Genomic DNA, 115,343 nt, shown 5'->3' with positions numbered 1-115,343 from the left:
GACTCCGCTCTATTCAGGGCGACTGGTCGATGCGCTTTCGCTTAGCGGCGACAATGCATGGAACGCCGCAATCGAGGCCCTGATCGTCCTGCTTGTGCTGGGCGCAGTAGCGCTCATAACACGCCAGCTGACCTTCTATGTCATCACAGACTTCACACTGAAGATCATGAGTGACATGGCAGCAAGCTCGTTCCGCAGGCTGCAACGGTTTTCAACCGATTGGCACGCCAATGCTTTTGCGGGATCAACGGTGCGCAAGGTTTCGCGCGCCATGTGGGCGCTTGACCTGCTCAACGACACGCTGATCGTCGCACTGCTGCCGTCAATACTGATGTTGCTCGGTTCGGTTGCTTTGCTTTCGTGGTACTGGCCGATGATGGGCTTGCTGGTTGCTATCGGCTCGGTGCTTTTCATCGTGTGCACGATCGTGATTTCGCTGGGCTTTGTTGCACCTGCAGCAACGCTCGCTAACAGCTGGGACACACGCATGGGCGGCGCTTTGGCCGATGCCATTTCGTGCAATGCAGTCGTTAAGGCTTTCGGTGCTGAAAGTCGTGAAGATGCGCGTCTTGCAAAGGTTGTCACCAAGTGGCGCGGCCGGACACGCCGCACCTGGCTGATTGGCACACTGAACGGCTTCATTCAGGGTGCAAATCTGCTGATTATGCGCGGTGTGGTCATTGCCTTTGCGCTTTACCTGTGGAGCCAGGGTAAAGCAACGGCGGGTGACATCACCTTCGTTCTGACCGCTTTCTTCATGTTGCAGGGCTATCTGCGCGACGTTGGTATGCATATCCGCAACCTGCAGCGTTCGGTCAATGACATGGAAGAACTGGTTCAGATTGAAGCCGAGCCTTATGGCATTGCCGACAGGCCGGGTGCGTCTGCAATCAAGATTGGAAATGGCGAGATCACATTCGATAACGTCACCTTCCATTACGGCAACCACGCAGCAGCGCTTTATCGCGACTTCTCGGTCAAGATTGATGCTGGTGAGCGTGTGGGGCTGGTCGGTCATTCGGGTTCGGGCAAGACGACATTCGTCAAGCTCATCCAGCGTCTTTACGATGTCAGTGGCGGTGCCATTAAGATTGATGGTCAGAACATTGCGGAAGTCACACAGGCTTCGCTGCGTTCACAGATTGCCATCGTGCAACAGGAGCCAATTCTGTTTCACCGGACGCTGGCCGAAAACATTGCTTATGCCCGTCCCGGCGCAACACAGGCCGAGATCGAGCACGCAGCAATGCTTGCCAGTGCGCATGATTTCATCATGCGTCTACCAAAGGGCTATGCGACGCTTGTTGGCGAGCGTGGCGTGAAGCTTTCTGGTGGCGAACGTCAGCGTGTGGCAATTGCCCGTGCGTTTCTGGCAGATGCACCGATCCTTATTCTGGATGAGGCAACGTCGAGCCTTGACTCAGAATCGGAGTTGCTGATCCAGCAGGCCATGGAGCGGCTGATGATCGGTCGTACGACGCTTGTCATTGCACACCGGCTTTCGACGGTTCGTGCGCTTGATCGGTTGCTGGTCTTCGACAAAGGCGAGATCCTCGAAGAAGGCGATCACGATGCACTTATCCGTAAGCCGGGTGGCATTTATCGCCGCATGTTTGAACGACAAGCTCTGGAACTGACCAAGGGACTGGAAGATGTTCTTCCATCTTAAAAACGAAAGGGGCCGGGATTACCGGCCCCGCTTTAATCTTTTGTTTTTCCGCATGTCTCGACACAAAAGCCGGTTCCCACTTTTGGGAGACATGCTTTACTCCGCCGCTTTGCCGGAAGACTGACGGATGATCAGCTTATATTCGACATGGCGCGATGGCGATGCGTCGCCGCTTTCGATCTGCTGTAAAAGCATATCCACGGCATCACGGGTCATCTCGCGTATGGGCTGACGAATGGTGGTAATCTGTGGCGAAACCATGCTTGCGATAGCGCTGTCATCGAAGCCCACAATGGTCAGATCACCGGGCACGTCCAGCTTATAATCATAGGCAATCTGCAGAACGGCTGCCGCCATATCATCATTGGAAGCGAAAATAGCCGTTGGCCTTTTTTGCAGCTCCATCAGTTTTCTGCCAGCCGTCAACCCGCTGTCAAAACTGAACCCACCGCCAACTTCATAATCGGGATTGTGCTCGATGCCTGCCTCATCAAGCATCCGGCGATAGCCCTCAAGGCGCAACTGCGCAGAACGATGCGTCAGATCACCAATAATGATAGCAATCCTCGTATGGCCTTGCTTGAGAAGATAATCCATCAGGTCAAAGGTGGCGGCGGCGTCATCGATTGCCACGCTGTCAGTCGGATGTACATTAAAATCACCCGCCACCCGTGAAAATGGCATGGCGGAAGCAATCAATTCCTGCAAAATCTCTGGATCATCAGACATGGGTGGCGTGACGATTATGCCATCAAGCCCGGAAGCATGCGCCGTTTCAATCAACGAACCGCGAATATCAGCACGATTTTCGACCGGAAATATCAGCAGCCGGTAGCGGGTGCCACGCAGACGATCCAGCGCGCCGTTTTGCAATTCTGTGACATAACTGTGGCTTGGATTTTCAAAGAAAAGCCCAATGAGATGCGAGCGTCTTTCAACCAGATTGCGCGCTGCCGCATTCGGGCGATAGCGCAGCTCGGCACCCGCTTCTCTCACACGCTCACGGATCGTGTCGCGCACATTGGGTTCATCATTGTAAACCCTTGATACTGTCTTGATAGACACGCCAGCGAGACGCGCCACATCATGGATTGTCGCTCTTTTATTGGATGCGGCCATGGCCGATATGTACTCTCTCCCCGGTATTCCCAATAGTTTAAGTAGCTGCTTTGCCTATCAACGCAAAGCGCTAAAGCGCTATGCGCTTTAACTATTGTTTTTACGCATGTCTTTATCCCCAAAACCGTTGCCCACTTTTGGGAGACATGTTTCAAATCGTGCATATCTTGGAGCGGGTGAGAAAACGCTTTTCACGGCCATTGTCGAGCGAGAACATACCACCTCGCCCCGGCACGACATCAATGATGAGTTCGGTATGCTTCCAGGCTTCGTATTGCGAGCCGCTGATGTAAAATGGTGCACCACCGATCTCGCCAAGCTTCACATCTGCATCAGACAACAGTAAATCGCCTTGCGGATAGCACATCGGCGAGGAGCCATCACAGCAACCGCCCGACTGATGAAACATGATCGGCCCGTATTCTGCCTGCAATTCATTTATCAGCTCGAGCGCCGCCTCGGTCGCAGTAACCTGCTGATTTTGTGCAACTTGCGCCATGCTTCCTCCTCCCATGAAGAAAGCCGCCGCATTACTACGGCGGCTTTATTTACAAATATGCCCTGATTACTGCGTCAGGTCCATTACAACCCGGCCTTCAATCTGGCCCGCGCGCATTTCATCAAAAATCGCATTAATATTGTCGATCTTGTCGGTGCGGATGGTCGCCTTAACCTTGCCATCGGCGGCAAAATCAAGCGATTCCTGCAGATCAAGGCGCGTGCCGACGATAGAGCCGCGCACGGTAACACCGTTCAACACCATGTTGAAAATCGACAGTGGGAATTCACCAGCTGGCAGTCCGTTGAGCGCAATTGTGCCGCCACGCGCAGCCATGCCGATTGCCTGTTCAAAAGCCTTCGGCGAAACGGCTGTGACAAGCACGCCCTGTGCGCCGCCATCGGTTTCTTTCTTGATATAGGCTGCCGGATCATTGTGCGTCTTGGCATTGACCGTCACAGTCGCACCAAGCCTGCGGGCGAGATCCAGCTTCTTGTCGTCGATATCGACGGCAGCAACATTCAGCCCCATCGCTTTGGCATATTGCACTGCCATATGGCCAAGACCGCCAATGCCGGAAATCACCACCCAATCACCGGGCTTGGTGTCCGTGACCTTGAGGCCTTTATAGACTGTTACGCCTGCGCAAAGGATAGGCGCGATCTCGTTGAACTCGATGTTCTTGGGCAGGTGTCCAACGAAATTGGGATCAGCAACGACATAATCAGCGAAGCCGCCATTGACGGAATAGCCGGTATTCTGCTGCTCTTCGCAAAGCGTTTCCCAGCCACCCAGGCAATGCACGCAATGGCCGCAGGCCGTATAGAGCCAAGGAATGCCGACGCGGTCACCTTCCTTGACATGCTTGACGCCTTTACCGACAGCCGAGACAAAACCAACGCCTTCGTGACCGGGGATAAATGGAGGGTTAGGCTTTACGGGCCAATCGCCCTCAGCGGCATGAAGATCGGTATGACAGACGCCAGACGCCTGAATTGCCACCTGAATCTGGCCATCTCCCGGCTGGGGAATCGGGACTTCGTCAATTGTCAGTGGTTTACCGAATTCGCGGACCACGGCCGCTTTCATTGTCTTTGCCATTGGAAGCTCCTTCTGTTTTTAGGCGGGCCGGCAAGGGTATAGACCGCACCGACCCGCCACTTTCCTGGGAGGAAACAGGGGGGAACGGCCTCAGATCGATAGTGCAAGTGAGGCCGTACTGTACCGATGAAACTGCAAGGATAGGCGGCGGCTCGAGGCGTGAAAGCCACGAACCGCCTTTACTTTTTAGAAGAAGCCGAGCTTCTTCGGGCTGTAGCTCACCAGCATGTTTTTGGTCTGCTGGTAATGGTCGAGCATCTTGAGGTGGTTTTCACGACCGATACCCGACTGCTTATAGCCACCGAACGCCGCATGGGCCGGATAGGCGTGGTAGCAATTCGTCCAGACGCGGCCTGCCTGAATGGCACGACCAAAGCGATAAGCGCGCGTACCGTCACGCGTCCATACACCTGCGCCAAGACCATAAAGTGTGTCATTGGCAATCGCGAGCGCTTCGGCATCGTCCTTAAAGGTCGTGACCGAAACAACAGGACCGAAGATTTCCTCCTGGAAAATCCGCATCTTGTTGGTGCCTTTGAAGACGGTCGGCTTGACGTAATAGCCGCCTGCCAGATCACCGGCGAGCTCATTGCGTCCACCGCCGGTCAACACTTCTGCACCTTCCTGCTTGCCGATATCGATATAGCTCAGGATTTTTTCCAGCTGTTCGCTAGATGCCTGCGCACCGATCATGGTTGCCGGATCAAGAGGATCACCCTGAACGATTGCCTCGACACGCTTCAAAGCGCGTTCCATGAACTTGTCATAGATTTTTTCATGAATCAGCGCACGGCTTGGACAGGTGCAGACTTCGCCCTGATTAAGCGCGAACATGACAAAGCCTTCGATAGCCTTGTCGAAGAAATCGTCATCTTCCGCAGTGACGTCGGAGAAGAAGATGTTTGGCGACTTGCCGCCCAGTTCCAGCGTAACCGGGATAAGGTTCTGGCTGGCATATTGCATGATGAGACGACCGGTCGTCGTTTCACCGGTAAAGGCGATCTTGGCTATGCGCGGGCTCGATGCAAGTGGCTTGCCAGCTTCCAGACCGAAACCATTGACTACGTTGAGCACGCCCGCAGGCAGAAGATCACCAATGATCTCCATCAGCACGAGGATGGATGCAGGTGTCTGTTCTGCTGGCTTCAGCACCACGCAGTTACCGGCAGCAAGTGCTGGCGCCAGCTTCCAAACAGCCATAAGAATTGGGAAGTTCCACGGAATAATCTGGCCGACGACACCGAGCGGCTCGTGGAAATGGTAAGCGACCGTGTCGTGGTCGATTTCCGAAATTCCGCCTTCCTGCGCACGGATTGCACCGGCAAAATAACGGAAGTGATCAATAGCAAGTGGCAGATCCGCATTTGTGGTTTCGCGGATCGGCTTGCCGTTGTCCCATGTTTCAGCGGCTGCGAGTTTCGGCAGATTTGCCTCGATGCGGTCTGCGATCTTGTTAAGGATAACGGCACGTTCAGCAGGGCTGGTTCTGCCCCATGCATCCTTGGCTGCGTGTGCCGCATCAAGAGCCGCATCAACATCGGCCGCATCAGAACGTGCAACTTCGCACAGAACCTGGCCATTGACTGGGGATGTGTTTTCGAAATAGCGGCCAGACTTGGGTTCAACCCATTTGCCGCCAATGAAATTGCCATAGCGTTTGGCAAACTCCGGCTTTACGGAGCGATGAAATTCTACCTTGTTCATGACATTCCTCCCAAAGACAACGCCGCTCCTACGGCGTTTCTTAATTCAAGATGGCGCGGCTCTTGGGAGGAGTCATCCACACCGATGACTATGCAGGATCAATGTGTCTCAATAATGAGACACATTGGAAAACCGAATGAAGATTCTAGTTCGGACGAATGATTTTCAGGCGATTGAACTTACGGTGAAGCGTGGCACGGCTGATACCAAGAAGCTTGGCAGCGGAGGAAACATTGCCATCTGAACGCGCAATGGCCCGCAGGATAACGCTTCTTTCAGACTCCGCCATATCCTCTCGCGGATCCGCATTCCAACCCAAAATGTCAGCAGCCGGAAGTGCTGCCGAAAGGGTTTCATCGGTAAGACCGAGAGAAAGCCTTGCAGCCCTTGTCGCACCAATCACCAGATCATCCTTGTCGACTGCGATCAGCGCACCGCCGGTGCGATCAGCACTTGGAGCCAGCATTATGCGTGCCTGAGGAAAAGCCTGACGGAAGTTTTCAGCCTCTATCCGGCGAGCCGCATCAATAACCGCGACGGAAATCAGTTGAACAAAGGCCTCAGTCAGATCGCTGCGGCATGATGAGACATCAAGCGCTGCCATCAGCCGACCCTGATGGTCGTGGATCGGCGCAACCGTGCAGGAAAGGCCTATGTTTCGAGTGTGAAAATGTTGATCGCGATGGATGGTCAGCGCACGTTGTTCGGCGATGCAGGTTCCAATCCCGTTGGTGCCTTCGACAGCTTCACTCCACACGGCACCGGTCCACAGACCCCACTCGTAGAATGTATCATCATCGCCTGCAGCACCCCGTCGCTCAACCGGCACGCCGTCACTGTCAGCGAGAAGCACACAGCAACCAACACCGCCAACCGCCATATAAAGGCGATCCATGCTCGCTTGGGCTATATTGACGACACGCTCCATACGCTCACGCACATTGCGAAATTCGCCGTCAGAAAGCGTCTGGACGGCACCAAGCTCCGCCGGGTCCAGTCCATGCAACTGTGCTGATCGCCGCCATGACGCGACGAGAGCCGAGCGGGCCGCACCACCCGTATCGATAGCGGACTGGATGCGGTCAGCATGAATTCTGTCTTGCGGTGCACCCATGTTTTCCTCCCAGAAAGGCTGGAAACCGCCTGCCGGAAGATAATGACTTTTTATATCAAGCGTTGCAAGTCAAGGATTAAGCAGCTTTCACTGGTTGAACGAAAGCCTCAAGAGCAGAAACCTCTATCGCGTTCATTCGCAGGCCAAGTTTTGTGCGCCGCCATAAAATGTCTTGTGCTGTATGCGCCCACTCATTCTCAACGAGATAGCGCACTTCTGCTTCGTAGAGATCGGCACCAAAATGCCGCCCGAGATCAGCCAGCGAACTCGCCTTGCCAAGCAGTACGTGTGCTCGCGTTCCATAGAGCCTGAACAAACGACGCGCATGAGTGGACGAAAGAAACGGATAGGCCGCTTTCAGCTTTTCAAGCTCACGATCAAAGGACGTTGCCTCAAAATCGCCACCCGGCAGAGGTGCTGCATGGGTCCATGATGCACCTTTTTTGCCTAAACGATGCTCGATCTTCTCAAGCATATGCTCGGCTAGCCTGCGAGCCGTGGTCAGCTTGCCACCGAACACGTTGATCAGCGGAGCGGCATCCTGAGGGGCATCTTCTTTCAACACATAATCGCGGGTTGCTTCCTGCGCCTTGCTTGCGCCGTCATCATAAAGCGGGCGCACACCGGAATAGGTCCAGACAATATCCTCAAGGCGCACTGGCTCCTTGAAATATTCACTGGCACAAGCGCAGAGATAATCGGTTTCCCTGTCACTGATCGCAACTTTGGCCGGGTCGCCCTTATAGTCCTGATCAGTGGTGCCGATCAGCGTAAAATCGTCCTCGTAGGGAATGGCAAAGATGATACGTCCGTCATTGTTCTGGAAGAAATAGGAACGCGGATCGGAGAACTTTTTGCGCACCACGATATGGCTACCCTGAACCAGACGCACATTGTGCAGTTGTCGATCGCCCTCAACGCCCTGCAATACTTTATCGGCCCATGGGCCAGCGGCATTGACCAGCAGACGCGCACGAACCTCTTCGCGCCCGCCAGTGTCGATATTTTCCAGCGTCACAGTCCATGCTTCATGGTCACGGCGCGCGGATACGACCTTGGTCCGTGTGCGGATCATCGCTCCACGATCGGCGGCGTCACGCGCAGTCAGGGCGGTGAAACGAGCATCATCCACCCAGCAATCCGAATATTCGAAAGCCTTGGTGAAAAGTGGCTTCAATGGTGCGCTAGAAGGGTCGGTTCGCATGTCGAGTGTGCGCGTCGCAGGCAGTTTCTTGCGACCACCCAGATGATCGTACAGAAACAGGCCAAGGCGCAAAAGCCAGGCCGGACGCACGCCGCCCTTGTGAAAAGGCAGCACAAAGCGCATCGGATGAATGAGATGCGGCGCATTGGCCCACAGCACTTCGCGCTCCATCAGCGCTTCGCGCACCAGACGGAACTCGTAATGCTCCAGATAGCGCAAACCACCATGAATGAGCTTGGTGGCGCGCGACGAGGTGCCACTTGCCAGATCGTTCATCTCGGCAAGACCAACAGAGAAGCCACGCCCCACGGCGTCTCTTGCAATGCCGCATCCGTTGATGCCGCCACCGATTACGAAAATGTCGAATATTTTATCGAATATTTTATTCTGCGCCATGGCGAACCCTGAAGACCTTCTCCAACCACCAAAGCGAATATAATTCATTTCATACGAAAGCAAAACGAAAATGAAACGAAACTACGATTCTTTCTCTTCAGCAGAGGCTTGCTCGGCGGTTTCGATGAGTTCGACCTCGTTTTCGCGGCACAAATCGCGCAATTGCTGTGACGGACAACGGTCAGTGATGAAGGTATGGACCTGCGATATATGACCAAGTCGTACTGGCGCTGTTCGTTCGAGCTTTGTTGAGTCGGTCACAAGAATCACGTGGCGTGCATTGGCGATGATAGCCTGAGCGACTTTCACTTCGCGGAAATCGAAATCGAGCAGAGCACCATCTTCATCCATCGCTGAGGCACCAATGATCGCATAATCGACCTTGAACTGACGGATGAAATCAACCGCCGCTTCACCCACAATACCACCGTCGGAGGCACGAACGACACCGCCAGCAATAACGACCTCTATTTCGGGATAGACACGCAGCGTGTTGGCGACATTGATATTGTTGGTGATGACCATCAGGTGATTGTGGTCTATGAGCGCGTGACTGACAGCCTCGGTCGTCGTGCCAATATTGATAAACAGCGATGCGCCATCGGGGATCATTTCAGCAGCCGCCCGCCCGATCAGCTCCTTCTCATGCGCTGCGATACGGCGGCGCGCCTCATATTCCATGTTCTCAACCCCAGATGGGTAGAGTGCGCCGCCATGAATGCGCCGCAGCAAACGCGCCTTGCAGAGATCATTGAGATCCTTGCGCACAGTTTGTGGTGTCACATCGAACGCGGCTGCCAGATCATCGACCAGCACCTGCCCTTGTCGGCGAGCGATATCCAGAATTGCATTGTGGCGAGGAGTAAGCTGCATTTTGTGCCCGGCGATGGAATTGTTCTAACTAGAGCGAGTCGCTTTTGATCATACCCAACGCGCTCGCTCTGTCTCTTTATTTTCACGCATGCCGTTATCGGAAAACCGGTTCCCACTTTTCCGCGACATGCTTTGAGTTCGTAATTTCGCTGTTTTGCAAGAGAAAGCAACCGCTTGATGACACATCAGCCGGAAAGCGACCTCACGAGGCAGAAATTCTCGCTTCTCATTTGAAGGCAACCAGCTTTTTGCGCGTTCCCCTCCCAACATAGTCCTGCAATCGCAATCGCTAGCTATAAACTTTCGTTTAGAAGCAAAACTAACGTCATAATTGGCGATTTGAAAATATCCGAACGATAGCAATAAAGATTAATAATAATAAACCACTTACACGTTGTAGGTAAAAAATAACACAACATTTATATTCACAAGCCTACGAATTTTCATAATATCGAAATAATCCTTTTCGTGCGTAAAATGGAAATAACAAAATAAATGATATTGGCGCCTCTATCATAATAAAAGCATAAAAATACAAAGTAAAAAGTGGAAGGGGTTAGCTATGTCTAAACTGGGTATCCTTTGCTTGTCTGGCACACTTCTTCTCTTCGGAGGAAGTGCGTTCGCTCAAACCCTGAATGTAGATAACAACACAAACTCGTCGGCTCAGGCCGGCGCCACAGCTATCGCTGTTGGCGGAGGTAACAACTCGCCAGACAAAATCAAAACCACCGTTCCGGCCTTTGCACCGGGACTTGTGGCAGCGGGCGTGCATTCTTGTGCAGGTTCCGCGAGCGTCGGCGTCGGAGCTACAGGCTGGGGCCTCGGCATCGGCAGTACATATGAAATGCGTGAATGTAATCGGCGCGCCTATGCGGCAGCACTTCTGGGCATGGGGCAAAACGGGGCGGCACTTGATCTGATTTGCCTCAACAAGGAAGTCAGAGCATCCCTCAATGCGACAGGTGTGTTCTGCCCTTCACAGGGAGCTCGCTCCGCATCCGCGCCGCGTCAAGTAAAGCAGGCACCACTTTTGGCATCTGTCTCTAACGAAGAGCCAGCGTCAATTCCTGCAAGTGCAACTGGTACTACGCCACCACCACAAGCAACTGGCCGTAAGCGTACTTATTCTGCAAAAGCCCTTGGCCTGAGTTCAGACCAGTTGCGCGCCAAGGGATGTGTTCTGCGTAATACATCGAGCAACAGCCGGGCATGGCACTGCCCCGGACCGCTCATGTAAAGCCGGGGCGGCGGCTCAGAGCATCGGCTCAAAATCAATTTTTTGGGCCGATGCTCGCTCTAGTGGTCTAACTCCGACACCCCTCGGCTATTCGCTTTGGACACATGTCGGTCAAAAACAGGAGGAGTTTCATCGTGAAGAAAATCATTATTGCTTCTATCGCACTTCTCGCGGCTGGCGCTCTGCCTGCAGCCGCGCAAACCGTAAACTGGAATGGCAGCTTTGGTGGTGCCAGCGGCGCAGGCTCGGCAGTGACGGGCGGCTTTGCATTCGGCGCAGGTTCCACCGCTGCTGGCCAGGCCGCAACCACTGGCTGGGCAGAAGGCAAAGGCACGGTCCTTGGCATAGGCGGTGGCATGGGTAGCAAAATGGGCCATTACGGCGGCAGCGGCGGCATTGGTTCGGGTTACTTTACATCCGGCTCAGGCGGCCAGTCGGCAGCTACGGCCCAATCCGGAACCGGGTTTCTCGGTGGCAGTTCCGCAGGTTCTGCCTTTGGCACGACATCCGGAGGATCATCTGGCAGCATCAGCCTTCGTCGCTGATTGGAGTTAGGGCTGTTACGTGCGCAGCAGGTTTTCGCAGAGGATTCAAACGGAGCTTGAAATCAACCTAACCGAAAGACTGCAGCGGGAGGTCATCGCGTTTACTCTCGCTCAGAAAAGAATGAGAGTCCCCTCAAAGGATACCCACTCTCATTCTGTAGGGGCAGGTGCAAATCTGCCCCTACCCTTTTACTCAGAGCGCGTTTCGCTCTCACTGTTTGTTTTAACGAGCATCTTTTCCGAATACCGTATAGATGCACCAAAAACTAAGAAGCGCCGGCTGAGTTTTCAGTCCGACGCTTCAAATTTTCCAGAGTGTATCAGTATGCATGCGGATAATTTCATTCCTCGCTGAATTTATTGCCGTACATTTTGTGCAGCTTGCAAGCGACTTCGGTGCGGTTGGCGGCACCGATCTTTCTCATAATGTTATGAACATGCGCCTTTACTGTGCCTTCACTCATGCCAAGTTCAAACGCAATGATCTTGTTGGACTTACCCACTCGGATTGCATGAACGACTTCAATCTCGCGTACCGTCAATAACTCGCCCAATACATCGTCGCTCAAGTCCTCCGGCGGCGGTTTCATCAGCATCGAAGCTGGCACATACATCCCACCCGCCAAGGCAAGATGAATGGCCTCCACGCAAATCTTGATATCGACCGATGTCGGAATGTAGCCGCGCGCTCCAATCTCCATCGCACGCAAAACCTGCGACCACTCCTCACGTTCGGCAAGGAGTACGAGCGGTATCGGATGCCATGCCTTTACCGCAGCCTCCACCTCATCGGAAAAAAACGGATCGGCGAGACGTTTTGATCCGATATGCATGAGAATAACGATTGCACCATTCAACGCCATGTTCTTATCGATAGATGCATAGCTAACGACGGGCAGTTTCAGTCCGTTCATCATTAGTCCGTTGAAGAGGCACTCCCGCTCCAGATTGCTTTTACAGACGAGCGTTAAATGTGGCTCACTCTGCACAGGCAAACCGGCCGAATATCCTCTGTCTTTTGTTCGCTCACCTATAGCAATAGAAACTCCATCGCCGCTGCCATCAGGTGTCGCCCATAAGTACTGTTCTCTAACTTCCAACATTGCTTAGTTTCCCCTGTTACTCAGGTTTGCATTCGACGCAAAACACTAGTCATGCTAAAAACTGCGCTAGTTTATTAGGATTTTTATTGCCAACCCCGGTGAAGACTGGTCTAAATATTGCTATCGTCAAATAAACGTGTCATTAACTTATGTTAGCGCTTTATAAAAAAATGTAGTCACCATTAGAACGACTTCGGGAACAGAAAGTTATAAATTCTATAACTTTCGTTGGGCATAGGCAGCAAATGCATAGTGGTAACCTGAACACCACCGCCCTACTGATCGACGGCTTGGTTAGCTTATTGGAGTCTCCTCCAATTCTGGCCAAATTAAACACGCAAGAAAAACAAGCTTTGCAGTCTCTCGTCATTTCCGAGAGCAGTTATCCTGCTGATGCCGTCATCATTGATCAGGGCGCTCGTATAAGAAGTATTCATCTGGTGCGTTCAGGCTGGGGATGCGTTTATCGCGATCTTTCGAGTGGCGAACGCCAAATCATCGACTTTCCCATGCGATGTGACTTTGTTGGGCTGAGAACCGCTGACGGTTACAGCTACAATACGATCAAGACGATCACACCGATGTCGGTTTATGAAATACCGCTAACATCGCTGGAAAAAACAATCTGGCAGATTCCCAGACTGAGCATGATTTTCATTGAGCTTCTTTCGCGGCAGCGTTCGATGCTCATTGAACACCTGACGAATGTTGGCTGCCGAAGCGCATTTGTCCGCACGGCGCATCTTTTGCTGGAGCTTTCAGATCGCGTCAAATCCTGCGGAATGGGTGAGCCAGACTCATTTTATTGTCCACTCACACAGTATCAGCTCGCGGACGCCCTGGGCCTGACCCCCATTCATCTCAATCGCATGATGCGTGAGTTGCGCGAAGAAGGGCTCGTGATGTTCAGATCGTATAAGGTTGAAATTCTCGACAGGCAAAGACTGGTCGAAATTGCCGAATATGACGGCGAGTTCATGCGAATGTCCGTATTTGGCAAAACGAAGTAGTTTCACCGGTTTCGCATACATATTTTTTTGGAATATTAATTAAGAAGAAAATGGTCGGAGCGAGAGGATTCGAACCTCCGACCCTCTGGTCCCAAACCAGATGCGCTACCAGGCTGCGCTACGCTCCGTGTCCATATAATCGTGACTCTTAAGCCCGACCGTGAAGCGGCTTATAGCGCTGCCGTTTTCAAGTCGCAAGGGGCGTATGCGCTTTTTTTCCAGTCTTTTGAAGACATGTCCCGATTAGCCGACTTATCAGTTGCACAGAGGGGCTTTGAAGCTGCTTACAGCGGTTCCTGTTAATATTGAATGGTTGGAACCGCTGCAACTATTTGTCTTTACGCATTTCCGAACGCAAAACCGGTTCCCACTTTTGCTGGAAATGCTTTAGTTTAAGCAAAAACAGGAACTGTCCCTGCGCCATAAGCGACAAAATCGGGATTGGCGAAGCTTTGCACCGTGCCATCGGACCGTTGACCGTAAGTCAGTGGAAGCGCATCAAATGTGGTCGTCATTCCGCCAGCCGCGCGAAGTACTGCGTCACCAGCCGCCGTATCCCACTCCATTGTCGGGCCAAAGCGGGGATATAAATCGGCTTCACCGCGCGCAATCATGCAAAATTTGAGCGAAGACCCTACGGAAACACTATCGCCGATCTGGTTGGCCTTCAGAAACTGCTCTGTCTCCGTTGTAATATGAGACCGGCTGCACACCACGACGCGCTTCGCAGGAGCGATGCGCGCCTTAATCGATCGTTGGCTTTTGGCGATATGGTCAAAACTCGTTACAATTTCAACAGCACCATCAGGGCTTCCCACATAGAGAAGATTGCGCACCGGCGCATAGACCAGACCAGCCACAGGTGCACCGTCTTCTATAAGCGCGATATTCACTGTGAAGTCGCCATTGCGCAGTAGAAACTCCCTCGTTCCATCCAGTGGATCGATCAGCAGGAATTTTCGTCCCAGATGCGCAGGCAAGCGCCCTGCAGCCGCCTCTTCTTCTGCCACCACCGGAATATTGGAGGCAACAGAAGCGAGCGCGGAGAGAATAATGGCTTCAGCCGCATGATCCGCCTCAGTGACCGGCGACTGATCCTTCTTGGCGCTCACCGCACATCCATCGGTATAATGCTTCATGATCACGCGCCCGGCCTCAAGCGTCGCCTCTTGCAAAACGGCAAGAAGTGCCTGGCCGTCAAGATCAGCTTTTGGAGAGGCGGATATCTTCATTTTCTCAAATCGACCAGGAATCGCTGCCATAGCTGCCGATAACACCACGTTCGGCCAGATACTTTTCCACCTCTGCGACGAGTTCGTCAATGTCACGACCTGCGGTGTTGAGATGTAACTCGGGTGAAAGCGGTGTTTCATAAGGAGAATCGATACCCGTAAAGGCTTTGATCTCGCCTCGCAGTGCCTGCGCATAAAGCCCCTTCGGATCACGCGCCATGCATTCCTCAATCGGTGTGTCGACAAAGATTTCGATGAACTCACCTTCCGGCAGCCGTGAACGCACGCGATCCCGTTCAGAGCAGAACGGCGAAATGAACGATACCAGCGTAATCAGCCCAGCATCGGCCATCAGCCCCGCCACTTCACCAACACGGCGGATATTTTCCGCCCTATCTTCGTCGGAAAAGCCGAGATCGCTATTGAGACCATGACGCACATTATCGCCATCGAGCAAATAGGTATGTTTGCCGAGCGCGTGAAGCCGTTGTTCGAGCCGGTTGGCGATCGTGGACTTTCCAGATGCTGAAAGCCCCGTGAACCAAAGCACGGCAGGCTTCTGGAATTTTTGCGCAGCACGCGCCTGCTTGTCGAGATCAAAAGCCTGCAGATGCACATTGGTCGCCTGACGCAGCGCACTATCGATCATGCCGGCACCAACAGTTGCATTGGTGAGACGGTCAATCAGCACGAAAGCGCCCGTCACGCGGTTATCCGCATAAGGATCAAATATAATCTGATCCGCCGTCTGAAGATGGCAGAAGCCAACCTCGTTCAGATCCAGTTGTGTGACGTCTTCCTGCGCGAACGTGTTGACGTCAGTGCGGTACTTGATCTCGTTGATCGTGACCGGTGTTTGGTCCGTTTCGGTACGCAGGAGATAGGAACGGCCCGGCAGCAAAGCCTCTTCGCCAAACCAGACCACATTCGCGCTGAAACGGTCGGCCACTTCTGGGCGTGCCTCAGCTCCCACAAGCATGTTACCGCGAGAGACCTCGATCTCGTCTTCGAGAACCAGAGTTACCGCCTGCCCTTCGGAAGCACGCGGTAAATCCCCATCATAAGTGGCGATGCGTTTGATCTTCGATTGCTTGCCCGACTTTGCGACAACAACTGTGTCGCCTTGTGCGATTACACCAGAAGCAATGGTCCCGGAAAAACCGCGAAAATCGAGATTAGGCCGGTTTACATATTGTACGGGCAAGCGAAATGGCCTGGCATTCGCTTCCGTATCAATCCGCACCGTTTCCAGATGTTCAAGCAGATATGGCCCTTCATACCAATCGATACGTGGAGACAGGCTGGTAACATTATCCCCGTAGCGTGCCGAAAGCGGAATGGCCTGGATGCTCGCAAAGCCTAATTCTTTGGCGAAGCTCATATAATCAGCGACAATTCCGTCAAAGGCTTCTTGTGAGAAATCAACCAGATCGATCTTGTTGACGGCCACCACAATATGCCGAATGCCTAAGAGCGAAGCGATGAAGGAGTGACGACGCGTCTGTGTCAGCACGCCCTGACGTGCATCGATCAGCACAACAGCAAGATCGGCAGTCGATGCGCCAGTTGCCATGTTGCGCGTATACTGTGCATGGCCGGGCGTGTCAGCTACGATGAATTTGCGGCGCGGCGTTGAGAAAAAGCGATAAGCGACATCAATGGTGATGCCCTGCTCGCGCTCTGCCTCCAGACCATCAACCAGCAGGGCAAAGTCAAAATCATCTTCGGTCGTGCCGAACTTGCGACTGTCGTTCTTCAGCGTCGCAAGCTGGTCTTCAAAAATCAGCTTGGTATCGTAAAGAAGGCGACCGATCAGCGTGGACTTACCGTCATCAACGGAGCCGCAAGTGAGAAAGCGCAGAAGCGTTTTGCGCTCCTGATCGGCCAGAAAATCGCTGACGGCTGCACTTGTTACAGAGGGCTTTAGTACGGCGTTCATCAGAAATAGCCCTCTCGCTTCTTCTTTTCCATTGAACCAGCCTCATCGCGGTCAATGGCGCGGCCCTGACGCTCGGATGTGCGGGCGATCAGCATTTCTTCGACAATATCGGACAGATTGGTGGCGCTTGATTCAATCGCGCCAGTGAGCGGGTAGCAACCGAGTGTGCGGAAGCGCACCAGGCGTTCTTCCACCTTTTCACCGGGACGAAGCGTCATGCGGTCGTCATCGACCTTGATCAGCATGCCATCGCGCTCAACCACAGGACGGTTCGCGGCGAAATAGAGCGGCACAATCGGGATATTTTCCTGCAGGATATACTGCCAGATATCCAGCTCGGTCCAGTTGGAGAGCGGAAAGACGCGGATCGATTCACCAGCTGAAACCCTCGTATTATAGACCCTCCACATTTCAGGACGCTGGTTCTTAGGGTCCCAGCCGTGCTGTGCATTGCGGAACGAAAAAATGCGCTCCTTGGCGCGGGATTTTTCTTCATCTCGGCGCGCGCCACCGAAAGCAGCATCGAACTTGTATTTATCAAGTGCCTGTCTCAGTCCCACCGTTTTCATAACATGGGTGTGAACATTGGAGCCATGGGAGAAGGGGCCAACACCATCGCGCACGCCGTCTTCATTGATATGCACCAGCAGCTCAAAGCCCTTTTCGCGGGTCTGCGCATCGCGAAACTCGATCATCTCGCGGAATTTCCATGTCGTATCGACATGCAGGAAAGGAAATGGCGGTGGGGCAGGATAGAATGCCTTCATCGCCAGATGCAGCATCACCGACGAGTCCTTGCCCACCGAATATAGCATAACCGGATTGGAGAAGGTCGCGGCAACCTCGCGAAAGATATGAATTGCTTCTGCTTCCAGACGCTCAAGATGCGTCAGGTTCTTGGTCAGGGATGCGTGATGCACGTCTGTTTCTCCCGGAAACCGGATCGGACTTTAACTTCGACGCGCATCTAATCCGAAAACCGTTTCACACTTTTCGGGATGCGCTTTATACCAAGGCGGCTCAAGATGCTGACGCATCACGCCTTGAAAATGTTCAATCGCCACACGGGCTTAACCAAAGTCCGATGAGTCTTACTCAATGAACTTTGGTTTTAGAGCGTCGTGCGTCCTTTCGGACGCACAAAGCACGATGCGTAGTAGCTGGCGGGAGGGTGGGCAGATGCCTTGATCCGGCGCTAGCGTGGAAAACCACTCTGAGCGCATTGTCGTGAAAGACAGGACAAAAGGAAAAGTATGCTATCGCTTATTGCGAGAGGCTTGAGCGAAAACTTGCCTGTTTTTTGCCAGAAGCAGGAACAAACTTGCGCAGCATCAAGAAACTGTATTCTAAGCCAAGTGACGGAAAATACTACTAAATTTGTGGTATTAAAGCGGTTTTTTGAAGGGCAAAACTTTTGTCAAACAAGGATTGAAGCATCCTTCGGTCCAAACCGCCGAAGGATAGAAGTTATTAGAACGCGTTTTGATCTGATTGGATCAGATCGGCGCTCTAATTTGGTCTATTTCAGTATATTCTTATCAATCCTCGTTTCACTCCGGTCAGATTCTGCTCTAGAGCAGGCCAAAAGTCCGCGCCTTGGCGACAGCCTGTACCTTGTTCACAGCAACAAGTTTGATGAGAACATTGCTGATATGAAAATTAACGGTCCGGGTCGAGATATTGAGGATCCTACCGATAATCTCAGCAGTCTTTCCTTCGCTCGTCCACCGCAGGATCTCGCGCTCACGTGCCGTCAGATTAACCTCCGCCACACAATTGATGCTGGGAACATCGACATGTTCATACATGGCAAGATGCAGAAGATTGGTTACAATCTGCATCTGGCGACGCAACATCGAGATTTCGCCTTCTGACAAAGCTGGTCTCTCGCGCAGGAATGTGAGAATTCCAACCCCCCCCTGAGCCGCCCAGCATGGCTGGGAAATACCAGCCTTCAAACCAAACGCTTGTGCATCCGCCCATATTTGGGGAGCTTCCGCAAACTGTCGAGCCGACCAAACCAAAGGCTCGATGCTATTTATCCCTCGCCTAATAATCGGATCAATATCCGCGTATTTCTTGGCGACGTAGTGCTTCTGCCAGCCGTCGGGCAAGGATTCAAAACGCACCCAGCGAGCAACACTGTTCAGAGACGGCACACACATGGTATATGAAGCATATTGAAAGCCGAGCGCTTCAGCATAAGATCTAGAGCAATTTCCCATCAGAAAGCATCATACCCGGCAGCCTTGAAGTAATTCCGGCATTCGTCAGGTTTGAACTGTTTGATGGCGTCGGCGATGGCCTGCCACAAGTCAGGGACGGTTCTGGCGGCTGCGGCCCGAAGCAAGGCCTTCAGTTTGGAGAATGCCATTTCAATCGGATTGAAGTCGGGTGAATACGGCGGCAGGTAGAACAGGCCTGCCCCTGCCGCTTCGATGGCGTCGCGAACGCCTGCAACCTTGTGGGCGGGAAGATTGTCCATGATGACGATATCGCCAGGCGTCAGTTCGGGAACGAGAACCTGGCTGACATAGGCAAGGAACGCGTCGCCGTTCATCGGGCCGTCCAGCACCATGGGAGCTGCCATGCCGCCCAGTCGAAGGCCGGCGGTGAACGTCGTGGTCTTCCAATGACCATGCGGGACGGATGCCCGGCACCGCTGACCTTTCGGTGCTCGACCATACAGGCGCGCCATCTTCGTTGAAGCAGAGGTTTCGTCGATGAATACCAGACGCTCGGGATCGAGGTCTGGTTGGCTTTCGAACCACTCCTGGCGCTTTTGCATCAAAGCTGGTCGCTCCTGTTCGGCCGCGTGCGCCGTCTTTTTTTACGCGTGATCCCGTGCCGGTCGAAGAACCGCCAGAGCGTGCCGATCCCGGCCCTTATGCCACTCTCAGCCAACCGCACTTTGATTTCGGCAAGGGTGATATCCGGCGTCGTCTCGTAAAGCGCAAGGATCGTGGCGGCATGGGCGTCGATGTGTTTCGAACGACGGTCGCCGCCCTGCTTGTCGGATTGAATGGTTCCGGTGTCGCTGAACTGCTTCTGCCAGCGAATAGCACTGGCGGCGCTCACACCAAACCGCTCAGCCGCTTGTCTGCGGGACATACCGGTGGCAATCGCATTCACAACGCGCTGGCGAAGATCGAGTGAAAGAGCTTTAGCCATCCATGCTGGCCTCCTTCACCAGCAGGGATGTTGAATCAGTTCGACACTGATTTGAAAACCCTGATTGATTCAATCAGACGGGAAATCGCTCTAACGTGTTCAAATAACTGCTCTGCATTATCGGATGATTGTATCTTCTCGTATAAATCTTCCCATTTCATTGCATGAATCCCAACATTTTCCTTATGAAGCAATATTTACTCTAAAAACGCTGCAAGCATACACACTCCGGCATCGATATATTGCCAGACAAACAAATATAAACTGAAGGGATTCTATGGCGCCGGAATCCGCGAATTCAAATCATCGACTACAAAACCGTAAGCCACCTGTATTACATAACACATGATTCTTGGGTCAGCCATACATAATGATTTCAAGATTTTTCGGCATTTTCAAAAAGCCAATATTTATTCTATGAAAATAAAACTTTAGTAAATTAAATATAAAGACCCCATAATGCGGGGCCTTTATATTTATTATTTAATAAACTACTTAAGCAGCTGCTTCAACTGGCTCCGGTGTTTGCCCCGGTATATAGTTGAGGATCGGTCCCAGCCAGCGCTCAACCTCCTCAACGCTCATGCCTTTACGTTCAGCGTAATCCTCAACCTGATCACGCTCTACTTTGGCAACGCCGAAATAATAGCTTTCCGGATGACCGATATAGAGCCCCGAAACCGATGAGCCCGGCCACATGGAATAGCTTTCCGTCAGCTCAACCCCAGTTTGAGTGGTCGCATCAAGCAGCTCAAACAGTGTTGATTTTTCGGTGTGATCAGGCTGCGCCGGATAGCCAGGTGCGGGGCGGATACCCGCATAACGCTCGTGGATCAGATCGTCGTTCGGCAGTTCTTCACCCGGCGCATAGCCCCAGAACTCGTTGCGCACGCGCTGATGCATCAATTCCGCAAAAGCTTCAGCGAAGCGGTCCGCCAGCGCTTTAACGAGAATTGACGAATAGTCGTCATTGGCTCGCTCAAAACGCTCTGCAATTGCCACTTCCTCAATGCCTGCGGTCACAACGAAGCCGCCAACATAATCCTGCTTGCCGCTGTCGAGAGGCGCTACGAAGTCCGACATAGCAACATTTGGACGACCGTCGCGCTTGGACAATTGCTGGCGTAGCGTGAAGAAGGTCGCAAGCGCTTCCTTCTGGCTCTCATCAGTGAAGAGACGGATATCGTCGCCCACCGTATTGGCGGGCCAGAAACCGATAACGGCGCGCGGTGCAAACCACTTTTCTTCAATGATCTTGGCAAGCATTGTCTGCGCGTCTGCCCAAAGCGCACGCGCGGCTTCGCCCTGTTTTTCATCTTCGAGAATTGCCGGATAGCGCCCCTTCATCTCCCAGGTCTGGAAGAAAGGCGTCCAGTCGATATAACGAGCAATTGCTGCGAGATCGTAGTTCTCGAACGTCTTGGTGCCAAGGAAAGTCGGCTTCGGCGGGTTGTAAGCATCCCAGTCGAGCTTATGCGCGTTCTCGCGCGCACGAGCCAACGGCAAGCGCTTCTTATCCGCTTCGTTACGCGCATGTGCTGCTGCAACCTTGGCATATTCAGAACGGATATCTTCGATATAGCATGCCTTGTTTTCCGGTGACAGAAGATTGGAAACGACGCCAACCGCACGGCTGGCATCGATCACATAAACCGCCTGTCCCTGCTCATAACGCGGATGAATTTTCACCGCCGTATGAACACGGCTGGTTGTCGCACCGCCAATCAGCAACGGCACGTTAAAGCCCTCGCGTTCCATTTCGGCCGCGACATGCACCATCTCGTCGAGAGATGGCGTAATCAGGCCCGAAAGGCCGATCACATCGACATTTTCCGCGCGCGCAGTATCGAGAATTTTCTGTGTCGGCACCATCACGCCAAGATCGATGATCTCGTAATTGTTGCAGGCGAGAACCACGCCAACAATGTTCTTGCCGATGTCATGCACATCACCCTTCACGGTTGCCATCAGCACTTTTCCTGCACTCTGGCGGCCTTCGCCACCGCTCAGGCGCTTTTCTTCTTCCATGTAAGGGAGAAGCACCGCAACAGCCTGCTTCATCACGCGTGCGGATTTAACCACCTGGGGCAGGAACATTTTGCCCGAACCAAACAGATCGCCGACCACATTCATGCCGGCCATCAGCGGGCCTTCGATCACATGCAGCGGACGCGCTGCGGCCAGACGAGCTTCTTCGGTATCAGCTTCGATATATTCAGTAATGCCGTTGACCAGCGCATGCGCCAACCGCTTTTCGACTGACCATTCACGCCAGCTCAGATCTTGCGTTTTGGCTTCCCTTGTACCGCTATCCCGGAAACGTTCGGCAATTTCCAGCAGGCGTTCGGTTCCGTCTGCACGACGATTGAGCACCACATCTTCGCAGGCCTCGCGCAGTTCCGGATCAATCGTGTCATAAACGGCGAGCTGACCGGCATTGACGATGCCCATATCCATGCCAACCTGAATGGCATGATAGAGGAAGACAGCATGCATCGCTTCGCGCACCGGCTCATTGCCACGGAACGAGAACGACAGATTGGAAACACCGCCGGAAATATGGGCGTGCGGCAAGGTTGAAGTAATCTTGCGCGTGGCCTCAATGAAATCGACGCCGTAATTATTGTGCTCATCAATACCGGTCGCGACCGCAAAGACGTTCGGATCGAAGATGATATCTTCCGGTGGGAAGCCGACCTGCTCGGTCAGTATCTTGTAAGCGCGAGTGCAGATTTCGACTTTGCGCTGTTCCGTATCAGCCTGCCCGGTTTCATCAAATGCCATGACCACAACTGCCGCGCCATAGGAGCGGACCAGTCGCGCATGATGCAGGAAGGCTTCCTCGCCTTCTTTGAGCGAGATGGAATTGACGATGGGCTTGCCTTGCACGCATTTAAGACCAGCTTCGATCACGTCCCATTTAGAACTATCGATCATCACTGGCACGCGAGCGATGTCCGGCTCAGCTGCAATCAGGTTGAGATACTCAACCATGATCTTCTGGCTGTCGATCAGGCCTTCATCCATATTGATGTCGATGATCTGCGCGCCGTTTTCCACCTGATCGCGGGCAACAACGAGTGCTGCCGAATAATCACCAGCCGTAATCAGCTTGCGAAAGCGGGCAGAGCCGGTAACGTTGGTACGCTCACCGATATTGACGAAGGGAATGTCTTTGGTCAGCGTGAAAGGCTCAAGGCCAGACAAGCGCATCAATGGTGGCACGTTAACCGGCTTGCGCGGCGGATGCTTGGCGACAGCCGCAGCGATTGCGCGAATATGGTCAGGCGTCGAGCCACAGCAACCGCCAACCACGTTGACGAGGCCTTCACGCGCGAAATCTTCGATCTGCGCGGCCATTGCTTCCGGGCTTTCGTCGTACTGACCGAATTCATTCGGCAGACCGGCATTTGGATAGGCACAGACAAACGTATCGGCGATGCCTGCGATTTCCGCCAGATGTTCACGCATCGCATTGGCGCCGAGCGCGCAATTAAGGCCAATGGTGAAAGGCTTGGCATGGCGCAGCGAATACCAGAATGCCGTCGGCGTCTGGCCGGAAAGCGTACGACCTGAAAGATCGGTAATCGTGCCGGAAATCATGACCGGCAGATGTACGCCCTTCTCGATAAATACTTCTTCGGCAGCAAAGACTGCAGCCTTTGCATTCAGCGTATCGAAGATCGTTTCAATCAGAATGATATCGGAGCCGCCGTCCATCAATCCGCGAATCTGATCAGCATAGGCGATACGCAGATCATCGAAGGTGACTGCACGATAGCCCGGATTGTTCACGTCCGGCGAAAGCGAGGCGGTACGGTTTGTCGGTCCGAGTGCGCCTGCAACAAAGCGGCGGCGACCGTCTTTCTGCTGAGCGCGCAAGGCTGCACGTCGGGCAAGGCGCGCGCCATCGCGGTTCAGTTCGTAAACCGCATCCTCCATGCCGTAATCGGCCTGAGCGATGGTAGTTGAAGAAAACGTATTGGTTTCAAGAATATCCGCTCCAGCCATGGCGTAAGCATAGTGAATTTCTTCAATCGCCTTTGGCTGGGTGAGTGTCAGAAGATCGTTGTTGCCCTGAAGCTGGCAGTCGCAGGCACCAAAACGTTCGCCGCGAAAATGCTCTTCGTGAAAGCCGAGCCCCTGAATCTGCGTACCCATGGCCCCATCGAGAATCAGAATGCGCTCTCTAGCGGCCTGGGTCAGTGCTGCGAGCACTTCCGAACCGTCCGGCTTTGCTGCCGTTGCACCAAAAAGATTATCGAGGGAAGACGTCATAGGGGATTACCGCCTGTATTCAAATACGCTTCATCGCTACAACACCGGCCGAAATCCGCAAAGGATTTTCAATTAATCCAGTGTGTAGATCACATCACATCGTGCGCGTTCGAAGGTTTTGCGTAAACCCACAACGCACAAGCACCGCTTAATGACATAAACATATCTTTATGTCAATTCTGAACGCATGTTTTAGGCCCCTACACAGGCCTTCACCCAACTGTTGCCAAGGGGAAGAAAAAGTGAGCATTCGCAGCCACCTACCCGCCATATTGCTGGAGCAAAATCGCCTTCAGGGACAGCGAGACCATAAGCGCTATGCGCTCTATTCTTGTTTTTCGCATGTCGAGATCGGAAAACCCGTCCCCACTTTTCCGCGACATGTTTCAGGGAGAACCCGATGAAGAAACTTGCATCTTCCTTCTTCGCAGCGTGTCTGTCACTCGGCATAGGTGTGCCCGCCATCACAGCAAGCGCAAATGCGGCACAGCCAACAGCGCTTATCGCACCTGCAATCACACCCAGCGCGCAGGCTCCGGTCGAGAACGTGCAATACTACGATTACCGCGGAGATCGACGCCATTGGCGTCATGATCGGCCACGTTATCGCGATGGATACAGGCATTATCGCCCGCATTATCGGCCGTATTATCGAGATTGGGGTCCGCCGGTCTATCGTCATCCGCCGCGCTATCGCCCAGCCCCGATGTATCGTGGTGGCAACGCGCATGTGCGCTGGTGCTACAATCGCTATCGCTCCTACCGCGCATATGACAATACGTTCCAGCCCAATTATGGGCCAAGGCGTCAGTGCTATTCGCCCTATATTTAAACAAAAAAGCCCCGGACAATCCGGGGCTTTTTTGTAATGCTATAAGCTTCGAAAGTCAGGTTACGAAAGCGCCGATAGAAGCTGCGACCAGTCCGATCGCAATGGCGATCATCACGCCATAGACGCGGGGCTTATCGAAAAGCACTGCAAAAGCAGAGAACCAGGCTACCACCGCTGCACCCAGCGCGAAAAGAAAACCCGGCTTATCGCCATGATAAAGATTGGCTGCCATCAGTGCACCGACGATCAGCGCACCAAAAACGATCATCAGCCCTGTGGCATAGCGTTCGTAATCGTCCATTTAAAATTCCTCGTCCCGATCACGCCAAAACGCGCGCCAGAAGATATCACTCAATCATTTGGCCATTTAAAGACATGCAACTTTCCATGTCACTGGCGGGTTACTCTCACACAATCACTATTTGCGTCGTTCTTCAACCATTTCGCTGTGCCGTCCGCTGCAAATATTGCGAATTTCACGCAAGCGTTTTCACGGAAACGACCAACTCATGTTATGATTGCTGCTATGGAATCGTCAGGTCTCAGCATATTTGAAACACCGATAGGCCCTTGCGGCATCGCTTGGCATGCAGACAAAATCGTCGGCGTGGAAATCGGCGATGCCGATGAAAACGAGACCCGTTACAGGCTGAAAAGCCGCTTTTCCGAAATAGAAGTCACATCCCCACCTGTTTTCATCACGGAAGCGATCGACAATGTTCGCGTGTTGCTTGAAGGCGGCGATCCGGACTTTTCCGTAACGCCTCTCGCACTTGATTCGGTACCAGACCTCAATCGCAGGGTCTATGAAATCCTTCTGGAACTCAAAGCTGGTGAAACCATCACCTATGGCGCAATCGCGCGCAGGCTCGGTGATGTCAGTCTTTCGCAGGCAGTTGGCTATGCGCTCGGCAAAAACCCGTTTCCGATCATTGTCCCCTGCCATCGGGTTTTAGGCTCCAATGGCAAAGTCGGCGGTTTTTCGGCTGCGGGTGGTACAGCGACCAAGCTGCGCCTGCTCAATATCGAACGCGCCAGAACATCACTTGAGCCGGATTTGTTCGGTGGTCTGCCTTTGCAGGCACGACCAACAACCGAAGATTAATTGCGCAAATCCCAATGACCCGATTCACGCAGCTGATCTATGATCAATCCGACAGCTTCTTCGGGTGAGAACAACGCCGTGTCGATCACAAGATGCGGTCTGTCCCAAGGCTCATATTGACGAGACTGAACAGCGCTCCATGTCGGCTGAGATCGATCTTGAGACTTCTCTCTACGTGTCTCAACGCGTCTTTTGTGCTCCGCTAAATCAGAACAGATGATTTCGACTTCCACCAGCGGCACATTCGCAGATAGCGCAAGAGATCTATAAGCATCACGCGTAATTTTGAGCGGATTCACAGAATCTGCAATGACCATATGCCCCAACGATAGATTATCGGAGGCAAGCCGGTATGCGGTCATATAGCCCGAAACGCCTGGCTTTCCCTGCTGTGAAAGCACATCGGAAGCAATGATTGCGTTCTCGATCGTATCAATACGCAAATAAAAAGCGGGCAAAATGCCCGCCAGTTTATGTGCAATCGTACTTTTTCCAACACCCGGCAAACCTGCAAATACGATAAACATATGCCTGCCACCTCGATCAGAGCCAGAATGGGTAAAGTCTATCAGCCCTTGTCAGTTACGACATCTGCGGAGAAACGCAGTTCACGCATAGGGCGCACATATTGCGTGGATGCATCATAGGTCGGATGGTTTTTATAAGCGAAGAGCGCTTCCTCATCCTTGAACTCGGCATAGACAACAAGATCAATTGCGTTGCCCATCGGGTCGACCTTGGAATTCGGCAGAACTTCAAAAACGTCGGAATAAGGAATAGTGCCCAACTGCTCCAAGCCCTTGCGGACGACATCGATGTCCTGATCTGGCTTGACGCTGAAGAAAACAATGTGGCGGATCACGTCTTGTCTCCAAATCCAGAGCGGTTCCGGATAATATGAAACCTTTGACCGCTCTATCTTTTTATTTTGACGCATTATCCGACGCAAAACCGCTTCGCACTTTTGCTGGAAATGCTTTGATGGGGCGTATCTACCCCATCAAGCGAACAAGCAAAACCACAAAAAAGGTGATTGCTAAGAATTAGCCTGCCTTTACCCGACGCCAGGCGAACCCACCCTCCTGCTGCACCGAACCACGGCCGGGCTGATAATAACCGGGCGTATCCACAAGACGCTGCTCGCCAAGGCGGCTTTGGGCCACCTTGTTGGTTACCTGAAGGCTGTCAAACCCGGTGCGCAGCATAAGAGCTGCCTGATCGATCAGCACATCGCCTGTCGCCCGCAATTCGCCTTCAAAGCCCGCACGACGCAGAACTTCTGCCTTTGAATAGGAACGGCCATCGTTGAAGGCCGGAAACTGTAAGGCAATAACCGGCAGGCTGTCGAGATGATCGAATAGTGGCTCGACCTTTTCACCCGGCGTCACCAACACACCTATGCGGCGATTGGAAGAACGACGCAGCTCCTCATCAAATCCCAACCAGACGGCCAAAGGGATGATGATCGCGGGCGCATCACCTGCGGTTTCCAGATCATCCGCAAAAATATAGTCGTCTTCACGAAAGCCTTGCTCAGACCAGAGCTTCGTTTCCAAGATCGTTTCACTCATTTCGGGTCCAAAGCTCCAAGATTATTCAGGCTTTCAGCAAGGCCGGTCAGATGGATGCCGCATTCGGTCTTTTCCGATCCCGCCCAGCGTCCGGCACGCTGATCTTCGTCATCACGGACTGGTCGTGTGCAGGGCATGCAACCAATGGAGCGATACCCCTGCGTGGTCAGTGGGTGCACGGGAAGGTCGTACTTTTGCGCATAGGCGCGCAAGTCTTCCGACTGCATATGCGCAAGCGGATTGATGCGGATACGCGGGCCGACAGATTCAAAAACCGGCAAAGCATTGCGGGTGGAGGCCTGAAATTGCTTCCGGCCTGTCATCCACGCGCGATAAGGTGCGACGGCACGCGCCATCGGTTCAACCTTGCGAATGAAGCAGCAGCGATCCTTGTCGGTCATCGACAAAGCACCGAACGGATCATCGGCTTTCACGTTTTCCTCAAGCGGCAGAATATCCTGAACATCCGTCAGACCCAGCCGTTCTACGAGATCATGCCTATAATCGAGCGTTGCGCGGAAATGCTTACCCGTATCGAGAAACAGAACCGGTGTTGCCGGATCGATCTGCGCGATCATGTGCAACAGAATGGCGGACTCCGCTCCAAACGACGAGACGACTGCGATGCGTCCTTCAAAGAGTTCGTGGATGCTGAGTGCGATCACCTCTTGCGGAGAGGAAGCGCCATGACTTCCTTCCAGCAGACGGGCTTGCGCCTCCGCTCTCTGGTCCGAACTGGGATCAGCGTCAGGCCGCACGGCTCACCTCTCCATAAAGCGCGCGCTTGAAGGGCTCCATGCCAACCCGACGGTAAGCATTGAGGAATGTTTCCTTATCGCTCTCGCGCAAACCGAGATAGGTATCGACGACAGTCTCGATGGCATCGACCACTTCTTCGGAAGAAAATCCACGTCCCGTGATGTCGCCAATCGACGTATGCTCATCGCCGGAACCGCCAAGCGTGATCTGATAGAGTTCTTCGCCCTTCTTCTCGACGCCAAGAATACCAATATGCCCGACATGATGATGACCGCAGGCATTAATGCAGCCGGAAATCTTGATCTTGAGATCGCCGATTTCAAGCTGGCGCTGCTGATCGCCAAAGCGTTCCGAAATACGCTGCGCGACCGGGATCGAGCGCGCATTGGCCAGCGCACAATAATCAAGGCCCGGACATGCGATGATATCTGTGATGAGACCGGCATTGGCCGTCACCAGACCATCGGAGGCGAGCAGATCATAGACCGCAGGAAGGTCAGCCTTGGCCACATGCGGCAGAACCAGATTCTGCTCATGGCTGACGCGGATTTCATCGAACGAATAGGTTTCGGCAATATCCGCCACCAGTTCCATCTGCTCGGCGCTGGCATCACCCGGAATCCCACCGATAGGCTTCAACGAAACCGTGACAACGGCATAATCGGGATTCTTGTGTGGCGTTACATTGCGCCTGGTCCAGGCCGCAAAATCGGCATCGGACTTCTGCGTAACAGCCAGAATTTCCCAGCCTTCGGGACGCTGCGGCAGGTCCGGCATCCTGAAATAGCTTTCAATCGTATCAATATCACGCTGCGGCAGTTGTAGATCACCGTAGCGGATCTGTTCCCATTCGGCGTCAATCTCCTGTACCAACGGCTCAACGCCAGTTTCATGCACGAGAATTTTGATGCGCGCCTTATATTTATTATCGCGGCGACCGTATAGGTTATAGACACGCACGATAGCCGTCACATAGGTCAGCATGTCTTCGACCGGCAGGAAGTCGCGGATTTTTTTGGCGACCATTGGAGTACGCCCCTGCCCGCCCCCGATATAAACAGCAAGGCCAAGTTCGCCTGCTTCGTTCTTTTTAAGCTGCAAGCCTATGTCATGCACCTGAATGGCCGCACGATCCTGCTCTGAGCCGACAATCGCTATCTTGAACTTGCGCGGCAGATAAGAAAACTCCGGATGCAGTGACGACCACTGACGGAGAATCTCGGCAAACGGGCGTGGATCGGTGACTTCGTCGTGCGCAGCCCCTGCAAAATGATCGGCTGTCACGTTGCGAATGCAATTTCCCGACGTCTGGATTGCATGCATTTCCACTTCGGCCAGCTCTTCCAGAATTTGCGGCACATCCTTAAGCGCTGGCCAGTTGTATTGGATATTCTGACGCGTCGTGAAATGCGCGAAGCCACGGTCATAATCCCGCGCAATGGAGCCAAGCCTGCGCAGCTGGCGGCTCGACAATGTGCCATAAGGGATCGCAACACGCAGCATATAGGCATGTAATTGCAGATAAAGACCGTTCATCAGCCGCAAAGGCTTGAACTGGTCTTCCGTCAATTCGCCAGAAAGGCGACGCCCAACCTGATCCTTGAACTGTGCAACGCGGGCCGCAACAAAGTCACGGTCAAATTCATCATAACGATACATATTTACTTCCGATATTCAGATCAGGAGGCTTGCTTTAACGCTGGTTGACCAAGCGTAATGATGGTGGGACCGGAGAGTCGGATACGTTCGCGGAGGCGAATGGGATAAAGCCCTTCGTCGCGCTCTTCGACATCGATGACATTCACGTCGACAACCAGATTGGCTTTCGCTGCGACTTTACCTGCTTCTTCAAGTGCGCTGACGGCTTCCGCATGACGGGCAACCAACGCACCATCGATGGTTTCCTGCCATGATCCGTCAGCGCCAAGCCACACAGCCTGTCCATCGATGAGCCGGTTTGCAGTGAGAACTTTTACAACCATTTTCCCAACTCCTGAACTTTGAGCGCATTTCGATCTGATTAAGTCAGATCGGCGCTACGTTCGTTTTTTCTTCACGCGCATCTTTTCCGAAAACCGGGGTCCACTTTTCGGGATGCGCTTTAAGCTGCAACAAGGCTTGGCTTGACTGCCAGCGCCTGCGCCTTGTCGATAGCGGCGCCTGCAACAGCATCGCCGATGATGACCATGACCGGACCGGAGAGTTCTTTGCGCTCTTCCAGAGACGGGAGATCTTTCAATGTTCCATGAAACAGCCGCTTATCCTTGCGGCTGGCATTCTCAACAACCGCGACCGCCGTATCTTCATGCAGACCGGCAGAGATCAGACGGCTTGCAACCGAGGCTGCAACACTTGAACCCATATAGACGGCAATTGTTGCCCCGGAGACAGCAAGCTTGGCCCAGCCCGGCAGCACATCGCCTGCCATGTCATGGCCAGTCGTAAATACCAACGAAGAAGCAACACCACGCAAAGTCAGCGGTAGTTCCATATCGGCTGCGGCGGCGAAAGCGGACGTGATGCCCGGCACGATTTCAAAGCCGATACCCGCGGCGCGCAATGCCGCCATTTCCTCGCCAGCGCGACCAAAAACAAGCGGATCGCCTGCTTTCAGGCGCACCACACGCTTACCCTCACGACCAAGGCGGACCAGAAGATCGTTGATTTCATTCTGACTCTTGGAATGGCAACCTTTGCGTTTGCCTACCGCTAGGCGTTCGGCATCGCGGCGGCCCATGGCGATCACACCTTCCGGCACCAGCGCGTCATGCACGATGACATCCGCTTCCATCAGAACGCGATGGGCGCGCAAGGTCAGCAGGTCTTCTGCGCCAGGACCAGCACCGACAAGCCAGACGTAGCCGGCAGCGTTTTGCGACTGAGCGATCAACTCATTTGCGGCTTTGTATGCGCTCTCACGATCACCGTTTTCAACAGCACGCGCTACGGAGCCGGAGAAGAAACCGCGCCAGAAACTGCGGCGGGCCAGGCCTTTTGGCAGAAGCTTTTCGACCAGCGGACGCCAGCTTTCGGCATAATGCGCCAATTCGCCAAGACGTGGTGAGAAGGCTGCATCGATGCGCGCACGCACCATCTGCGCCAGCACAGGGGCTGATCCTTCCGTGCCAATCGCAATCGCAATCGGTGCGCGGTTCACGATGGCAGGTGTCAGGAAATCGCAAAGGGCTGGACGGTCCACAACATTGACCGGGATTTTCTCAGCCTTCACGCTGGCTGCAATGGTGCGGTCCTTTGCCTCGTCGCCGGTTGCGACAAAAACCAGCTTCGCACCTTCAAGATGTTCTGGTCTGAAAGCTTCCTCTGCTTGCTCCGCACCATGGCTTTCAATGAAAGCTGTCAGAGCGGGCTCGAACTCTTCCGCAACAATCCGCAAACGAGCAGATGTCTGAGCTACGAGGCGCGCTTTGTTGAGCGCTTCCTCGCCACCGCCGACAATAACCACCAGCTCTTCCGAAACACGGAAGAAGGCAGGAAAATCAGCAAGAAGACGCGGTTGTGATTGGGACACGAGACTATCCTTTTTCAGATAGCGGCCATTATCCCCGGAGTGGTGAAATTTTATAAGAAACGGGCTTGCGCGCGCAAATCGCGCGGAGCATCACTTTTTCTCGGAAAAGGCTTTTTGAGGATTTTAATTCCTGTTTGCCCCAAATTATATCCCATAATTTTTATAGGATTTACATTAACTTAGCTATAGTTGTCAGACGTGAAAAATGCCGGAACATGTTTGGGCCAGCGACGTGGAAGTACGGCCACAAGGTCAAACCGCAACGACAGCCGAGCATAATCTGGCTGACGTTGCAGCCACATATCGGCAGCCCCTTCGATGCGACGCATAGCGGACGATGTGACGGCAAGTTGCGCTGCCTCCACACTCGATCGTGCTTTGACTTCTACAATGAGAATGAGATCACCACGCCGGGCAATAAGATCAATCTCACCAAGCCTAGTGCGATAGCGGCGCGCGACGATACGAAACCCCTTGAGCATAAGCGCGAAAGCGGCCAAGCGCTCGGCGCTGTGTCCGCGAAAGAAAGCAACACGCTTTTTCTCGCGGAAATCACTCATCAGCCTTGCGCCTTCAGCTGCATCAATCGCTGATAAAGTACCGATTTCTGCCCACCCGTCATGCGCGCGGCCTCGCCTGCGGCTTTTGACGGCGGAAGTTCCTCAGCAAGCGATAAAAGCAACTTGTCTATATCTTCTTCGCTTTGCGGACCGGCTTCCCCTGAAGGCGGGCCGACCAGCAGCACCACCTCACCGCGAATTCGGTCTTCGCCATCGAACTGCTTGGACAATTCACCGAGCGTCGTGGTCACGATGGTCTCATAGGCTTTGGTCAGTTCACGGCAAAGCGCTGCTTTCCGATCTGCGCCGAAAACCTCGACCATATCAGCCAATGTTGCCGCGGAGCGGTTCGGTGATTCATAGAAAACCAGCGTCGCATCTATATTCTTGAGGCTCTCAAGCTTCGATTGTTTCTGACCATGCTTGACTGGCAGAAAACCGCAAAACATGAACGCATCGGTTGGCAACCCTGAAGCTGCAAGGGCTGCAAGAAGCGCCGATGCGCCCGGAATTGGCACAACCCGGATACCCGCATCACGCGCTTCACCAACCAGCCGGAAACCCGGATCGGACACGAGTGGCGTTCCGGCATCCGAAACAAGCGCAACACTCTTGCCAGCCTGCAAGGCAGCGATGAGCTTTGGACCTGCTTCATTGGCATTATGTTCATGATAGCTGATCGGACGACGCACAATGCCATAACGATCCAGCAACACGCGGGTAACGCGGGTGTCTTCACAGGCCACAATGTCAGCGCTTGCCAGCGTTTCTAGTCCGCGCAAAGTCATATCGCCGAGATTGCCAATCGGGGTCGAGACGATATAGAGCGCAGATTCAATGGGTCGGGCACGCTGGGCGGTGCCACCAACCACAAATTCGCGCTTCACATCGTCGTATAATTCGGTCATTCCGTATCCTTATGCAGGCCTATATTTATGCCGCAAGATCAGCCAAAAGCGCATCAAGCACCAAAGCGCCATCCGGGGTCGCACGGATGAAATCCCCATCCATCGGTTCGATCATGCCCGATGCAACCAGTCTCGCAAGACGTTGTCTGTCGATATCGTGTCCCGTCAGGCGACGATATCGATCAAGATCAATGCCTTCACGCAGACGCAATCCCATCATCAGGAATTCATCGCCTTCCTGATCGCGTTCAAGATATTCTTCTTCGTTGATGCCATGACCACGCTGCTCGACCTTTTCGAGCCATGTTTCCGGATGTTTTTCCGTGATCGTTACAGTGCGAGCGCCATTCTCAACGAAACGCCCATGAGCGCCGGGGCCGATACCGACATATTGCCCATAGCGCCAGTAAACTAGGTTGTGCTGCGATTCACGTCCAGGCACGGCATGGTTCGAAATTTCGTAAGCCGGAAGGCCATACTCCGCTGTCACCTTCTGCGTTTCCTCATAGAGAGCCGCAGCGTGATCGGGGTCAGGCGTAGTCAGTTTGCCCGCTTTCCACAGATTATAAAACTGCGTGCCTTCCTCGATGGTCAGCTGGTAGAGCGACAGATGATCGGCAGCCAGATCAATTGCTTCTTTCAGCTCTTCACGCCAGGCTTCAATCGTCTGGTTGGGGCGCGCATAGATGAGATCGAAAGACAGACGCGGGAAAATCTCACGCGCCAACCGAATTGCGGCCTTAGCCTCCTCGACCGAATGCATACGACCTAAACGGCGCAGATCGGTGTCATTCAATGCCTGAATGCCGAGCGACACGCGATTGACGCCAGCTGCACGATAGCCGCGAAAGCGTTCAGCTTCCACGCTCGTCGGATTGGCTTCCAGCGTGACTTCAATGTCGGGTGCCACCGACCAGCGCGATGCGATACCGTCGAGCAGGCTGCCAACCGTTGAAGGCTGCATCAGCGATGGCGTGCCTCCGCCCAGAAATATACTGGTGATGGTACGCGGGCCGGTGCGGGCACGCAATGTGTCCATCTCCCGGTTGAAGGCTTGCGCAAAGCGCTGCTGATCAACCGGCTGATGACGCACGTGACTGTTAAAGTCGCAATAGGGGCATTTGGCGAGGCAAAACGGCCAATGCACGTAAACACCAAACGCACTCTCCCCATCCGTACGCGTGAGCGGCAAAATATCAGCATTATCGGCGGGTAGAGAAAAATGATGGTTCATTCAGCGGGGTCCGAAACAACGTCAAGTGCCTTTTCAGCGAAAAGCTTGAAAGCGCGCGCACGATGCGAAAGAGCTGACGCATCGCCCGGCTTCCAGCCGTGCTTTTCGTCGGCGGTCATTTCACCAAAGGTCTTTTGATAGCCATCGGGCTTAAACACCGGATCATAACCGAAACCAATATCGCCCCGCGGTGGCCAGATCAGCGTGCCTTCCACTTCACCACGGTAATATTGTGCTTCACCATCCGGCCAAGCAAGGCAGATCACTGAAACAAAGCGTGCTTTACGCTTATCTGGCGTCGTCGCGCCCTTTTCCTGCAAAAGATCTTCGACCTTCTGCATTGCCATGTTGAAATCGCGCGTGCCGTCTTCAGTTTCTGCCCAGTCAGCCGTGTAAACGCCGGGTTCGCCATCAAGTGCATCCACGGCCATACCGGAATCATCAGAAAGCGATGGCAGACCCGTGGCCTGTGCTGCGGCCAGCGCCTTGATGTAAGCGTTTTCCTCAAAAGTTGTGCCGGTTTCTTCCGGCTCAGGGAGGCCGAGAGCCGCAACAGAACTGACCTCAAAACCAAACGGGGCGATCAGCCCATCAAACTCGCGCAGTTTGCCCGCATTGTGCGATGCGACGATCAGTTTGCCTTTTTCAAGTGCTCTCATTTCAGTCCTGTTTTTTTCAACGCATGATCTCATCCGAAAACCGGTTCCCACTTTTCGGGATCATGCCCTTTATCCACACATGATCTTAGCCGAAAACCGGTTCCCACTTTTCGGGATCATGCTTTAATTCCAAAGTTTCGACTCAGCGAATTCCAACGAGTTGCCGAAGGGATCACGAAAATAAATCGAACGTGCGCCGTTTGGCCATTCGAAATCAGACTCGATCGCAATGTCCTGCTTTTCGAGATAAGTGCGCCAAGCGTCAATCTCATGACGCGCGGCTGCAAAACAGACATGCCCCGGGCCCGTTGTACCATGAGGCGGCACCGGCAGCGATCCCGGTGCAGGCGGCTTCAATGTTTCTTCCGCCTTGAAGAGCAGCAAAATGCCGTCACCACAGCGGAAGAATGCATTGCGTTCGCTGACTTTGCCCACCGGCGCAAGCCCTATGATGTCGCGATAGAACTTAATCGCTTCGGCAACATCCCGGACATAGAGCGCAGTTTCAAGAATGCGGGCTGCCTGCATAGCCTTGGCCTCCTCTTAGAGCGCTTTCAATTTCTCTGAATCAGAGGAAACGCTCCAAATATTTGTTTTTGAGCGCATCTTGTCCGAAAACCGCTTCACACTTTTCGGGATGCGCTCTAACCAGAGAAGGCCTTAACTATCAGGCAATGGCTGCTTTCTGCAACTCGACGAGCTGATTAATGCCGCCGCGTGCAAGCTTCATAAGCGATGCGAACTCTTCTTCCGAGAACGGTGCACCTTCAGCCGTACCCTGAATTTCGACGATGCCGCCCTGGCCAGTCATCACGAAATTGCTGTCGGTTTGAGCAGCCGAATCCTCTGCATAATCTAGATCAAGCACCGGCTGGCCTTCATAAATGCCGCAAGAGATGGCGGCGATATGATCTTTGAGCACTTTCTCGATGCGGATCATCTGACGCGCTTCCATCCAGCGAAGGCAATCATGCAATGCAACCCAGCCGCCGGTGATGGCTGCTGTGCGCGTGCCGCCATCGGCTTGAATAACGTCGCAGTCAACCGTGATCTGGAATTCGCCAAGTGCCTGAAGATCAACAACTGCCCGCAACGAACGCCCGATCAGACGCTGGATTTCCTGCGTGCGACCGCCCTGCTTGCCGCTTGCCGCTTCACGGCGCATACGATCACCCGTCGAGCGCGGAAGCATGCCATATTCGGCCGTGACCCAGCCCTTGCCGCTATTACGTATCCAGCCCGGGACCTTTTCCTCAAGGCTAGCCGTGCACAGAACATGGGTGTCGCCAAACTTGACGAGGCAAGAGCCTTCGGCATGCTTGGAAACGCCGCGCTCAAAAGACACGGCGCGCATTTCATCGACAGCGCGCTTGGATGGACGCATGGTAATTCCTCAATTCGTTTTTCGTTGCGGCTTTTTAGGCCTGTCGCACAAGAATGGAAAGGAATTTCGCAAGATCACCCAAGAGAGGTGTTAAGAGACCTGTCATTATAGGTGCAAAGCCTTTGACGCCTTCGCCAGCAGTCTTATATTTAAAGCATGCAATTCAAAAGGCGCGCATTGAGACAATGATCAAATCACCGGAACATCAGCTCCTTAGCGCGCTCGACCAGCGGTCGCGTGATATTTTTCGGCTGATCGTCGATAGCTACCTCAATGATGGTGATCCGGTCGGCTCACGCAATCTATCACGTCTGCTGCCGCACAGTCTTTCGCCTGCCACCATTCGCAATGTGATGAGCGATCTGGAACAATTGGGTCTCATCTATGCGCCACACATCTCCGCCGGACGTTTGCCGACGCAGATTGGCCTGCGTTTCTTCGTGGATGCTTTCATGGAAGTGGGCGACCTGCCGCCCGATGAACGCTCATCGATTGAAGCACAGGTTCGTTCCGCAGGCACCAGTAATTCTGTCGAAAGCGTTTTGACCGAAGCCAGTCAGGTTTTGTCAGGCCTTTCGCGCGGCGCAGGTCTTGTGCTTGCCACCAAAGCGGAAGGTGCACTCAAACACATCGAATTTGTGCGGCTTGAGCCGACACGTGCGCTTGCTGTCCTTGTGATGCAGAACGGCGATGTTGAAAACCGTGTCATCAATCTGCCTGCCGGCATTTCCGCTTCGCAACTCGTGGAAACATCGAACTTTCTCAATGCCCATATTCATGGGCATACGCTGTCAGAAGCAAAATCGGAACTCGAAAAACTTTCCGAAGAAACCAGACAGGAGCTTGATCAGCTCTCGCAGGAACTGGTGGGACAAGGGCTTGCCGTATGGAGTGGTGCAGGGTCCGACCAGCCCGCGCGGCTTATCGTACGCGGACGCGCCAATCTGCTGGAAAACATTCATGCACAAGAAGATATCGAACGTCTGCGTCATCTCTTCGATGATCTTGAAACCAAGGACGGCATGATCCAATTGCTGGATCTTGCTGAATCGGGTTCTGGCGTGCGGATTTTCATCGGCTCGGAAAACAAGCTGTTCTCGCTCTCGGGATCTTCACTCGTCGTAGCCCCTTATCGTGACAGCGAGCAGCGGGTTATTGGTGCTCTTGGCGTGATCGGCCCGACGCGGCTCAACTATGCCCGCATCGTGCCGATGGTTGATTACACTGCTCAGATCGTATCCCGACTGCTGCGCTAGTATGATATTGAATCTAGTGCGGCTTCAGCTAAGACTGAACCGGTGGAGCCACGTCTCACTGTTTGTTTTGCGCTTTATCCAACGCAAAACCGCTTCGCACTTTTGGCTCAAATGCTGATATGCAGTGTCAGACTTGCCAAGGTGAAGAATTTAGACCTTGATTTTAATGCCGCGAAACTCGATATCCGGCCCAAACACTATTCAAGACGGAAGAAGCATTATGGCTGATGAAAAAAACAAAACCGAAAACCCCGATCTTGAGCAGCGCGATATCAACAATCCTCGGGATCGTGATGCGCTGAAGCGTGCTGCCGATGATTTTCTGAAAAGCCGCAAGGCTGAGGCACGCGCGGAAGCCGAAGAGGAATCCGTTGATGCCGAGAGCCTGGCTGCAAATACGATTGCAGCGCTCGAAGCTGACAATGCTGAACTCAAGGATCAGATGCTGCGTCTCGTTGCCGAGATGGAAAACCTGCGCAAGCGCACCCAGCGCGATGTTCAGGACGCCCGCACTTACGCAGTGACAAATTTTGCTCGTGACATGCTGTCGGTTTCCGACAACCTGAGCCGCGCACATGAAGCTATTCCTGTGGATGCACTGGAAACCGATGCAAACCTCAAGTCACTGGCTGAAGGCGTGGAAATGACCGAACGTGCCATGCTGCAGGCTTTGGAACGCCATGGCGTGACCAAGCTCAATCCAGAAGGTGAAAAGTTCGATCCGAACTTCCATCAGGCTATTTTTGAAGTGCCAAACCCTGAACTGCCAGCCAACACGGTCGTACAGGTTATGCAGGCAGGCTATGCCATCGGCGACCGCGTGCTGCGTCCAGCTATGGTTGGCGTTTCAAAGGGCGGCCCGAAGGTTGCTGCCGAAAGCGGCGCAACTGAAGCAGAGGGCGATGCTTAGGGCGCATTTTGATCTGATTGATTGATCGATTGAGAGCGGCGATATACATCGCCGCTCTTTCTTTTTGTCCTTATCCGTTGGAATATCGACAAAATACCAGCTGGGAGGCGCATGCGTGACGATTTTTGATTTTGCAAATTTTGCAGGTGTTTTCGTCTTCGCTGCCACTGGCGCTCTTGCGGCTTCACGTCGTCAGCTCGACATTATCGGCTTCATTTTCCTCGCCAATATTACAGGCATTGGCGGCGGCACGATGCGCGATCTGGTGTTGGGCGCGCCGGTTTTCTGGGTCGTCCAACCCTTTTATCTGCTGGCAGGCACATCGGCGGCAATCATCGTCTATTTCACGGCCCACCTGGTGGAATCACGCTACAGGCTTTTGCTGTGGTGTGACGCCATCGGTATGTCGGCCTATACGGTCGTGGGCGCTGCCAAAGGGCTAGCACTTGGTTTCGGGCCATCGGTCGCGATTGTGACGGGCATCTTCACCGCCACGCTTGGTGGCATTTTGCGCGATATGGTAGCAGGTGAGCCGTCTGTGCTGATGCGCAGGGAAATTTATGTTTCGGCAGCACTCGCGGGCGCTTGTCTTTATGTGGTGCTGGAGCGCTTCGGATTTGACCCGATATTCGCAGCCCTTGCAGCAGCGCTCACCGCATTCATCGTGCGCGGCGGTGCGCTGTACTTCGGCTGGAACCTGCCGGTTTATAAGAGCCGTCCCGGCCGCACTGAAGAAGAACTCAAGCGCGACCGAATTGTCAGATTGGATAAATAATCAGAGTATTTCCAGCAAAAGTGCAAAGCAGTTTTGCGTCGGGTAATGCGTCAAGAAATCAGATCAGTTTGGCCTGACTTGCGACGGCCTGAAGGTCGATCAGCGGACGTGGACCCATCTGTTGAATGATCATGCCTGCGGCAAGCGAACCAAGACGCGCGCAATCCTCAAGCGAACGGTCTTTGGTATATCCGTATAGGAAGCCGGCAGCGTAAAGATCGCCTGCACCCGTCGTATCGACCAGCTCTTCAATTTCAATCGCGGGGACATGCAGCGTCTGGTCAGCGGTGATGACAATTGCGCCTTTCTCCGAACGCGTGATAATCGCAAGTGGACAATCCTTGCGGATGGCTTCCACAGCTTCATCAAGCGACTTGGTTTGATAAAGCGATTTTGCCTCGTCTTCGTTCGCAAAAACGATATCGACAGTGCGCTTACGCATCAAATCGAGAAACTCTTCGCGATAACGGTCTACGCAGAATGGATCCGACAAGGTCATGGCAACCTGACGGCCATGCTCATGCGCGATCTTGGAAGCGAGAACAATGGCTTCCTTGGCGCGTGGCGGGTCCCAAAGATAGCCTTCGAAATAGGTGACGCGAGCGTCGGCAACCTTGGAGGTTTCGACGTCTTCGGGTCCAAGTTCGACGCAGGCACCCAGATAGGTGTTCATTGAACGCTCGCCATCCGCTGTGACGAAAATCATCGAACGCGCAGTCGGTGAACCTTTTTCCAGAGCACGCGTATCAAAGGCTACGCCCTGCGCACGAATGTCATGGGCAAATACCCGACCAAGATGATCGGTTGCAACCTTACCGAAATAGGCAGAACGTCCGCCGAGACTTGCAACGCCTGCAGCTGTATTGCCTGCACTACCACCGGACATTTCAGTAAACTGTCCCTTGATGCGGCTATAGAGCAGTTCTGCTCGATCACCATCAATCAGGTTCATGGCACCTTTGATGATACCATTGGCCTCAAGGAACGCGTCTTCAGTGCGCGAAAGAATATCGACAATGGCGTTGCCAATGCAAAGAACGTCGAATGTAGCCATGAGCTGGTCTGGGGCTCCCCTTTTTGTCTGCTGCCAGCCTCTCTCCGAGGCATTCAGACAGCGGTGCGGCGGCAGTCATGTGGGGCGGGTTTAGCCTTTTGAAAAGTTTTTGGCTAGTCCGTCAGTCTTGTGACTTGTGGGCAGGCCGTCTTGTGCAGACCGAACAGCCTTCTTATTTTGATCGCATGAGATTGCTGAAAGTGGATCCAAAATGATCATAGATGCTGCGTTGAAGGCACTTAAACGTCTTCCAACGCCGGAATTTCGCTCCGTTTTATGGAAAACGCTTGGCTTGACGCTTTTGTTACTTGTCGGGCTTTGGGTCGCCATAAGACAAATATTTTTTACTTTCGCATGGCCCTGGATGGAGCAATTGCTGCCCGGAATACCTGGATGGGCAGGCTGGCTCGGTATTGCTGCAGCAATCGTGGCAGGTCTTGGGCTTGCTCTTGTGCTGGCATTAATGATTGCGCCTGTGACAGCGCTGGTCGCCGGTATTTTCCTCGATGACATCGCAGATGTCGTTGAGCGCGAAGATTATCCCAGAGAGCCAGCTGGCACACCTCTGCCGCTCGGGCGCTCTGTAGTCGTTTCGCTCAAATTCCTGAGTGTGGTCATTCTCGGCAATATCGTGGCGTTGGTTCTGCTGTTCGTTCCAGGCATCAATCTGATCGCCTTCTTCGTTATCAACGCCTATTTGCTGGGGCGGGAATTTTTTGAATTTGCCGCGATGCGTTATCGGTCCGAGAGCGAGGCCAAGGCACTCCGCTCTCAATATGGTGTCACGGTGTTTCTAGCAGGACTGCTGATCGCGGCCTTCATGGCGATCCCGCTTGTCAATCTGCTGACCCCGCTTTTTGCAGCCGCTATGATGATCCATTTGCATAAGGCTATAACGCAGCGTGAAACGTTAAAACTGCGGCGGTAGCGGAATGAGCGCTGCCGGAACATCGCAAGTCTTTCCGGAATATTTGCAGATATCAGCAATAACGCAATTCTCGCATTCAGGCTTGCGCGCCTTACACGTGTAGCGACCGTGCAGGATCAGCCAGTGATGCGCGTGGAACAAGTATTCCGTTGGAATAACCCGCATGAGAATAGCTTCCACCGCATCGGGTGTCTTAGCTGGTGCAAGACCGATCCGATTTCCAATGCGCAGAATATGCGTATCCACGGCCATCGTCGAATGACCAAAAGCCATGCTCAGCACGACATTGGCGGTCTTGCGGCCAACGCCCGGCAGCTTCACCAATTCATCGCGATCATCAGGAACTTCACCGCCATAATCACGGATAAGCGCTTCAGATAGCAGAATGACGTTCTTAGCCTTGTTGCGCCACAAACCAATGGTGCGGATATAATCCCCGACTGTTTCTTCGCCGAGAGCCAGCATTTTTTGCGGCGTATCGGCAATCGCAAAGAGTGCGCGCGTCGCCTTGTTCACACCCACATCGGTTGCCTGCGCTGACAGCGCCACGGCTACAAGCAATGTAAACGGATTGGTATGTTCCAGCTCGCCCTTCGGTTCCGGTCGCAAAATGGAAAAGCGACGGAAAATCTCATGGATTTCATCAGCCGTATAAAGCGTGCCTGTGACCCGGCGTGGACGACGCACAGATGTCGAAGCGGAAGCATTCACGGGCGATTTGATTTTGGCGTTTTCCATTTTGTCTCTATACTTACCTCTGTCTTCGGAAAACAGTTCACAGCTTGACGCAGCCCGGAGGGAGCTTTGCATGCAGCATCCAGACGGCGCAAATCCAGACAGATTTGATACTCCCATTTTTGAAGCACTGCTGACGCCCTATCGCTCATTGGGTCAAACTGGGTTTCGCGTGCTGATGGGTTCAATGATCTGTTGCTGGCTGTTTGTCTGTATCGTGTTCTGGTCAATAGGGGCATGGCCGATCATCGGCTTTTTTGGCCTTGATGTGCTGGCGATCTATCTGGCTTTTCGCTGGAACTACCGTTCAGCAAATACTCGCGAAGAGATATCCGTATCGCGCGCCGCCCTGCACATCCGCAAATATGAAGCCTCGGGCGAGATGACCAGCCATCTGTTTCATCCGTTCTGGACAAGATTCAATGTCGCCAGAAAGCCAGATATCGGCATCACGACCATGCGTGTTGAAAGCCGCAACGACAGTGTCCTCGTCGGTAGTTTCCTCAATCCTGATGATCGCGAGAGCTTCGCCACGGCTTTTGGCAATGCCCTAAGCGAAGCCCGGCGCTAGAGCATAATCCGACCGGAGTGAAACGAGGTTCGATAAGATTATGCTTAAAATAAAAGGTTTTAGAGCGCCGATCTGATTCAATCAGATCGAAACGCGCTCTAAAGAAGCGCTATAACTTTTCCACATATGTTGACGGCTTTTACCCTGAAGGCATCAGTTTTATGATGCGAAGACAGGAATCCGATTTCGGCCCTTGAAGTCGCCCTTTTCACAAGCCATATCAGTTGAGCGAAAGATACGCCGAAAGGGTGCTTTCCATGACGGTCGCTTCGATAAGGACTGATGCAATGACAAGAATGACACCGTTTTCGAGCCCGCTATTGCTCGGATTCGACACAATGGAAAAGACGCTGGAACGGATTGCCAAATCCGGCGATGGATACCCGCCCTATAATATCGAACGTCTGCGCGGCGAGACTGGGTCTGAACGCCTGCGTATCACGCTGGCTGTTGCAGGCTTTGCCAGCGACGATCTTGAGGTTATGACGGAGGACAATCAGCTTGTCATCCGAGGGCGCCAGTCAGACGATACCGAACGTGAGTTTCTGCACCGTGGCATTGCTGCCCGTCAGTTTCAGCGCGTCTTCGTTCTGGCCGACGGCATGCGGGTGGTGGGTTGTGAACTGAAAAATGGCTTGCTTGCCATTGATCTCGATCGACCTGAACCAGAACGGCTAATCAAACGTATAAATATAGCAGTGAAGGAATGAAACCGGTTCACGCTGGGTTCAGGCTAAAGCCGCTATAGTGAAATTGTTAAGCTCTTAAGCAGTATGATCGCTAATGATGTGCTGCGAAATTGGAGGCTAAGACCATGGACAGACACATTCTCACCGAACATGAATTCGCTCATCTGGGTGAAGGTGAAGTGGCCTATGTGCGCAAGATCCGCTCTGATGATCTTACCCGCACCTTCCCTGCCCTCCCACCGATTGCACCGGGCCTCGAGCTTTGGGCACTGTTTGGCGCAAGCGGCGAGCCGATTGTGCTTTCCGATGTCCGTGCCACTGCGCTGCAAGGCGCGCATGAACATGAACTGCGCACCGTGATGCTGCACTAAATTCTTTGCGTGATGCCGGTCCGACAAACGGACCGGCATTGCAGCTCTCCGTCAAACGATCATTTTGGCGGATTCTGGTGCATGCAGTTGGCATATTGCTCGCGCAAGCACCATTGATACCATTTTTCACCCTTTTTCTTGTAATTTCGGCAAAGGGTCTCGGCTACTTTCCTGCACTGATCAGATGTCGCTGAACTTTCCATCCGCGACATGTTTGACACTGAACGCTCCGCTAGTGCCGAGCTGAAAATCACCAGTAGTGAAATTGCCGCGACTGCAATTGGTTTAAGTAAAGTCACAAAATACCTTTCATCAAATTCAAAACCATGAATGTAAGGGGTTTAGCGGTATCGACCAGCCTTGAAAATCGAGAGATATAGCGACAGAAATAGTGCACCGTAAAAATGACAAAGCCGCCGTTCATGCGTGAACGGCGGCTTTGTTAGCTTAAACAGTCAAAATCAGGCAGCGTTGGACGCTGGCTGTGATGTCAGGAATGAATAAAGTGCCTGCGCGTCATGTGTTCCGCGCAGCTTTGCCACTGTATCCGCATCGCGCAACATGCGAGCAATGCGTGACAAGGCTTTCAAATGATCCGCGCCCGCGTTTTCTGGTGCGAGGAGCAGGAAGACGAGATCGACGGGCTGATCGTCCAGTGCTTCAAAATCCACTGGAGTTTCAAGGCGCGCAAAAATTCCTGCAATCTTGTCGATGCTTGCCAACTTACCGTGCGGAATGGCAACACCGTTGCCAACCCCGGTAGAACCGAGGCGCTCACGCTGGAGAATTGTTTCGAAAACTTCACGCTCAGGGAGACCGGTCAGTTCCGCGGCTTTTTCAGACAAAATCTGCAAAAGCTGCTTTTTGGAGCTGGCTTTCAGCGCAGGGATAATCGCCCCTGGCTGAATCAGATCACTAAGATCCATTCTCTCCGTTCCTTCTTCAATCAGGCCATCGTAGGCCCGGTTTAGGGAAGCGCACGACAGCTCAAAACTGCGTGCGCTTCAGGTTTGCCGTCAAGCGCGAGGAGCGGCCTGGCGGGTAACCGTTGATGGGTCAACCCAGCCAATATTGCCGTCCGCACGACGGTAGACGATATTTACTTCATCATTGCCCGCATTGCGGAAGACCAGAACCGGGTTTTCGATCAGGTCAAGTTCCACAACCGCCGACGCGACCGAAAGGGTGCGAAGGGCGACAGACGATTCCGCAACGATAGTCGGCGCGTAATCAACCGGAAGGTCCTCCTCTTCTTCCGGCAGCGGTGCCATAACACGATATGCCACATCATCATAGATCGCATTTGGTGCAGTCGCTGGACGCGATTTCAAACGGCGCTTGTAACGACGCAACCGTGTTTCAATCTTGTCCGCAGCCGCATCGAACGCCAGTTGCGGATCCTGTGCATCTCCGGTGCTCTGCAAGGTAGCACCGCTATCAAGATGCAAGGTACAATCCGCGCTGTATCGCGATCCGGACTTGGTGACCGTTACCTGCCCGGAAAAGCCATGATCAAAATATTTGCCGACCGCTTCATTAACCCGATCAATAATCCGGGTCGTGAAAGCTTCACCGACGTCCATATGCTTTCCAGATACACGCAGAGTCATTTGGTACACCTCATTTGCGTTACACAACAGGACGTAGTCTAATCACAAGGTGAGCGAAGCGCAAAGCGAACCAGCATCAATTCTGCTTTTCGTCCTGTGCTAATTTCCAGCCCCGCTTCACGCGCTCAGGGCAGGTGTCGAAACACTGCCCAGAAAGCGCTCTTTATCGCGACTATTCGAGTAATTTCCCCGTCATATGTTTTCACAACACATGCCTGGAATGCTCGCTGCACATCGTTCTTATATGTAACGCTGGAAACGCAGAAGCGTTTCCCGGAATATTACCTTGCCTTTCGTTTAGAACGCATCTCGATCCGATTGAATCCAGTCAGCGCTCTAATTGTTCGTTTCTAAGCACCTCTTATATCAAGGCGCTGAGATGCTGACGCATCACGCCTTGAAAAGGTTCAATCGCCACACGGGCTTAACCAATATCCCATGAGTCCCACTCATCGGATACTGGTATTATCCGAAAATTACTTCACACTTTTCAAGATGCGCTCAATAATCAGACCCCGGTATTCCGGTCTATGCGGGTGCACATCTTAATGCGAGCGGGGCTTCTATTGACTGAAACGTCAATTGTCAATTGCACCTTCTTCCAGCAACAGACAATGCAATACGGCCAATCCCCTCTATAAAATCGAATTTCACACGTTCAGGGTAATACTGTTTCAAAAACCAACATCGATCCGGTCGTTTCCGAATGCGTATATTAGCGCATACGCAACTTCATGTTGCGGAAACATCAGTCAACGGGCCGATAATCTGGCTTTTTTTTCGCGTCTGCGCTGTACTGAAGAAGCAATATTCATCGATTCCCGATATTTTGCGACCGTTCTGCGCGCGATATCCACACCGTCCTTCTTCAAGGCTTCGACGATTGCATCATCGGATAATACATCATCAGGCTTTTCCGCGTCGATCATCTGACGGATACGATGGCGCACACTTTCGGATGAATGGGCATCTCCCCCCTCGGAAGAAGCAATGGATGCGTTGAAGAAATAGCGCAATTCAAAGACGCCACGCGGCGTTGCCATGAACTTGTTGGCCGTCACGCGGCTGATGGTTGATTCATGCATACCCACAGCGTCGGCAACGGTACGCAGGTTCAACGGTTTGAGGCGGGTGACTCCGTGCCGGAGGAATCCATCCTGCTGGCGCACGATTTCTTGTGTTACTTTCAGGATTGTACGCGCCCTCTGATCAAGGCTGCGTACCAGCCAGTTCGCCGATTGCATACAATCAGACAGAAACGTCTTTTCCTCACCTTTGATTGAAGGGGTCACTTCTGCATAATATTCGTTGTTCACGATAAGGCGCGGCTGGGCTGCCGGATTAAGCTCAATACCCCAAGTTCCATCGCGGGCGGCTGCAACCAGCACATCGGGAATGATCACATCTGCAACCGAAACCTCGAACTGGGTCCCGGGCTTCGGATCCAGCATCCTGATCTCAGTCAGCATGTCGAGAATGTCGGATTGATCGACGCCGCAAAGTTTTTTGAGCGTCGCAAAATCACGACGCGCAAGCAGATCGAGATTGTCGATGAGCGCTTCCATCGCCGGATCAAACCGGTCCTTGAGACGAAGCTGAATTGCCAGACATTCGCGCAGATCGCGTGCAAAAAGGCCCGCCGGATCAAAGCTTTGCATTTCATGCAGAATGCGTTCGACATGGATAGTTTCGACACTGAGATTCTGCGCAAGCAAGGAAACATCCGCACGCAGATAACCGCTTTCATCCAGCGCATCTGCCAAAGCCGCTGCAATAAAGCGATCAGCCGGGGTGGAAAACGTCAACGCTATTTGCTCAGCGACATGTTCGCTCAGCGATACGCGGCTTGCCGTTACCTGATCAATGTCGTAGCTGCCGCCCGCACTATAAGTCTCACCGGCAGAGGTGTTCCATTGAGCAACCAGGTCGATATGCGCATCATCGCTGCGACCGGGATCATCTGGAAAGATATTTTCAAGCGAGCTATCAAATGTTGAAGAGAGATTTTGCGCATCATCGACGGCACCTGTCTTGAACCAGTCTTCATCGGAAGACGCATCCGGCGTGGCATCATCGCCTTCGTGTTGCGGCTCTGCGTCTGCAAAATCATCATTCGCTGCCTCTATTCTGTCCAGCAGCGGATTCTTTTCAATTTCAAGATCGATGAACTGGTCCAGCTCGATATGCGTCATCTGTAGCAGTTTGATCGACTGCATCAGTTGAGGCGTCATCACCAGCGATTGTGACTGGCGAAAATCAAGCTTCGGCGAAAGGGCCATGCGTTGTGTCGTTCCCCCATTTCCCTGACAGCATTTTAGAGCACCGATCGGATGCAATCAGATCGGTGCTCTAAACTCTTTTACTTAAAGCATAATCTTATCGACCCTCGTTTCACTCCGGTCGGATTATGCTCTCAGCTGGCAAACCGCTTGTTCCTGAATTATTTTCAATTAAAGCGCGACGGCCATCAAAACTGGTACGAACCTTGCTTGTCAATTCAGAATGTGGGTTTTTCTGACAAAAGAGGAAAATAGTCGCAGAAATGACGCGCTTTGGGAAACGGGAGCAACGTTGTACAGCCGCGCGCAGACTATAGCCTAAATTCAGAGTTTGATCAGAGCGTAAACTGGTCGCCGAGGTAAAGTCTGCGAACATCTGGATTGGCGACGATTTCCGCTGGACGACCATGCGTCAGAACCTGACCGGCGTGAATAATATAGGCACGGTCGATCAGCCCGAGCGTTTCACGCACATTATGGTCAGTGATAAGAACGCCAATGCCACGACTGGTCAAATGGCGCACGAGCTGCTGAATATCGGAGACTGCAATCGGGTCGACACCGGCGAACGGCTCGTCGAGCAGCATGAAGTTCGGGCGAGATGCCAGCGCACGTGCGATTTCCAGACGACGGCGTTCACCACCCGAAAGGGAGATGGCCGGGGCCTTGCGTAAGTGTGCGATATGAAATTCTTCAAGCAGAGCATCGAGCTCGGTGGCCCGCTTCTTGCGGTCTTTTTCGACCACTTCCAGCACAGCCTTGATGTTGTTCTCAACCGACAGGCCGCGAAAAATCGATGCTTCCTGCGGCAGATAGCCAATACCAAGACGCGAGCGGCGGTACATTGGCATTGATGTTACGTCGTAACCATCGATTTCGATTGCACCAGCATCGGCTGGAACAAGCCCTGTCACCATATAGAAGCAGGTTGTCTTACCGGCACCGTTTGGACCAAGAATACCCACGGCTTCGCCAGCGCGCACGCCAAACGACACACCATTGACGACCTGTCGTCCGCGATAGCTCTTGCAAAGGCCCCGAGCGACCAACGTCCCTTTGAGACGGGTCGTCTTACCGGGCTGCGATGGCATCATACCATCCGCACCCTCAATAGCGGCTGCATTTTCAGACATGCCCTGCTGCTCGTCGGCTTTCTTGTTCCAGAACAATCCCACGCGCGCTCCGGTTAATTCGATTTGGGCGCGGCACCGCCCTGCTTCTGTTGATCCTGCGGCGCCATGATGATGGATACGCGGCCCTTGCTCTGGCCCTTGCAGCTTTCGAGGAAAGCTTTGCCGGTGCTCATATTGGCAGTGAGCTTGCAACCGGTTGCAACATTGTCACCATCAGTCAGCACAACCTTCTGGCCCTGCAAGACCATGACCTGACTCTTGCCGTCATAGTTTCCGGTGTCGCCGGTTGCGACCTGCGTGCCGGACTTGAGGTAAACCTTGCCGCTGATCTCGAGACGATCAATACCGGACCCACTCAGACCAGCAGTACCACCAGCAGCCTGACCGCCTTCGCCCTGCGAATCCTTGTTATAATAGACGATCATCTTGCCTGACTTCAAAAGCGCGTCGCCCTGCACGACGGAGACATTGCCAGTGAAAATGGCCTTGCCTTCCTTGTCGAGCATTTCGAGCTTATCGGCGTCAATCTTGATCGGATCCTTGCCACCGGAGAGCTTGAGGCTGCCAAATGGCACCTGCTGGCTGTCCTGAGCCAGAGCGGAGACCGGCGCAACAACGAGGCCAAGCGCCAAAGCTGCAAATCCCATCCGCAAAGTGCGGGTCTTCATGCTCTTGTTCATCTTGCCCGTCTCGCGTTCCATTACTCTCCAGCTCCCCTACAGTTCCTGTTTCAGGAATCGGGTCGAGCACGTCAAATCCCTGCCCGACGCATAAATGTGTCCGAAAAGTCTATCAACCTTTCAGACCTACACCTCAAGCCACAATCATTCGGCCTCAATCTTAAACTTAACGCAGCCAGATAGAAATATCTGACTGCGCAGAAAAGAAACGAAACCCGCAGAACCTGCGTCATACAATATCTTTTAGAGCGCAGTGCGCCCTATCGGGCGCACAAATATCGCTCTAACAGTTTAAACTTGCTGCATAATTTAACCTTAAACCAATTCAAGTTTAAGGAATTATGCAATACTGCGCATGCGCTTTACACCCTAATTTCAAGGCGTGTTGTTGCCCGAAACTGCGCCGCCGTCAATGACGACGCGCACCTTGTTTTCAAAGATCACGATCTTGCCGCTCTCTTTGATCTGCATGCTGTCAGCGCTAATCTGCGTAGTGCCGTTACGAATATCGACGGGCTTGTCGGTCGTCACCTGACCACTCTTCAGATTGACATCCGCAGAACGCATGACGGCATGCAAGCCTTCGTTCGTCGTAACAGTAAAATCCTTATCAAGTTGCAAACGACCGTTCGCATTATCGTACACGCCGGATGCAGCCTCTACCTTAGCACTACCATTATCACCAACTGGCAACTCGGCGGAAATACCTTCAAGCGAGATTGCGCCGCTATTTTTGGCGTCCTGCACAGCCTTTGCCGCAATCATCGAATAGGGGCGATTGTCTTTGGTATAGCCGTTGAGCTGTGGATTGCTCATGACAAGCTTACCGCTCTCGCCACCGTTATTAACTTCCACCTTCACAGGAGCGGCTGGAGTGGCCAGAAACGTGTACCAGGAAAAGACCGCTGCAAGCGCAATTGCGGCAACAGGCAATGCCGTTTTAAGAACACGAACGCGGATCGAATGACGCTGTGCAGCTTTAAAAAGCGAAGCTGCCTTTTCGGACGCTCCAAAATGCATGCCACCGCCATTGGACGCCGCAGAAGCGGATCCTTGCGAAGCATGGATATGTGGTGTGTCAGCGCTCATCGTGTCTTTCGATTACTCAATCTATAATTCGGTCTATAATTCAGCAGCTTTTAAAGCTGTTTTATTGCTCAACTGTTTACAGACGCATCAAGCAAGAAACTTTTTCATGCGATGCTATCTTAGCTCAATACGGTTTATTTGGGGTGCAATACCCTGACACTCAAGTCTAATACACGTCACAAAACACCGCACCTGCCATGCAAAAATGACATGAACATTGCGGAAGGACGGAAAACTGGCTTTTCTTCAGACTCTTAAAGAAGCAAAAGCCCGATCACTTCATTGTTAACATACAACTGATTTTGATTATAGTCTTGCCATTCGGCCGGCAAAATCGTTGGGGAGCTTGCCGCCTTCCCCTATCATCGGTCATAGATTAAAGAATATCGACAGCATTTCGCTTGAATCATGGATGGATGAGTATGGCTCAGGACGCCGAAGCACTGATCGAAAGACGCAAGCTGCGCAGAAAGCTCACAGTGTGGCGCATCGCTTTTCTGCTTTTGCTCGCGGCTCTCATTGCCGGAATTGCATCTTATTCCATGCGAGGTGCCAATTTTGCGACACCGCATGTTGCAAAAGTTCGCATTGAAGGCACCATTTTTGAAAATGAAGAGCTTATAAAGCGCCTCAACAAGATAGCCGATGACGATGCAGTCAAGGGCGTGATCCTCATCCTCGATTCACCCGGCGGCACAACCGTTGGCGGCGAATCAATTTACGAAGCAGTACGGAAAATCGCAAAAAAGAAGCCGGTCGTGACCCAGGTCGGGACGCTTGCAGCATCGGCTGGCTATATGATCGCCAGTGCATCCGATCATATCTTAGCGCGTCAAACATCGATTGTCGGCTCGATCGGCGTGTTGTTTCAGTATCCTGATCTTTCCAAACTGCTCGACACCATTGGCGTGAAGGTTGAGACCATCAAATCGTCGCCATTGAAAGCAGAGCCAAACTATTTCAGCCCGGCAAGCGACGAAGCCAAAGCCATGATCCGCAACATGATCATGGATTCTTACGACTGGTTCGTCGGAATTGTCCAGGAACGTCGCTCTTTCACGCATGAAGAAGCGCTAGCTCTGGCCAATGGCGCAGTCTTTACCGGTCGTCAGGCGTTGCAAAATAAGCTGATCGACGGCCTTGGTGGCGAGGAAGAAGCGGTTGCCTGGCTTACCAGCAAAGGTGTTTCCAAGGATCTGCCAAAGCTTGAATGGAAACCTGTCAGCAGCGACACCGGTTTTTCTCTGCGTGATCTGATTATTCATGCCGGTGCGCGCCTTCTCGGCGTGCCACAAGAGGCCGATGCTATGTTGAAGGAAATCGCCAAGGATCGTATCTTCCTTGACGGACTTCTTTCGGTTTGGCACGTTGACGGAACGCCGGGTGTCACCCCGGCAAATAAATGAGTCCTTTCACCGGACAAGAGAAACACAGGGGTTTAAAGCCGTGATCAAATCGGAACTCGTTCAGGTTATCGCCAGCCGTAATCCGCATCTTTTCCAACGCGATGTCGAAAACATCGTCGGCGCAGTTTTTGAAGAGATCACCAATGCCCTTGCTGATGGCAATCGCGTCGAATTACGCGGCTTCGGCGCTTTTTCGGTAAAAAACCGCCCGGCTCGCAGCGGCCGCAACCCACGCACCGGCGACACGGTGGATGTTGAAGAAAAGTGGGTGCCATTCTTCAAGACAGGCAAGGAGCTGCGCGACCGTCTCAACGGCGCCATCTGATCGATCGTCATGGTGGCAAAGCGCGTTGTAACAATTGTCATTCTGGTGCCATTGGCGGTCATTCTGATCGCTCTTTCGGTCGCCAACCGTGAAACGGTTGGCCTGACAATTGATCCATTCAATCCCGGCAATCCTGCGCTGACCTATCAGGCACCGTTGTTTATCTGGCTGTTTGGCGCGCTTATCCTTGGCGCTTTGATCGGCGCCGCCGTCACGTGGCTGACCCAAGGCAAGCATCGCCGCCGGGAACGTCGCTTTAAAAAGGAAGCGTCGCAGCTTCTGGAACGTGCGGAATCGGCAGAAAAGCGCCATGTGCCAGGCACAGTTTCCAAGATCTGATCGCATCACGCCTTCTTTTTCACTTCCGTTCCGGCTGCATTTGCCCTACCTACACGTCAAATTAAGAACGGAGTGACGGGTGAAGGCGCCAAAAGGAAAAGGCAAAAAGCCATCGGGCGGTAAAGAGCAGCGCGGTTTCGGTCGTGCAAAGCAGGATGAGCCGCGTTCGGCTGCCAAGCATGGAAGCAAGCCCGACGACAAGGGTTCGTTCTTCAGGAAGCCGCGTCCGCAATTCGCCAAAGCTGCGCCCAAACCTGCAGAAGAAAAGCATATCGTAGCACCTCAGCGCGAGATCAAAGCTTACAAAGGCGAGCGCCCCGGTGAACGCACACCCGTCATCCTTGAAACCGAGCCATCAGACGACTACGCGCTGTTGGACAGCGGCGACGGGCTGAAGCTTGAGCAATACGGTCCCTATCGCATCGTGCGCCCGGAAGGTCAGGCAATCTGGCTTCCGAGCCTGCCGAAAAGCGAATGGGACAAAGCCGACGCGGTCTTTACCGGTAATACCGATGAAGAAGGCATGGGACGTTGGGCGTTCCCACATGTGACCCTTGGCGAAACCTGGCCAATGCAGCATGACGGCATCTCGTTTCACGGCCGCTTCACCTCGTTCCGCCATGTGGGTGTGTTCCCTGAGCAGGCAGCACACTGGTCCTATATGGATAGTCTGATCCGCGAAGCAGCCAAGTCTGGCCGCACCGTGAAGGTTCTCAATCTGTTTGGTTATACAGGCGTTGCATCGCTTGTTGCGGCACGCGCAGGTGCCGAAGTGACCCATGTCGATGCTTCCAAGAAGGCTATCGTCTGGGCACGCGAAAATCAGGAAATGGCTGGCCTTTCCGACAAGCCCATTCGCTGGATTTGCGAAGACGCTATGAAGTTCGTGCAACGTGAAGAACGCCGCGGCAGCTTCTACGACATCATCCTGCTTGATCCGCCAGCCTATGGCCGCGGTCCGAACGGCGAAGTCTGGCAGCTATTCGAACATCTGCCTGCCATGGTCGATACCTGCCGTTCAATCCTCACGCCAAACGCGCTGGCTGTCATCTTGACCGCTTATTCGATCCGCGCTTCGTTCTTCGCCATTCACGAGCTGGTTCGTGATCGTTTCACTGGTCTTGGCGGCACGGTCGAATCAGGCGAACTTATTCTGCGTGAACGCTCAGCCAAGCGTGCGCTTTCCACATCCATGTTCAGCCGCTGGGTAGCAAAATGAGCCGAGACGACGATTTTTCCAAAAGCGGCAATCAACAGCATTCAAGTCCGCGTGTGGGGCAGGTGAAGGAAGTCACAAGCCTTACCAATCCGATTGTCAAAGATCTGCGTTCGCTGGCACTGAAAAAATATCGCGATCAGCAGGGCGTTTTTCTGGCAGAAGGTCTTAAGCTCGTCATCGATGCTTTTGAGCAGGACTGGCGCATCAAGACGCTCGTGTTTGCCAAGTCTGGCAAGGGCAACAAGATGGTCGAGCAGGTTGCAGCACGCACCTTCGCCAAGGGCGGACTGGTGCTCGAAGTGACTGAAAAGATCATGACGGCAATCACCCGCCGCGATAATCCGCAGATGGTGGTTGGCGTTTTCGAACAGCAATATCACCAGCTTGCAAACCTCAAGCCGAAAAGCAACGATGTTTATATCGCGCTTGATCGCGTGCGCGATCCGGGAAACTTGGGCACAGTTATCCGCACCGCCGATGCGGTTGGTGCCAAGGGCATCATCCTGATCGGCGACACCACCGACCCCTATTCGCTGGAAACTGTGCGCGCCACCATGGGCTCGGTGTTCTCGATGCCGCTCTATAAGACAACGGAAACCGAGTTTCTGAACTGGCGCAAAGGCTTTTCGGGTCTTCTCGTTGGCACTCATCTCAAAGGCGCTGTCGACTATCGCACGATCCCTTACGCCAAAAAGCCTGTTATCCTGATGATGGGCAATGAGCAGCAGGGTCTGCCGGACACGCTTGCTGAAAGCTGCGACAAGCTCGCACGCATCCCGCAGGCAGGCCGCGCAGATTCGCTTAATCTGGCGATTGCTACCGGTATCATGCTTTATGAAATTCGCCGCGAGGCACTCACTCTCGATGAAAGGGCCAGCGGATGAAGCGTCATGCGGTTTTGTCCTCGTTTCTCGTTGTCATTATCGCGGTCCTGATTGATCAGGGCGTCAAATTTCTGGTCGAAACCCGTATGGGTTATGGGCAGCAGATCGATCTGCTGCCGTTCCTCGCGCTGTTCCGTACACATAATGAAGGCATCGCCTTTTCAATGCTGGCATGGCTGCATGACTGGGGCCTGGTCGCGATAACCGCAGCCGTAATCCTTTTTGTGCTCTATCTCTGGTGGACCAACCCCTCTGAACGTACTTTTGCGCGCTATGGATTTGCGCTTGTGGTCGGTGGTGCTATTGGCAACCTCATCGATCGCGTCATGCATGGCTATGTGGTCGATTACATTCTCTTCCATCTGCCGACATGGTCATTTGCCGTTTTCAATCTGGCCGACACCTTTATCACCATTGGTGCAGCACTTATTATTCTGGAAGAATTTCTCGGTTGGCGACGCGAGCGGGCAGCGCGCTAGCTGATATTTTCAGCTCTTTTTTGCCCCCAATGCGAAACGCTTGATCAGACTCAAGCTTTCCCCTATTTTGACTATGAAATTTAACTGATTTTTGAAGGGGATAAGCTTCACCCACCCCAAATGACACATTGGTGACACGCTTCTGTCATCCTCGCGTAGCACTGAATCTGTATTGCTGCGGTCAGATTGGACGTCATGTCCACGCAACCAGACCGTAAGAGAATCGGAATTGGTTAGCTCCGGCTGAAATATCAGTCGGAAAACCGTTCAGGAATGCGTGAACAACAGGATCAGGAGCGAATCATCATGTCAGTACTGCTTGGAATGGGCCAGCAAATCATTGATGATACGGTCATGTCGGGCATAGAAGCACAACCAACGCTCTTCACATCCGCAAGCGATCCCATTGTTCTGGGGCGCATCGGGTCCCTGGAAGTACGACTTGCAAATTCTCGCGATGCGATTGACGCGGCGCAGGAATTGCGGTTCCGCGTCTTCTTTGAAGAAATGGGCGCACGCAAGGAAACCATCGAAGAAGTAGAACTGCGCGATTCCGATCGCTTCGATGCGATCTGCGATCATCTGCTGGTTTATGATACCTCATTGCCGGTTCCCGAGCATCAGCAAATCGTTGGTACCTATCGCCTGATGCGTAGCGATCAGGCTGAAAAGGCACTCGGGTTCTACTCGGCCGATGAATATGACGTTCAGCGTCTGACACTTTCTCGTCCGAACCTGAAGCTACTGGAACTTGGCCGCTCTTGCGTTAAGGCGGAGTATCGCTCCAAGCGCACGGTGGAACTTTTGTGGCAGGGTGCCTGGGCCTATTGCCGTCGTCATTCCATTGACGTGATGTTTGGTTGCGCCTCGTTCCACGGCGCTGTGCCTGCGGCACATGCCCTGGGTCTCTCCTTCCTGCACCAGAACTGCCGCGCAACACCCGACTGGGATGTGCGCGCGCTTCCGCATCGCTATCAGCCGATGGATCTGATGCCGAAGGAAGCAATCAACAACAAGGTCGCGCTGTTCTCGATGCCGCCACTGGTGAAGGGTTACCTGCGTCTTGGTGCGATGATCGGCGACGGTGCTGTGATTGATGAGGCTTTCGGCACGACCGATGTGTTCATCATCCTGCCGATTGAGCGCATTTCAAGCCGCTACATCACGTATTATGGCGCGGAAGCGAACCGTTTCGTCTAAAAATTAACGCTTTCCCCTCGCCCTTCGAAACGGCCTTTCGGGCCTCCTCAGGATGAGGGGAAACACAGCGCGCGATAGGTGAGGTCGGGCCTCTCACCGCCCACGCCCTAAAGTGCGGAGCGAAAAGCGAAGGGGAGGGTTACCCCCTGCCCGCCAATTCCTTCAACTTGTAAACCAGATCAAGCGCCTCGCGCGGGGTCAGTTCATCCGGGCTGATTGCCGTAACGGCTTTGGCCAGCTCGCTGTCCTTTGCGGCAGCTTGGGCTTTTGGCTTCTCTTGTTGAAGTACAACGGAAAACAGCGGTAAATCATCAATCAGCTTGTCGGCTTTGCCGGATGTTTCACCCGCTTCAAGCTGATGCAGAACATCGCGCGCGCGATTGACCACGGCTTCCGGCAGACCGGCGAGACGCGCGACCTGCACACCATAAGAACGATCAGCTGCCCCCTTCGCCACTTCATGCAGGAAGACCACGTCATTGTCCCATTCCTTAACCCGCATGGTGACATTTGACAGCCGGTCGAGTTTTTCAGACAGCGCCGTCATTTCATGGAAATGCGTGGCGAAAAGTGCACGGCAGCGGTTCTTCTCATGCAGATATTCCACGGCCGCCCACGCAATGGAAAGCCCGTCAAAGGTTGCCGTTCCACGGCCGATCTCATCAAGGATGACCAGTGAACGCTCACCTGCCTGATTGAGAATTGCTGCTGTTTCGACCATTTCCACCATGAAAGTCGAACGGCCCCGCGCCAGATCATCCGATGCGCCGACGCGGCTGAACAATCGATCCACGACGCCGATCTGAGCAGAACCAGCAGGAACGAAAGACCCCATCTGCGCCATGATCGCGATCAGTGCATTCTGGCGCAGGAAGGTCGATTTACCACCCATATTAGGGCCAGTGAGCAGCCAGATCGCACCATTTCCACCAACCGTTTGCGGAGAAAGATTGCAATCATTGGCAACAAATGGATTGGCTGCCTGACGGCGCAATGCCTGTTCGACCACCGGATGGCGACCGGCCACAATATTGAACGACAAACTGTCATCGACCAGCGGACGACAATAGCCCTGCTCATCGGCAAGAACGGCGAGAGAAGCCGAAACGTCGAACACGCTGAGTGCTGCTGCGGCGGCACGAATGCTATCCGCATGGCTGACCGCTTCCGCAGTGAGTTCCTCGAAAATCGCCAATTCTATCGACAAAGCCCGGTCGGCGGCATTAGCGATTTTACTTTCAAGTGCTGCCAGTTCCGTCGTGGTGAAGCGCATGGCATTTGCCATCGTCTGACGGTGGATGAAGCGTCCTTTGGCAGCATCCGTGTCGGTCATGCTCCCTGCATTATTGGCTGTCACTTCGATAAAATAACCAAGCACATTGTTATGCTTGATCTTCAACGATTTGATGGCTGTTTCCTCGATATAATCGGCCTGAAGACCCGCGATCACCCGGCGCGACTGATCACGGAGCGCGCGCATTTCGTCGAGTTCTGTATTGTAGTCCTGACGCACGAAACCGCCGTCGCGTTTCAAAAGCGGCATTTCATCAGCCAAGGCCCGGTCGAGATGGGCTGCAAAACTTGCCGGTATTTTCACAATCGCGTCGCAGGCATAGCGAAGTTCGTCTGGCAAAAGCGCGCCTTCTAGCAAGGATGCAATCCCACCGGCGGCTTCAAAGCCTCGCTGCAAAGCGCCCAGATCGCGCGGACCACCGCGACCAACCGCCAGACGCGAGAGCGCGCGTGGCATATCCGGCACACCCTTAAGTTCAAGCCGCATAGCGTCGCAGAGCGATTGTTCGCGCAAGAACCATGAAACGGAATCATGGCGTAGCGCGATTTCTACAGGGTTCGTTAGTGGTGCTGTCAAACGTTCGGCGAGAAGACGCGCGCCGCCACCGGTCACAGTTCGATCAATCGCTTTCAGCAGACTGCCCTCGCGATTGCCGGACATTGTGCGGGCGAGTTCAAGGCTGGCGCGGGTGGCAGGATCGATGAAAATCGTGCCGCCTTCCTGCTCGCGTTCAGGTCGCATCAGCGGCGGGCGTTCGGAAATCTGCGTCTTTTCGATATAGGCAATAGCACCGGAAATGGCCGAAAGCTCCGAACGGCTGAACTGGCCAAAACCATCAAGCGTTGCGACATTGAAATAGCGTTGAATGCGCGCCTCCGCTGCACCACTGTCAAACAGAGTTGCAGGTTGTGGAGACACAGCCTTTCCGATCAGATCGAACACCGGACGCAGTTCCGCGTCATGGAATGCAGTGTCGGCCACAATCAGCTCGCGTGGGTCCACACGCATGATATCGGCAAAAAGACGGTCTTCGGCTGTTTCTGCCACGCGGAAGGTGCCGGTTGAAATGTCGATCCACGCGAGTGCCAGCGCGCCGTCACCTTTGGTGCGGCCGAGCGTCATGAGGAAGTTTGCCTCGGACGGATCAAGCAGCTTTTCTTCGGTGATCGTGCCAGGAGTTACAAGACGGATCACATCGCGACGAACGACCGATTTCGAGCCACGCTTCTTCGCTTCAGCCGGATCTTCCACCTGCTCACAGACGGCGACCCGATAGCCCTTGGAAATCAGCTTCTGCAAATAGTCATCAGACGCATGGAATGGCACGCCACACATAGGGATATCTTCGCCCAGATGCTTGCCACGTTTGGTGAGCGTGATGCCGAGCGCGCGGGATGCTTCCACCGCGTCATCGAAGAATAGTTCGTAGAAATCGCCCATGCGATAAAAGAGCAGCGAATCAACATTCGCGGCTTTGATCTCGATATATTGCTCCATCATGGGCGTGAGGCGAACAGCGGTTTCCTGCACAGCGCTTTCATCTGCCTGTGGGTTATTGTCGCCTGCTTTCGATTCCATACTGAAGCCTTCGTTTATTGCTCATTTAAATCGTTTAAAGTCATAAAGTTTCACAACTCATCACTTTTGGATCAACATCTGTTCCAATATGCACTGTTTACACCGTGCATCACTGGCGTTATCGAATTTGTCCCGCAGATGAACCCGGAGGGAACATGCCAGCCTCGACGCCGAAGGGCAACACGCCAGAACGCACACCCACAGCCAGTGAGAAGGAAGCGCTCGACTTTCACGCTCAGGGCCGCCCGGGCAAGCTGGAAATCAATCCGACCAAGCCCATGACGACGCAACGCGACCTGTCGCTTGCCTATTCGCCCGGCGTTGCCGTGCCGGTCAAGGCCATCGCGGAAAATCCCGCTCTGGCCTATGACTATACGGCCAAGGGCAATCTCGTCGCTGTCATTTCCAACGGCACGGCAATCCTCGGCCTCGGCAATCTGGGTGCGCTTGCTTCCAAGCCGGTCATGGAAGGCAAGGCCGTACTGTTCAAGCGCTTTGCCGACGTGGATTCCATCGATCTTGAAATCGACACAACCGATATCGACGCCTTCATCAATGCGGTGCGTTATCTAGGACCATCGTTTGGCGGCATCAATCTCGAAGACATCAAGGCACCAGACTGTTTCATCATAGAAAGCCGCTTGCGTGAGCTGATGGACATTCCGGTCTTTCACGACGATCAGCACGGAACGGCAATCATTGCCGCCGCGGGCATGATCAATGCGCTGCATCTGACAGGCCGCGATATCAAGAACACCAAACTTGTCTGCAATGGCGCAGGCTCTGCTGGCATTGCCTGTATTGAGCTTATCAAGGCTATCGGTTTCCCTGCCGAAAACGTCACCCTCTGCGACACCAAGGGCGTCGTCTATCAGGGCCGCGAAGAAGGCATGAACCAGTGGAAGTCAGCCCACGCGGTAAAAACGTCGAAGCGCACGCTTGAAGAAGCGATGCAAGATGCTGACATCTTTTTCGGCGTTTCCGCCAAGGGGGCCCTGACCAAGGAAATGGTGCGCTCGATGGCGCCCAATCCGATCATCTTTGCCATGGCCAATCCCGATCCAGAAGTCACACCGGAAGATGTTGCAGAAGTGCGCGATGACGCGATTGTTGCAACAGGCCGTTCGGACTATCCGAACCAGGTCAATAACGTTCTGGGTTTCCCTTATATTTTCCGTGGTGCACTCGACGTTCGTGCCACCACGATCAACGATGAGATGAAAATCGCCGCCGTCTATGCGATCGCAGAACTCGCACGCGAAGACGTGCCGGACGATGTTGTTGCCGCCTATCAGGGCAGCCGTCCGCGCTTCGGTCCGAGTTATATCATCCCGGTCCCGTTCGATCCGCGCCTGCTTGCAACCGTTTCGGCAGCTGTCGCCAAGGCTGCAATGGAAACCGGCGTTGCCGGTCGCGCAATTGACGATCTTGAAGGCTATAAGCGCGAATTGCTGGCGCGTCGTGATCCGATTGCTTCGACATTGCGTGGCATTTATGAGCGTGTGCGCCGTCAGCCAAAACGTATCGTCTTTGCCGAAGGTGAAGAAGAGCAGGTGATGCGTGCCGCTGTGTCCTACGTTAATCAAGGTCTTGGCACTGCCATTCTTGTTGGCCGCGAGGAGCGCGTTGCGGAAACTGCAAAAGCTGCAGGTCTTGATCTTGACCGTCCCGGCATCGAGGTTATCAATGCGCGTCTTTCGAGCCGCAATACCGTCTATGCCGATTATCTCTATGAGAAACTGCAGCGCAAAGGCTATCTGACACGTGACTGCCACCGTCTGATCAACAATGACCGCAATCATTTTGCCGCCTGCATGGTAGCGCTGGGTGATGCCGATGGCATGGTAACGGGCATCACCCGTAACTACGCAACCGGACTTGAAGATGTACGCCGTGTAATCGATTCAAAGCCCGGCCACCGTCTGGTGGGTGTTTCCATTGCGCTTTGCCGTGGCCGCACAGTCTTCATCGCAGACACTGCCGTGCACGAACAACCAACAGCCGAAGAACTTGCGGATATCGCCGTTGAAGCAGCGGGTATGGCGCGCCGCATGGGCTATGTGCCGCGCGTGGCACTGACAGCGTTCTCGACCTTCGGCCATATGGTCGGCGAAAGCTCGGCACGCATTCAGGAAGCAGTTCGTATTCTAAACACGCGTCATGTCGATTTTGAATTCGATGGCGAAATGAGCGCAGACGTTGCCCTCAACCCGAAGCTGATGGACCGGTATCCGTTCATTCGGCTGTCAGGTCCGGCCAATGTCATCGTCACGCCTGACAATCATTCGGCTTCGATTGCAGCCAATATGTTGCAGGAGCTGGGTGGCTCGACAATTATCGGTCCGCTGCTCGTCGGTCTCGACAAGCCAGCGCAGATCGTCAATATCGGCGCAAAAGATACGGATATCGTGAATATGGCAGCAATTGCAGCGTATAATGCGACCAGCTGAAAAGACGAATACAGCGGTTCCAGTTAATATTGAATCGTTGGAACCGCTGTAACTATTTGTTTTTACGCATTTCCGAACGCGAAATCGGTTCTCACTTTTGGTGGAAATGCTTTAAAACACGAGAAAGGCCGGGCAATGCCCGGCCTTTTTGTTTGTATGCGCTTGTCGTCATCGGATCGCAGCGGGAGTATGTTCACCATATCTAAAACCGGCTATAGGATGATAACCGCAAGCCCTTCCCTACAAGCCGGACATCAAAGCCGCATGAGCGCACACGACCTGAAGCTTGAAGAAATCGTCAATCCCGAAACACTTCGTCGCAAGCTAAACGAACTGGCTGACTCCACAGATGAGAGCTACACAAGCCCGTCCGTGCGTAAAGTCGTGCTGCAAGCGCTTAAAGATGCTCTGATACGCGGTCGTGCGAATGCGGAAAGCATGCTGATGAAAGATGGCGGCGGCACACTTTGTGTGCGACGCCTGTCTTATCTCATGGACACGCTGATCAGCGCGTTGTTCGAATTTGCCAGCACCAAAGCCTATCCGATGACGAACCCGTCAAAAGCTGAAAACATGGCGATCGTCGCCGTTGGCGGCTATGGGCGCGGCGGGCTGGCTCCGGGTTCCGACATCGATCTCTTGTTCCTGCTGCCGTACAAACAGACCCCATGGGGCGAACAGGTCGCCGAATATATGCTCTACATGCTTTGGGACATGGGGCTGAAAGTCGGCCATTCGACACGCAATATCGACGAATGCATTCGTCTTTCGCGCGAAGACATGACGATCCGTACAGCCCTTCTGGATGCGCGGTTCATCATCGGAAACAAAGATCTTTTCACCGCACTGATTACCCGCTTTGACGAGGAAGTGGTCAAAAATACCGGACCTGAATTCATCCAGGCCAAGCTTGCCGAACGCGATGCCCGCCATCGCAAAGCAGGCGAGACGCGCTATCTCGTCGAGCCCAATGTGAAAGAAGGCAAAGGCGGTCAGCGCGACCTGCATACGCTGTTCTGGATCTCAAAATATTTCTATCGCGTGAAAAGCAAGGAAGAGCTGATCAAGCTCGGCGTGCTATCACGAGCCGAATTGCGCCTTTTCAACAAGGCCGAAGATTTCCTTTGGGCTGTGCGTTGCCACATGCATTTTGCAACGCTTAAAGCAGAAGAACGCCTCTCCTTCGATATCCAGCCGGAAATTGCGCAGCGCCTTGGCTACACCGCGCATCCGGGCCAGAACTATGTCGAACGCTTCATGAAGCATTACTTCCTAGTGGCCAAGGATGTCGGAGATCTGACGCGTATTCTTTGTGCGGCGCTCGAAGAAGAACAAGCCAAGCATGTTCCGGGCTTCAACCGCATCTTCCTCACCTTCTCACGCCGCAAGCGCAAGCTTTCAGCCAGTGGAGATTTTGTCTCCGAAAATCATCGCATCAACATTGCTGATCCCGACGTCTTCAAACGAGACCCGGTCAACATCATCCGCATCTTCCATCTTGCCGACAAGCATGGGCTGGAATTTCATCCCGATGCGATGCAACAGCTCACCCGTTCGCTGAAACTCATTAACGGGGAACTACGCGAGAACGCTGAAGCCAATCGCCTGTTTCTTGAAGTGCTGACATCGCCGCGCAATCCGGAATTGATCCTGCGCCGCATGAATGAATCCGGCGTGCTGGGCAAATTCATCCCGGATTTTGGCAAGATCGTCGCGATGATGCAGTTCAACATGTATCACCATTATACGGTGGACGAACATCTGCTGCGCTGCATTCAGGTCATGTCTGAAATCGAGCACGGTGAGCTCGAAAACGAGCATCCGCTAGCCAACCATCTCGTCACCACCATGAAGCGTGATCGTGTTCTACTTTATGTGGCTATTCTTCTGCATGACATCGCCAAAGGCCGACCAGAAGACCATTCCATCGCCGGTGCCCGCATTGCCCGCAGGCTTTGCCCGCGCTTCGGCCTGTCTGCATCAGAAACCGAAACCGTGGAATGGTTAGTGCGCGAGCATCTGACCATGAGCATGGTTGCGCAGTCTCGCGATCTCAATGATCGCAAAACGATTGTCGACTTTGCCGACACGGTTCAGACGATGGAGCGGTTGAAGCTTTTGCTAATCCTGACGGTCTGCGACATCAAGGGCGTGGGCCCCGGCGTCTGGAACGGCTGGAAGGGCCAGCTTCTGCGCACTCTTTTCTATGAAACTGAACTGGTTCTGACTGGCGGCTTCTCCGAATTGCCGCGTGCCGACCGTGACCGGCAGGCGCGTGCTGCATTGGCGGACAAGCTCTCCGAGTGGCCCGCAGCAGAACGTGATGCCTATCTTGGCCTCCACTACACCAACTATTTCCTGACCGTCAGTCTCGATGATCAGGTACGCCACGCCCATTTCATACGGGAAACGGACTGGAATGGTCGTGCGCTTGCCACGATGGCCAAACCACATACTTTTGAGGCCGTCACAGAAATCACCGTGCTCGCCCCCGATCATCCGCGTCTGCTGTCGATTATTACCGGTGCGTGTGCTGCGGCTGGCGGCAACATTGTCGATGCGCAGATCTTCACCACGGGCGACGGCCGCGCGCTCGACACAATCCTGATCAGCCGTGAATTCGACACTGACGACGATGAGCGCAGACGTGCCGAGCGTGTGGGCAAGGTGATCGAAGACGTGCTTTCCGGCAAATCCCATTTGCCGGATGTTCTTGCCAAGCGCACCAAGCCCAAGAGAGGCGCCAAAGCCTTCAAGGTGGAGCCGCATGTCGAGATCAACAACACGCTCTCCGACAAGTTCACCGTCATCGAAGTGGAAGGGCTAGATCGCCCCGGCCTTCTTTCGGAACTGACCGGCCTTATTTCTGACCTTTCGCTGGATATTGCTTCGGCTCACATCACCACGTTTGGCGAAAAGGTGATCGATAGTTTCTATGTAACCGATCTCGTCGGGCACAAGATTTCAAACGCAACCCGACAGGGCAATATCAAGCGCAAGCTCCTTGCCGTTCTTGGTGGGGAAAACAGCGCAAAGACCAACGGTCGCGCAGCAGCATAGGTTTTTAGATTAAATGAGTTTGGTCAAAAAGTTCGCAACGGTCGCGTCCGGCACGCTGATGAGCCGCATTTTCGGCTTTACGCGCGAAATGTTCATGGCAGCAGCACTCGGCACCGGCCCCGTGGCGGATGCGTTCAATGCTGCCTTCCGCTTCCCGAACACGTTCCGCAGGCTTTTTGCTGAAGGTGCATTCAATGCGGCCTTCGTACCGCTTTTTGCCAAGGAGATAGAAAAGAACGGCATGGAAGGCGCACGCCGCTTTTCTGAAGAAGTTTTTGGCGTTCTTTTCACGGTCCTGCTTTTCATCACTATCGTGATGGAACTCTCCATGCCGTTTATCGTGCGCACAGTCATTGCGCCTGGCTTCACCGATGATCCGGTAAAGTTCGACAATACTGTGCGGCTTGCGATCATCATGTTCCCCTATCTCGCCTGCATGTCGCTTTCGGCAATGATGGGCGGAATGCTCAATTCGCTGCATCGTTATTTTGCGGCAGCCATCGCGCCGGTTTTCCTCAACATCATTCTCATTGGCGTTCTGGCCTTTGCATGGTGGAAGGGCTACGACGCGCTTGCTGTCGGCTATGGGCTCTCATGGGGTGTCATGGCGGCCGGTGTGGTGCAGCTGGCTATCGTATGGCTTGCTGTGCGCAATGCAGGCATCAAAATCGGTTTCCGTCGCCCGCGCCTCACCACAAATGTCAAAAGACTTCTGGTGCTGGCACTGCCTGCTGCGATTACCGGCGGAATTACGCAGATCAATCTGCTGATCAACACCAATATCGCATCAGGCATGGAAGGCGCTGTCTCCTCGCTCGTCTATGCTGATCGCATCTATCAGTTGCCGCTCGGCGTGGTGGGTATTGCGGTTGCGACTGTGCTTTTGCCGGAGCTCTCCCGCGCATTGCGCGGCGGACACATGAAAGAGGCTTCGAACCTGCAAAACCGCTCGGTCGAGTTCACGTTGTTTCTCACCCTTCCGGCAGCCGCAGCCCTACTTGTCATGTCGGAGCCGATAGTGCGGCTTCTGTTTGAACGCGGCCAGTTCAGTGCTGAATCGACAATCGTCGTTTCCAATATTCTCGCGATTTACGGTTTGGGCCTTCCAGCGTTTGTTCTGATCAAAGCCTTCATTCCGGGCTTCTTCGCGCGCGAAGATACCCGTACACCAATGATCTTCGCAGCCATTTCAGTGGTTGTGAACGTGTCGCTGGCCATCACGCTTTTTCAACGCATGGGTCCAAGCGGCATAGCGATTGCCGAAATTACTGCCGGTTGGGTCAATGCAGCGCTCTTGTTCGCAACACTCGTTAAGCGTGGCCATTGGGGGAGCGATATACCGTTGCTGACCCGAATTCCGCGCCTGCTGATTGCAGCGGGCGTGATGGCGACAGGTATCTATTTTGCCATCGGGCATTTTGCGTATGAACTCTCATCTGCTGCACCGTTCGCGGTCAGAGCTGGCACTGTTACGACGATGGTTGTCGCTGCGATGATTGTCTACTTCGCATTGGCCTTTGGTCTTGGCGGTGCCAATACCGGAATGATCCGCCGCGGTATCAAACGTGGCGCTGTGAAGAAAGAGCCTGAGAGCGACAAGTAAAAGCGCGCATCTTTTCCGAAAACCGTTTCACACTTTTCGGGATGCGCTTTTATTGCCCTTGAAAGGCCGCTATGCCTCTGCGAAAAGATTAGAGTGCCGTGCGCCCCATTGCGCGCACGGCACTCTAACAATTTAGATTTGTTGCATAATCTTCCTGAAGTTGATTTCAACGTTAGGTAAGATTATGCAACGACATTCTTAAATCCTTCGCTCTCCACCGGCGGAGGCCAACATCAGGATAAAGTCATGAGCACGTTTAAACCGCTTGTCTTCTCCGGCGTCCAACCGACCGGAAATCTTCACCTCGGCAATTATCTGGGTGCGATCAAGCGGTGGGTAGAGGTTCAGGAGACGCAGGAATGCATCTACTGTGTCGTCGATATGCACGCGCTGACCGTGTCGCCTGATCCGGCTGAACTCATTCAGTCGACCCGCGAAGTCACGGCGGCATTTCTGGCCGCAGGCATTGATCCCAAGCGAAGCATCGTCTTCAATCAGAGCCGCGTCATGCAGCATGCGGAACTCGCTTGGGTATTTAACTGCGTTGCGCGCATTGGCTGGATGAGCCGCATGACGCAGTTCAAGGACAAGGCAGGCAAAGACCGCGAGAACGCCTCGCTCGGCCTCTTCGCCTATCCAAGCCTCATGGCTGCCGACATTCTGCTTTATCGCGCGACCCATGTTCCAGTCGGCGAAGATCAGAAGCAGCACCTCGAACTGACCCGTGACATCGCACAGAAGTTCAACAACGATTATTCTGATCGCATCGCTTCGCTAGGCATTGGTGTCGACATGAAGGTTGGTGACGAACAGGTTTCTGGCTTTTTCCCGCTAACCGAACCGATGATTTCAGGTCCGGCCATGCGTATCATGTCGCTGCGTGACGGCACCAAGAAGATGTCGAAATCCGACCCTTCAGACCTTTCGCGCATCAACCTTATTGATGACGAAGAGACCATCAACAAGAAGATCCGCAAAGCCAAAACCGATTCGGATGGTTTGCCTACGGAAGTCGACGGCCTCGCTGGGCGTCCGGAAGCGGATAATCTCGTCGGCATCTATGCTGCCTTGTCATCGAAATCCAAGCAAGAAATCCTGAGCGAATTCGGAGGCCGTCAGTTCTCCGAATTCAAAGCAGCTCTCGCTGATCTCGCTGTGGCAAAGCTGTCGCCCATCACCCATGAAATGCGTCGTTTGGTGGCCGATCCCGCCTATATCGACAGTGTTTTGAAAGACGGTGGCGAACGCGCCAGCGTGATTGCAGAGGCAAACATGCGCCACGTCCGCGATATTATCGGCTGGTTGCAGGACTGATAAATAATCAGGAGCTGCCCGCTTGCGGGCGGCTCTTTGCAATGCCACATTATCGCCATGGTATCCAAACGACTTAGCCGCGAAGCCGGCCACCGCCGCAAGTTTCTTGCCGTTATTGACGACACGCCCGAATGCGAGCGTGCTGTCGCCTATGCCGCACGCCGCGCCAAGAATACCAATGGCGCGCTCGTTATGCTGTTTGTCATCGATAATTCGGATTTTCAGCAGATTCTCGGCGTTGGCGAAATCATGCGGCAGGAAGCAGAAGAACGCGCACGTTCAACGCTCGAAAAATTCGCAGCCGCCGTGCGCGAAGCACAGGGCATTGAGCCTGAACTCATCATTCGCGAAGGCAACACCAATGATCAGTTGCCAAGTCTGATTGAAGAAGATCAGGACATAGCCATTCTGGTTCTGGCTGCTGGTTCTGGCAAGGAAGGTCCCGGGCCTCTGGTCCAATCTCTTGCTGGGCGAGCACTGTTTCAGATCCCCGTTACCGTGGTCCCCGCAGGACTTTCCAATGATGACATTGATGCGGTGACATAATCACCCTATATTGATCGTAACTGATATGCAGCTGATCGAAGCAAGCCTTGCTTCCTCGCTCATTGGCGCTTACTAGTGGTCTACTTCCGACATTTGCATCCCTTGAATATAGGCGTCGAGCCGATGTCGGAAGAAAAAGACCACTAGAAAATTTATGAATCTAGTGGATTTTTAGAATTTGACGTTTGAAACAGCATCTATGTCGGTCGGGATTCAAACGTCAAACTCAATCCACTAGAACCCATCCAGAGTTGAAAGCGGAGAACGGGCATGTTCATCCAGACTGAAACGACGCCAAACCCGGCGACCCTGAAGTTTCTGCCAGGCAAGGTTGTCATGCCTGAGGGGACCGCGGATTTCCGCGACGCGGCAAGCGCGGGCAACACCTCGCAGCTCGCAGCCAAGCTTTTTGCGGTACCCGGCGTAACCGGCGTCTTCTTCGGCTATGATTTTGTCACGGTCACCAAGGACGACGGCGAATGGCAGCACCTGAAGCCTGCCATCCTTGGTACGATCATGGAACATTTCATGTCGGGCCTGCCAGCCATGGCTGGTAATGCCAACGCAGACGCAGCCGCCGCTCATGAAGATGAAGAGTTCTTCGATGAAGCCGACACCGAAATCGTCGAAACCATCAAGGAATTGATCGAGACTCGCGTTCGCCCGGCTGTTGCACAGGACGGCGGCGATATCACATTCCGCGGCTTTGAAAATGGCACAGTGTTCCTGCACATGAAGGGCGCCTGCTCTGGCTGCCCATCATCGACGGCAACGCTTAAGCATGGAATCCAGAATCTTCTGCGCCATTTCGTGCCGGAAGTGCAGCAGGTCGAACAGATCTGATTGCCGATTTTACTTCAGCAAAAAGGCCGCTTCTTAGCGGCCTTTTTTGATTTCAGCGTAAGGTTTACTGCCTCACGATAACCTTGGCACCTTGCTCAGCGCGCTCATGCAAATCGATGATATCCTGGTTCATCATGCGCACGCAGCCGGAAGACATAGCTTTACCAATCGACCACCATTCAGGCGTTCCATGGATACGATAGCCAGTGTCTCCGCCTTTGTTATAAAGATAGAGTGCGCGTGCACCGAGCGGGTTTTTCAGACCCGGACCCATGCCATTGCGATACTTTGCCAGTTCCGGCTGACGCTTGATCATAGGAGCCGGTGGCGTCCATGTCGGCCATTCGCGCTTCATGGCGACACGTGCTGTTCCTGACCAGCCAAAACCCTCACGGCCCACGCCGATGCCATAGCGCATAGCCTTGCCGTCAGGCATGACGTAATAGAGAAACTTCTCGCGCGTCTCAACAATGATCGTGCCCGGCGCTTCGTCGGTCTGATATTTCACGATCTGTCGGCGATATTGCTGCGGAATCTTTTCATTGGGAATTGCCGGGATCGTGTAACCAGCGTCGCTGACCGCAGAATAAGACGCGGTGTAGAAGGTGCCGCCAACTGTTGAGCAACCGGCCAGTACACCACCAAGAAGAAGGGCTGCACTCAGCCGCAAGACGCGAGAATTCATGAATTTCCCCTAAATTGCTTCTTATCGTCAACAGGAGCGAATCGCCCATTCATGTGAAAACATGCGTCAGTATTGTTAACCAGCCGTTAACCGTAAATTGAAAAACGTAATTTTGCCATTTTATCGCCACCTTTTCCAAGATTAAGCCGCTGGAATGCCGCTTAAAATCAACGTTCTTTGATTGCTCAACGCGAGTTGAGGGCGCAAAATGTACCCATGCCAATCGTGATTCCCAACAAAACGCACCCCCTTTCTGACGGACGCCAGTCCGAAAACGCAATGCTCGTGCGTCGTGGTGTGCAGCGCCTGTTTCTGGAAATGGGGCTGGCAACTTTACCGGAATTGCCGCTGGCATCCGGTAGGCGCGCTGACCTGATTGCTGTCAGCCGCAAAAGTGAAATCTGGATCGTTGAGATAAAATCTTCAATCGAAGACTGGAAGGCAGACCGGAAATGGCCAGACTACCGCGCTTTTTGTGACCGGCTGTTTTTCGCGACGCATCCGTCGGTGCCGCGCGAAATCTTTCCGGAAGATTGCGGCTTCATTCTATCGGATGGATATGGCGCAGAAATTCTGCGAGATGCACCGGAGCATAAGCTTGCGGGTGCCACACGCAAAGCGCTGATGTTGCGCTTTGCAAGAGCAGGTGCTGCACGTCTGACGATTGCAGAGCTTGCAGGTCTCGATGTGCCCGAGACCGATATAGATTAACGCGGTGCGCGCTTGGCCAGAATGCGCTGCAAAGTACGGCGATGCATATTGAGGCGGCGGGCTGTCTCGGAAACATTGCGCTCGCACATCTCATAAACGCGCTGAATATGCTCCCAACGCACGCGATCAGCCGACATCGGATTTTCCGGTGGTGCAACCTTTTCACCGGGACGACGGGTCAGAGCAGCAAAGACCTCATCCGCATCGGCAGGTTTGGAGAGATAGTCAATCGCGCCGAGCTTTACCGCGTTAACCGCTGTCGCGATATTACCATAACCGGTGAGCACGATAGCGCGCGTGTCGGTACGACGAGAGCGGATAGCCTCAATAACATCAAGCCCGTTACCATCTCCCAGCCGCATGTCTACGACCGCATAAGCGGGCGCAGCGGCCTTTGCAGCGGCGATGCCTTCTTCAACCGATTCTGCAGTCGTTACCTGAAAACCCCGGCCTTCCATGGCACGGGCAAGACGCTGCAAGAAAGGCTTGTCATCATCAACCAGAAGGAGGGTGGGATCGTTGCCAATGGCTTCGGTGTCTTCCTGCTTCAAGTCTTCCATGGGGTACTTCCTGCCTGTATTTTTGTTTCCTTATTGATATCCCTGCGTCAAAAAGTCAAATAGCCATTGAATTATTGAAGCAATCTCAGCAAAATTTAAATTGCAACAGAGCGTAAAGCATTGTGATTAAATGCAATTTCTAATCACGAGCACGAAAATTTGATGAAAATGAAACACCGCACGTTAAGCGGCAGCGCTTCACCCCAAGATTAATTCTGCAATATATTCATTAGTTTACAATGAAAGCGGAACGGGGCCATGTCACTTTTACTTCCGCACCCTGCCCCGGATTCTTGCGATTTTTAAAGCTAATCTGCGCTCCAGAGCGTTCCAGCAGAGTTTTTGCGATAAAAAGTCCCAATCCAAGACCGCCGCCGCCGTTATGTGCGCTATCGCGACTGGTCATATAAGGTTCACCGATTCGGTCCAGAATTTCTGGTTTGAACCCCTCACCGTCATCCTGAATGGTGACGCTGACAGTGCTGTCGGTCCAGCCCCATGTAACGCTGACCTCATCACGCGCAAAATCGACTGCATTCTCCACCAGATTGCCAAGCCCATAAAGCAGCCCCGGATTACGACGCACAACAGGCTCTGGCTTCGGTCCTTCCTGCTTGGTCACTTGAAGCAGAATTCCAAAATCCCGATGTGGCTCAATCACTTCCTCGATCAATGATGAGAAAGGCAGACGCGACATGTGTTCCTCGTTTTCCGAGGACAGACTGGTCAGCCGTTGCAGAATTTCGCGACAGCGCGCAGCCTGTGATTGCAAAAGCGCAATATCCTCTGCAAGTGCCGGATCACCATCGGACTTCTTTGCATAACTGCGCTGCATTTCCTTGACCACCAAAGTAATGGTGGCAAGCGGTGTGCCAAGCTCGTGTGCGGCAGCGGCAGCCAGCCCATCGAGCGCCGTCAGATGTTGTTCGCGTTGCAAAATAAGTTCAGTTGCAGCCAAAGCATCACCAAGCTGACGCGTTTCTTCAGCAATACGATAGGCATAGACGCCAGTAAAACCCAGTGCTGCGATGATCGCGCACCAGATACCCGCTACGAAAAGAAATGGCAGATCAAGGGTTTCACCCGGATACCAGGGCAAAGGTTCGTAGCGCACAGTTAACACCGAGGTGCTCAACACAACGAGAAGCGCAAGAACCAGCGTATGGCGTACCGACAGCGATGTGGCCGATATAATGACCGGGGCGATCATCAGGATAACGAAGGGGTTTTGCACTCCACCTGTCAGATAGAGCAGCCCCGCCAGTTGCAGAATATCAAATGCCAGAACAATGCTGGCGGCAGTCGGGCTCAGCCGGTGATTGGTCGGGAAGCGAAATGCGAGATAAAGATTGAGCCATGCGGAACAAGCAATCAGGGCAAAGCAAATGCCAACAGCAAAATTGAATTGCAGATAGAGCGCGACAAACATAACCGCGGCGGTCTGCCCGGCAATCGCCAGCCAGCGCAGACGCACCAAGGTGGTAAGACGCGGTTTTCGCGAAAGATTTGAAGCTCGGTTATCGAATTCTGCGTGCATGATCACCCCGGAGCATTTCCAGCAAACGTATAAAAGTGGTTTTGCGTTTGGAAATACGTAGATAAGGACACAGAGCAGTCGTTCAGATTAAAAAGCAAATACGCTCTGACGAGCCCCTTATGCGGCAACGCGCATATTCACGCAAGCGGAACTGTGTCATCCAGTCGCAGTACAAATTGAGACGCCTGAGAACACCAATACAGTGGGCGTTTGTGATACTTCACTAAAACGTTAACGCCGCCCGCAGCAATTGTGTCAATTTTGTGAAGAAATTATAATGCTCCCGATACATATAGTAATGGGGGGTACATGATTGTTTTCAGGGGGACAATATCGTCTGGACTGGGGAAACATTCGGAACTCATCATTCCGGGGAAACGAGAGCTGAAAAATTCGCCAACTGACTGGCCAGACAGATTCGCATCGGGTTCGCTGAATGTGCGGATCACGGAATATCCATCTCTTCTGCGCAGCAGCCGGAAAAACCTCAAGGCGCTGGATCGCGGCCTCGTCCCACCAACCCTTGTGATCCCGCAGAATGCAATTAAGAATAACAGCCTGCAACGCAAGCTTTTCAAGCCAAGCCGCGGCACAGGTCAAGCGTGGCGTGCGACGCTTCACTCCCATTCCCGTTCCATGCATGTCTGGGTTTTCCGGCGTATCGGATCGCATATGCACGACTGTCTTGAGCTGATCTCGGATAAACGCATACGCGAAAATCTCGACATCCGGGATCAGGACGAAGTTCGCATCGTTCTGCATTCGTAAGAATGTCAAGTGCCGCGCGGCTTAGCCCTGCGCGTGGCTTCTGCGTTCGCGGGATCCTCCGGCCAGACATGACGCGGATAACGACCGCGCATGTCGGAGCGCACATCAGCCCATGACCCTTTCCAGAAGTTAGGCAAATCCCGCGTTATCTGGATCGGACGATGGGCAGGTGAAAGCAGCTCCAGCAAAAGCGGTACTTTGCCATTGGCAATGGCTGGATGAACGCCAAGGCCGAAAAGCTCCTGTACGCGCACGGCGAGAACCGGCTCCTCCGTGTCATAGCGGATCGGGATATTTGAGCCGGTCGGCACTTCAAAATGCGTGGGTGCCAGTTGATCGACGAGGCGTTGCAGATCAAATGGCACAAGGCTCATCAAACCGTTTTTCAATACATGCGCCGGGATGCGGTCAAGTTGCGCTTCGCCGGTAAGGAAAGGCAGAAGCCAGTCGTCAAGACGCTCAACGAGATTGTCATCATCCATCGATGGCCATGGATCGCCAAGGCCGCGATAGAGCCAGCCCAAACGGCGGCGCAGGATTTCTGTCTCTTTGCCCCATGGGAGAATATCAAGTCCATGTTCACGCACGGCCGCAATCACGCCCTCGTCGGCGCTGGTGCCGGAAGGGGCGGCAAGTGGTTTCTCCGACAAGGCAATCGCACCGATGCGCACAGCCTCGCGAGCGCGGAGCGCGTTCTTCTCGGCGTCATAAACGACCTGTCGTCCGCTTTCGATCTTGTTGCCAAGGGCGGCGCGAATTTCGGCTTCTGATGTTTCAGCGGCGGAAAGGACACGCGCCCTACCCGCTCTGCCAGACATATCGGCCACGACAAGCCATAATGCGCGGCTGAGGCTGATGCCGGGATCGACCTCGCCGCCGCGCCCATTGGCCAGCAGAAATTGCCCGGTCTGGCCGCGTGCCTTGGCAATGCGGTCTGGATAGGCGTCGATCAACATACGGCCAGTAGTGGACCCGGCAGGCTCGCCTTTGTTTGGCACATTGGCTGCAAGGCGTTTTGCCAAGCCTTTGGCGCGCTGCGCACGGTCGGAACGATCATTGCGAAAACGCGACATGCGGGTATCGAGGTCGGTTTCGTTGCCGCCGAGGCCGCGCTCTGTCAAAAGCATGGCCAGCTCTGCGGCCCGTAAGGCTTCGCCGCGTTTGCCCGCTTCCGCCACCATATGCGCAAGGCGTGCTGGAAGCGCCAGCGCGCGCATAGCCTCGCCATCCGCAGTCAAACGCCCCGCTTTATCCAGTGCACCAAGCCGACTAAGCAATGTTTTGGCTTCTTTGAGAGCGGATAGCGGCGGCTTGTCGAGCAGCGACAAAGTTGTCGGATCAGTCACACCCCATGCGGCCGCATCGAGCACAAGGCCGGAGAGATCCGCTTCCAGAATTTCTGGCGGTGAGAATGCGGGGAGCGATGCCGTCTGTCCCTGATGCCAGAGGCGGATAGCGATACCCGGTTCGGTGCGACCGGCACGACCAGCGCGCTGATCGGCACTTGCACGGGAAGTACGCACGGTTTCAAGGCGAGTCAGGCCGGTGGCCGGTTCATATTTTGGCAGACGGGCAAGGCCTGAATCGATCACCACTCGCACGCCATCAATGGTGATGGAGGTTTCGGCAATGGAGGTTGCCAGCACCACCTTGCGATGACCTGCTGGAGCTGGCTTGATTGCCGCATCCTGATCGCGCCCCTCCATCGCACCGTAAAGCGGTGCCAGAATGATATTAGCAGGCAGAAGCTTTTCGAGAATAGTGGCTGTACGTTCGATCTCACCCTGCCCCGGCAGAAAAGCAAGAATGCTGCCGGTTTCATCGGCCAGTGCATCGCGAATGGCTCTAACCATCGCGTCTTCAATGCGCTCGTCCGGTTTGCGATCGCGGTGGCGAATATCGACGGGATATGCGCGCCCCTCGCTCTCAACGACCGGCGCTTCGCCCAAAAGCTGCGCCACACGCGCACCGTCCAATGTGGCCGACATGACGAGAATTTTGAGATCGTCACGTAAGGCTGCCTGTACGTCAAGCGCCAATGCCAGACCGAAATCGGCATCGAGGCTGCGTTCATGAAACTCATCAAACAGGACTGCGGCTATGCCCTTGAGGTCTGGATCATCAAGGATCATGCGTGCGAAAACGCCTTCAGTGACAACGAGGATTTTGGTCTTCGCCGAGACTTTGCTTTCAAGGCGCATACGATAGCCGACTGTTTCGCCCGGCTCTTCGCCGAGCAACTGCGCCATGCGTCGTGCCGCAGCGCGCGCCGCAAGACGGCGCGGTTCGAGCAGCACAATCATCCCATCACCGCGCCAACCTGCATTCAAAAAATGCAGCGGCACCAGCGTTGTTTTACCAGCACCGGGAGGGGCAACCAGAACTGCGGAGGCGTGGGTAGCCAACGCGGCATCGAGCTGCGGCAGAATGCGCGTAACGGGAAGATCGGGCAGACTCGTCAAATGAAATTCCGTATTATAAAGGCGTTGCTTTGGTGCTTATCCCACAAGGAACGACGATGATCCATATACGAAAATCCACGCCCGCCGATGCCCCGGCCCTCACCGCGATCTGGCGGGAAAGCGTGCTGGCGACGCATGACTTTCTGAGCCGCGAAGATTTCATTGAACTCGAAAAGTTGGTCGGAGAGCAATATCTGCCGAATGTAGAAGTCGATGTCGTTGAAAACGACGGTACGCCGGTCGGCTTCATGGGGATGACCGAAGGCAACATCGACAGTCTGTTTATTTCACCGGTTGAGCGCGGCAAAGGCATTGGCAAGCACATGATCGCCCACGCGAAAGGTATTATCGGGGTGCTGACTGTTGATGTGAACGAGCAGAACACGCAAGGCGTGGGCTTTTATCGCCATGTCGGTTTTGTTGAGACAGGTCGTTCGGAAACTGACGATCAGGGACGCCCTTATCCGCTCTTGCACTTGCAGCTTGAGGCGTAAAATTCGCGATAGGCAAATTGCAGGGAAAATCATTCTCGCAAGAGGCATTTCTGGAGCAATTGACATACTCCCCTATAGTATATAGGTTTCGCAATAATCGGGAGATTTCATGCCGCATTCACCGGAAGACAAAAAGCGTGCGATGACGCGCCTGCGCCGTATCAAGGGGCAGGCCGAAGCATTGGAGCGCGCGGTGGAAGCAGGCACAGAATGCTCGGCCCTGTTGCAGCAAATTGCAGCGTTGCGCGGGGCTGCCAACGGCTTGATGGCGGAAGTGCTGGAAAGCCATTTTCGCGAGACATTTGGCCAAGTGCGCGGGGAGTCTCGTGAGACCATAGCGCAAGATTCCGTGGCTGATCCTGATACACAAATCGACGAAATCATGCGGATTTTGCGCACCTACCTGAAATAGGTGCCTTATGAACTGGAAGGGACTAGAGCCATGAAATCACGTGCCGCCGTTGCCTGGGAGGCAAAGAAGCCGCTCACCATCGAAACCATCGAAATCGGCGGTCCACGCGCTGGCGAAGTGCTGGTCGAAATCATGGCGACCGGCGTTTGCCACACCGATGCCTATACGCTTTCCGGCCTTGATTCCGAAGGCAAATTTCCGGCCATTCTCGGCCATGAAGGTGCGGGCATTGTGCGCGAAGTGGGCGCAGGTGTTACCTCCGTCAAACCCGGCGATCACGTGATCCCGCTCTACACGCCGGAATGCCGCTCGTGCAAAACCTGTTTGTCGCAGCGCTCCAATCTCTGCACCTCTATCCGCGCCACACAGGGTCAGGGTCTGATGCCGGATCACACCACACGCTTTTCTTGCGATGGCGGCGAAGTGTTCCATTATATGGGCTGTTCGACCTTCTCGAACTTCACAGTTCTGCCGGAAATCGCTCTTGCCAAGGTTCGTGAAGATGCGCCTTTCGACAAGATCTGCTATATCGGCTGCGGCGTCACCACCGGCATTGGCGCGGTTATTTATACGGCTAAGGTTCGTCCGGGTTCCAATGTGGTTGTGTTTGGCCTTGGCGGCATTGGTCTCAATGTCATTCAGGGCGCGCGTATGGTTGGTGCCGACAAGATCATCGGCGTCGACATCAATCCATCCAAGGTTGAAATGGCGAAGAAGTTCGGCATGACCGACTTCGTCAACCCGCGTGAAATCGGCAATGACAAGGTTGTGCAGGCGATTCAGGACCTGACCGATGGCGGCGCGGATTATTCGTTTGACGCAACCGGCAATACCGATGTCATGCGTCAGGCGCTGGAATGCACCCATCGCGGCTGGGGTGAATCGATCATCATCGGTGTGGCGGAAGCCGGCAAGGAAATCGCAACGCGTCCGTTCCAGCTCGTCACCGGACGCGTCTGGAAGGGTACGGCCTTTGGCGGCGCGCGCGGTCGTACCGATGTGCCGAAGATCGTCGATTGGTACATGGAAGGCAAGATCGACATTGACAGCCTGATCACCCACACCATGCCGCTTGATGAGATCAACACAGCTTTCGATCTGATGCATGAAGGCAAGTCGATCCGCTCAGTGATCGTCTACTGATGAGCGAAAAGATTTTCGTTTCCCAGTGGGGTGAACTCGACAACCTGACGCCGCGCGCGCTTTATGCGATGCTGAAGCTGCGCGTGGATGTTTTCGTGGTGGAGCAGAAATGCCCCTACCCCGAAATCGACGGCAAGGACTATGACGCGTTTCACTTACGCATTCTTGATAACGAGGAACTTGCAGCGTCTTTGCGCGTTCTTCCGCCAGAGAGCACAGGAAAGCCAGTGAAGATCGGGCGTGTTGTCGTGGCAGCAGATTATCGCGGCTACAAACTCGGCCAGCGTCTGATGAAAGAGGCGGTGGAGTTTGCGCATGAACGGTTCCCCGGCATCGCTATCGAGCTTGGTGGGCAAAGCCATCTGCAGAAATTCTATGGTTCGTTCGGCTTTGTCGCGATTTCGGAAGAATATCTCGAAGACGGCATCCCGCATGTCGATATGCGGTTAGACCCAAAGGAAGTAACCGCCTGATGTTTTTGCTGCGCCGCCATATGTCGTTTTACCTTGGCGCCGCTGGCGGCGTGGCAGCATTCATCATCGCTTACGCGCTTAAAAGCCCGCTTGCCCCAGTCGTTGGCGCAAACTGCTTCTTCCTGATCTATCTGGGGCTCGCGCTATATGCACTGCCCCAACTCACCGCGGCCTATCTGAAAAAACACGCAGCGAGCGCTGACGAACCAGTGTGGATCATCTTCTCGGTGACATTTGCTGCCGTAATTGTTGCGGTTGCCTCGCTGTTTATTCTGATTAACCAGAAACCGGAACCCGATGGCTTTGCACTCGCAATGACACTTGCCGCCGTGCCACTTGGCTGGGCAACGATCCATATGATGGCGGCGCTGCACTATGCCCATGTTTTCTGGCAGCCCGACAAGTCCAGCAAAGCCGGCCATAAAGGCGGGTTCCTTTTTCCAGAAACTGATGCGCCATGCGGCTGGGATTTTGCGTATTACTCCTACGTCATCGGTATGACCGCACAAACCTCCGACACCAATTTGAGCACGACCTATATGCGCCGCACCACATTGTTGCACAGTGTCGTCTCGTTCTTCTTCAATACGGTTCTTGTCGCAGCGGCAGTCAATGTCGCGGTGGCATTAGGAAATTAGGATTATTCATGGAAACGATCTCCACCGCAAAGAGCTTTGGTGGCACGCAGGGCGTGTATCGCCATAAGAGCGAGACCAATCAATGCGACATGACCTTTGCCGTCTTCCTGCCGCCACAGGCAAAGGATGGTGCGGTTCCGGTGCTGTGGTATCTTTCTGGCCTTACCTCTACGCATCAAAACGTGATGGATAAGGGCGAATATCGCCAAATGGCCTCAGAACTTGGAATTGCCGTTATTTGCCCTGATACAAGTCCGCGCGGTGACAATGTCCCCGACGAGCCGGATAACTGGCAATTTGGCAAAGGCGCTGGCTTCTACGTCGATGCCACGCAAGAGCCGTTTGCCAAGAACTATCAGATGTATAGCTACATCACCAAGGAACTGACCGAACTGGTGGCAAGTGAGTTTCCGCTCGATATGTCGCGACAGGCAATCACCGGCCATTCGATGGGCGGACATGGCGCGCTAACAATTGCTTTAAAAAACCCCGACCGTTTCAAGTCGGCATCGGCTTTCGCGCCGATTGTCCAGCCGTCAACGGCGGGATGGTCGAAGCCTGCACTGGAAAAATACCTAGGCGCAGAAGAGCGCGCATGGCGTGCCTATGACGCAACGCTGCTGATTGAAGATGGCTATCGCTTTCCGGAATTTCTTGTCGATCAAGGCACAGCAGACGGCTTCCTCAACGACGGCCTGCGTCCGTGGTTGCTGGAAGAAGCCTGCAAGAAAGCTGGCATCCCGCTCAAGCTCAACATGCACGAAGGCTATGACCATTCCTATTTCTTCATCTCGACCTTCATGGATGACCATCTCAAGTGGCATGCAGAACATCTTGGCAGATAAGAATTGGCAATGTGCGTTTGTGAACTGGCGCTTAAAGCATTTCCAGCAAAAGTGGGAATCGGTTTTGCGTTCGGAAATGCTTAAAAACAAATAGTTACAGCGGTTCCGACGGTTCAGTATTAACTGGAACCGCTGTGAGTTAGTTTACAAACGCCTCGTCAGGACAGGAGTGCCATCGTGGAGAAAAAAGTCGTCACAGTCGGCGCCTTCGTCGTGAATGACGAAGGAAAAGTACTGATGGGGTTACGCTCCCCTTGGAAAAAGGCATGGCCCGAACATTGGGACACGCCCGGTGGTCATGTCGAACCCGGCGAAACTCTGGAAGAGGCGCTCATTCGCGAAATGGGTGAGGAAATCGGTATTCGCCCAACGCAGTTCCGCTGGATCGGTGCAGTCGATGAGAAAAGACCTGATTTATACGGCGATTCCATCTGCCAGATTTATCAAGTCACGGCATGGGACGGTGGCGAACCCCGTAATGTCTGCGATGAACATTCGCAAATAAAATGGTTCAGCCCCGAAGAACTCGCGAACCTTCTCAATCTTGCGGATGCTGAGTATCAGCACCTTGCCCGGGTTGCGACCAACACCGCCTCGGCTTACAGCGGTTCCAGTTAACATTGAACCGTTGGAACCCCTGTAACTATTTGTTTTTACGCATATCCGAACGCAAAACCGGTTCCCACTTTTGCTGGAAATGCTTTAACGCTTCACCACCTTCATCGGTAAACCACCCTGTGGCTGGGTGGTCAACTTCTGAACCGGCCAAGGTTTCGTCGTTTCAAGCACGTCGAAGCGGTGTTCGCGTAGCAAGATGGCAAGCGCAATAACCGCTTCCTGAAGCGCGAAACTTGCACCGATGCAGACGCGCGGGCCTGCGCCGAACGGCAGATATTGGAAACGGTCGATCTGATCACGGTTTTCCGGCCAGAAGCGTGACGGCTTGAAAGCGTCCGGCTCCTGCCAGTAAAGCCTGTGGCGATGGATCACCCACGGCATCACCAAAACAGCCGTACCTTTGGCAATTTTCAGATCGCCATAGCTGTCATCGACTGCCGCCTCACGATTGATCGACGGCGCGGGCGGATAGAGCCGCATCGCTTCTTCAAACGCTGCGCGCGTATAGGGCAGTTTTGCCAGCCATTCCTGCGGCGGCAGATCATCGCGACCATCCGCAAAGAAAGCGTCTATTTCGGCTTCCACGCGTGCACGTTCCTGCTGTGCCTTCGCAAGCAGATAAAGCGTCCAGCCAAGCGCACGGGCGGTGGTCTCGTGCCCGGCACCAATGAAGGTGATGATGTTATCTTCAATCTCGGAGCGGTTCAGTCCGTCCGGTCCTTCAGCGCGCAAAAGCAGCGTCAGGAAATCATTTGGAACGTCCTCGCCCTTGTCCATGCGCTCTTTACGCATAGCAATTGTGCCGGAAACCAGTTCACGGAAAAAGCCAAGCGATTGCTGGCCGCGCAGACGCGTGAAACGTGGAAGCCAGTCCGGCAGGCCAAGCAGATCAAAGGGATCAACGCGGCCCATGGTTTCAAACAGCTTGTCGATCTGGCGGGCGAAATCATTAGGATCGCCAGCGATCTCGCCGGAAAACAAGGTTTCTGCCAGAATATCATAGGTCAAAAGCGTCATGTCGTGGGCGACATCGGTTATCGTGCCACTTGTCTTGTAACGCTCGACAAAATGCTTTGAGCGCTCCCGCATGGTCTCGGCAAAACCGCCAATATGGCGCGGTGTGAAAACCGGTGCCATCGCCTTGCGCGAGCGCTTCCAGACCTGCCCCTCTGCCGTTAGAAGACCATCGCGCAGGATTGGGCGTAGAACGCGCTGGCGAATGGCGGACATGGGGTAATTGGCGGCGTTATCAACCAGCACATGGCGGATTAGTCCGGGATCATTGGCGATGATGGTTTTTATACCAAGCCAGCTCACCGACACCCAAGGCTCGTTGTATGAGGGCTCACCCCATAATTCGAGCGGGTTTTTATAAACCACGCGCATCATCTCGAAACGGCCTACCGGCTTTTCACGCGGACGCGGTGCAGGCGGAATAAAGGGATTTGCTGTGTCGGTCATCTTGGCTGCAATTTCCATCAAGCGTTCCTTTTTATAAAAATCAGGGTTTATAAAATCGGGTCAAGAACGCCCCCGTTGAGAGAATATAAGCTCCAATTGTGGCGGTTCCAGACACCCCACGCCAACCCAATTCTGTATAGCTAGCCAAATGAGCTGAATCCCCGGCAAATTTGGCCCCAAAATTTGGAAAAATCGCCTTTAACGCCTATATTAAAACCATGTTTGTCGTGTGATTCGACAGTGTTTTTGATGCTGCAGTTGCAGCAGGCTTTAAGGCCGCATCCGCGGCGCATTTTCGAAAGATTTTCATGAGCGAGACTCCAGAGATGAATTCCGAAGCCCCCGCCGAATATGGCGCGGATTCCATTCGTGTGCTGAAAGGTCTGGACGCTGTTCGTAAGCGCCCTGGCATGTATATCGGCGACACGGATGACGGCTCCGGCCTGCATCACATGGTCTACGAAGTGGTGGACAACGCCATTGATGAAGCGCTTGCCGGACATGCAACGCTTGTCACCGTTACGCTTAACGCCGACGGCTCCTGCACCGTGACCGATAACGGTCGCGGCATCCCGACCGACATCCACAAGGAAGAAGGCGTCTCTGCGGCTGAGGTCATCATGACACAGCTCCATGCCGGCGGTAAATTCGACCAGAACTCCTATAAGGTTTCGGGTGGTCTGCACGGCGTGGGTGTTTCAGTTGTGAACGCGTTGTCGATCTGGCTGAAGCTGAAAATTCGCCGCGCAGGCAAAATCCACGAAATGAGCTTCACGCATGGCGTCGCGGATTCCCCGCTGATCGTCACTGGTGACGCTGGCAGCGACACTGGGACCGAAGTCAGCTTTTTGCCGTCGCCCGATACATTCACGATGATCGAGTTTGATTACGACACGCTGGAACGCCGTCTGCGTGAACTGGCGTTTCTAAATTCCGGCGTCCGTATCAAGCTTGCTGATCGCCGTCATGCCGATATTCGCGAACAGGAACTCCACTATGACGGTGGCGTCATCGAGTTCGTGAAATATATCGACCAGAGCAAAAAGTCGCTTCTGGAAACGCCGATCTATATCAAGAGCGAAAAAGACGGAATGACCGTTGAAGTCGCCATGTGGTGGAATGATTCCTACCACGAAAAGGTACTTTGCTTCACCAACAACATTCCGCAGCGCGATGGCGGCACCCATTTGGCTGGTTTCCGTGGTGCCCTCACCCGTCAGGTAACAGGCTATGCGGATGCTTCCGGCATGACCAAGAAGGAAAAGGTGCAGCTCACCGGCGATGATTGCCGCGAAGGTCTGACCGCTGTTCTTTCCGTCAAGGTTCCTGACCCTAAATTCTCGTCGCAGACCAAGGACAAGCTGGTTTCCTCGGAAGTGCGTCCGATTGTGGAGAGCCTCGTCAACGAAGCGCTTTCGACATGGCTCGAAGAACATCCGGCGGGTGGCAAGACCATCGTCGAAAAGGTCATTCAGGCAGCAGCAGCGCGTGAAGCAGCCCGCAAGGCGCGTGACATCACCCGCAAGAGCAATCTGAGTGTGACGTCCCTGCCCGGCAAGCTTGCCGATTGTCAGGAACGTGATCCTGCTAAGTCGGAAATCTTCATCGTCGAGGGTGATTCCGCAGGTGGTTCCGCGAAGAGCGGTCGCTCGCGCCAGAACCAGGCGATTCTGCCGCTGCGCGGCAAGATCCTCAATGTGGAGCGCGTCCGTTTTGACCGGATGATCTCATCGGATCAGGTCGGCACCTTGATTACAGCGCTCGGCACTTCCATCGGCAAAGATGAAACTCACGGCTTCAACCCGGATAAGCTGCGCTACCACAAGATTATCATCATGACGGATGCTGACGTCGACGGTGCGCATATTCGTACGCTGCTGTTGACCTTCTTCTTCCGCCAGATGCCAGAACTCATCGAGCGCGGTCATATCTACATCGCGCAGCCTCCGCTCTATAAGGTGTCTCGCGGCAAGTCCTCGCAATATATCAAGAACGAAGCAGCCTTTGAGGACTTCCTCATTGAAACTGGCCTCGAAGAAGCAACCCTTGAAATGGCAAGCGGTGAAGTGCGCGCCGGACCAGACCTTCGTTCCGTCGTCGATGATGCACGCACGCTGCGTCAGCTGCTCTCCGGTCTGCACACGCGCTATGACCGGAGTGTCGTTGAACAGGCAGCGATTGCCGGACTTCTCAACCCCAATTCAACGGCAAACGACGCTACTGCACAAACCTCTGCGGGCATTGTTGCACAGCGTCTCGACATGATCTCGGAAGAAACAGAGCGTGGCTGGACTGCACATGTGACTGAAGATGGCGGCTATCGTTTTGAGCGCGTAGTTCGTGGCGTCAAGGATGTCGCAATTCTCGATATGGCACTGCTCGGTTCTGCCGATGCACGCCAGATCGACCGTGTGGCGTCACGCATGTCGGAAGTCTTTGCCGAGCCGCCTGTACTTCGTCGCAAAGACAAGGTTGAAACGCTTTCCGGCGCGATGGCTCTGCTTGATGCGATTTTCGCAACGGGCCGCAAAGGTCTCACGCTACAGCGTTACAAAGGCTTGGGCGAAATGAACGCCGATCAGCTTTGGGAAACCACGCTCGATCCGAACGTGCGTTCGCTACTGCAGGTCCGGGTAAACGACGCAACCGATGCCGACTCGCTCTTCTCGCGCCTAATGGGTGATGAAGTCGAGCCACGCCGCGAGTTTATTCAGGAAAACGCGCTCAGCGTTGCCAATCTGGACGTATAAAAAACAGCCCCCGAAAGACATCGGGGCTTTCGGGGGCTTTTTATTCAAGACAAAACAAAAACCGATGACAACAAAAAGCCCGCCGATTGGCGGGCTTTTTTTATGATCGGAAATTACTCTCCGCGGTTCTTCTTCGGATAGCCGCTTTTGCCGTCCTTCTTGAAACCATCTTTCTTGAAGTCGCCTTTAGGCTTGGCCCAGCTGTTCTTCGCATTGTCGCGACTATTGTCGCGCGGACCGTCGCGGAAATCGCTTCTTGGCTTGTCGCTGCGTGGCTTGAAATCACGCTTGCCTTCGCGCGGAGCAGCGTCGCCGCCAGCGCCAGCAACGGCCGGACGGATCACGAGGCCCTTTTCACCGGTACCGCGTTCTTCAACCGAACGACGGAACTCATCAGCCTTGGAAGCAACAATTTCAAAACGCGTTTCGTTGTCGAAAATCTTGATCGAACCGACTTCGCGCTTGGAAACGTCACCGGCCTTACAGATCAAAGGCAGAAGCCACTTAGGATCGGCGCGGTGCTTACGTCCGGCGGAAACCGAGAACCAGACGCCATCGAAACGCGCATTGCGGTCGAAGCGTTCGCCTTGCTCTGCACGATCACCGCGATCAAAGCGTTCGCCACGTTCTGGACGATCACCACGTTCTGAACGTTCACGAGGCTTCTTTCCGCCAACCGGATGAACCGGAGCGTCAGAAACTTCTTCGGCTGCAGGCAACGCAGCAAGTTCGCGATTGAGGAACGCGCTGGCGATCTGTTCCGGCGTGTAACGCTCGGTCAGTGCTTTCAAGAGTTCCTGATGCTCTTCTTCAACCGGCTGATTGAAAGCCTCGCCATTGAGAATGCGTTCGTTGTTCTTTGCCTGAACCGCAGCGATGCCCGGTGCTGGAACAGTCTGCGCATCAAGCTTTGCCATATGCAGAAGACGCTCTGCAATGCGGCGGCGCGAGAATGGAACAACCAGAACACAGGTGCCCTTACGGCCCGCACGACCGGTACGGCCTGAACGGTGCAGCATGGTTTCAGCATTGTTTGGCAGATCTGCGTGGATCACGAGATCAAGATTAGGTAGATCGATACCGCGGGCAGCAACGTCGGTTGCCACACAAACGCGGGCACGGCCATCACGCATCGATTGCAGCGCGTTGTTACGTTCAGCCTGGCTCAGTTCGCCCGAAAGGGCCACAACTGCAAAGCCGCGGTTGGAAAGGCGGCTCGCCATGTGCTTCACAGCTTCACGGGTCGAGCAGAAAATGATCGAGTTCTGTGCATCATAATAAAGCAGCGTATTGATGATAGCGTGATCACGCTCCTGCGGCGGAACAGGCATCGCGAAATAATCAATATCGGCGTGCTGACCAGCTTCGCCCGCAGCAGAAATACGCAGTGCATCTTTCTGGAAGCGCTTGGCAAGCTGTGCAATCGGCTTCGGTACGGTTGCCGAGAACATCAATGTGCGGCGGTCAGCAGGTGCTTCGCCGAGAATGAATTCGAGGTCTTCACGGAAGCCCATATCGAGCATTTCGTCAGCTTCATCGAGCACGACGACGCGCAGTTCAGACATATCGAGCGCATTACGGGTGATATGATCACGCAGACGACCAGGCGTTCCGACAACGATATGCGAGCCGCGTTCAAGCACACGGCGCTCAGAACGGATATCCATGCCACCAACACACGAAGCAATACGTGCACCAGTATCAGCATAGAGCCATTCCAGTTCGCGCTGAACCTGCAGAGCCAGCTCGCGCGTTGGTGCGATGATCATGGCAAGTGGCGCACCAGGATTACCGAAGCGCAGTTCATCACCAAGGATTGTGGAAGCCATGGCAAGACCGAAAGCAACGGTCTTACCGGAGCCGGTCTGTGCTGAAACGAGCAGATCGGCGTGAAGCGTTTCCGGTGCGAGAACAGCGTTCTGAACAGCGGTGAGAGTGTTGTAGCCACGAGCGGCTAATGCTCCGGAGAGAGCCGGAGCAATGGATTCAGGCAGAGACATGATTAACTTTCAAAAAAGCTTCACAAGTCGACACCCTTGGCCGCAAACCCTTTGGCCACAAACCCACTGACGACTACCGAAGCAACAGAATTGCCGCTTACCTATAGTGTCAAACCTCTCAGGTCAACCGGTTGAGCCCTCAATGCGCCTCATCCCAGTTATGCGCTGCACGCGCATCGACCTGTAACGGCACAGAAAGCGGCACTGCAGGCATGGCCGCGTTCTCCATCACATGACGAACGACAGGGATTGTCTTTTCGACCTCGCTTTCAGGCACTTCGAAGATCAATTCATCGTGCACTTGCAATAGCATACGTGCTGCAAGCTTTTCTTCGTTCAGCGTCTTCTCCATGCGAATCATGGCACGGCGAATGACATCGGCTGCGGAACCCTGAATAGGCGCATTGATTGCCGCACGTTCGTTGAACGCCCTCACTTGCGGGTTGGAAGCACGAATATCCGGGTAGTGCGCCCGACGCCCGAAAATCGTTTCGACATAGCCATGTTCGCGCGCAAACGCCTTGGTCGCTTCCATATAGTCCTTGATACCGGGGAAACGCTCGAAATAGGTTCGGATATATTGGCCAGCTTCTTCACGCGCAATGGAAAGCTGGTTGGCAAGGCCAAAGGCCGAAATGCCGTAGATAATACCGAAGTTGATCGCCTTGGCGCGGCGACGCACTTCCGAAGGCATACCTTCGACCGGCACACCAAACATTTCTGATGCTGTCATGGCATGAATGTCGATGCCATCAGCAAAAGCCTGTTTCAACTGCGGAATATCGGCGACATGAGCCAGTACGCGTAATTCGATCTGACTGTAATCAGCAGAAATCAGCTTGTTGCCGGGTTCAGCAACGAATGCCGTCCTGATCTTGCGGCCTTCGGCTGTACGAACCGGAATATTCTGCAAGTTTGGTTCAGATGAAGACAAACGCCCTGTCGAGGTCGATGCCATCGCATAAGAGGTGTGAACGCGCTTGGTCTGCGGGTGAATAAAGCCCGGCAGCGCATCCGTATAAGTGGATTTAAGCTTGGTCAGCTGACGCCAGTCAACAATCTTACGCGGCAGAGGTAGGCCTTCAGCGGCAAGATCTTCCAGCACCTGTGCAGAGGTCGACCATTGTCCAGTTTTGGTCTTGGACGCGCCCGGCAGACCCATTTTGCCAAACAGAATATCGCCAAGCTGCTTGGGCGAGCCGATGTTGAATTTTTCCCCAGCCAATTCATAGATTTCATCTTCATAGGCGGCCGCTGACTGTGCGAGATCGCCCGAAAGGCGCGAAAGAACCTGTCGGTCAACAGAAATACCGCGTTCTTCCATCCGTGCCAGCACATCGACCAGCGGACGTTCAAGACGCTCATAAACCGACGCCAATCCTTCTGCGGCCAGACGTGGTTTCAGCACCTGCCAGAGGCGCAGCGTTACGTCTGCATCTTCGGCTGCGTAAGCCGTTGCGCGATCGATATCGACCATATCAAAGGTTACAGAGCTTTTGCCGCTGCCCGCTACATCCTTATAGGCGATCGGTGTATGGCCAAGCCAGCGTTCGGAAAGCGGGTCCATGCCGTGTCCGCCGGTGCCTGCATCAAGCACATAGGAAATCAGCATCGTGTCATCGAAGGACGCGGTGTTGATGCCGTGACGGCGCATGACGAGCCAGTCATATTTCATGTTTTGTGCGATCTTGAGAACAGACTTGTCCTCAAGAACGGTCTTCAAGGCGTCGAGCGCCGCCCCTAGTGGAATCTGCCCCTCGACCATGCCTCCGCCAAGAAGATCACCCATGCCGGATTTGTGCTGGAGCGGAATATAAGCTGCCTTGCCCGGTGCAAGTGCCAGCGAGAAACCGATCAATTCTGCCTGCATCGGATCAAGCGAATTGGTTTCTGTATCGAATGCAACAAGACCGGTCTCAACAGCTTCCGCGAGCCACTTGTTCAGCGTCGGAAGATCGCGAATGCAGGTATAGGCCGTGGTGTCGATTTTCTGCGCAAGTGCCGTTGCAGCACGGCTTTCCGCCAATGCTTTCGGCGTGTAGCCACTGACGTCAGACACTTCGGAGGCAACAGAAACTTCGGACGAAGCGGCCGCTGATTTTGCTGGCACATCGACATCGGGACCGTGTGCATCTGCACCCCATTCCGTTTCGATATGACATGGCTCAACCGCCGACGCATCAGTGTCGGTTGCTTCGGCCACGCGACGGGTCAGCGTTGTGAAATCCAGCGCTTTCAAAAAGCCAATGAGCTTTGGGCCATTCTGTGGCTCAAGCACCAGACCGTCGAGATCAACTTCGAGCGGCACGTCTGTTTTAAGCGTTACGAGCTCCCGCGCGATTTTTGTCTGGTCAGAAAAAGCGATGATATTTTCACGACGTTTGTTCTGCTTGATCTCAGAAGCGCGTGCGAGCAGCGTATCAAGATCGCCAAACTCTTCCAGCAATTGCGCAGCGGTCTTCGGGCCAATGCCTGGAATTCCCGGTACATTATCGGTGCTATCGCCAGTCAGCGATTGCAGATCGATCATCTTTTCAGGCGGCACGCCCCATTTTTCAATCACTTCCGGGATCGAAATCTGCTTGTCCTTCATGCTGTCATACATGGACACCTGTGGCGTCACGAGCTGCATGAGATCTTTATCGGACGAAATGATTGTAACATCGCCGCCTGCATTTTCAGCCAGACGGGCATAGGTTGCGATCAGGTCGTCGGCCTCAAAACCTTCCTTTTCGATGCAAGGCAGATTGAATGCACGCGTTGCCTGACGGATCAGGCCGAATTGCGGAATGAGATCTTCCGGCGGCGCGGTGCGGTTTGCCTTATACTCGGGATAAATCTCTTTGCGGAAAGTCTGCGACGAGTAATCGAAAATGACCGCAAAATGCGTCGGCACCACACCAACATCGGTGCTGCGCGCATCCTTCAACAGCTTCCACAGCATGTTGCAGAAACCAGATACGGCCCCAACAGGCAAGCCGTCCGTCTTACGCGTCAGCGGTGGCAGGGCATGATAGGCACGGAAAATATAGCCCGAGCCGTCAACGAGGAAGAGATGATCACCTTTTTTCATGGCTTAGAATTAAAGGAAACAAAGCTCAAAGAAAACCGGCCTTATGTCAGGAGAAACGAGTGTCCACCGTTGGATCGCACGAGTGCGCTTTTCAGAGACAGTAGCTACTCCAGATCTTCCTGTATGAACTCACCAGAAACATGAATATCGATCATCTCGAGAAGGCCTGGGCCCACATTAACATATTTGTGTGGAATATTGGCCGCACCGAATACGACACTGCCTTCGTCGGCTTCGAATTGCTCTTCGCCAACCGTGAATAAGGCCCGGCCTTTACGCACAATGAAAATCTCGTCATAGGGGTGGCGATGCAATCTGGGGCCGCGTCCCGCTTCTTCAGTTGCATAGAACATGACGGACGCACCCGCCCCGAACACATTTCCTTCAAACTCACCGTGCCACTTGCCTGACGTCTTTTCCCAGCCCTTCTTACTGAGCATTGTGATCTTATCCATAAGTGCCTCTTCCCTCACACGTTTTCATGTTATCACTGATAACGGATTTCATCCGGCAAGGTAACGTTTATGTTACGAATTTGTAATCTTAAATGCCCTTGAATAGCCACAGTTGGAGGGCCAGATTACACCCATCGACAGTACGTCGGTCGCCGGTTTTCTGACCCGTCCCCCGTTGGATACCGGTTGTCGCGACAGCCTCATTCCCCTCTCCGGGCTGTCGCTTTTGAGTGTAGTGATATGGCCGTTGTGGTAACCCCCTCACCGCAACGGCCAATTCATTTTCTGCTCTCAGTTTTGCGTTCAATTTGGGTTTCTTCTTCGGGTTGCTGGTTGTAGTGTGCCACCAGTATTACGACTCGTCAGGAAGCATCCATGTCCGCGCAATCACTCGATAAAGTCCTCAATTATCTCGACACCAATCTCGATAAGAGCATCGATCACCTCTTTGATCTTTTGCGGATCAAGTCGATCTCGACTGACCCGGCTTACAAGGCCGACTGCCGGAAGGCCGCCGAATGGCTGGTCGAAGACCTGAAATCCATTGGCTTTGATGCCAGTGTGCGCGACACGCCGGGTCACCCGATGGTTGTTGCCCATCATGACGGTGCCACTGCTGATGCGGCACACGTGCTGTTCTACGGCCATTATGATGTGCAGCCGGTTGATCCACTCAATCTCTGGGACAACGATCCATTTGAGCCTGCAATCAAGGACGTTGGCAATGGTCGCAAGATCTTGACCGGTCGCGGAACATCCGATGACAAGGGGCAGCTCATGACCTTTGTCGAAGCATGCCGTGCCTACAAAGCCGTTAACGGCAATCTGCCAGTGAAGGTGACATTGCTTTTTGAGGGCGAAGAAGAATCCGGTTCTCCTTCGCTCAAGCCTTTCCTTGATGCCCATAAACAAGAGCTGAAAGCCGATGTGGCGCTTGTTTGCGATACCGCCATGTGGGACGCCGAGACGCCAGCGATCAGTGTGGGTCTGCGCGGACTTGTCGGCGAACAAATCGTCATCAAGGCTGCTGACCGCGATCTTCACTCCGGCTTCTTCGGAGGCGCGGCTGCCAATCCGATCCATATTCTCGCAAAAATCCTTGCCGACCTGCATGATGAAACCGGCCGGGTTACAGTTCCGGGTTTCTATGAAGGTGTAGAAGAAACGCCGTCGCAGATTTTGCAATCGTGGGAAAGCCTTGGCCGCACGGCTGAAAATTTCCTTGGTCCAATTGGCCTCTCAGTCCCTTCGGGCGAAAAAGACCGCAGCGTTCTGGAACTGACCTGGGCCCGCCCAACGGCTGAAGTCAACGGCATTATCGGCGGCTATACTGGCGAAGGCTTCAAGACCGTGATTGCGGCTGATGCATCCGCCAAGGTTTCATTCCGCCTCGTTCACAAGCAAGACCCGGTGAACATCCGCGAAGCTTTCCGCGCATTCGTTGAAGCACGCCTGCCAGCCGACTGCTCGGTCGAATTCCATCCGCATGGCGGTTCGCCGGCGATCCAGCTGCCATATGATTCTCCGCTTGTTTCCAAGGCAAAGGATGCGCTTTCCGACGAATGGCCAAAGCCAGCCGTATTGATCGCCATGGGTGGGTCGATTCCGATTGTCGGCGACTTCGACAAGTTCCTCGGTATGGAATCGCTGCTGGTCGGCTTCGGCCTTGAAGATGATCGCATCCATTCGCCCAATGAAAAGTATGAGCTGAATTCCTTCCATAAGGGCCAGCGTTCTTGGGCTCGCATTATGGCCGCTATCGCAGCCAAATAAGGAAGACTAAATGACGATCCGTTTTCACAAGCACGATTTGCCCAACTTGGATAATTATCAGGTTGATGCAGTCGCTATCGACACCGAAACACTGGGCCTGAACCCGCATCGCGACAGGCTTTGCGTCGTTCAGATCTCGCCTGGCGACGGCACTGCAGATGTGATCCAGATCGAAGCCGGACAGAAGAAAGCGCCCAATCTGGTTAAGCTTTTGAAAGATCGTTCGATTACCAAGATCTTTCACTATGGACGTTTCGATCTCGCAGTACTTGCACATACGTTCGGCACCATGCCACAGCCGGTTTTCTGCACGAAGATCGCCTCGAAGCTGACGCGTACCTATACGGATCGTCATGGTTTGAAGGAAATCTGCAACGAGCTTCTCGATGTTTCGATTTCCAAACAACAGCAATCATCTGATTGGGCAGCGGAAGTGCTTTCCCAAGCCCAGCTCGATTATGCAGCCTCAGACGTGCTTTATCTGCATCGCCTGAAAGCAGTATTCGAGAAGCGTTTAGAGCGTGATGGCCGTGCGAAACAGGCTGATGCCTGCTTCAAATTCCTGCCAACCCGCTCAGAACTTGATCTGATGGGGTGGCCTGATCAAGATATATTCGCTCATTCTTAGCATTTTAAACGGCGACATGAGAGAGCGCTCAGGTTACAGCATAATTCCTTAAACTTGAATCAGTTTAAGGTAAAATTATGCTGTAAATATAAAGTATTAGAGCGACCTTTGTGCGCCCAAGAGGGCGCACGGCGCTCTAGGCTCCAAACCCAATTAAACATTTGATCAAATTACTTCTTCATGATTCACTCTCCTGATAACGGGAGTTTTGGAGCATGGCAGGAGAATTCTGGCTTGATGATCGGCAATGGGCAGTGATCGCTCCTTTGCTTCCAACGAACCAACCCGGCGCGCATCGAACTGACGACCGCCGGGTGATTAGCGGCATCATCCATGTGCTGCGCACTGGCTGTCGGTGGCAGGATTGCCCCGCTGTCTACGGTCCCTCGACAACCATCTACAATCGTTTCCATCGTTGGTCTGCCAAAGGCATATGGCGGCAACTATTCGAAGCACTGGTGCAGACGACCAATCGCGACATTCACATGATCGACAGCACCACCGCAAAGGCGCACCGATCTGCTGCTGGCGGAAAAGGGGGGCGGAAGCTCAAGCCATCGGTCGATCGCGAGGCGGCAGATCGACAAAAATACATGCTGTTGTCGATGGTTGTGGCCGCCCAGTCGCACTGAGAATAACCCCTGGGCAGCGCGGTGACGCTCCCATTGCCATCCCACTGCTTGAGCCACTGCCGCCAAGCAACCTGTGCGCTGCCGATACGGCTTACGATAGCAACGCGTTACGCGATTTTCTCAAAGCTCGCGGCACTGAACCGGTCATTCCAAATAATCCGACCCGTAAGCGGATCAAACCTTTCAACCCAATTGCCTACCGCCGCCGAAACATCATCGAACGCACCTTTTGCCGCCTCAAGGACTGGAGGAGGGTCGCGACACGATATGACAAGCTCATGCTGAACTTTACAGCCACATGCTATATCGCTGCCATCGTCACATGGTGGCTCAATTGAGTCTGGACCCTAGAGCGCGTTTCGATCTGATTGGATCAGATCGGCGCTCCAATTATCTGTTTTAACGCGCAGCTTTATTCGAAAACCGTTTCACACTTTTCGGGATGCGCTTGACCCGCAGTTTTCTTTTGGTGCGTATGGTCAATCATGGCCCATTTCGGACGGCGAAACAGAAACTGCCCGTAGCCTGCCCATTGAATAAACCCATAGAGAATGACCGGTCCGATGACACCGCTTGCGGTTGTCAGCAGCGAAACTGTACCGGTATCAAGAAAACCAAATTTCAGAAGAATTGTCCGCGCGATCGCCATCGGCAGGAAGAACGCGAGATAAACGACAATCGAATGCGCTCCGAGCCAGCTTAACCCTCGATTCAGAACATTTTTATGCGGTAGCAAGCTCAAAAGCGATGAAATCGAAATTATCGCTAATGCACCGACAAGCCCCAGCAAAAGCGAAATAATCGGAAGATCGCTTACAGCCCCTCGTCCGTTTAAAAGATCACCCGCAGGCGCTATCAGCAAAGCAAGGCTTTCCGGTACTGGCATGAAAACCAGCTTATATTCGATAAGCCCCCAGATAAGCAGCCCAGATATTCCCACTACAGGGCGTTGACGCAGCCAATCGGCGGTGCGGAAAATCAAGGGTGCGAAAGCATAACCTGCAAAGAAATAGACAAAGCGCGAGCAGAACTCGTCGATCATTGTCCAACCGGTATGGATTGGCAGAATTTCCAGAATGGCCAGCAATGCGAAGGTCAACCCAACGGGTACGCGCTTCAACAGGCGCGTCGCAACGAAAAAGACCGGCAGAATGTAAATGAACCAGAGCGTTCCGAAAGGTTCAATGAACGCCATGAGATAGGCTTCGACAACACCGGTAATACCGGCCTCGCTTGCAATAGCTGGTGCTTTGAATGCGAACTGGATCGTCAGCCATAAAATGTAGAAATACAGAAAGTGAATGACCTTGCGATCAAGATAGCGCCGCCATGGTCTATCGATGACAAGGTTGAGAAAGAGACCGGAGATCAGGAAAAAGTCAGGCATACGGAAGGGCTTGGCGAAAGCCACGACATGATGCATCCAGCCTTCAGAGCCAGCGGCCTTTTCCACGCCCAACGTGGAATGCATCATGACAACAAAGATTATGCAGATACACTTGGCAATATCGACCCAGTCGACACGCTGCGAAGCGCCAGTTGCCCCACCCATTTTATTTTCTCCGTGCTTTAGACCCGCACCCTATACCCCAATCCAAATAGCAAAAACATCCTCACCGAATACAACCCTGGATTTTAACTGTTTGGTAACCAAGAACAGCAGCTAATCAAGCTAATCACGATTCTGTGCGCAACTTTTGCGACAATTACGCGACTGTGGCCTTCTTGCTACAGACTCTTTTCGGCAATCGCTTATATTGGGTACAACAGATTTAGAATTCCCCGTTCTCCAAAGGAGATTTATTATGAAGCTCAAGTCTCTTCTTCTCGCATCCACCGTTGCTCTTCTCGCAGCAACTGGCGCAAAGGCAGCTGACGCTGTAGTTTACGAAGAACCAGCTCCAGTTGTCGTCGCTCCGTCCTTTACCTGGAACGGCGCTTACCTTGGTGGCCAGATCGGTTACGGCTGGGGCAAGTCGCGTTTTGATGGCGGCATCAATGTCAAGCCAGACGGCTTCCTCGGTGGTCTCTATGCAGGTTACAATTTCGACCTCGGCAACAGCGTTGTTCTGGGTATCGACGGTGACGTGACCTACAACAACCTCAAGGACAGCTACTCTGAAACTTTCCTTGACGGAACAGACAGCGTTGAAAGCAAGCTGCGTTGGTCGGGTGCGGTTCGTGCCCGTGCAGGTTACGCAGTTGATCGCTTCCTTCCATACATCGCTGGTGGTGTTGCTTTCGGAAGCGTAAAGAACACATTGTCGTCGACTGGTGCTGATGGCTCGTTCGAAGCTTCGCAGAGCAAGACCCTCACCGGCTGGACCGCTGGCGCAGGTATTGACTATGCAGCAACTGACAACGTCATCGTACGTCTTGAATACCGTTACACCGATTATGGTAACAAGGACTACGACTTCGGCTTTGGCGACGGTTCGGTTCGCGACAAGTTCAAGACCAACGAAGTTCGCCTCGGCGTTGCATACAAGTTCTAATCTGACCTGTTCAGATGAGTTCTCAGGAAAGGCCCCGCATTGCGGGGCCTTTTCTTTTGCGCGACAGAACCGTTATTTTTTGTGAATGCGAAGTTTACCCCCCTTTAAACTGCCGCATTTACCGTTCAGGCGATAAACGCCCTCGATATATGCGGGTTGATGAATTAAGCGGTTACAAAACCAATAACCGATCAGCAGGTGGGCGGATCTAAAACGACATGACATCGCGAGACGGCAGAAACGGACGTATCGAACCTTCCTTCGGCAAACCGCAGGAAAAGGAAGAGGACGTGTTTCGCGTCGACGAGGAGGAGCGCATGGCCCGTCCGCAACGCAAAAGCAAACCAACGAAAGATCGCGAGCCCCGCGGTTCGCGCCGCTCGCCCAAAAAGCGTGGTGGCTTTTTCGGCTTTGTTCGCCGCGCCTTCTACTGGTGCCTCGTGTTGGGTCTTTGGGGCGGCATCGCTTTTGCGGGCATGCTCGTTTACTTCGCAGCCAAAATGCCGCCGACAACCGACTGGACTATCCCGGATCGTCCACCAAATGTGCGTATTGTTGATGTCCAGGGTGGCTTGATTGCTAATCGCGGCACAACTGGCGGCGAAGCAGTCGGCTTGCATGAAATGTCGCCGTTTATTCCGCAAGCCGTCATGGCGATCGAAGACCGCCGTTTCATGTCACATTTCGGCATTGACCCGATTGGTCTCGCGCGTGCGATTGTGACCAATGTGACCTCGGGCCGCGCTGTACAGGGCGGCTCGACGCTCACACAGCAGCTCGCCAAGAACTTGTTCCTCTCGCCCGACCGCACACTGGAGCGTAAGGTACAGGAAGTGATGCTCGCCCTCTGGCTTGAGCATAAATACACCAAAGAGCAGATATTAGAGATGTATCTGAACCGTGTTTATCTTGGTTCAGGTGCCTATGGTGTCGATGCTGCATCGCGACGCTATTTCGGGAAATCCGCCAAGGACGTGAACCTGATGGAAGCGGCGACTCTTGCCGGTCTTCTCAAAGCCCCTTCGCGTCTTTCGCCTGCGCGCGATCCAGAGGCAGCAAGTGCCCGCGCTAAGCTGGTGCTGGGTGCCATGCGCGAAGAAGGCATGATCGATGACCGTCAGGTGGCGATTGCAGAAAGTGAGCCGCCAACGCGCGCAGCCTCTTACTGGCAGGGCTCTGAAAACTATTTTGCCGACCGGGTCGTTGCCGAAATTCCGGCGCTTATCGGCGAGACAAAGACCGATATCACGGTTGAAACCACTGTCGATCTCAATCTCCAACGCGCTGGCGAAGAAGCGATCAAGGATCAGATCTCGACAAACGGCAAGAAGATGAATGTAAGTCAGGGGGCGCTCGTTTCCATTGATGGTACGGGTGCAGTGCGCGCATTGGTGGGTGGCTATGATTATGCCGCCAGTCAGTTCGACCGTGTGACCGACGCGCGCCGTCAGCCTGCCTCTTCATTCAAGCCTTTTGTGTATCTGACAGCGCTAGAACAGGGTCGTACACCGGATTCCGTACGCAACGATGCGCCTGTGCGGATCGGCAAATGGACGCCCAGCAACGACAACGGCAAATATATGGGTGAAGTGACGCTGGCGACGGCTCTGTCTCACTCGCTTAATTCCGTTTCGGCGCAGCTGGTCATGGAAGTTGGTCCGCAGACCGTAATCGACACCGCACACCGCCTTGGCGTTCAGTCTAAGCTCGAACCCAATGCCTCGCTGGCACTTGGCACCTCAGAAGTCTCATTGCTTGAATTGGCAGACGCCTATGTGCCGTTTGCCAATGGTGGGTATCGTGCGCCAGTGTATTTCATTACCCGGATCACGGATTCTGAAGGCAAGGTTCTCTACCAGAGAGAAGATGGTGTCGGTCCGCGCGTGATCGATGAGCGCACTGTTGGCATGATGAATGCGATGCTTCGTCGTACAGTGGAAGATGGCACGGCCAAACGTGCAGCTTTTGGTTGGCCTGCAGCTGGCAAAACCGGCACCAGCCAGAATTTCCGCGATGCGTGGTTTGTCGGCTATACAGCAAATCTCACGACCGGCGTCTGGTTCGGCAATGATGATGGCAAGGGCATGAAGCGGGTCTTTGGCTCCACGCTTCCTGTTGCCGCCTGGAAAACCTTCATGAAGGAAGCCCATAAGGGTGTGCCTGTCGCAGAACTTCCGGGCCATTACGACATTCAGAACATCGTGCCAGGTGGCAGCGACGGCATCGATCCGAACAATCCATATGAACCTGGCATGATTCCGCAAGGCGGCTATGGCGATCAACCAATGGCAGGCAATGGTGATGATGGCTATTGGCCACCAGCACCTGACTCCCCCGCTCGCAATACGGTTCAGCAGGGTCAGCAATCCGGCGTACCGGCCAATTATCCGGTGAATGACAATGGCGCACCACTGCCTCCGGGTAATGTTGGCGGTCCACCACCGCAGCAGCGCGATTCAACGACGTTGCTCGACATCATCATGGGTAATACGCAGTAGGAGTGTTCTCTCGTAAAGCCGGGCCGGTCGTTGATCGGCCTAGAGCGTGTCGTGCTTAATCGCACCCAAGGCGCTCGCTCTGGATTCTTTTAATTGTCGCATGTTCGCGGGAGCTCAAATGAATCCATTTGAGCGCGACATGCTTTAGCCTCGCGATCAAGTGAAGCACCACGCATTGCCTGTTGCTAATTCCCCTCGAAATCCTGAGCAGCTTAGTCTATTCAAGGATTGAGAGTGAGGTTTTCATGTCTACAGTTTCCCACACTGATACGTCCCGGTCTGATGCTCCCAAGTCAGACACTCCCAAGGCAGATGCGGAACGTAAGACCCTTGTGCTGACAGGGGCAAGTCGCGGTATTGGCCACGCCACGGTCAAGCGCTTCTCGCGCGCCGGTTGGCGCGTCATTACCTGCTCGCGTCAGGACTTCGCCGAAAACTGCCCTTGGCCCGCAGGCCCCGAAGACCACATCAAGGTCGATCTGGCCGATCAGGAAGATATCGGCAAAGCCATTGCTGAAATCCGCCGCAGATTGGAAGCCAACGGCAGTAAATTGCATGCGCTCGTCAATAATGCTGGCATTTCGCCAAAAGCAGAAGGCGGTCGTCGCATGAATTCAATTGAAACTCCCATGGCTGTCTGGCGCGATGTTTTTCAGGTGAACTTCATGGCCCCGATCATGCTGGCGCGCGGACTGTTCAAGGAGCTGGAAGCAGCACAGGGTTCTGTCGTCAACGTGACTTCTATTGCAGGCAGTCGCGTTCATCCCTTCGCAGGTACTGCTTATGCGACGTCCAAGGCAGCACTGGCAGCGCTTACACGCGAAATGGCTTCCGATTTTGGCCCGCATGGAATCCGAGTGAATGCCATTGCGCCCGGCGAAATCGACACCGCCATCCTGTCACCCGGTACGGAAAAGCTGGTAGAACAGCTGCCAATGCGGCGCCTTGGAAAGACCTCCGAAGTGGCCGAGACCATTTATTATCTCTGCTCCGAAGCCTCATCCTATGTGACCGGCTCGGAAATCCATATCAATGGTGGTCAGCACGTCTAATTATTTTCGAAGGCGCGGCGTTGAAAAACACCGCGCTTTTGTGTTTACCTTGTCAATTCTAAACCTTCAATCGATTTAACAGCCGAGTTGACCATATGATCCTATGCTGCGGTGAAGCCCTGATTGATATGTTGCCACGCGAAACGGCAGAAGGCGAAACAGCCTTTGTACCCTTTGCTGGCGGCTCCGTGTTCAACACGGCCATCGCTCTTGGCAGGCTGAGTGTTCCCACTGGCTTTTTCTCAGGCCTTTCATCGGATTTCTTCGGCGAAGTGCTGCGCGATACGCTCGCACGCTCGAATGTCGACTATTCTTATTCGGCGATCTCTGATCGGCCAACGACGTTGGCCTTTGTGCGCCTTGTCGATGGACAGGCACGCTACGCTTTTTATGATGAGAACACAGCACTGCGCATGCTTTCTGAAAATGACATGCCGCTGATAGACGACGCGATAGATGCGCTGCTTTTTGGCTGCATCAGCCTGATTTCAGAACCATGTGGCAGCGTCTACGAAGCGCTGATGACGCGTGAAGCGTCAAAGCGCGTGATGTTCCTTGACCCGAACATTCGTGCCAGCTTCGTCAGCGATCGGGAAAAACATCTCGCCCGCATGAAGCGCATGATCGCGCTCGCGGATATCGTGAAGCTTTCAGATGAAGATCTCGACTGGTTCGGCGAAAAAGGCAGCCATGACGAGATCGCCGCCGAATGGCTCAAGCTTGGCCCCAAGCTGATCGTCATCACCAAGGGCGCTCATGGTGCCGACGCCTATACTGCAAACGCAACTGTTCGCGTGCCTGGCGTGAAGGTAGATGTGGTGGATACTGTGGGAGCTGGCGATACTGTCAATGCGGGTATTCTCGCGAGCCTACATGGTCAGGGACTACTGACGAAGGATGCTATAGCCAATCTCGACGAAGACCAGATACATGCTGCGGTGGCATTGGGTGTTCGCGCTGCGGCCATCACTGTTTCTCGTGCTGGTGCCAATCCGCCATGGGCAACAGAAATGCGGGATTGATTTCTCGATGGCGAGAGCCAATTCTGCTTTTCAGTAACAGGAAAGCAGACAATGGCTCAGAATATTTACGACCGCGCCGATTTTTTCAACGCCTATAGCCAACTGCCACGCTCAGTCTACGGATTGGATGGTGCGCCTGAGTGGCCTTATATTCGTTCGCTGCTGCCTGATTTATCCGGCAACGACGTTGCGGATCTGGGCTGCGGCTTTGGATGGTTTTCTCGCTTTGCCCGCGAACAGGGCGCGGCTTCCGTCACTGGGTACGATCTGTCGGAGAACATGCTTGAACGCGCGCAGCACGACACGCAGGACGATGCGATCCGGTATGTGCAGGCAGATATGGAAACATTAGAACTACCAGAAGCTCGATTCGATCTGGCCTATAGCTCGCTGGCCTTTCACTATATCCGCGACTTTTCCCGACTGCTCAACACGATCCATCAGGCGCTTCGTCCCGGTTCCCATTTCATCTTCACAATAGAACATCCGATTTCCATGGCACCGCTAATGCCGGGTTGGATCGTGGATGAAGACCAAAACAAGCATTGGCCAGTTGATCATTATGCCATTGAGGGCGAAAGACGCACCAACTGGCTGGCAGATGGTGTCATTAAATACCACCGTCGCCTGAGCACGACCGTCAATGCTTTGCTTGAAGCAGGATTTGACATCAACAGTCTTGAGGAATGGCGGCCTACATCTGCTCAAATCGAAGCAATGCCCGCCTTGCGCGATGAGGTTGAGCGCCCAATGCTTCTGATCGTATCAGCGCGTCGATAACCGGGCACAAAGTACCATCGATCTGCATTGCCCTTGACCCGACGCATTTCGCGCTTTCTATAGAAGAAGGGCGGGAGAGAATCGAAAATTGGCGAAGGACAAATCATTGGACGTCTTGCGCATAGCAGCCTTCTCGCAAGGCAATCAGGGCGGTAACCCCGCCGGTGTACTGATTTCTGAAAAACTCCCCTCAGCCGAGGAAATGCAGAAAATCGCCAAGGATGTTGGCTTTTCGGAAACGGCTTTTGCCATGCCGGAAGGAGACAGCTGGCGTGTGCGCTATTTTGCGCCCGAAATGGAAGTTCCGTTCTGCGGCCATGCCACAATTGCGCTCGGTGCAGCACTTGCCATGCGCGAAGGTGACGGGCGTTTTGCATTAAAGCTCAATAATTCCGACATCAGCGTGGAGGGCCGCAAGGAAGGCGATCTGTTTTCTGCGAGCTTGCAATCACCCGGGACGCGCAACCGCGCCGCATCTGAAATCGAGATTGAGCAGGCGCTAGCGCTGTTCAATTATGAAAAAGATGATCTGGCACCGGGCATTCCGCCGGCACTTATCCATGCGGGCGCAGATCATATTGTGTTGGCATTGCGCTCACGCGAGAAACTTGCGGCCATGCATTATGATCTTCCGCGCGGGCGGGTCCTGATGAAGCGGCAAGGCTGGACAACGATCCTTCTGGTGCATTCAGAAACGCCGCAGCGCTTTCACAGCCGCAATCCCTTTGCCTCGGGCGGTGTCTATGAAGACCCGGCGACCGGCGCATCCACTGCAGCTTTCGCCGCCTATTTACGCGACTTGGGCTGGCCGCATGGCGGATCTATTGAAGTGTTTCAGGGCGAAGATATGGGTGTGCCATCTCATCTGCGTGCAGAAATTGGCCATGTGCGTGGCGACTCTATTCGTATTTCCGGCACAGCCCGATTGATGGAATAAAGATAAGAGTACGCTTCGATCCAAATGATTAAGGTCGAAGCGTCTCAACTATTCCGTGGTGCGAATCTTATTCGAAAATCAATTCACAGTTCTCCGGACATGCTTATCGTCAAACCTTGACGAGTTGCTCGACGCGCTCTTCGTTGCCGAAAAACTTGAGATAGCGTTCGACTTCCTTGGGATCGCCTGTCGCTTTCTGCGGATTGTCGGAAAGTTTGACCGCCGGGCGTCCATTGGCATCGATTACCTTACAGACCAGCGATATGGCTTTGAGGCCATGAATGGTGGTTGGCGCGCAACCGGCGAAATCATTGGTGAGATTTGTGCCCCAACCAAAGCTCATGCGGACCCGGCCTTCAAAATGGCGATAGGTTTCCTCAATCGTATCCACATCCAGCGCATCCGAGAAAATCAGCAGTTTTTCGCGTGGGTCTTTGCCGCGAGACTTCCACCATTCGATAATGCGTTCGCCGCCTTCGATTGGTGGGGCGCTGTCGGGACGGAAGCCAGTCCAATCGGCAACCCAGTCCGGCGCATTACGCAAGAAAGCAGCTGTGCCGAAAGCATCGGGCAGCACAATCAGAAGATTGCCGCCATAATAGCGGTTCCAGTCCTGTAGTACCCGATAGGGTGCTGTGCGTAGCTCATCATCCGTATTGGCAAGCGCTGCCAGCACCATCGGGAGTTCATGCGCATTGGTGCCGAGCGCTTCAAGATCGTTATCCATCGCCAGAAGCACATTGCTGGTTCCGGTAAATGCGCCGCCGATACCTTCCTTCAAGGCCTCGACGCACCAGCGCTGCCACAGGAATGAGTGACGGCGACGCGTGCCGAAATCTGAAATTTTCAGGTCCGGCAATTCGCGAAGCCGCTCAACCTTGCTCCACATCTTGGCCTTGGCGCGGGCATAAAGCACATCTAGCGAAAAAGGCCCGAGGTTTTTCATCGCGGCGCGCGAGCGAAGCTCATTAATGATCGCAAGCGCTGGGATCTCCCACATGGTCGTGTGCGACCATGGCCCATGGAAATGCAGCTCATACTGACCGTCTTTGCGGCGCAGATCATATTCTGGCAGCTGGAAATCATGCAGCCAATTAAGAAACTCCGGTTGGAAAATCTGCTTGCGTCCGTAGAAGCTGTTACCCGCCAGCCAGATCATCTCTTTTTTGGTAAAACGCAGCGTGCGTGCATGATCGAGTTGCGCGCGCAACTCGCCTTCATCGATCTCATCGGCAAGACGCACCGAGGTTGTGCGGTTGATGAGCGCAAAGGTCGCATCCACCTTGGGGTAAAGCCCCCAGATCATCTGCAACATCAGAAGTTTGTAGAAATCCGTGTCCAGAAGGCTGCGAACAATCGGATCAAGCTTCCATGCGTGATTAAAGACGCGCCGTGCGATATCGGTTTTGGCCATGACGGCCTCCATTGCATGAGCATGTGCTGCAACCACCCAGATGATTTGCAGCAAAAAGAAAGGCGGGTTTTCACCCGCCTTTTTAAATGCTTCATTCAGATTTGGGAAGCTCTACAATGATCTCATGTTCACCATCGAGCTTGATCGCAACCCCTTCATCGGGCTTGGTGATTTTACGGCCATTGAGCTTGATCGCCTTTGACTTGGCACCTGTTACCACCTTCACGTGATAGGTCGCGTCGCCGAAGCGCAGATCAGCTTCATAGCCGTCCCATTCAGGTGGCAATGCCGGGTCGAAATGCAGGCGATCGCCACGCTTTGTGACACCGAGAATACCTTCCGTTGCCACGCGGTAGAACCAGCCAGCAGAACCTGTGTACCAGGTCCAGCCACCCTGTCCGCGACGCGGCTCGACCGAATAGATGTCAGCTGCGATCACATATGGCTCGACGCGATAGACGTCCGGATTGCGTCCATGGTTGACCGGACTGATGAGCGAGAACAGACGCCACGCTTCTGCGGCTTTGCCCATGCGAGCCAGTGCCAGAATGGCCCATGTTGCACCATGTGTGTACTGACCGCCATTCTCGCGAACGCCGGGCGGATAGCCCTTAATGTAGCCTGGTTCCTGCACCGTCTTGTCGAAAGGCGGCGTGAAGAGACGCAGCAACTCGCCCTGATCGTCAAGCAGATGCTTTTCGAGCGAAGCCATTGCCTGTCCGGCACGCTTTGGATCGGCAACACCCGACAACACGCTCCATGATTGCGCGATGGCATCAATTTGGCATTCGTCGCTGTCTTTTGAGCCAAGCGGAGAGCCATTGTCGAAGAAGCCACGGCGATACCACTCGCCATCCCAGCCATCGCGATCAAGCGCCTTTGTCAGACTTTCAAGATGCACAGCCCATGCGGTTGCCCGCTTTGCATCCTTGCGAGATTCAGCAATCGGGATGAACTGGCGCAATGTATAGGCAAGGAACCAGCCAAGCCACACACTTTCGCCTTCGCCCTTTACGCCGACAAGATTCATGCCGTCATTCCAGTCGCCACCAAGGATCAGCGGCAGACCGTGCTTGCCGGTGCGTTCAATCGCAAGATCGAGTGCCAGCGCACAATGCTCATATAGGCTTTCAGTGTTCTTCGAGATTTGCGGCTCGTAGAACGCATCATGTTCGCCCTCTTCGAGCTTGCGGCCTTCAAGGAATGGCAGCTTCTCGTCGAGAATCGCGCGATCACCTGTCGTTTCCACATAGAGCGATGTGCCGTAGCCAAGCCAGACTACATCGTCAGAGATCAGCGTACGCACACCGGCACCCGTTGCTGGAAGCCACCAATGCTGCACATCGCCTTCAGGGAACTGACGCGAGGCCGCATTGAGAATCTGCGCACGAGCCAATGACGGATCGATGAGCAGCAGCGACAGCGTATCCTGCAACTGGTCGCGGAAACCAAACGCGCCACTGGCCTGATAGAAGGCCGCACGCGCCCAGATACGGCAAGCAATCGCCTGATATGGCAGCCAGCCATTGATCAGCAGGTCAAAGGCCGGATCAGGCGTCTTGACCTGAACGCGGCTGAACAGCCCTTCCCAATGCTTGGCCGCAGCAGTGAGCTTGTCATCGAAGGATGCATTGCGGCTTTCTGCGACAAGCACCTTTGCCTGCTGCTGATCGGCAGCATTACCGAGCAGGAAGACCACTTCACGGCTTTCGCCCGGACCGACTTCAATATCGAGCGCAAGCGCTGCACATGGATCGCGTCCTGCTTCAACCGTTCCCGAAAGGGCCTTACCAGCTAGAACCACCTCCGGCTTGTCAACCGATCCTGTCGAACCGATGAACTCGCCACGGTCGGCCGTGACTGATTGCGGCTTTTCCGTTGCCGCAAAGAACGCCACTTGGCCGGACTTGTCCGGATGATATGGATTGCCTGCAAAGAGCGCACCGAGCTCTTCATCCTGCGATGGCACGATGAACGGCACATTCTTGGCGCGGGCGTTGCCCAGCACCCATTCGACATAACCGTAGGCACGCAGCTTGCGCTTCGACCGCCCCTTATTGGTAATCGTCAGACGCGAAAGTCGAACCGGCTTTTCGGCGTCAACGATATGGGTCAGCTCCAGTGCCAGTTCGCCGTGCTGTGCCGAGAAGGTGGTGTAGCCATGGCTATGGCGGGCTTCATAGGTGACAGCTTCGTCGCGCAGTACATTGGCTGTCGGGGCAAAGCTGCGTCCGGTTTCACGATCAAGAATATAGATCGCCTCACCCGGACGATTGGTGACCGGATCATTTGCCCACGGGGTAAGCTGATAATCGCGGCTGTTGCCAGCCCAGGTGAAGGCTGAACCTTCCGCCGAAACATGGAACCCGAAATCCGGATTGGCGATAACGTTGATCCATGGATGCGGCGTGGTTGTTCGGTTGTTGATCCGCACAACGTAGCTGCCATCCTCAGCAAATCCGCCATAACCGTTCCAGAACTGGAGATCATCGCCAGTTGGAGCCGGACGTGTGACTGATTTTGGCTTAGCAACCAGACGGCGCTCTTCCGTGCCGCGCTCAAGCGCAACAGGTGCAAGCCCTGCGGCACCCAAGCCCTGCTGGGCAATTGCAGGTGTTTTTGCGTCGCTTCTTGCGGCCAGATCAACCGTGATTTCCTCGCTGCGACGCAACTGTTCGGCAAGCGAACCATTCTGCGCATGCATGACGATGCGGGCTGAAGCGAGAAGCGTGTTGTAGCTTTCTTCACTCATCTGATCGCGACGAACCGCAAAGATATGCGGTTGACCGCCACCACGCGCGCGGAAGCCTTCAACGATCCAGTCGATGGCGCGTTGCGTATCCTGCGCATAGGAGAATGCGCGCTCGTTGACCGCAACGACATCGACCGTCAGGCCCTTGCTACGCCAATATTCCTGCGCGCGCAGCACGCCACGCAACACATCAAGATCCGCTTCATTGTCGATGCGAAGAGCAAAGATCGGATAATCGCCCGAGATCGACATCGGCCAGAGATCGGACTGCTTGCCAAGGCCGCTTGCAATCGTTTCAGGCGGCTGACGCAAAGTGCGTTCCGGGTAAAGCAGATAGGCTGCAACCTTTTGATAGTCGGCAGCTTCCGCCGGTTTGATGCCGATATGGTAGAGCTGAACCTGCGAACTTGTCCATGACAGCGAATATTCGCGAGCAAAGGTTTCCGGATGGCGATGCATCGCGACCGCATGTTCAACCGCATCACGGCTTCCACCCGCAAAGGTCCAGAAAACAAGGCTAACCTTCTTATGTGCCGGAACGCGAACGCGGGTGCGTACCGATGCAATCGGATCAAGCACACAGCCCTGGCTTCCGGTGAATGTCGCACCGTCGTCAAAGGCTGCGGCATCACGCAACGAACGCCCGCGACCGATAAATGCACGACGGTCGGTTTCGACTTCGGTTTCACGGATGGAGCCCGACAAATCGGTTACGAAATGCGCAACATGAATGTCCGGATCGGACGGCGCACGCTTGCGGCGTTTCGCATAGATGGTCGAGCCATTGTCAGCGATTTCGGTTTCGACAAACATCTTGGCGAACGCCGGATGTGCTGCATCGCTGTCGCTATCGGTCAGCACCAGTTCGGAATAGGACGTGACTTCAATCACACGATCCCGCGCACTGGTGTTGATGATATCAAGCCTGCGGCCTTCACCATCAGATTCTGACGAAACGATCACTTCCATAACCGTTTTGATGTCACCGGCAGTCTTGTAGAATTCCGCCTTGTCTTCGGTGAAGACAGTCTTGGTTTCTTCCTCTGGGTTGCGTACCGGCTCTCCGGTCGCCGACCACCAGTATCCGCTTTCCATATCGCGCAGGAACAAGAACGTGCCCTGCAAGTCTTCCGACACATCGGCATGGAAACGAGTGATGTCCCAATTGTGCCAACGGCTGTAGCCGGAGCCATTCGCCGTCACCATCAGCGCATACTGGCCATTCGACATCATATGCGTTGTGCGCGGGGCCTTGAACGGCACATCGATAATACGCATCGGCGCATCGTCGAAGCCGCCCGAATCCACACGCATCGGATTTTCCGTCTTCGCATAGATCATCGGAATTTCGCGCGGTGCCTTTTCCTGCAATAGCAGTTCGGCTGCTTCGATCACCGGATCGGAATGGAAGCGTTCACGCATACGGCCTTCGAAGATCACGTTGTTAACCGCAATAATCGACATGCCATGGTGGTGGGCATAATAGTTTTTCACCACTGCACAGGTTTCACCTTCGCGAACGCGCGACGGGGTGAAGTCCACGGAATCGTGGAAACCATAACGGCCGAGTGCACCGAGTTTTTCCAGACGCTTCAGGTTGGCGACGGCTGCGGCAGGCTGGTACTGAGAAGCCAGCAAGCTTGCATAAGGCGCGATAACCGCATTACGCGACAGGCCTCGCTGAAGACCGAGGTTCGGCACACCAAAGTTCGAATATTGGTAATTCATATGCGCGTCTCGCGCATTGAATGCCGCTTCCGAAATGCCCCAAGGCAGACCGCGCGAGGTCGCGTAGTCGATCTGACGCTGCACAACGAGTTTGTTGGTCTGATCTAGCAGCGAACCGAGCGGCTCCGACATGACCAGCGGCGGCATCAGATACTCGAACATCGAGCCGGACCAGGAGAGCAGAGCGCCCTTCCAACCCACTGGAACCAGAAGACGGCCAAGCTTGAACCAATGTTCAACAGGCACGTCGCCCTTGGCAATGGCAAACAAACTCGCAAGACGAGCTTCTGACGCCAGAAGATCATAGCAGCTTTCGTCAAGCTCGTTTTCCTGCACACGGAAACCGATCGACAGAAGACGACGTTCCTTGCGCTCAAGGAAACCGAACTGCATGTCAAAGGCCAGCTGGCGCGAACGTGAAGCAAGATCCCGCAGTCGCTCACGCAGCTCATCGGTGTTGTGCTCGCCCATAGAATCGTCGGTGTGGGCCTTGCAGGTTTCAACGAGAATGTAAGCCCATTCGCGCGCTTCCGCACTTGCAGGTGTTTCGATCTCGCTGTCGAGCTCTTCCATCAGGCGCACAATATCGGTCGCAAAGAGCGAGAGATTGATAGTGCGGAAGGATGCGGTTTCCGGCTCTTCCTTGATGGTACGCACTGCACGACGGAAATTGGCGATCCGCTCTTCCAGACGACGGCGCAATGGACGAAGGATACGACGATCATCAGGAATACGTGCAATTGTTTCCTCAAGCACGTCGTTGACGTCGAGAATACCGTCGAGATCAGCCTGAAGATAGACCGAAGGTGCTTCAGCCCATTCTTCCAGCGCCGACGAGAGTGTCACAAGATGTCCAGCGAGATTGCCACTATCCACGGCAGAGACGTAGAGCGGACGCATCGGCGTCAGCGTATTGGTCTCATACCAGTTATAGAGATGGCCCTGATATTTCTCCATCTTCTCAAGCGTGTTGACGGTTGCTGCGACGCGATCAAGCGTCTCGGTAAAGCCGATCCAGCCAAAGTCACGCGCCGCAATCACCGAGAGAAAATACACGCCGATATTGGTTGGCGACGTACGTTGCGCAACGATCGGAGCTGGATCTTCCTGGAAGTTATCGGGCGGAAGATGGTTGTTTTCCTCATTCGTGAACTCGGCGAAATAGCGCCAGGTACGGCGCGCATACCGGCGCAGAGCCGATTTGTCGGACGAGAGCACTTCCAGCGTGTCCTGCGGCTTGGCAGAACGGCTGACGAGCCAGGCAATGAGCGGTGATGCAAACCAGATGACTGCAAAAGGTGCCGCAATCATTGCAGCATGGCTTTGAGCAGCCAGCGGCATGAAAATCGCAATGCCCGCAATAACAATGGCTGGCCACATCATCTGGAAATAGAACAGAAGTGTGTCGGGGGCGGACTTTGCCTGTGCCGCTGTACGCCATTCGAGAAGATTGCGACGCGACACAAAGAGGCGATAAATCGTACGCGCAATCGCATCAGCCATCAGGAACGCGGAATGTGCAATAAAGGTGGTGCGAAGCGCCACATCCGCCGTGCCCAATGCAATATCGGTCAGAACCGACTGCGCATGGCCTTTGAGCGAATAGTCCATATTTGACGGAATAAGATTGGTGACGATGCCAAAGGTCGGCGCCACAAACATGCTGATGATCAGGAAGCCCTGCCAGACAGCCGCCGGTCCGATTGGCAGCACGCTCCAGCCGACAATTGCCGCAACCAGCCACAGGATCGGATTGAGCGAGCGACGCAGATTATCCACCATCTTCCAGCGCGTGATCGCGCTGACACCACGGCCTGTCGAAAACAACCATGGTAGAAGCTGCCAGTCGCCACGCGCCCAACGGTGATGGCGCGACACGTCGACGTTATAGCCGGTCGGATAATCTTCAACAACTTCGACATCGCTGACCAGCGCCGCGCGCGCATAGCCACCTTCAAGCAGATCGTGGCTAAGAAGCGTGTTCTCTGGAACGCGATCTTTCATCGCAATTTCGAAGGCGTCGATATCGTAAAGACCCTTACCGGTGAAGGTGCCCTCACCCAAAAGATCCTGATAGGAATCGGAAACGGCAAAGACATAAGGATCGATGCCGCGATTGACCGAGAAAACGCGCTGCAGGAATGAAGCTTCGTCGCCTGTTGTCAGCGAAGGCGTCACACGTGGCTGCAAAATGCCATAACCACGAACAACCTTGCCGGTTTTCTCATCGAAAACCGGACGGTTCAATGGATGGCTGAGCTTGCCAACAAGATTGGTGACCGATTCAGGCGTAAGCCGCGTATCCGCGTCCAGCGTCATGACGAATTTGACGTCTTTCGGCAGGCGCTCATCCGGTGGGAAATAGCTCGTATCCTGATCGCCGCGAAGCAGCAGGTTCAGCTCGTGTAGCTTGCCGCGCTTGCGCTCCCAGCCCATCCAGCAGCTCTGCTTTTCATTGAACAGACGACGACGGTGAAGCAGGAAGAAACGCGGCTGCTCGCCACCGGTATAATGCTCGTTGAGCTTGGCTATTTCATCACGCGCATATTCATAGATTTCCATATCGGCAGGCGTGATTTCCTGCTTGGCATCCACCCAGTCGCTAACGAGCGCGAAATAAATCTCGCCGCGCGGATTGGTCAGATAATGGACTTCAAGATTGCGGATCTGCTCATCGATGGAATCGCGCGAATTGATAAGCGTCGGCACGGCAACAAGCGTGCGTGCCTCAACAGGCAGGCCTTCCTTGTATTCAAAGCCGATCAGGCGCGTCGGCTGCACAAACCACGGTACCAGCGCATTGAAGAGCGAATATGACGCGTCCATTGCCGGGAAGATCGCGAGCAACGTGAACAAAGTGCGCAAATCGGTCGAAAGCCCGGCCCGGCTCATGCAATAATTGACCGTCAGCAGGATCAGAATCGTGAAAATGGCCGTTGGTATGAAGAAGCCCAACAGACCCAGATTGCGATAGAAGCGCAGGACTTTGACGCCGAATGGTGCCTTGTAGCCGCATACCTTTTCAAGCTCGGAGCGACCTTCACCCGAAAGATAATGGGCGATTGAGCCCTTGCCTTCTGTGCCGTTGGCATCGGCGGGTCCGGCAGACTTGCTGTCTTCAGCAAGCTTGAGAGCGGCCCAGGTGATGTCGATTTCACTCATGTTCGAAAAGCGGGCAAGCTTTTCAATCGTCACGCGATACGCGTTGCGCGAACGGAAATCCAGAAGTTCGAAATCGCTGTGATCGCGCAGAATCGCATCGACCTCGTTGACGGTTTCAAACCAGGTTTCCCAATCGATATCATCGATGGTTTTGAGGCTTCGAATGACATTGCCCATCGTGACGCCGCCAGTGGACTGGCGGGCATGTTCTTCAACGATGGCGTCTTCGGGATTGCTGCCTTCCTGCTCAAGAATACGCTCTAGCCAGCTTGCTGCGGCCGATGTATCGGTCGAAGCGCTGCGCAGACGATAGAGCAGATGCGTAGCAAATGTGCTGTCGCGGGCGGCATGCGCATATTGCGCCAGAACCGTGTCGAGCTCATCGCCATTCGCAGCAACAACAATGCGATCTGCAGCCGTATTGGCGAGGTTGCGCATGTTGCGCGCGCGATCAACGCGCAGCGCCAGACGACGCGCATTCTCAATGAGGAAATAACGCACGGCCGACGGCAGCGCCCACAGCTCACCAATCTTAAGCGGCTCGACAGTCTGAAAGCCCTGAACAAGTGCGGTCAGCGACTTGAGCGAGAAATTGCTGTCAGTATGGGCAACATAAAGCCATGCAAGCGCGAAAATACGCGGCATGTCCTGATATTTCTCAACGCGGGCCGCATAGGGCGGCAGCTGGCGAATGAATTTGCGCGGCAGATCGCGGCGTGTCTGCTGAACAGTCTTATCGATCTGATAATGATTATCGAGGAGCCACTGTGCAGCTGGCGTAATCGTTTCGCCAGCGCGGGAAGCAGCATCGGACGAGCGATAGGCGTGCAGAATCAGCTTGCCATTTTCAGACAGGCGTTGATCGAATTCAAAAGCTTGATAGCCGGGCAAATCCAGCTCTTCGCCACGTGCAACGGAGGCCGCGAGTTCGCGCAGCTCATCCTCGCTTTTGTAAAGAGCCCGTATCGGAGAGGGTTGTTCGGGCGGAATCTGATCCGAAGTCTTGCGATCGGCAATGGACGAATTAGACGGCGAAGAAGACAATTCCGGCATGTGCCTTAACAGCCTTTCCGAAGGGAATAAGTTAAATGCGGCGGGTGGATACTGAATGCACTTAGAATTTTCATCTCAGGGGAACGACAGTATCCGTATTCGGTTCCCTGAATGTCGATATGATTTGGCCAAAATGCGACGACGGGTTGTGCTGATATTCAAACCGTTTAAATCGCAACGCACAATTCTTTCCGAACATTAATGTTGCGTTATAAAATATGCGCCTTTTGCAACCCTAACATACTGAAAATAAGAATAATACTACTCTGCGTAATAGATTGCGAAAATGCCTCGAGGGCGCGCTTCGCCCTTAAAAGATAAAAGACATCCGCATCTATTAAAAAACGCGGATGTCACATTGATAGGGTCCTGCATCGATCAGCCGATTTTTAGGCCTGAGCCTCGGTTAAAACCGGAGGGTTTTCAATTGCATTAGGCGCATCATCATTTCCGAAAACGCGCCAATAGCGAGGACGAAAAGCGATACGGCTTTTTTCCGAAGCCGGATGCTCGGCCGGTATCTCGATCTCAACGCGCTCGCGCGCACCGCCGATTTCAAGCTCTACACGGCGTTTGCCGCCAGACCTGCGGCTCGCAACTACCGTACCCGCAATGCAGCCGCCACAACCGTCAAGCAACTCGACATCGTGCGGACGGAAAAATAACCGCGCTTCACCGTCGGTGGCACCATCGACCGTCAGACCAATATTGCGGTCAGCCAGCCAGAGTTCGCCTTTCTCGATACGCACGGGCAGAGTGCTGGATTCACCAATGAAGCCGTAAACGAAAGGCGAATTGGGCGTATCATAAACCTCGTCAGGTGTACCAATCTGCTCAATACGACCCTGGCTCATCACCACCACTCGATCTGCGAGTTCAAGCGCTTCATCCTGATCGTGGGTAACGAACACCGTTGTATGGCCAGTTTTGTCGTGGATCTCACGGAGCCAACGGCGCAGTTCCTTGCGAACCTGCGCATCAAGCGCTCCAAATGGTTCATCGAGAAGTAGGACTTTGGGCTCGATAGCCATAGCGCGCGCAAGAGCCACGCGCTGGCGCTGGCCACCAGAAAGCTGTGATGGGTAACGGTTTTCAAGCCCTTTCAGCTGCACAAGATCGAGTAATTCAAGCGCGCGGCGTTTAATCTCGACAGTGGCAGGACGTGTGCTGCTCGGGCGAACCTTCAGGCCAAAACCGATATTCTCGGCAACCGTCATATGGCGAAACAGCGCATAATGCTGGAACACGAAACCGACGTTCCGCTCCTGCACACTCTTGTGCGAAGCATCCTCTTCACCAAAATAAATGGCACCTTCGGTTGGTTTTTCCAGCCCAGCAATCAGGCGCAGCAAAGTTGTCTTGCCTGAGCCCGACGGTCCAAGCAACGCAATCAATTCGCTCGAACGGATGTCCAGCGACACATTATGCAATGCCGGAAAGCGAGCAAACTCTTTACGCACACCGGCGACACGAACTTCCATTCCAAATCCTTTCCCCTACCGCCAATTGCTAAAACAAAGCCTGAGCGGTTTATTATCGTCTGTAAGTTAGTTGTTAATGCCCGTTACTACCAGCCAGTTCATCACCATAACGCAGCTCCAGAAATGCTTTTAGTGCCAAGGTCACGAGAGCAAGGAGCGCCAGCAGTGAAGCGACAGCAAAGGCTGCAACGAAATTATACTCATTATAGAGGATTTCGACGTGCAGCGGCATCGTATTGGTAAGACCACGGATATGGCCCGACACCACGGAAACCGCGCCAAACTCGCCCATCGCCCGCGCATTACAGAGCAAAACTCCGTAGAGAAGCCCCCATTTTATGTTGGGCAAAGTCACATAACGGAAGGTCTGCCAGCCATTTGCCCCCAACGAAATTGCAGCTTCTTCATCACCGCTTCCCTGTTCCTGCATGAGCGGAATGAGTTCACGCGCCACAAATGGGAATGTCACAAAGAGCGTTGCCAACACAATACCGGGCACCGCAAAGAGTATCTGGATATTATGGCTCGATAGCCATGGTCCAAGCAGTCCATGGCTTGCGAACAGCAACACAAAAACAAGACCGGAAATAACCGGCGATATCGAAAATGGCAGGTCAATCAAGGTTGTCAGAACGGCTTTGCCTTTGAACTCGAACTTGGCAATTGCCCAAGCAGCGGCGACACCAAATACCAGATTGACGGGCACGGATATTGCCGCAACCAACAAGGTCAACCTGATCGCTGCCCAGGCGTCCGGCTCAACAAGTGCTGTAAGATACTCTTCCGTTCCCTTACGAAAGGCTTCGACAAAAACTGCGATTACCGGAAGAATGAGGAAGAGCGCCAGAAACACCAGCGCTATACCAATCAAAAGGAGCCGAGTCGGCAGGCTTTCCGTCACAGCGCTGCGCGTCGAAGTTGTCATGTCATTCGCCATGGCCATACTTCTTTCTCGTCCAGGACTGGATCAGATTGATAAACAGCAACATGGCAAAGGAAAGTGCCAGCATCACGGTCGCAAGTGCGGTTGCACCGGCATAGTCATATTCTTCAAGCCTGATGACGATCAGTAAGGGCGCGATTTCCGATACATAAGGTGTGTTACCCGCAATGAAGATAACCGAGCCATATTCGCCAACTCCGCGTGCGAAAGCCAGTGCAAAGCCTGTGAGAATAGCAGGTTGCAGACTTGGCAGAAGCACCCGCCAGATTGTCTGGAAACGCGATGCGCCAAGTGTTGCTGCAGCTTCCTCAACTTCGCGGCTGATTTCTTCCATAATGGGCTGCACAGTGCGCACCACGAATGGCAAGCCGATGAAGATGAGTGCCACGACGATGCCAGCACGCGAGAAAGCGATCCGAATATTAAACGGAGCCAACAAGCTGCCGATCCAGCCATTGGGCGCATAGATCGAGGCCAGTGCGATACCGGCAACAGCCGTTGGAAGTGCAAACGGAATATCGACGATTGCGTCAATGAACCGACGCCCCGG

Annotated in this window: 95 protein-coding genes, 1 tRNA gene and 1 pseudogene (2 of these 97 cut by a window edge); 45 read left to right on the top strand and 52 right to left on the bottom strand. The window is 53.9% G+C overall.

The window, feature by feature from the left end:
- Positions 1 to 1,669, top strand: the 3' portion of a protein-coding gene (locus CES85_RS10525) for an ABC transporter ATP-binding protein (RefSeq protein ID WP_208636302.1). 140 nt of this gene lie to the left of the window's left edge; only the last 1,669 of its 1,809 coding nucleotides appear in the window; its start codon lies off the left edge, out of view; its stop codon occupies positions 1,667 to 1,669.
- 96 nt (positions 1,670 to 1,765) lie between these two features.
- Here CES85_RS10525 and CES85_RS10520 read toward each other — a convergent pair whose 3' ends face one another.
- The 7 genes from CES85_RS10520 to CES85_RS10490 all read right to left on the bottom strand — a co-directional run bounded on the left by CES85_RS10520 (position 1,766) and on the right by CES85_RS10490 (position 9,679).
- Entirely contained in the window at positions 1,766 to 2,788 is a 1,023-nt protein-coding gene (locus tag CES85_RS10520; RefSeq protein WP_095445950.1) for a LacI family DNA-binding transcriptional regulator, read from the bottom strand.
- Between the two features lie 151 nt (positions 2,789 to 2,939).
- Positions 2,940 to 3,287, bottom strand: coding sequence for a DUF779 domain-containing protein (locus tag CES85_RS10515; protein ID WP_095445949.1), 348 nt, complete (start codon positions 3,285 to 3,287; stop codon positions 2,940 to 2,942).
- 66 nt (positions 3,288 to 3,353) lie between these two features.
- Positions 3,354 to 4,388 carry an alcohol dehydrogenase AdhP gene (gene adhP / locus CES85_RS10510; RefSeq protein WP_095445948.1) on the bottom strand — a complete coding sequence of 345 codons (1,035 nt, stop codon included), beginning with the start codon at positions 4,386 to 4,388 and terminating at the stop codon, positions 3,354 to 3,356.
- Between the two features lie 186 nt (positions 4,389 to 4,574).
- The gene (gene adh, locus CES85_RS10505) at positions 4,575 to 6,092 is read right to left on the bottom strand and encodes an aldehyde dehydrogenase (RefSeq protein ID WP_095445947.1); all 1,518 of its coding nucleotides are present in this window, start codon (positions 6,090 to 6,092) and stop codon (positions 4,575 to 4,577) included.
- 145 nt (positions 6,093 to 6,237) lie between these two features.
- The gene (locus CES85_RS10500) at positions 6,238 to 7,206 is read right to left on the bottom strand and encodes a GAF domain-containing protein (RefSeq protein WP_095445946.1); all 969 of its coding nucleotides are present in this window, start codon (positions 7,204 to 7,206) and stop codon (positions 6,238 to 6,240) included.
- A 76-nt stretch (positions 7,207 to 7,282) separates the two neighbouring features.
- Complete coding sequence (glpD, locus tag CES85_RS10495; protein WP_095445945.1) at positions 7,283 to 8,806, bottom strand: glycerol-3-phosphate dehydrogenase; 1,524 nt, start codon at positions 8,804 to 8,806, stop codon at positions 7,283 to 7,285.
- Between the two features lie 81 nt (positions 8,807 to 8,887).
- Positions 8,888 to 9,679 (bottom strand): DeoR/GlpR family DNA-binding transcription regulator, encoded by a 792-nt coding sequence (locus CES85_RS10490; RefSeq protein WP_095445944.1) that lies wholly within the window; start codon positions 9,677 to 9,679, stop codon positions 8,888 to 8,890.
- Between the two features lie 562 nt (positions 9,680 to 10,241).
- Between CES85_RS10490 and CES85_RS10485 the strand changes: the two genes are divergently transcribed.
- Positions 10,242 to 10,919 (top strand): hypothetical protein, encoded by a 678-nt coding sequence (locus CES85_RS10485; RefSeq protein WP_095445943.1) that lies wholly within the window; start codon positions 10,242 to 10,244, stop codon positions 10,917 to 10,919.
- Positions 10,920 to 11,053: 134 nt separating this feature from the next.
- The gene (locus tag CES85_RS10480; RefSeq protein WP_095445942.1) at positions 11,054 to 11,464 is read left to right on the top strand and encodes a hypothetical protein; all 411 of its coding nucleotides are present in this window, start codon (positions 11,054 to 11,056) and stop codon (positions 11,462 to 11,464) included.
- A gap of 341 nt (positions 11,465 to 11,805) precedes the next feature.
- On the opposite strand, the gene CES85_RS10475 is transcribed toward CES85_RS10480, so the two are convergent.
- Positions 11,806 to 12,567 (bottom strand): helix-turn-helix transcriptional regulator, encoded by a 762-nt coding sequence (locus tag CES85_RS10475; protein WP_095445941.1) that lies wholly within the window; start codon positions 12,565 to 12,567, stop codon positions 11,806 to 11,808.
- A 245-nt stretch (positions 12,568 to 12,812) separates the two neighbouring features.
- Here CES85_RS10475 and CES85_RS10470 point away from each other — a divergent pair, with 245 nt between their 5' ends.
- The gene (locus CES85_RS10470; protein ID WP_095445940.1) at positions 12,813 to 13,577 is read left to right on the top strand and encodes a Crp/Fnr family transcriptional regulator; all 765 of its coding nucleotides are present in this window, start codon (positions 12,813 to 12,815) and stop codon (positions 13,575 to 13,577) included.
- 51 nt (positions 13,578 to 13,628) lie between these two features.
- On the opposite strand, the gene CES85_RS10465 is transcribed toward CES85_RS10470, so the two are convergent.
- The 7 genes from CES85_RS10465 to metH form a co-directional block, all read right to left on the bottom strand.
- Positions 13,629 to 13,705 (bottom strand) — tRNA-Pro (locus tag CES85_RS10465).
- A 264-nt stretch (positions 13,706 to 13,969) separates the two neighbouring features.
- Positions 13,970 to 14,809 carry a 3'(2'),5'-bisphosphate nucleotidase CysQ gene (gene cysQ, locus CES85_RS10460; RefSeq protein WP_095447833.1) on the bottom strand — a complete coding sequence of 280 codons (840 nt, stop codon included), beginning with the start codon at positions 14,807 to 14,809 and terminating at the stop codon, positions 13,970 to 13,972.
- Between the two features lie 4 nt (positions 14,810 to 14,813).
- Positions 14,814 to 16,748: a sulfate adenylyltransferase subunit CysN gene (gene cysN / locus CES85_RS10455; protein ID WP_095445939.1), complete on the bottom strand. Its 1,935-nt coding sequence runs from the start codon at positions 16,746 to 16,748 to the stop codon at positions 14,814 to 14,816.
- Positions 16,748 to 17,668 carry a sulfate adenylyltransferase subunit CysD gene (gene cysD / locus CES85_RS10450; RefSeq protein WP_095445938.1) on the bottom strand — a complete coding sequence of 307 codons (921 nt, stop codon included), beginning with the start codon at positions 17,666 to 17,668 and terminating at the stop codon, positions 16,748 to 16,750. The genes cysN and cysD overlap by 1 nt, the downstream gene beginning before the upstream one ends.
- Before the next feature lie 651 nt (positions 17,669 to 18,319).
- Positions 18,320 to 18,973 carry an autoinducer binding domain-containing protein gene (locus tag CES85_RS10445; protein ID WP_095445937.1) on the bottom strand — a complete coding sequence of 218 codons (654 nt, stop codon included), beginning with the start codon at positions 18,971 to 18,973 and terminating at the stop codon, positions 18,320 to 18,322.
- Positions 18,973 to 19,919, bottom strand: a protein-coding gene (locus tag CES85_RS10440; protein ID WP_095444992.1) for an IS630 family transposase whose coding sequence is annotated in 2 segments (ribosomal slippage) — positions 18,973 to 19,574 and positions 19,574 to 19,919 — 948 coding nt in all. Because the reading frame shifts where the segments join, the coding sequence is not laid out codon by codon here. The genes CES85_RS10445 and CES85_RS10440 overlap by 1 nt, the downstream gene beginning before the upstream one ends.
- Before the next feature lie 495 nt (positions 19,920 to 20,414).
- Positions 20,415 to 24,197, bottom strand: a complete 3,783-nt coding sequence (gene metH, locus CES85_RS10435) for a methionine synthase (RefSeq protein WP_095445936.1) — start codon at positions 24,195 to 24,197, stop codon at positions 20,415 to 20,417.
- A gap of 400 nt (positions 24,198 to 24,597) precedes the next feature.
- Here metH and CES85_RS10430 point away from each other — a divergent pair, with 400 nt between their 5' ends.
- The gene (locus CES85_RS10430; protein ID WP_095445935.1) at positions 24,598 to 25,029 is read left to right on the top strand and encodes a BA14K family protein; all 432 of its coding nucleotides are present in this window, start codon (positions 24,598 to 24,600) and stop codon (positions 25,027 to 25,029) included.
- Positions 25,030 to 25,084: 55 nt separating this feature from the next.
- On the opposite strand, the gene CES85_RS10425 is transcribed toward CES85_RS10430, so the two are convergent.
- The gene (locus CES85_RS10425) at positions 25,085 to 25,330 is read right to left on the bottom strand and encodes a hypothetical protein (protein WP_094578781.1); all 246 of its coding nucleotides are present in this window, start codon (positions 25,328 to 25,330) and stop codon (positions 25,085 to 25,087) included.
- Between the two features lie 225 nt (positions 25,331 to 25,555).
- Between CES85_RS10425 and CES85_RS10420 the strand changes: the two genes are divergently transcribed.
- The gene (locus CES85_RS10420) at positions 25,556 to 26,134 is read left to right on the top strand and encodes a methylated-DNA--[protein]-cysteine S-methyltransferase (RefSeq protein WP_095447832.1); all 579 of its coding nucleotides are present in this window, start codon (positions 25,556 to 25,558) and stop codon (positions 26,132 to 26,134) included.
- Here the strand turns inward: CES85_RS10420 and CES85_RS10415 are convergent.
- The 13 genes from CES85_RS10415 to rph form a co-directional block, all read right to left on the bottom strand.
- Positions 26,131 to 26,661 (bottom strand): P-loop nucleotide/nucleoside kinase family protein, encoded by a 531-nt coding sequence (locus CES85_RS10415; protein ID WP_095445934.1) that lies wholly within the window; start codon positions 26,659 to 26,661, stop codon positions 26,131 to 26,133. The two genes, CES85_RS10420 and CES85_RS10415, sit on opposite strands and share 4 nt — an antisense overlap.
- A gap of 41 nt (positions 26,662 to 26,702) precedes the next feature.
- Complete coding sequence (locus CES85_RS10410; RefSeq protein WP_007873331.1) at positions 26,703 to 26,996, bottom strand: Dabb family protein; 294 nt, start codon at positions 26,994 to 26,996, stop codon at positions 26,703 to 26,705.
- 181 nt (positions 26,997 to 27,177) lie between these two features.
- Positions 27,178 to 27,705, bottom strand: a complete 528-nt coding sequence (locus tag CES85_RS10405) for a DUF934 domain-containing protein (RefSeq protein ID WP_095445933.1) — start codon at positions 27,703 to 27,705, stop codon at positions 27,178 to 27,180.
- Positions 27,702 to 28,463 (bottom strand): phosphoadenylyl-sulfate reductase, encoded by a 762-nt coding sequence (locus CES85_RS10400; protein WP_095445932.1) that lies wholly within the window; start codon positions 28,461 to 28,463, stop codon positions 27,702 to 27,704. The genes CES85_RS10405 and CES85_RS10400 overlap by 4 nt, the downstream gene beginning before the upstream one ends.
- The gene (locus CES85_RS10395) at positions 28,453 to 30,123 is read right to left on the bottom strand and encodes a nitrite/sulfite reductase (RefSeq protein WP_095445931.1); all 1,671 of its coding nucleotides are present in this window, start codon (positions 30,121 to 30,123) and stop codon (positions 28,453 to 28,455) included. Before CES85_RS10395 ends, CES85_RS10400 begins: the two co-directional genes overlap by 11 nt.
- Positions 30,124 to 30,143: 20 nt before the next feature.
- Positions 30,144 to 30,446, bottom strand: a complete 303-nt coding sequence (locus CES85_RS10390; protein ID WP_095445930.1) for a DUF2849 domain-containing protein — start codon at positions 30,444 to 30,446, stop codon at positions 30,144 to 30,146.
- 119 nt (positions 30,447 to 30,565) lie between these two features.
- Positions 30,566 to 31,993, bottom strand: a complete 1,428-nt coding sequence (gene cysG / locus CES85_RS10385) for a siroheme synthase CysG (RefSeq protein ID WP_095445929.1) — start codon at positions 31,991 to 31,993, stop codon at positions 30,566 to 30,568.
- A 179-nt stretch (positions 31,994 to 32,172) separates the two neighbouring features.
- Positions 32,173 to 32,553, bottom strand: coding sequence for a YraN family protein (locus CES85_RS10380; RefSeq protein WP_095445928.1), 381 nt, complete (start codon positions 32,551 to 32,553; stop codon positions 32,173 to 32,175).
- Positions 32,553 to 33,461: a 16S rRNA (cytidine(1402)-2'-O)-methyltransferase gene (rsmI, locus tag CES85_RS10375; protein WP_095445927.1), complete on the bottom strand. Its 909-nt coding sequence runs from the start codon at positions 33,459 to 33,461 to the stop codon at positions 32,553 to 32,555. The genes CES85_RS10380 and rsmI overlap by 1 nt, the downstream gene beginning before the upstream one ends.
- Before the next feature lie 25 nt (positions 33,462 to 33,486).
- Complete coding sequence (hemW, locus tag CES85_RS10370; RefSeq protein ID WP_208636301.1) at positions 33,487 to 34,695, bottom strand: radical SAM family heme chaperone HemW; 1,209 nt, start codon at positions 34,693 to 34,695, stop codon at positions 33,487 to 33,489.
- Positions 34,692 to 35,354 carry an RdgB/HAM1 family non-canonical purine NTP pyrophosphatase gene (gene rdgB / locus CES85_RS10365; RefSeq protein WP_095445926.1) on the bottom strand — a complete coding sequence of 221 codons (663 nt, stop codon included), beginning with the start codon at positions 35,352 to 35,354 and terminating at the stop codon, positions 34,692 to 34,694. Before rdgB ends, hemW begins: the two co-directional genes overlap by 4 nt.
- Before the next feature lie 123 nt (positions 35,355 to 35,477).
- Positions 35,478 to 35,882 carry a VOC family protein gene (locus tag CES85_RS10360; RefSeq protein ID WP_095445925.1) on the bottom strand — a complete coding sequence of 135 codons (405 nt, stop codon included), beginning with the start codon at positions 35,880 to 35,882 and terminating at the stop codon, positions 35,478 to 35,480.
- A 139-nt stretch (positions 35,883 to 36,021) separates the two neighbouring features.
- The gene (gene rph, locus CES85_RS10355) at positions 36,022 to 36,738 is read right to left on the bottom strand and encodes a ribonuclease PH (RefSeq protein ID WP_095445924.1); all 717 of its coding nucleotides are present in this window, start codon (positions 36,736 to 36,738) and stop codon (positions 36,022 to 36,024) included.
- Positions 36,739 to 36,923: 185 nt separating this feature from the next.
- On the opposite strand from rph, the gene hrcA reads away from it, so the two are divergent.
- The 3 genes from hrcA (at position 36,924) to CES85_RS10340 (ending at position 39,679) form a co-directional block, all read left to right on the top strand.
- Positions 36,924 to 37,994, top strand: coding sequence for a heat-inducible transcriptional repressor HrcA (gene hrcA / locus CES85_RS10350; RefSeq protein WP_095447830.1), 1,071 nt, complete (start codon positions 36,924 to 36,926; stop codon positions 37,992 to 37,994).
- Positions 37,995 to 38,214: 220 nt separating this feature from the next.
- Positions 38,215 to 38,904: a nucleotide exchange factor GrpE gene (gene grpE, locus CES85_RS10345; protein WP_095445923.1), complete on the top strand. Its 690-nt coding sequence runs from the start codon at positions 38,215 to 38,217 to the stop codon at positions 38,902 to 38,904.
- A gap of 115 nt (positions 38,905 to 39,019) precedes the next feature.
- Positions 39,020 to 39,679 carry a trimeric intracellular cation channel family protein gene (locus CES85_RS10340; RefSeq protein WP_095445922.1) on the top strand — a complete coding sequence of 220 codons (660 nt, stop codon included), beginning with the start codon at positions 39,020 to 39,022 and terminating at the stop codon, positions 39,677 to 39,679.
- Between the two features lie 58 nt (positions 39,680 to 39,737).
- Here CES85_RS10340 and CES85_RS10335 read toward each other — a convergent pair whose 3' ends face one another.
- On the bottom strand, positions 39,738 to 40,733 hold the full coding sequence (locus tag CES85_RS10335) for an adenosine kinase (protein ID WP_095445921.1): 996 nt from the start codon (positions 40,731 to 40,733) through the stop codon (positions 39,738 to 39,740).
- Positions 40,734 to 40,944: 211 nt separating this feature from the next.
- Between CES85_RS10335 and CES85_RS10330 the strand changes: the two genes are divergently transcribed.
- Complete coding sequence (locus CES85_RS10330; RefSeq protein WP_095445920.1) at positions 40,945 to 41,661, top strand: sulfate transporter family protein; 717 nt, start codon at positions 40,945 to 40,947, stop codon at positions 41,659 to 41,661.
- Here the strand turns inward: CES85_RS10330 and nth are convergent.
- Entirely contained in the window at positions 41,644 to 42,399 is a 756-nt protein-coding gene (gene nth / locus CES85_RS10325) for an endonuclease III (protein WP_095445919.1), read from the bottom strand. The two genes, CES85_RS10330 and nth, sit on opposite strands and share 18 nt — an antisense overlap.
- Positions 42,400 to 42,469: 70 nt before the next feature.
- Here nth and CES85_RS10320 point away from each other — a divergent pair, with 70 nt between their 5' ends.
- From CES85_RS10320 to CES85_RS10310, 3 genes are all read left to right on the top strand, one after another.
- Positions 42,470 to 42,967, top strand: a complete 498-nt coding sequence (locus CES85_RS10320) for a DUF2244 domain-containing protein (protein WP_095445918.1) — start codon at positions 42,470 to 42,472, stop codon at positions 42,965 to 42,967.
- Positions 42,968 to 43,254: 287 nt separating this feature from the next.
- Entirely contained in the window at positions 43,255 to 43,677 is a 423-nt protein-coding gene (locus CES85_RS10315; RefSeq protein WP_095447829.1) for an Hsp20 family protein, read from the top strand.
- 104 nt (positions 43,678 to 43,781) lie between these two features.
- The gene (locus CES85_RS10310; protein WP_095445917.1) at positions 43,782 to 44,027 is read left to right on the top strand and encodes a BQ00720 family protein; all 246 of its coding nucleotides are present in this window, start codon (positions 43,782 to 43,784) and stop codon (positions 44,025 to 44,027) included.
- Between the two features lie 461 nt (positions 44,028 to 44,488).
- Here the strand turns inward: CES85_RS10310 and ptsN are convergent, their stop codons facing one another.
- From ptsN to lptC, 6 genes are all read right to left on the bottom strand, one after another.
- Entirely contained in the window at positions 44,489 to 44,953 is a 465-nt protein-coding gene (ptsN, locus tag CES85_RS10300) for a PTS IIA-like nitrogen regulatory protein PtsN (RefSeq protein WP_024898162.1), read from the bottom strand.
- Between the two features lie 90 nt (positions 44,954 to 45,043).
- Positions 45,044 to 45,637 carry a ribosome hibernation-promoting factor, HPF/YfiA family gene (gene hpf / locus CES85_RS10295; protein ID WP_095445915.1) on the bottom strand — a complete coding sequence of 198 codons (594 nt, stop codon included), beginning with the start codon at positions 45,635 to 45,637 and terminating at the stop codon, positions 45,044 to 45,046.
- 752 nt (positions 45,638 to 46,389) lie between these two features.
- Positions 46,390 to 47,916: an RNA polymerase factor sigma-54 gene (gene rpoN, locus CES85_RS10290; RefSeq protein ID WP_095445914.1), complete on the bottom strand. Its 1,527-nt coding sequence runs from the start codon at positions 47,914 to 47,916 to the stop codon at positions 46,390 to 46,392.
- A 335-nt stretch (positions 47,917 to 48,251) separates the two neighbouring features.
- The gene (gene lptB, locus CES85_RS10285) at positions 48,252 to 49,091 is read right to left on the bottom strand and encodes an LPS export ABC transporter ATP-binding protein (RefSeq protein ID WP_095445913.1); all 840 of its coding nucleotides are present in this window, start codon (positions 49,089 to 49,091) and stop codon (positions 48,252 to 48,254) included.
- Positions 49,092 to 49,102: 11 nt separating this feature from the next.
- Positions 49,103 to 49,750 (bottom strand): LptA/OstA family protein, encoded by a 648-nt coding sequence (locus tag CES85_RS10280; protein ID WP_095445912.1) that lies wholly within the window; start codon positions 49,748 to 49,750, stop codon positions 49,103 to 49,105.
- Between the two features lie 354 nt (positions 49,751 to 50,104).
- Positions 50,105 to 50,818, bottom strand: a complete 714-nt coding sequence (gene lptC / locus CES85_RS10275; RefSeq protein WP_095445911.1) for an LPS export ABC transporter periplasmic protein LptC — start codon at positions 50,816 to 50,818, stop codon at positions 50,105 to 50,107.
- 422 nt (positions 50,819 to 51,240) lie between these two features.
- Between lptC and sppA the strand changes: the two genes are divergently transcribed.
- From sppA to olsB, 7 genes are all read left to right on the top strand, one after another.
- Positions 51,241 to 52,224 carry a signal peptide peptidase SppA gene (sppA, locus tag CES85_RS10270; RefSeq protein WP_095445910.1) on the top strand — a complete coding sequence of 328 codons (984 nt, stop codon included), beginning with the start codon at positions 51,241 to 51,243 and terminating at the stop codon, positions 52,222 to 52,224.
- Between the two features lie 40 nt (positions 52,225 to 52,264).
- Complete coding sequence (locus tag CES85_RS10265; protein WP_007873253.1) at positions 52,265 to 52,549, top strand: integration host factor subunit beta; 285 nt, start codon at positions 52,265 to 52,267, stop codon at positions 52,547 to 52,549.
- A 9-nt stretch (positions 52,550 to 52,558) separates the two neighbouring features.
- Positions 52,559 to 52,888 carry a lipopolysaccharide assembly protein LapA domain-containing protein gene (locus CES85_RS10260; RefSeq protein WP_095445909.1) on the top strand — a complete coding sequence of 110 codons (330 nt, stop codon included), beginning with the start codon at positions 52,559 to 52,561 and terminating at the stop codon, positions 52,886 to 52,888.
- Between the two features lie 79 nt (positions 52,889 to 52,967).
- Positions 52,968 to 54,107 (top strand): RsmD family RNA methyltransferase, encoded by a 1,140-nt coding sequence (locus CES85_RS10255; protein WP_095445908.1) that lies wholly within the window; start codon positions 52,968 to 52,970, stop codon positions 54,105 to 54,107.
- On the top strand, positions 54,104 to 54,991 hold the full coding sequence (locus CES85_RS10250; protein WP_095445907.1) for a TrmH family RNA methyltransferase: 888 nt from the start codon (positions 54,104 to 54,106) through the stop codon (positions 54,989 to 54,991). Before CES85_RS10255 ends, CES85_RS10250 begins: the two co-directional genes overlap by 4 nt.
- Positions 54,988 to 55,470: a signal peptidase II gene (gene lspA, locus CES85_RS10245; RefSeq protein ID WP_095445906.1), complete on the top strand. Its 483-nt coding sequence runs from the start codon at positions 54,988 to 54,990 to the stop codon at positions 55,468 to 55,470. Before CES85_RS10250 ends, lspA begins: the two co-directional genes overlap by 4 nt.
- 306 nt (positions 55,471 to 55,776) lie before the next feature.
- On the top strand, positions 55,777 to 56,670 hold the full coding sequence (gene olsB / locus CES85_RS10240) for a l-ornithine N(alpha)-acyltransferase (protein WP_191793702.1): 894 nt from the start codon (positions 55,777 to 55,779) through the stop codon (positions 56,668 to 56,670).
- Between the two features lie 139 nt (positions 56,671 to 56,809).
- Here the strand turns inward: olsB and mutS are convergent, their stop codons facing one another.
- Positions 56,810 to 59,542 (bottom strand): DNA mismatch repair protein MutS, encoded by a 2,733-nt coding sequence (gene mutS / locus CES85_RS10235; protein WP_095445905.1) that lies wholly within the window; start codon positions 59,540 to 59,542, stop codon positions 56,810 to 56,812.
- A gap of 155 nt (positions 59,543 to 59,697) precedes the next feature.
- Here mutS and CES85_RS10230 point away from each other — a divergent pair, with 155 nt between their 5' ends.
- The 6 genes from CES85_RS10230 (at position 59,698) to CES85_RS10205 (ending at position 69,358) form a co-directional block, all read left to right on the top strand.
- Positions 59,698 to 61,992 (top strand): NADP-dependent malic enzyme, encoded by a 2,295-nt coding sequence (locus CES85_RS10230; RefSeq protein WP_095445904.1) that lies wholly within the window; start codon positions 59,698 to 59,700, stop codon positions 61,990 to 61,992.
- A 264-nt stretch (positions 61,993 to 62,256) separates the two neighbouring features.
- A complete protein-coding gene (locus tag CES85_RS10225; protein WP_095445903.1) occupies positions 62,257 to 65,052 on the top strand; it encodes a [protein-PII] uridylyltransferase in 2,796 nt (931 codons plus the stop codon).
- 13 nt (positions 65,053 to 65,065) lie between these two features.
- Positions 65,066 to 66,655: a murein biosynthesis integral membrane protein MurJ gene (murJ, locus tag CES85_RS10220; RefSeq protein WP_095445902.1), complete on the top strand. Its 1,590-nt coding sequence runs from the start codon at positions 65,066 to 65,068 to the stop codon at positions 66,653 to 66,655.
- A 246-nt stretch (positions 66,656 to 66,901) separates the two neighbouring features.
- Entirely contained in the window at positions 66,902 to 67,969 is a 1,068-nt protein-coding gene (gene trpS / locus CES85_RS10215) for a tryptophan--tRNA ligase (protein WP_095445901.1), read from the top strand.
- Positions 67,970 to 67,975: 6 nt separating this feature from the next.
- Positions 67,976 to 68,515, top strand: a complete 540-nt coding sequence (locus CES85_RS10210; RefSeq protein ID WP_208636306.1) for a universal stress protein — start codon at positions 67,976 to 67,978, stop codon at positions 68,513 to 68,515.
- Positions 68,516 to 68,785: 270 nt separating this feature from the next.
- The gene (locus CES85_RS10205; RefSeq protein ID WP_095445899.1) at positions 68,786 to 69,358 is read left to right on the top strand and encodes a NifU family protein; all 573 of its coding nucleotides are present in this window, start codon (positions 68,786 to 68,788) and stop codon (positions 69,356 to 69,358) included.
- A 64-nt stretch (positions 69,359 to 69,422) separates the two neighbouring features.
- Here the strand turns inward: CES85_RS10205 and CES85_RS10200 are convergent, their stop codons facing one another.
- Entirely contained in the window at positions 69,423 to 70,043 is a 621-nt protein-coding gene (locus tag CES85_RS10200; RefSeq protein WP_095445898.1) for a L,D-transpeptidase, read from the bottom strand.
- A 216-nt stretch (positions 70,044 to 70,259) separates the two neighbouring features.
- On the opposite strand from CES85_RS10200, the gene CES85_RS10195 reads away from it, so the two are divergent.
- Entirely contained in the window at positions 70,260 to 70,754 is a 495-nt protein-coding gene (locus CES85_RS10195) for an MmcB family DNA repair protein (protein WP_095445897.1), read from the top strand.
- On the opposite strand, the gene regA is transcribed toward CES85_RS10195, so the two are convergent.
- Together regA and CES85_RS10185 are read right to left on the bottom strand one after the other, a co-directional pair.
- On the bottom strand, positions 70,751 to 71,314 hold the full coding sequence (gene regA, locus CES85_RS10190) for a global response regulator transcription factor RegA (protein ID WP_024898183.1): 564 nt from the start codon (positions 71,312 to 71,314) through the stop codon (positions 70,751 to 70,753). The two genes, CES85_RS10195 and regA, sit on opposite strands and share 4 nt — an antisense overlap.
- A gap of 229 nt (positions 71,315 to 71,543) precedes the next feature.
- A complete protein-coding gene (locus tag CES85_RS10185) occupies positions 71,544 to 72,851 on the bottom strand; it encodes an ActS/PrrB/RegB family redox-sensitive histidine kinase (RefSeq protein ID WP_095447827.1) in 1,308 nt (435 codons plus the stop codon).
- Between the two features lie 309 nt (positions 72,852 to 73,160).
- Between CES85_RS10185 and CES85_RS10180 the strand changes: the two genes are divergently transcribed.
- Positions 73,161 to 73,619, top strand: a complete 459-nt coding sequence (locus CES85_RS10180) for a hypothetical protein (RefSeq protein WP_095445896.1) — start codon at positions 73,161 to 73,163, stop codon at positions 73,617 to 73,619.
- A gap of 5 nt (positions 73,620 to 73,624) precedes the next feature.
- Here the strand turns inward: CES85_RS10180 and hrpB are convergent, their stop codons facing one another.
- Positions 73,625 to 76,081, bottom strand: coding sequence for an ATP-dependent helicase HrpB (hrpB, locus tag CES85_RS10175; RefSeq protein WP_095445895.1), 2,457 nt, complete (start codon positions 76,079 to 76,081; stop codon positions 73,625 to 73,627).
- Positions 76,082 to 76,137: 56 nt separating this feature from the next.
- Here hrpB and CES85_RS10170 point away from each other — a divergent pair, with 56 nt between their 5' ends.
- The 7 genes from CES85_RS10170 to CES85_RS10140 all read left to right on the top strand — a co-directional run bounded on the left by CES85_RS10170 (position 76,138) and on the right by CES85_RS10140 (position 80,704).
- Positions 76,138 to 76,575, top strand: a complete 438-nt coding sequence (locus tag CES85_RS10170) for an acetyltransferase (RefSeq protein WP_095445894.1) — start codon at positions 76,138 to 76,140, stop codon at positions 76,573 to 76,575.
- A 109-nt stretch (positions 76,576 to 76,684) separates the two neighbouring features.
- Entirely contained in the window at positions 76,685 to 76,987 is a 303-nt protein-coding gene (locus CES85_RS10165; RefSeq protein ID WP_095445893.1) for a metal/formaldehyde-sensitive transcriptional repressor, read from the top strand.
- 30 nt (positions 76,988 to 77,017) lie between these two features.
- On the top strand, positions 77,018 to 78,130 hold the full coding sequence (locus CES85_RS10160; protein ID WP_095445892.1) for an S-(hydroxymethyl)glutathione dehydrogenase/class III alcohol dehydrogenase: 1,113 nt from the start codon (positions 77,018 to 77,020) through the stop codon (positions 78,128 to 78,130).
- Complete coding sequence (locus CES85_RS10155; protein WP_095445891.1) at positions 78,130 to 78,603, top strand: GNAT family N-acetyltransferase; 474 nt, start codon at positions 78,130 to 78,132, stop codon at positions 78,601 to 78,603. Before CES85_RS10160 ends, CES85_RS10155 begins: the two co-directional genes overlap by 1 nt.
- Positions 78,603 to 79,241: a DUF1345 domain-containing protein gene (locus CES85_RS10150; protein ID WP_095445890.1), complete on the top strand. Its 639-nt coding sequence runs from the start codon at positions 78,603 to 78,605 to the stop codon at positions 79,239 to 79,241. The genes CES85_RS10155 and CES85_RS10150 overlap by 1 nt, the downstream gene beginning before the upstream one ends.
- Before the next feature lie 8 nt (positions 79,242 to 79,249).
- A complete protein-coding gene (fghA, locus tag CES85_RS10145) occupies positions 79,250 to 80,086 on the top strand; it encodes an S-formylglutathione hydrolase (protein ID WP_095445889.1) in 837 nt (278 codons plus the stop codon).
- Positions 80,087 to 80,263: 177 nt separating this feature from the next.
- On the top strand, positions 80,264 to 80,704 hold the full coding sequence (locus CES85_RS10140; RefSeq protein ID WP_157743451.1) for an NUDIX hydrolase: 441 nt from the start codon (positions 80,264 to 80,266) through the stop codon (positions 80,702 to 80,704).
- An 84-nt stretch (positions 80,705 to 80,788) separates the two neighbouring features.
- Here CES85_RS10140 and CES85_RS10135 read toward each other — a convergent pair whose 3' ends face one another.
- The gene (locus CES85_RS10135) at positions 80,789 to 82,183 is read right to left on the bottom strand and encodes a cytochrome P450 (protein ID WP_095445887.1); all 1,395 of its coding nucleotides are present in this window, start codon (positions 82,181 to 82,183) and stop codon (positions 80,789 to 80,791) included.
- Between the two features lie 290 nt (positions 82,184 to 82,473).
- On the opposite strand from CES85_RS10135, the gene gyrB reads away from it, so the two are divergent.
- Complete coding sequence (gene gyrB, locus CES85_RS10130) at positions 82,474 to 84,915, top strand: DNA topoisomerase (ATP-hydrolyzing) subunit B (RefSeq protein WP_095445886.1); 2,442 nt, start codon at positions 82,474 to 82,476, stop codon at positions 84,913 to 84,915.
- Positions 84,916 to 85,028: 113 nt separating this feature from the next.
- On the opposite strand, the gene CES85_RS10125 is transcribed toward gyrB, so the two are convergent.
- The 3 genes from CES85_RS10125 to CES85_RS10115 all read right to left on the bottom strand — a co-directional run bounded on the left by CES85_RS10125 (position 85,029) and on the right by CES85_RS10115 (position 90,443).
- The gene (locus tag CES85_RS10125; protein ID WP_095445885.1) at positions 85,029 to 86,915 is read right to left on the bottom strand and encodes a DEAD/DEAH box helicase; all 1,887 of its coding nucleotides are present in this window, start codon (positions 86,913 to 86,915) and stop codon (positions 85,029 to 85,031) included.
- Positions 86,916 to 87,054: 139 nt separating this feature from the next.
- Positions 87,055 to 89,988: a DNA polymerase I gene (gene polA, locus CES85_RS10120; protein WP_095445884.1), complete on the bottom strand. Its 2,934-nt coding sequence runs from the start codon at positions 89,986 to 89,988 to the stop codon at positions 87,055 to 87,057.
- 104 nt (positions 89,989 to 90,092) lie between these two features.
- Entirely contained in the window at positions 90,093 to 90,443 is a 351-nt protein-coding gene (locus tag CES85_RS10115; RefSeq protein ID WP_095445883.1) for a cupin domain-containing protein, read from the bottom strand.
- A gap of 375 nt (positions 90,444 to 90,818) precedes the next feature.
- Here CES85_RS10115 and CES85_RS10105 point away from each other — a divergent pair, with 375 nt between their 5' ends.
- The 3 genes and pseudogenes from CES85_RS10105 to CES85_RS10095 all read left to right on the top strand — a co-directional run.
- Positions 90,819 to 92,216, top strand: coding sequence for a dipeptidase (locus tag CES85_RS10105; protein WP_095445882.1), 1,398 nt, complete (start codon positions 90,819 to 90,821; stop codon positions 92,214 to 92,216).
- Positions 92,217 to 92,226: 10 nt separating this feature from the next.
- On the top strand, positions 92,227 to 92,844 hold the full coding sequence (locus CES85_RS10100) for a ribonuclease D (protein WP_095445881.1): 618 nt from the start codon (positions 92,227 to 92,229) through the stop codon (positions 92,842 to 92,844).
- 215 nt (positions 92,845 to 93,059) lie between these two features.
- Positions 93,060 to 93,745, top strand: a pseudogene (locus tag CES85_RS10095) (IS5 family transposase); the annotation flags it as partial.
- A gap of 143 nt (positions 93,746 to 93,888) precedes the next feature.
- On the opposite strand, the gene CES85_RS10090 reads toward CES85_RS10095, so the two are convergent.
- Positions 93,889 to 95,028 (bottom strand): acyltransferase family protein, encoded by a 1,140-nt coding sequence (locus CES85_RS10090; protein ID WP_095445880.1) that lies wholly within the window; start codon positions 95,026 to 95,028, stop codon positions 93,889 to 93,891.
- A 253-nt stretch (positions 95,029 to 95,281) separates the two neighbouring features.
- Here CES85_RS10090 and CES85_RS10085 point away from each other — a divergent pair, with 253 nt between their 5' ends.
- The 6 genes from CES85_RS10085 to CES85_RS10060 all read left to right on the top strand — a co-directional run bounded on the left by CES85_RS10085 (position 95,282) and on the right by CES85_RS10060 (position 102,260).
- Entirely contained in the window at positions 95,282 to 95,971 is a 690-nt protein-coding gene (locus CES85_RS10085; RefSeq protein WP_095445879.1) for an outer membrane protein, read from the top strand.
- A 218-nt stretch (positions 95,972 to 96,189) separates the two neighbouring features.
- The gene (locus CES85_RS10080; RefSeq protein ID WP_095445878.1) at positions 96,190 to 98,469 is read left to right on the top strand and encodes a transglycosylase domain-containing protein; all 2,280 of its coding nucleotides are present in this window, start codon (positions 96,190 to 96,192) and stop codon (positions 98,467 to 98,469) included.
- 245 nt (positions 98,470 to 98,714) lie between these two features.
- Entirely contained in the window at positions 98,715 to 99,521 is an 807-nt protein-coding gene (locus CES85_RS10075) for an SDR family NAD(P)-dependent oxidoreductase (RefSeq protein WP_095445877.1), read from the top strand.
- Positions 99,522 to 99,616: 95 nt separating this feature from the next.
- Entirely contained in the window at positions 99,617 to 100,543 is a 927-nt protein-coding gene (locus CES85_RS10070; RefSeq protein WP_095445876.1) for a carbohydrate kinase family protein, read from the top strand.
- A 51-nt stretch (positions 100,544 to 100,594) separates the two neighbouring features.
- On the top strand, positions 100,595 to 101,323 hold the full coding sequence (locus CES85_RS10065; RefSeq protein WP_095445875.1) for a class I SAM-dependent methyltransferase: 729 nt from the start codon (positions 100,595 to 100,597) through the stop codon (positions 101,321 to 101,323).
- A 106-nt stretch (positions 101,324 to 101,429) separates the two neighbouring features.
- Complete coding sequence (locus CES85_RS10060) at positions 101,430 to 102,260, top strand: PhzF family phenazine biosynthesis protein (RefSeq protein WP_095447826.1); 831 nt, start codon at positions 101,430 to 101,432, stop codon at positions 102,258 to 102,260.
- A gap of 109 nt (positions 102,261 to 102,369) precedes the next feature.
- Here the strand turns inward: CES85_RS10060 and pncB are convergent, their stop codons facing one another.
- The 5 genes from pncB to cysT form a co-directional block, all read right to left on the bottom strand.
- Complete coding sequence (gene pncB, locus CES85_RS10055) at positions 102,370 to 103,674, bottom strand: nicotinate phosphoribosyltransferase (protein ID WP_095447825.1); 1,305 nt, start codon at positions 103,672 to 103,674, stop codon at positions 102,370 to 102,372.
- Positions 103,675 to 103,765: 91 nt separating this feature from the next.
- Positions 103,766 to 112,369: a glycoside hydrolase family 94 protein gene (locus CES85_RS10050; protein ID WP_095445874.1), complete on the bottom strand. Its 8,604-nt coding sequence runs from the start codon at positions 112,367 to 112,369 to the stop codon at positions 103,766 to 103,768.
- Positions 112,370 to 112,758: 389 nt separating this feature from the next.
- Positions 112,759 to 113,850, bottom strand: coding sequence for a sulfate/molybdate ABC transporter ATP-binding protein (locus CES85_RS10045; protein WP_095445873.1), 1,092 nt, complete (start codon positions 113,848 to 113,850; stop codon positions 112,759 to 112,761).
- A 73-nt stretch (positions 113,851 to 113,923) separates the two neighbouring features.
- A complete protein-coding gene (gene cysW / locus CES85_RS10040; RefSeq protein WP_404902142.1) occupies positions 113,924 to 114,775 on the bottom strand; it encodes a sulfate ABC transporter permease subunit CysW in 852 nt (283 codons plus the stop codon).
- A 1-nt stretch (position 114,776) separates the two neighbouring features.
- Positions 114,777 to 115,343, bottom strand: the 3' portion of a protein-coding gene (gene cysT, locus CES85_RS10035; RefSeq protein WP_095445872.1) for a sulfate ABC transporter permease subunit CysT. Its footprint extends 300 nt past the window's final position; 567 of the gene's 867 nt are visible here — the last part of the coding sequence; the start codon falls outside the window, past its right edge; it ends in the stop codon at positions 114,777 to 114,779.

Source organism: Ochrobactrum quorumnocens (assembly GCF_002278035.1).
Classification (GTDB): domain Bacteria; phylum Pseudomonadota; class Alphaproteobacteria; order Rhizobiales; family Rhizobiaceae; genus Brucella; species Brucella quorumnocens.
Note: the sequence above shows the minus strand (reverse complement) of the source record. Positions and strands in the feature narration are given on the sequence as shown.

Coding starts and splice junctions, on each gene's coding strand:
- CES85_RS10520 (WP_095445950.1), bottom strand. CDS start 2,788: ATGGCCGCATCCAATAAAAGAGCGACAATCCATGATGTGGCGCGTCTC.
- CES85_RS10515 (WP_095445949.1), bottom strand. CDS start 3,287: ATGGCGCAAGTTGCACAAAATCAGCAGGTTACTGCGACCGAGGCGGCG.
- adhP (WP_095445948.1), bottom strand. CDS start 4,388: ATGGCAAAGACAATGAAAGCGGCCGTGGTCCGCGAATTCGGTAAACCA.
- adh (WP_095445947.1), bottom strand. CDS start 6,092: ATGAACAAGGTAGAATTTCATCGCTCCGTAAAGCCGGAGTTTGCCAAA.
- CES85_RS10500 (WP_095445946.1), bottom strand. CDS start 7,206: ATGGGTGCACCGCAAGACAGAATTCATGCTGACCGCATCCAGTCCGCT.
- glpD (WP_095445945.1), bottom strand. CDS start 8,806: ATGGCGCAGAATAAAATATTCGATAAAATATTCGACATTTTCGTAATC.
- CES85_RS10490 (WP_095445944.1), bottom strand. CDS start 9,679: ATGCAGCTTACTCCTCGCCACAATGCAATTCTGGATATCGCTCGCCGA.
- CES85_RS10485 (WP_095445943.1), top strand. CDS start 10,242: ATGTCTAAACTGGGTATCCTTTGCTTGTCTGGCACACTTCTTCTCTTC.
- CES85_RS10475 (WP_095445941.1), bottom strand. CDS start 12,567: ATGTTGGAAGTTAGAGAACAGTACTTATGGGCGACACCTGATGGCAGC.
- CES85_RS10470 (WP_095445940.1), top strand. CDS start 12,813: ATGCATAGTGGTAACCTGAACACCACCGCCCTACTGATCGACGGCTTG.
- cysQ (WP_095447833.1), bottom strand. CDS start 14,809: ATGAAGATATCCGCCTCTCCAAAAGCTGATCTTGACGGCCAGGCACTT.
- cysN (WP_095445939.1), bottom strand. CDS start 16,748: ATGAACGCCGTACTAAAGCCCTCTGTAACAAGTGCAGCCGTCAGCGAT.
- CES85_RS10445 (WP_095445937.1), bottom strand. CDS start 18,973: ATGGGAAATTGCTCTAGATCTTATGCTGAAGCGCTCGGCTTTCAATAT.
- metH (WP_095445936.1), bottom strand. CDS start 24,197: ATGACGTCTTCCCTCGATAATCTTTTTGGTGCAACGGCAGCAAAGCCG.
- CES85_RS10430 (WP_095445935.1), top strand. CDS start 24,598: ATGAAGAAACTTGCATCTTCCTTCTTCGCAGCGTGTCTGTCACTCGGC.
- CES85_RS10425 (WP_094578781.1), bottom strand. CDS start 25,330: ATGGACGATTACGAACGCTATGCCACAGGGCTGATGATCGTTTTTGGT.
- CES85_RS10420 (WP_095447832.1), top strand. CDS start 25,556: ATGGAATCGTCAGGTCTCAGCATATTTGAAACACCGATAGGCCCTTGC.
- CES85_RS10415 (WP_095445934.1), bottom strand. CDS start 26,661: ATGTTTATCGTATTTGCAGGTTTGCCGGGTGTTGGAAAAAGTACGATT.
- CES85_RS10405 (WP_095445933.1), bottom strand. CDS start 27,705: ATGAGTGAAACGATCTTGGAAACGAAGCTCTGGTCTGAGCAAGGCTTT.
- CES85_RS10395 (WP_095445931.1), bottom strand. CDS start 30,123: ATGTATCGTTATGATGAATTTGACCGTGACTTTGTTGCGGCCCGCGTT.
- CES85_RS10390 (WP_095445930.1), bottom strand. CDS start 30,446: ATGGTTGTAAAAGTTCTCACTGCAAACCGGCTCATCGATGGACAGGCT.
- CES85_RS10380 (WP_095445928.1), bottom strand. CDS start 32,553: ATGAGTGATTTCCGCGAGAAAAAGCGTGTTGCTTTCTTTCGCGGACAC.
- rsmI (WP_095445927.1), bottom strand. CDS start 33,461: ATGACCGAATTATACGACGATGTGAAGCGCGAATTTGTGGTTGGTGGC.
- hemW (WP_208636301.1), bottom strand. CDS start 34,695: ATGAACCATCATTTTTCTCTACCCGCCGATAATGCTGATATTTTGCCG.
- rdgB (WP_095445926.1), bottom strand. CDS start 35,354: ATGAGAGCACTTGAAAAAGGCAAACTGATCGTCGCATCGCACAATGCG.
- CES85_RS10360 (WP_095445925.1), bottom strand. CDS start 35,882: ATGCAGGCAGCCCGCATTCTTGAAACTGCGCTCTATGTCCGGGATGTT.
- rph (WP_095445924.1), bottom strand. CDS start 36,738: ATGCGTCCATCCAAGCGCGCTGTCGATGAAATGCGCGCCGTGTCTTTT.
- hrcA (WP_095447830.1), top strand. CDS start 36,924: ATGATCAAATCACCGGAACATCAGCTCCTTAGCGCGCTCGACCAGCGG.
- grpE (WP_095445923.1), top strand. CDS start 38,215: ATGGCTGATGAAAAAAACAAAACCGAAAACCCCGATCTTGAGCAGCGC.
- CES85_RS10335 (WP_095445921.1), bottom strand. CDS start 40,733: ATGGCTACATTCGACGTTCTTTGCATTGGCAACGCCATTGTCGATATT.
- CES85_RS10330 (WP_095445920.1), top strand. CDS start 40,945: ATGATCATAGATGCTGCGTTGAAGGCACTTAAACGTCTTCCAACGCCG.
- nth (WP_095445919.1), bottom strand. CDS start 42,399: ATGGAAAACGCCAAAATCAAATCGCCCGTGAATGCTTCCGCTTCGACA.
- CES85_RS10320 (WP_095445918.1), top strand. CDS start 42,470: ATGCAGCATCCAGACGGCGCAAATCCAGACAGATTTGATACTCCCATT.
- CES85_RS10315 (WP_095447829.1), top strand. CDS start 43,255: ATGACAAGAATGACACCGTTTTCGAGCCCGCTATTGCTCGGATTCGAC.
- CES85_RS10310 (WP_095445917.1), top strand. CDS start 43,782: ATGGACAGACACATTCTCACCGAACATGAATTCGCTCATCTGGGTGAA.
- ptsN (WP_024898162.1), bottom strand. CDS start 44,953: ATGGATCTTAGTGATCTGATTCAGCCAGGGGCGATTATCCCTGCGCTG.
- hpf (WP_095445915.1), bottom strand. CDS start 45,637: ATGACTCTGCGTGTATCTGGAAAGCATATGGACGTCGGTGAAGCTTTC.
- rpoN (WP_095445914.1), bottom strand. CDS start 47,916: ATGGCCCTTTCGCCGAAGCTTGATTTTCGCCAGTCACAATCGCTGGTG.
- CES85_RS10280 (WP_095445912.1), bottom strand. CDS start 49,750: ATGGAACGCGAGACGGGCAAGATGAACAAGAGCATGAAGACCCGCACT.
- lptC (WP_095445911.1), bottom strand. CDS start 50,818: ATGAGCGCTGACACACCACATATCCATGCTTCGCAAGGATCCGCTTCT.
- sppA (WP_095445910.1), top strand. CDS start 51,241: ATGGCTCAGGACGCCGAAGCACTGATCGAAAGACGCAAGCTGCGCAGA.
- CES85_RS10260 (WP_095445909.1), top strand. CDS start 52,559: ATGGTGGCAAAGCGCGTTGTAACAATTGTCATTCTGGTGCCATTGGCG.
- CES85_RS10250 (WP_095445907.1), top strand. CDS start 54,104: ATGAGCCGAGACGACGATTTTTCCAAAAGCGGCAATCAACAGCATTCA.
- lspA (WP_095445906.1), top strand. CDS start 54,988: ATGAAGCGTCATGCGGTTTTGTCCTCGTTTCTCGTTGTCATTATCGCG.
- olsB (WP_191793702.1), top strand. CDS start 55,777: ATGTCAGTACTGCTTGGAATGGGCCAGCAAATCATTGATGATACGGTC.
- mutS (WP_095445905.1), bottom strand. CDS start 59,542: ATGGAATCGAAAGCAGGCGACAATAACCCACAGGCAGATGAAAGCGCT.
- CES85_RS10230 (WP_095445904.1), top strand. CDS start 59,698: ATGCCAGCCTCGACGCCGAAGGGCAACACGCCAGAACGCACACCCACA.
- CES85_RS10225 (WP_095445903.1), top strand. CDS start 62,257: ATGAGCGCACACGACCTGAAGCTTGAAGAAATCGTCAATCCCGAAACA.
- murJ (WP_095445902.1), top strand. CDS start 65,066: ATGAGTTTGGTCAAAAAGTTCGCAACGGTCGCGTCCGGCACGCTGATG.
- trpS (WP_095445901.1), top strand. CDS start 66,902: ATGAGCACGTTTAAACCGCTTGTCTTCTCCGGCGTCCAACCGACCGGA.
- CES85_RS10205 (WP_095445899.1), top strand. CDS start 68,786: ATGTTCATCCAGACTGAAACGACGCCAAACCCGGCGACCCTGAAGTTT.
- CES85_RS10200 (WP_095445898.1), bottom strand. CDS start 70,043: ATGAATTCTCGCGTCTTGCGGCTGAGTGCAGCCCTTCTTCTTGGTGGT.
- CES85_RS10195 (WP_095445897.1), top strand. CDS start 70,260: ATGCCAATCGTGATTCCCAACAAAACGCACCCCCTTTCTGACGGACGC.
- regA (WP_024898183.1), bottom strand. CDS start 71,314: ATGGAAGACTTGAAGCAGGAAGACACCGAAGCCATTGGCAACGATCCC.
- CES85_RS10185 (WP_095447827.1), bottom strand. CDS start 72,851: ATGCACGCAGAATTCGATAACCGAGCTTCAAATCTTTCGCGAAAACCG.
- CES85_RS10180 (WP_095445896.1), top strand. CDS start 73,161: ATGATTGTTTTCAGGGGGACAATATCGTCTGGACTGGGGAAACATTCG.
- CES85_RS10170 (WP_095445894.1), top strand. CDS start 76,138: ATGATCCATATACGAAAATCCACGCCCGCCGATGCCCCGGCCCTCACC.
- CES85_RS10165 (WP_095445893.1), top strand. CDS start 76,685: ATGCCGCATTCACCGGAAGACAAAAAGCGTGCGATGACGCGCCTGCGC.
- CES85_RS10160 (WP_095445892.1), top strand. CDS start 77,018: ATGAAATCACGTGCCGCCGTTGCCTGGGAGGCAAAGAAGCCGCTCACC.
- CES85_RS10155 (WP_095445891.1), top strand. CDS start 78,130: ATGAGCGAAAAGATTTTCGTTTCCCAGTGGGGTGAACTCGACAACCTG.
- CES85_RS10150 (WP_095445890.1), top strand. CDS start 78,603: ATGTTTTTGCTGCGCCGCCATATGTCGTTTTACCTTGGCGCCGCTGGC.
- fghA (WP_095445889.1), top strand. CDS start 79,250: ATGGAAACGATCTCCACCGCAAAGAGCTTTGGTGGCACGCAGGGCGTG.
- CES85_RS10135 (WP_095445887.1), bottom strand. CDS start 82,183: ATGGAAATTGCAGCCAAGATGACCGACACAGCAAATCCCTTTATTCCG.
- gyrB (WP_095445886.1), top strand. CDS start 82,474: ATGAGCGAGACTCCAGAGATGAATTCCGAAGCCCCCGCCGAATATGGC.
- CES85_RS10125 (WP_095445885.1), bottom strand. CDS start 86,915: ATGTCTCTGCCTGAATCCATTGCTCCGGCTCTCTCCGGAGCATTAGCC.
- polA (WP_095445884.1), bottom strand. CDS start 89,988: ATGAAAAAAGGTGATCATCTCTTCCTCGTTGACGGCTCGGGCTATATT.
- CES85_RS10115 (WP_095445883.1), bottom strand. CDS start 90,443: ATGGATAAGATCACAATGCTCAGTAAGAAGGGCTGGGAAAAGACGTCA.
- CES85_RS10105 (WP_095445882.1), top strand. CDS start 90,819: ATGTCCGCGCAATCACTCGATAAAGTCCTCAATTATCTCGACACCAAT.
- CES85_RS10100 (WP_095445881.1), top strand. CDS start 92,227: ATGACGATCCGTTTTCACAAGCACGATTTGCCCAACTTGGATAATTAT.
- CES85_RS10090 (WP_095445880.1), bottom strand. CDS start 95,028: ATGGGTGGGGCAACTGGCGCTTCGCAGCGTGTCGACTGGGTCGATATT.
- CES85_RS10085 (WP_095445879.1), top strand. CDS start 95,282: ATGAAGCTCAAGTCTCTTCTTCTCGCATCCACCGTTGCTCTTCTCGCA.
- CES85_RS10080 (WP_095445878.1), top strand. CDS start 96,190: ATGACATCGCGAGACGGCAGAAACGGACGTATCGAACCTTCCTTCGGC.
- CES85_RS10075 (WP_095445877.1), top strand. CDS start 98,715: ATGTCTACAGTTTCCCACACTGATACGTCCCGGTCTGATGCTCCCAAG.
- CES85_RS10070 (WP_095445876.1), top strand. CDS start 99,617: ATGATCCTATGCTGCGGTGAAGCCCTGATTGATATGTTGCCACGCGAA.
- CES85_RS10065 (WP_095445875.1), top strand. CDS start 100,595: ATGGCTCAGAATATTTACGACCGCGCCGATTTTTTCAACGCCTATAGC.
- pncB (WP_095447825.1), bottom strand. CDS start 103,674: ATGGCCAAAACCGATATCGCACGGCGCGTCTTTAATCACGCATGGAAG.
- CES85_RS10050 (WP_095445874.1), bottom strand. CDS start 112,369: ATGCCGGAATTGTCTTCTTCGCCGTCTAATTCGTCCATTGCCGATCGC.
- CES85_RS10045 (WP_095445873.1), bottom strand. CDS start 113,850: ATGGAAGTTCGTGTCGCCGGTGTGCGTAAAGAGTTTGCTCGCTTTCCG.
- cysW (WP_404902142.1), bottom strand. CDS start 114,775: ATGACAACTTCGACGCGCAGCGCTGTGACGGAAAGCCTGCCGACTCGG.